The organism is Mesorhizobium sp. NPDC059054, from assembly GCF_042739215.1.
Taxonomy (GTDB): domain Bacteria; phylum Pseudomonadota; class Alphaproteobacteria; order Rhizobiales; family Rhizobiaceae; genus Mesorhizobium.
Genome location: NZ_JBHYHV010000003.1, coordinates 492,225 through 605,839, shown reverse-complemented (window position 1 = coordinate 605,839; position 113,615 = coordinate 492,225). Strand labels below are relative to the sequence as shown.

Here is a 113,615-nt window from a genome sequence, read left to right as displayed (position 1 = left end):
GCCACACAGGGTTCCATAAGCGAACAGCTTGACGTTGCTGCGCGCGCAGACGTCGGAAAGCATTCCGGCGGCGCGGCGGTCGATCAGGGAAAAGGAGACCTGATTGGAGGCAAGCGGGATGCCGTCGGCGAGTGCCAGGGCCAGATGCGCGGCATCGAAATTGGTGACGCCGATCGCGCCGATCAGGCCTTCCTGCCTGAGCCGCGCCATTTCGTGCAGAGCATCCAGCCATGCCGAGTGCTCGAAGCTCCACCAGTGGAGCTGCAGCAAGTCGACCTTCTCGACGCCGAGCCGGTCGAGCCTTTCCTGGACACCCTTTCGCACGACCTCTGCCGTCATCGGGCCGGGTTCCGGGCACCATTTGGTGAAGGCCAGAGGTCGATTGCCAGCAGGGTAGCGAGCCAGCAGGTGACCCGTGATGATCTCCGCGCTGCCGTAATGGTCAGCCATGTCGAACGTGTCGAAGCCTGCTTTGGCATAGGCCTGCAGGGCATCGGCCCCGTATTCGGGGTCGAGCATCTCGCCGCCTTTCTCCAGATCAGCGACCTGCCATAGTCCGCACAGCAGCCGGCTGATATCGAGCCCCGCCAGCGTCGTGCGCTCAGGAGTGATTGGCATGTTGGGCCTCGCTCAGGATTCGGGAAGGGTGGATTTGGGCGCTGTCCGGCGCGCTGGCTTGAGGCGAGCAAGATGGCGTGAAACGATCCGCTCCTCTCCCAGAATGCCGCGTGGCCGCAAAAGCAGGATGGCGCACAGCCCGACGCCGATGAGCACGATGCGCAGCGCGGCGGCACGTGCCTGCTGGTCCGGTGGGAACAGGGATGCGATGGTGCCGGCCGAAGCCGCCCAGATGCCCCAGACCAGGATGGCCCCAAGGATGGCCCCGCGATTGTTGCCGGACCCGCCGACGATCAGCATGGCCCAGACCTGGAAGGTGAGCAGCGGCACATAATTGTCGGGCGCGATGAAGCCGACGAAATGGGCTTGGGTTGCCCCGGCCAGCCCCATGATGGCACCGCCGATCGCAAAGGCCTGCAAGCGGAAGCGGGTGGCGTTCTTGCCGAGCGCCAGCGCGGCCGTCTCATCTTCGCGGATGGCGCGCAGCACACGCCCCCATGGACTGCGCAGCAGATGTTCGAGCGCGAAATAGAGCAGGACAACCACGACGACCAGCACGCCGAGATTGAGCAGGCTGAAGGCCAGCGGATCGCCGGCCAGATTGGCGAAGGGCCTTGGAATGAAGCCGATGCCGAAGGGACCACCGGTGACGCCTTGCAGGTTGAGCGCGACAAGCTGCACCGTCACCGCCACGCCGAAGGTCGCGATGGCGAGATAGTCGGCGCGTAGCCGGATCGTCAGCCAGCCGACGAGAAACGAGGCAAGGCCCGTGGCTAGCGCTGCCCCCAGCCAGCCGACCAGGATCGGCAGGCCGAAGCCACCAAAACGGTCCGGTGCGTCGGGCGTGGTCAGCAGCGCCGAGACGTAGGCGCCGATGGCGACGAAACCGGCAACGCCCACGTTGAACAGGCCGGTCTGTCCCCATTGCACGTTGAGGCCCAGGCACATGACGGCATAGGTCAGGGCCATGGTCAGGAAAAAGGCGACATAGGCGACGAGTTCGACGCTCATTCCGCCCTCCCGAACAGGCCTTGCGGGCGCAGCAACAAGACGAAGACGAGGATCATGAACGCGACGGCCGCGCGCCATTCGGCGCCGATCAGCTGCACACCGAGCGCTTCCGCAAGACCGACGATCAGGCCCGCCAGCATCGCCCCGGGCACGCTGCCGATGCCGCCGAGGATCGCGGCCGCAAACAGCGGCAGCAACAGGTCGAAGCCCATATAGGGACGGATCTGCACCAGCAGGCCGGCCATGACGCCGGCGATGCAGGCAAGCCCTGCGCCCAGCACCCAGACGGTGCGGATCACCTTGCGCGCATCGATGCCGGCAACGCCGGCAAGCTGCTGGTTCTCGCTCACCGCGCGCATGGAACGCCCGATCGCCGTACGCGTCAGCAGGATGTGGATCGCGACGACGAGAACGGCCGCGACGACCAGCGACAGCAACTGGTCGGGCGTTGCCCTCAAGCCGCCGCCGAGTGGAAGCGCGATCTGCAAGGCCTTCGAGAAATAGACGGGCTTCGAGGTGAAGATGAATTCAAGCAGGCTGCGCAGCGCCAGCGAGGCGCCGAAGCTTGCCATCACCATGATGATGATGGCGCTGCGGCGCTTGCGCAGCGGGCCGAACAGCAGCGCATCGACCAGCAGCGCCAGCGCTGCCGTCAGCGCCACGGCGGCGAGCACCGCAAGCGGCAGCGACCAGCCGAAGGAGAATGGCCCGATCGGCTTGAGCAGCGCCCCCGACAGTGAGCCGAGCAGGCCGCTGGTGGCGAGCGCGAGGTAGGCGCCCCAGCTGATCATCTCGCCATGCGCGAAATTGGCGAAACGCAGGATCGAATAGGTCAGAGTGATGCCGATGGCACCAAGCCCGATCATCGCGCCGGCGATCAGGCCATCCATGATCAGTTGCGGGTTCATGGCGTTGCCGCCTTTCCCGCATGGTGGGCGCCGAGATAGAGTTCGGCGACGATCGGGTCTTCGGCGAGCGTGGCCGCCGGCCCTTCATGCCGCAACTGTCCTTCCACCAGGATCGCCGCGCGATCGGCGATGGCCAGCGCCGCCTTCACATTCTGCTCGACCAGGATGATGGTGACACCAGTGTCGTTGATCGCCTTCAACTGGGCAAACACTTCCTGCACGATCTTGGGTGAAAGGCCCGCCGAAGGCTCGTCCAGGATCAGCACGCTCGGCTCGACGATCAGCGCGCGCGCCACTGCCAGCATCTGCCGTTGGCCGCCCGAAAGTTGGCCGGCACGCAACGAAGGCCGCGTTGCGAGATCGGGGAACATTGCATAGAGGTCGGCCACGCGGCGGCTGCGTTTTTCCTTGGGCAGCACATTCGCGGCCAGAAGCAGATTGTCGTGGATCGACATCGTCGCGAAGATGTTTTCGGTCTGTGGCACGAAGGCCAGGCCGTGGCGGATCTTCTCATGCGTCGGCACCGCAGTGATGTCGAAATCGCCGAGCAGCGTGGCGCCGGAATGGATTGGCACGAGTCCGGCGATCGCCTTGACGAAAGTGGATTTGCCGGCGCCGTTGGGTCCGAGCACGATGACGAGTTCGCCGTTGCGAATCGAAAAGTCAACGCCGCGGACGATCGGCAGGTCGGGCTCGTAACCGGCGACAAGGGCTTGCGTCGAAAGCGCGATGGGCTGCGGTCCGGTCATGCCGCGACCTCGCCGAGATAGGCTTCGATCACGGTGCGGTTGCGGGAAACCTCGTCGGGGGTTCCTTCCGTCAGCAATTTTCCCGCTGCCATGACGACGACGCGGCCGCATAGGCGGGCGACCATGTCCATATTGTGCTCGATCAGCAGGATCGACTTGCCCTGGCCATTGAGCTCAAGAACGCGATCTATGATGAGCTCCAGCAGCGTCGGGTTGACGCCGGCAGCCGGCTCGTCGAGCAGGATGGTCTCAGGGTCCGCCATCAGCACGCGCGCCAGTTCCAGGAGCTTGCGCTGTCCGCCCGACAGCACCCGTGCCGGCTCGGCTTCCAATCCGGACAGTTTGACGAAGTCGAGCAGGGCGCGTGCTTTCTCGACGGCCTGACGTTCCTCGCCGGCGACGCGGCCCGGCTGGAGAAAATTCATCCATATACGTTCGCCGGACTGCTGCTGGCTGCCGGTCAGGACATTCTCCAGTACCGTCATTTCGGCGAAGGGACGCGGAATCTGAAACGTGCGTCCGATGCCGCGCGCGATGCGTCGTTCCGGCCGCTCCTGCGCAACCTCGACACCGCCGATCCGGATCGATCCGGATGTGGGGTTCAGGCTGCCCGCGATGAGGTTGAAGAGGGTGGTTTTACCGGCGCCGTTCGGGCCGATCAGCCCTGCCATCTCGCCGCGATGCAGGGTGATCGACATGCGGTCGACGGCGCGCAGGCCGCCGAACTGCTTGACCAGATCGCACGCCTCGACGAGCGGGCCGTTGGGTTTATCGGAAGAGGCATGTGCGACAGGCTGCATCGTGGCCGATCGATTATTTTTTGATCTGTGATGTTTGATCAAACTTTACATCGCAGCAAATTGCAACTACGAAAATGAGCAATGGCTTGAGGTGTCCGGCTCCGAATGGTGGACGAAATGCCTGATCGCGAAATTCGCAGAACTTGTCCGAACCACCGTGACAGGGCGGCGGCATGAGCCGCCGCGCGCTTTCGCCGGTCGTGCGCGAGACATTGCACGACCGTGTCTATGCCGAACTGCGCCGCTCGCTGATCCACGGGATGTTCGACGCGGGCGAGATCATGCGCATCGTCGACCTATCCGAGACATTGGCGACCAGCACCATGCCGGTGCGCGAGGCACTCGGCCGCCTGGTTTCAGAACAGGCGCTGGAGGCGCTGCCCAACCGGTCCGTCCGGGTGCCTCTGATCACGCGCGAAAGATTGGAAGATCTTGCCCGCGCGCGCTGTCTCATCGAGGGGCAGATCACGGCCCTTGCCTTGCCCAATCTCGCTGCTGCCGATTTCATCGAGCTCAGGCAGCTGACCTCGGCCTGCGAGGCCGCCTTCGCTAGCAACGACAGCGACAAGGCGCACAAGACGTCCGAGCTCAACCATGCCTTCCATTTCTACATCTACCGGGCTGCCGGCTCGGCGGTGCTGATCCCCATCGTGGAAAGCCTGTGGCTGCAATCTGGTCCCTATGTCCGCAAGGCGGCCCAGATCCACGATGAGAACCGCGACATTCCGGCCACCCATCATCACTGGGCATTGATCGAGGCCCTGGAGCGCCGCGATGTTGCCGGCTCGGTCAAGGCGCTGACCGACGACATCACCCGTTCGTTCAACCTGATCCGCGGTCGCCTCGATGCCGAGGAGATCGAAGCGCGGGAGCTGCGCCATGGCTGAAAGGCAGGATGATTCCTTCGAGCTCTACGATCTGCGCGTCGAAGTGACCGCGCCGGAAGGCGGAGCGATCTATTGCGGCGCCAAGGTTGGAGATTATTTCGAGATGCGCGGCGAGATGCTGCATCTGCCGCCCGGGCAGGGCTTCTCGATCTATTCGCTGGCGGCTCTTTTGCCGCTGCTGCCGGCCAAGCAGCGGCCGACCCACAAGAACGACTGGATGACGACCGACGCCGAAGTGGCCTGTCCGGATCCCAATTGCAGCTCGCGTTTCCGCATCACCCGAACCGGCCTGCGCCGCTTCAGTCATGCCCAGACGACGGCCGTGCCGCTGAACGACGATTGAGACGACAAGCATGCAGAGAACCAGACTGGCATCGGACTATGAGATTTCGCGGGTCATCCGCGGCGGCTGGCAGATGGCCAGCGGCCACGGTGTTGCATCGAGCGACGATCCGATCGCCGACATGACCGCTTTTGCCGATGCCGGCATCACCACCTTCGACTGCGCCGACATCTATACGGGCGTCGAGGAACTGATCGGCCGTTTCCGGCTGCGCTACCGGGATCAGCGCGGGCAGGAGGCGCTCGACCGCATCAAGGTGCATACGAAATTCGTGCCCGATCTCGATGTCTTGCCGCGTATCACCAAGAATTATGTCGAAGGCGTCATCGAGCAGTCGTTGCGGCGGCTCAATCTCGACCGGCTCGATCTGGTGCAGTTTCACTGGTGGGATTACGAAGCGCCGCGGTGGCTGGAGACCGCGGGCTGGCTGAACGAGCTGAGGCAGGCCGGCAAGATCGATCGGATCGGCGGCACCAACTTCGATACCGATCATGTCGAAGCGATCGTCGCTGCTGGTGTGCCGCTGACCTCCATGCAGGTGCAATATTCGCTGCTCGATGCGCGGCCGGCCAGGCGCATGGCCGCACTTGCTGCGGAAAAGGGCATTGCGTTCCTGTGTTATGGCACCGTTGCCGGTGGCTTCCTCGGCGACCGCTGGCTCGGCGCGGCCGAACCGGTTGAGCCCTATGAGAACCGTTCGCTCGTCAAATACAAACTGATCATCGACGATTTCGGCGGTTGGGACCTGTTCCAGGAGCTGTTGCGGACCCTGCGTGCGGTGGCCGACCGCCATGGCGCCGACATCGCCACCATCGCCAGTGCTGCCATGCTATCGCGTCCCTCGGTGGCGGCGGTCATCGTCGGCGCACGCAGCCGGGCACACCTGGCTTCAAATCTCGCCATCGCGAACATCGATCTGACCGACCATGATCAGGAACAGATCGCAGCGGTGCTCGACAAGGCAAGCGAGATCGAAGGCGATGTCTACACACTCGAGCGCGACCGCCACGGCCGTCATGGCTCGATCATGAAATACAACCTCAACAAGGGAGCTGCCTGATCAAGCGGGGCAGACTGGACCTTTTCGCAGACCAGACGAGGCCGTGTCGGGAGCACGGCCATAACAAAGGGGAAATGACATGAAGAAACATCTTTTCGCCACCACCATGCTGGCGGCATTGGCCGCTTCGGCGGCGCCTGCGCTCGCCGCCGATTGCGACATCACCGTCGGGCTGGTCATGGAACTGACCGGCCCTGCCGGCGAGTATGGCCAGGCCGGAGCGAAATCCGTTGAAATGGCGTTCCGCGACTTCAACGAAGCCGGTGGCGTCGGCGGCTGCAAGCTCGTCACCGATACGCGCGACAGCCAGAGCCAGGGCAATGTCGCCGTCGACCAGGCAACGCAGCTGGTCAACATCAAGAAGGTGCCGGTCATCATCGGCGGCATCATCTCGTCGGTGTCGATCCCGATCCTGACCTCGGTAACCGCGCCGGCAGGCATCGTGCAGGTGTCGCCGGCTTCGTCTTCGCCGACGCTGACCGCGCTTGGCAAGGACGGCAAGACCAACGGGGTTTTCTTCCGCACCATCACCTCGGATGCGTTGCAAGGCACGGCAGCTGCGAAATACGCCATCGACCAAGGTCTGAAGAAGCTTGCCATCATCCACGTCAACAACGACTTCGGCGTCAACATGGTCAAGGAATTCGCCGACGCCTACAAGAAGCTCGGCGGCACCATCACCTCGACGACGCCCTACAATGAAAAGCAGGCGAGTTATTCGGCCGAGGCGAGCGCCGCGATGGCCGGTGAACCCGAGGCGCTTTATCTCGTCAGCTATCCTGTCGACGGCGCAACGATCGCGCGCGCCTGGATCTCCGGCGGCGGCGCGCAGAAGTTCCTGCTCAATGACGGCATGAACTCTGCCGAGTTCATCGATGCCGTCGGCGCGCAATATCTCAACGACGCCTACGGCACCTCGTCGGGCACCAGCAAGACGGCTTCGACCGACTATTTCTACGGCGCCTATGAAGCCTTCTCCGGTGGCATCAAACCCGACGCGCCGGCTGCCGACCGCTCCTACGATGCGGGTGCGATCGTGGCACTGGCCATCGCCAAGGCCGGCAAGGGCGACGCCGCAGCGATCAAGGCGGCGATCCCGGAAGTGGTCTCCGCCAAGGGCGAACCGATCCATGCCGGCAAGGAGGAATTCGCCAAGGCGCTCGCGCTGATCAAGGAAGGCAAGCCGGTCAAATATGAAGGCGTCATCGGTCCGGTCTCCTTCGACCAGTATGGCGACATCACCGGCCCGTTCCGTCTGTGGAAGGTCAAGGACGGCAAGGTCGAGACGGTCGGCGAGATGAGCGCAGACGATGTCAGCAAGACCAAGGCCGAAATCCAGAAGTAGCCGGCTTCAGGCGGATGCCATCCCCGGTCGAGGCTTCGCGCTCGGGTTCCCTGGATCGGTCGATGCTGATTGTATCGACCGATCCAGGCTGAGCCCTCAAGCGCAGCGAACCATTTTCTGCGTGCGTTATTCCGGCTTTTCTCCACGCCGGCGATCCAGCCACGCATAGATCTCGCCGACGATGCCTTTGCGGAAAATCAGAACGCAGACCATGAAGATCAGACCCGTGGCGATGGTCACCGGGAAGTCCGAGGTCGCGAGCAGGTTCTGCAGGGCGACGACAAAGCCAGCGCCGAAGATCGGGCCGGCCATGGTGCCGATGCCGCCCAGCAGCGTCATCAGGATGACTTCTCCCGACATCTGCCAGGCGACGTCGGTCAGCGTGGCGAACTGGAAGACCAGCGCCTTGATCGCGCCGGCAAGCCCGGCGAGCGCTGCCGACATCACGAAAGCGGCGAGCTTGTAGTTCTGCACGGAATAGCCGAGCGAGATGGCGCGGTTCTCATTCTCGCGGATCGAACGCAGGATGAGGCCGAAGGGCGAATTGACGATGCGCCAGACGATGAAAAGACCGAGCAGGAAATTGGCGGCGACGAAATAATACATCGTATGCTCGTCATGAAGGTCGAACACGCCGAGGAAGGTTCCGCGTGGTACGCCCTGGATGCCGTCCTCGCCGCCGGTGAAACCGGCCTGTACGCAGAAGAAGAAGAACATCTGCGAAAGCGCCAGCGTGATCATGGCGAAATAGATGCCCTGGCGGCGAATGGCGAAGAAGCCGATGACGAGGCCGAGCAAGGCCGCGCCGGCAACGCCGATAAAAATGCCGATTTCGGGCGAAACGCCCCACACCTTGACGGCATGCGCCGTGAAATAGGCCGCCCCTCCAAAGAAGGCGGCATGGCCGAACGACAGCAGGCCCGTATAGCCGAGCAGAAGATTGAAGGCGCAGGCGAACAACGCAAAGCACATCATCTTCATGATGAAGATCGGGTAGACGAAAAACGGCAGCGCCAGCAGCGCCACCACGCCGAGCCCGATCAGGACGGTCTCCAGGCGGTTCGCGGTTCCGGTCTTGCCCGGTTGGACGGTCGCGTCGGTCATATCAGGCGTCCTTCCCGAACAGGCCGGCGGGGCGGATCAGCAGGACGATCGCCATGATCACGAAGATGACGATGCTCGAAGCTTCCGGGTAGAACACCTTGGTCAGGCCTTCGGCGAGGCCGAGCATATAGCCGGTCAGGATCGCTCCCAGGATCGAGCCCATGCCGCCGACCACCACCACGGCGAACACGATGATGATCATGTTGGAGCCCATCAAGGGACTGACCTGGTAGACTGGGGCGGCCATGATGCCGGCGAGCCCGGCAAGGCCGGCACCGAGGCCGTAGGTCAGCGTCAGCAGCATCGGCACGTTGACACCGAAGGACTGCACCAGCTTGGGGTTCTCGGTCGCGGCGCGCAGATACGAGCCGAATTTGGTCTTTTCGACCAGCAGCCAGGCACCCAGGCAAACGATGAGCGACGCCACGACGATCCAGCCGCGGTAGATCGGCAGGAACATGAAGCCGAGATTGACGCCGCCGGCGAGAGCGGTCGGCACCGGATAGGGGTTACCGGAAACGCCGTAGACATAGCGGAAGACGCCTTCCAGTACCAAGGCGAGCCCGAAGGTGAAGAGCAGGCCGTAGAGCGGATCCACCTCATAGAGCCGCGACAGGGCGAGGCGCTCGACGACGATACCGAACAGGCCGACCACGATCGGCACCAGGATCAGTGCCGGCCAATAGCCGATGCCGAGCTTGGCGAGGACGAGATAGCCGATGAAGGCACCGAGCATGTATTGCGCGCCATGCGCGAAGTTGATGACGCGCAGCAGGCCGAAGATGATGGCGAGGCCGAGCGACAGCATGGCGTAGAACGAGCCGTTGATCAGCCCGACCAGCAGCTGTCCAGCAAAGGCCTGAATGGGGATACCGAAAATCACCGCTCAGACCCCCAGCACTTCATGCAGTTCATCCATCCTGTTCTCGAGTTCGCCGACCGGAAACTCGGACAGCACCTTGCCGTGCTCCATCAGATAGAAGCGATCCGCGATGCGGCTGGCGAAGCGGAAATTCTGCTCGACCAGCAGGATCGTCATGCCGCGCCGCTTCAGTTCCGCCAGCAATTCGCCGATGCGTTGCACGATCACCGGCGCCAGTCCTTCCGTCGGCTCGTCGAGCAGGATGGTCCTGGCGCCTGTGCGCAGGATGCGCGCGATCGCCAGCATCTGCTGCTCTCCGCCGGAAAGCTTGGTACCCTGGCTGTTGCGCCGTTCCTTGAGGTTCGGGAACAGGTCGAAAATCTCATCGACGCCCATGCCGCCTTCCGCCACCACAGGCGGCAGCATCAGGTTCTCGTCGACAGTCAGCGTGGCGAAGATGCCGCGTTCTTCCGGCACATAGGCGATGCCCGCCCGCGCCGTGTGGTGCAGAGGCATGCGGATCAGGTCCTTGCCGGCAAACGTCACCTGGCCGGTCCGCTTGCGGATCAGCCCCATGATCGCCCGCAATGTCGTCGTCTTGCCGACGCCGTTGCGGCCGAGCAAGGTGACCGTCTCGCCCTGATGGATATCGAGGTCGACGCCATGCAGCGCATGGCTTTCGCCATACCAGGCGTTCAGACCGCGAACCGAGAGCAAAGGGCCCGCGCTACCCATGTTCGGTCCCCATATAGGCAACCCGCACGCGCTCGTCCTTGCTCACCGTGTCGTAGTCTCCGGCCGCCAGCATCTGACCGCGCTGCAACACCGTCACCCAGTCGGCAATGTCGGCGACGACGGAAAGATTGTGCTCGACCATCAGCACGGCACGGTCCTGGGCGATGGTATGGACCAGTTTGGAGATCGCGCCGACATCCTCATGGCCCATGCCCGCCATCGGCTCGTCGAGCAGCAGGACCTTGGGATCGAGGGCCAGGGTGGTGGCGATCTCGAGCACGCGCTTGCGGCCATAGGAAAGGTCGGATGCCAGCCTGTTCCTGGCGTTGTCCAGGCCAACGGCCTGCAGCAGGTCCATAGCCTTCGGCGTCAATTGGTCAAGCGCGGAAAGCGAACGCCAGAACTGGGTGGCGAGACCGTTTGGCCGCTGCAGCGCCACCCGCACATTGTCGAGCACGGTCAGGTGCGGAAAGGTCGCCGATATCTGGAACGAGCGCACGACGCCCATGCGCGCCACCTTGGCCGGCGCAGCCTTGGTGATGTCGTGACCGTCCAGGGTGATGGTTCCTGCGGTGGGCTGCAGGAACTTGGTCAAAAGGTTGAACACGGTCGTCTTGCCGGCCCCATTCGGGCCGATCAGGGCATGGATCTTGCCGTGATGGACGTCGAGGTCGACATCCTTCACGGCAACGAAGCCGGCAAAATCACGCCGCAAGCCGCGCGCGGACAGGACGGGAGAACCTGAATTCGGTTGGGATTCGGTATTCAATGATACCCCCATCCCTGTTCGCGGCAGCGGCCTACTTCACCAGCGGGCATCCGGACTCCGCAGGCTTGGTGTAGGCTTCGTCGCCGGGAATGGTCGCGAGAACCTTGTAGTAGTCCCACGGGCCTTTGCTCTCCGACGGCTTCTTCACCTCCATCAGATACATGTCGTAGATCATGCGGCCGTTGGGGCCGACCTTGCCGCCACGGGCAAAGACGTCTTCGACAGGCATTTCGTGCAGGTTCTTCGAAACCGCTTCGGTTTCGTCGGTGCCGGCCTTGTCGATGGCCTTGAGGTATTGAAGCACGGCCGAATAGGTGCCGGCCTGAATCATGTTCGGCATGCGGCCGGTGCGGTCCATGAACTTCTTCGACCAGGCGCGGGATTCATCGTCACGGTCCCAGTAGAAGCCTTCGGTCAGCGTCAGGCCCTGTGCCGCCTCCAGACCCAGGCCATGCACTTCGGCGAGGGTGAAGAGAAGTGCTGCCATGCGCTGGCCGCCGGAAACGATGCCGAATTCCGCCGCCTGCTTGATCGCATTGGCGGTGTCCAGACCGGCATTGGCAAGGCCGATGACCTTGGCGCCGGAAGACTGCGCCTGCAGCAGGAAGGACGAATAGTCCGTGGTAGCGAGCGGATGGCGCACGGCGCCCAGCACCTTGCCACCCTTCGAGGTCACGAATTTCGAGGTCTGCTCTTCCAGCGAATAGCCGAAGGCATAGTCAGCGGTCAGGAAGAACCAGGTGTCGCCGCCCTGCTGCACCAGCGCTCCGCCGGTGCCGACGGCCAGGGCGTGCGTGTCGTAAGCCCAATGGAACCCGTAGGGCGAGCAGGACTTGCCGGTGAGTTCGGAGGTCGCCGCACCCGTGACGATGTCGATCTTTTTCTTTTCCTGCGAGATGCCCTGGACGGCGAGCGCGACGGACGAGGTGGTGAGCTCCATGATCGCGTCGACCTGCTCGGTATCGTACCATTGGCGCGCGATGTTGGAGGCGATGTCTGCCTTGTTCTGATGATCGGCGGTGACCACCTCGATCGGCATATCCTTCACCTTGCCGCCGAAGTCTTCCACCGCCATCTTGGCCGCCTCATAGGACCATTTACCGCCGAAGTCGGCATAGACGCCGGATTGATCGTTCAGAATGCCGATCTTGACCTTGTTGTCCGAAAACTGCTGTGCGGCCGCAGGTAACGAAACGCTTGCCAGAAGCGCGACTGCGAGCGCGCGTGAGATCATTGCCATATGGTTCCTCCCGAATGGACTGCGGCCCTCCAGCCGCCGCATGCAAACCTCACCCTTATGCAGTCTAGCAAGGACGCGCGCGTAAAGTCAGCATGGCACGGCCGCATCGAAGAATTCCAGTACGACCATGTGCGTAGAGGATGACGACCGACAACGGCTCTCCCAAGCCGTTGGGCGTGCGCCACATGAGATGTTTATGCTCTCGTCAGGTTTCCGGCCCTAAACCTGATGCGTGACGAGCGCGACACCGAGGCCGATCAGGATCGAACCGCAAGCTTTCGGGACAATCCAGCTGGAAGTGCCTGAAGACAGCCGCCCGAGCGTGACGGAGGCGAGACCGACGGCGGCGACATCGGCGGCAGAGAACACCAGATTGACCACCATGCCGAGGATCAGGAACTGCAGCCAGAGCGGAATCGCAGCAGCGGTATCCACGAATTGCGGCAGGAAGGTCAGGAAGAACAGCGCGGTCTTGGGGTTGAGCACTTCCACGACGATGCTGTCGCGCATCGTATCCGGTCGCCGCGGTTCGCTGCTTTCGGTTGCGTGGTTCCAGCCCAGGAACATGGTGACGCCAAGCCACACCAGATAGGCCGCACCGGCAAAACGGATCGCGGCGTAAATCGTCGGCGCGCTCTCGACCAGCGAAGCCAGGCCGATGGAAGCGGCGGCGATATGGACATAGCAGCCGAGATGGATGCCAAGCGCGGCCATCAATCCGGCATGGCGGCCGTGAGCCACGGTTTGTGCGGTCATGTAGAGGATGGCTGGCCCGGGCATGCAGGCGAAAGCCACCGTCGCGACAACGAACGGAATCCACGGTTCCAGCGATGACATGCGATCCTCCCTGGCCTGTTGCGTCTTGCACGGTGCAGGACGTCCGAGTGCCGTTGCGGAAGGGATAGAAGGGCGGGAGGAGTGGAGACATACGGCAGATGCCGTATTTCGGCATGCGCATGGCGGCGCTACGGTGATGTTGGTTAAGGGGGCGTTACCGGAATGATGGCAGCAGAAGCCACAACTTCAGCCTGTGGGCAGCCCCAGCCGAACCGCGTAGGCGGTCAGCTCCGCGGTGCTGTGGAGGTCGAGCTTTCGCATCAGGTTTTCACGGTGCTTGCGGGCGGTCGCCTGGCTGATACCGAGCCGCTCCGCGGTTTCACGCGCCGTCATGCCTTGCGCCACCAGAAGCAGGATCTGGCGTTCGCGCTGGGTCAAAGGCACCGGCGAAATGATTTCCTGCGCGTCCGGCATCCGGCTCCTGTCCGGCTCGCTGACTGCGAAACGCACCGTTCGCGCAAGATAGGTCCCGCCTTGCCGCAGCGCCTCAATCGCCGCACCGAGTTCTTCAGGGTCGCCATCCTTGGTGAGATACGCGTTCGCTCCGAACTCCAGCGCCAGCCGGACCGTCCGAGGCTCGATATTGGCGGTCAGCACAACGATCTTCAGCCGTGGCGCCAGCTCCCTGATTTCGGCGATGAACGGCACGCCCGACACGCCGGGCATGCCGAGATCGAGAACGAGCAGGTCGGCCTTCGTGTCGCGCACGACTTTGAGCAGCGTCTCCCCCTCTGCCGCTTCCGCCACCACCGACACATTCTCCATCGCACCGATGAGCAGCTTCACGCCTTCGCGCATGATGGCGTGGTCGTCGGCAAGGATGGCGGTCAGCGGGCGATGCATGATGTCTCTGTCCTGGGGACGGCAGCTTAGTTCGGCGATTGCTAACGTATGGGAAACATGCAGGCGATAGATCAACCTGCCAGCCGGGGAAAGGGCCAGCCCAGCTTGGCTGACGGTGCGAGGGGTTCGATGCAGGAAGACAAGATCCAGGAAGCCCTGATCGAACATCTCTACCGCAATGCCTATGGCATCGTGATCTCCAACGTCACCATCTCGCTCGGCATAATCTACGTGCTTTATGGTTCGGTTCCGACGAACTGGCTCGTGCCCTGGGCCATCGCCGTCTACGCGCTGATCGCGGCTCGGGTCCTCGCCGCTCGACATTTCTGGAAACATCCGCGGACGCCGGGTTCCTTGCGCCGATGGGCGTGGGCAGCCGCGGGCTTTTCGTGGATATCGGGCCTGCTTTGGGGCTCGCTGACATGGATCGGCTTCGTGCCCGACCAACCGCATCTGTTTGCCTTCATCGTGGCAATCCTTGCCGGCCTGGTCAGCGGCACCATTCCGTCCCTGTCGGCCTTTCCACCGGCGCTGATCGGTTCGATCTTTGCGACAACGATACCGGTGGCAGCCCGCTTCACGACGATGCCGGGCGCCATCGGCGACGCCTATCTGTTCCTGCTCGCCTGCCTGATCGCCATCAACATCTATTATGGCCGCATCGCCTACCGCATGCTGCACGAGATGATCCGCTTGCGGCTGGAAAATGTCGGGCTGATCGACCATCTCCAGGAAGAGCGGGATCGCGCGCAGACCGCCGACCGCGCCAAGACGCGGTTCCTTGCGGCCGCATCGCACGATCTGCGCCAGCCCATCCACGCGCTTGGGCTGCTGATTTCAACTCTCTCGGTGCTCGGCCGTCGCGGCGACGTCCCATCCGGCGAAGCGCGTAGTCTCGCCAGTTCGGCGAAAGCGATCGTCGGCAATCTGAGTGGCCTGCTCAACGCGCTTCTCGACATCTCGAAGCTCGATGCCGGCGTCGTTACCGTGGCCAGGGAGAATGTCGATCTTGGCGAACTCTTCCGCAACCTGAACGACGAGTTTGCCGCGTCGGCTCGGGCGAAAGGGTTGAGCTGGCGGGTCGTGGAGACATCTGCCCATGTCGACACCGATCCGATGATGCTGAAGCGGATCCTCGACAATCTTCTCACCAACGCGTTCCGCTATACGAATTCCGGCAGCGTGCTCCTCGGTTGCCGCCGGCGTGGAACGGCGGTGGAGATCCAGGTCTGGGATAGTGGTTTCGGGATACCGGAAGAGCAGAAGGCTGCTGTCTTCGAGGAATTCGTTCAACTGCACAATCCGGCGCGGGACAAGGCACAGGGCTTGGGTCTTGGCCTGGCTATAGTGCGCAGAACGGCCGAACTCCTTGGGCATCCGCTGAAACTGGTTTCAGTGCCGGATCGCGGCTCGATGTTTTCCGTGACGCTGCCGTCCATTCATGTCATCGCGCCGGCCTTGCCGCCCAGCAACGCGACGCAGGGTCAAACCGCAGCAAGTCTGATGATCGTCGATGACGAACGGGACGTGCTCGACGCCATGGTCCGTTTGCTGACGCTGGAAGGCCACCGGATCTATGCCGGGCAATCGGCCGCGGAAGTGAAGGCCGTTCACAGCGCCGCTGCGAGGAAGGATTCGGCGCCGGTCGACCTGATCGTGGCAGACTATCGCCTGAAGGACAACGCGACGGGCGTCGAGGCGATCAAGACGTTGTCCGCCTATCTTGGCCGTACCGTGCCGGGCATCATCGTGACGGGCGATACCTCGCCTTCCCGTATCCGCGAAGCGACGGCCAGTGGCTTCCGCATCCTGCACAAGCCGATCAGCGGCGATGGTCTCAAGGAAGCGATCGCCGCGGTTCTGGCGGCGGATCGACGCGAGAGAGACGCAATTGGCGGGATAGGAGAGCAGTCCGGATAGCTTACTCCTTCACCGCTCCGGTCATCGACGACACGTAATAGTCGACGAAGAAAGAATAGAGGATCACGACCGGAAGCGAGCCGAACAGGGCGCCCGCCATCAGCGATCCCCATTCGAACACGTCGCCCCGCACCAGCTCGGTAAGCACCCCCACCGGTACGGTCTTGTTCTCCGACGACTGGATGAAAGTCAGCGCATAGATGAATTCGTTCCATGACAGCGTGAAAGCGAAGATGCCGGCGGAGATCAGTCCCGGCACCGCCAGCGGCAGGATGATCCTGACGAGGATCTGCCAGCGCGAAGCCCCGTCCACCAGTGCGCTCTCCTCCAGCTCGAAGGGGATGGAGCGGAAATAACCCATCAGCAGCCAGGTGCAGAAGGGGATGAGGAAGGTCGGATAGGTGAAGATGAGCGCAAGCCGCGAGTCGTACATACCGAGCTTGAAAACGATGAAGGCCAGCGGGATGAAGAGGATCGACGGCGGCACCAGATAGGCGAGGAAGATGAGAAGCCCGACGGAGCGTGAGCCGGTGAAGCGCACGCGCTCGATCGCATAGGCTCCGAAGACGGAGGCAGCCAGTGACAGGATGGTGGAGCACACCGCGACAAGCATCGTGTTCCACAGCCAGCCGGGATAGGACGTCTCAAACAGCAGGTATTTGATGTGATCGAGCGTCGCCCCGACGACCCAGAACGGGCTGTAGTTGTTGTAGTCGGTGAGCTGGGAATTCGGCTTAACCGCCGTGATGGCCATCCAGTAGAATGGGAAGAGCAGCACGAAGACGAACACGGCGAGCGGCAGATACAGCACCAAGATGCGGCGCGGCAGCCGGTTGAGATAGCTCATGCCCTCGGCATTGTCGGTCAGGGCGTCGGCTGGAACCTTGCTTGACATGTCGGTGTCTCCCTGAGCAATTCCAGCAAAACTGCACAGCAGTTTTTGCGTCCGGAATTGCGTAAAAACAAAGAATTAGAGCGAGGCCGCGAAACGCGGAAACGCTCTAGTCCTGTCCGCCCTGCTGCCACTTCCGGCGCTGCAATCCGAAAAAGCTGAACATGATGGCCGCCAGCAGGAACGGGATCATGGCGACCGCGATCGCCGCTCCCTCGCCGAGCTGTCCGCCCGGAATGCCCCGCTGGAACGAGAGCGTCGCCATCAGGTGTGTCGCGTTCACCGGCCCGCCCTTGGTCAGCACATAGATGAGTTGGAAATCGGTGAAGGTGAAAAGCACCGAGAACGTCATCACCACGGCGATGATCGGCGTCAGCATCGGCAGCGTCACATAGCGGAAGCGCTGCCAGCTCGTCGCGCCGTCGAGCGAAGCCGCTTCCTGCAGTGACGCCGGTATGGTCTGGAGCCCGGCGAGCAGCGAGATCGCCACGAACGGAATGCCTCGCCAGACATTCGCCGCGATGACGGAAGCGCGCGCGTTGTTGGGATCGCCGAGGAAATTGATCGGGCCGTCGATGATGCCCAGCTTCATCAGCGACCACGACAGGATCGAGAACTGGCTGTCGTAGATCCACCAGAACGCCAGCGCCGAAAGGACTGTCGGGACCACCCAGGGCAAGAGCACGATGGCGCGGAAGAAAGACTTGAAGGGCAGGTTCTCGTTGAGAAGCAGGGCGAGCCAAAGCCCCAGCGCGAATTTCAGGATCGAGGCGACCAGCGTATAGAGCAGCGTGTTGAAAACGGAGAGCCAGAACACCTTGTCGCGGATCAGGAACTCGTAGTTTTCGAGCCCGATGAAGATGCCGTCCCGGCCGATGCGCGTATCGGTGAAGCCGAGCCAGACACCGAGGCCGAGCGGATAGGTGAGAAAACAGACGAGAAACACCGCCGCCGGCAGCATGAAGAGGAAGCCGAGCAGATTGTTGTTCTGCATGATCGATGCGGATGGCGGCTTGCCGGACGGCACTGTGGACATCGATTTTCTCCCGCTTGAACCTTTTTCCTAGATCAGGATGGCGAACCGCCATCCTGATCTAACTCTTTGTCGAGCATGATCTTTTCCGAAAACCGGTTCCCACTTTTGGGGATCGTGCCCTGGTGCCGGCGGCACCAGGCGCCGCCCGCAAGGATCGTCCCGGCGCCGGATCAGGCGCGGTAGTAGCGGCTGGCGCGGCGCTCGGCTTCCGCCACCGCATCTTCGGGCGACATCTGTCCCGTGACGGCGCTGGCGAACATGTCGACAAGCACATAGTCCGCCATCACGCCGGCAGAGGCGTTGCCGAGCGGGCCGGCATAGCCGTTCGGACGCAGGGTCTCCGAGGCACGCGCATAGGGCGCGTGGATGGGGTCGGCCGTCCAGACGGGATTGCTCGCGAACGCCTTGAGCGGTTGACAGCAATAGGCGCTGGCGCCGGAGATCCAGGAATTCATCTGCTCCGCTTCCAGCATGAACTTCATGTAGGCTTTCGCGGCCTCAGGGTATTTCGTGTGATTGAACAGCAGCAGCGAACTCGTCTGGTGGAGCTCGACACTCTTGCCGACGGGGCCGATCGGGAAGTTGGTCGAACGGATATCGGCGGCGATTTCCGCGAGCGCCGGATCCTTCTTGGCGGCGTAGTAGACTGAGACGCCGTTGGCGATCAGCGATACCTGTCCAGCCAGGAAGGCGCGGTTGTTGTTGATGTCCTGCCAGCTTTCGGTTCCGGGAATGAACGTCTCGTAGAGCGCCTTGGCATAGTTGATGGCGGCAATCGTCTCCGGGCTGTTGATCGTGACCTTGCCGCCCTCGTCGACCATCTTGCCGCCATGGCTCCACAGCAGCCAATGGGCGTAGTTGTTGCCGTCGCCGACCGCTTTGCCGTGCGGGAAGCCGGCCGGCGTGCCCTTGGCTTTCATGGCCTTGCAAAGTTCGAGAAAACCGGCCGTATCCTTGGGAAACTCGCTGAAGCCGGCGGCCTTCACATGGCTGTCGCGGTAGACGACGGCGTTGCCGATAGCCGCCAGGGGCAGTGCTATGAATTTATCGTCGCGCACGGCATAGCCGCGCATGCCTTCATACCAGCCGCCATATTTGTCGCCGAGATAGGTGGCGAGTTCGGTCAGGTCGACCAGCTTGTCCGGATATTGGTGCGCGTCATCGAACCAGCACATCACCATGTCCGGGCCAGAACCGACATTCGCCGCCACGGCGGCCTTCGGGCGGATATCCTCCCAGCTCTCCTTGTCGACACGGACCTCGACGCCCGTCGCTTCCGTGAATTTCTTGGTGTTGGCGAGCCAGGCGTCCTCATCGCCCTTCACGAAGGGCGTCCAGCGCAGCAGACGCAGGCTTGCGCCCTGTTCCGGCGTGTATTTCGGCTCCGCGGCCTGCGCGAAGGCGGGCGTCATTCCAAACTTTCCAAGGCCGGTCGTCGCGACAAGTCCGGCAGAAGCGGCAAGCAGATCACGTCTGTTGATCGTCATGATTTCCTCCATCCTGGTTTGCGGGATTGCATTGTCTGTCGGCGTTGCGCTGTCCCGAGGCAGCACACGCCGTTATGCGGCCGCTCAGGAAGCGGCCTGGATCCGCTGGCCGCTTGCGGCATCGAACAGATGCGTGGAGCGGGTGTCGATCGAGACAGTGATCGTCTCGCCTGGCTTGACCGAGACGCGCTCATGGAAGACGCAGGCGATATCCGTGCCGGCAAGCTTCGCCGTCATCTGGGTCTCGGACCCGGTGGGTTCGGTCACGACGACGGTCATGGGAATACCGTTGCCGTTGATCCTTATGCCTTCGGGGCGCAGACCGTAGATGAGGTCCTTGCCCTTGGCGGCTTCGAGTGCCGCCCTCGTGGGCAGCACGGTGCCGTCCTCGGCAATGAACCGGCGTCCGTCCTGGGGGTCGAGCCGGCCCTTGATGAAGTTCATGGCCGGCGAACCGATGAAACCGGCAACGAAGAGATTGGCCGGACTGTCGTAGAGTTCGAGCGGCGCGCCGATCTGCTCGACAATGCCGTCATGCATGACGACGATCTTGTCGGCCATGGTCATGGCTTCGATCTGGTCATGCGTCACATAGACGGTGGTCGTCTTCAGTCGCTGATGCAGTTCCTTGATCTCGGCGCGCATGGCGACGCGCAGCTTCGCATCGAGATTGGACAGGGGTTCGTCGAACAGGAAGACCTGCGGATCGCGAACGATGGCCCGACCCATGGCCACGCGCTGGCGCTGGCCGCCGGAAAGCTGGCGCGGATAGCGTTCGAGCAAGGCTGTCAGCCCAAGTATTTCGGCAGCGGGTTTCACCCGCGTTTCGATCTCGGCCTTCGATGCGCCCTTCAGCTTGAGCGAGAACGCCATGTTCTCGGCCACCGTCATGTGAGGGTAGAGCGCGTAGTTCTGGAACACCATGGCGATGTCCCGCTCCTTTGGCGCGAGCTGGTTGACGATCTTTTCGCCGATGCGGATTTCGCCGGCCGTTATGTTCTCCAGACCCGCCAGCATGCGCAGCAGCGTCGATTTTCCGCAGCCTGACGGTCCTACCAGGATGACGAATTCGCCATCGGCGATTTCGACATCCACACCCTTTATGACCGGATGGGTTCCGAACGATTTCCTGACATTCACGAAGTCGACTGACGCCACAATCTTTCCTCCCAGAATTCACCTGTGGGTTTCGGCTGTCGTTATTTGTTCCCGTATAGTGCGTTCCCCAAGCTCCAGTTCAGTTCCAGTTATCCCCGGCCCACCAGGGGCATCGTCGTCGCCATGACGGTCATGGTCAGGACATTGGCCTCGAGCGGCAGGTTCGCCATGTAGACCACCGCATCGCCGATGTGACTGGCGGGGATCGTCGGCTCGCTGGCGATCTCGCCATTGGCCTGCATCACGCCCGAGGCCATCTTCGAGGTCATCTCCGTCGCGGCATTGCCGATGTCGATCTGCCCGCAGGCGATGTCGAAGGGTCGGCCGTCAAGCGCGGTCGACTTGGTCAGTCCGGTGATCGCGTGTTTGGTCGCGGTATAGGGTGCGGAGTTGGGCCGCGGCGTCTGGGCTGAGATCGAGCCGTTGTTGATGATGCGCCCCCCACGAGGGCTCTGCGCTTTCATCAACCTGAAAGCTTGCTGGGTGCAGAGAAACGCGCCGGTGAGGTTGGCGCCCACGACCGCGCTCCACTGCTCGAAGGTGATCTCCTCCATCGGTACGGCCGGCGCGCCCATTCCCGCATTGTTCACCAGAAGGTCGAGCCTGCCGAATTCGGATCTGATCGCATCGAACAGGGCTGCGACCGATTTGGGATCGCCGACATCGGCCTGTATCGTCCGGACCCTGCCGCCGGTTGCCTTGGTCAGTTCCTCTGCCGCCGTGTCCAGGACTTCCTCTCTTCGGCCGGTGATCACGACCGTGAAGCCGGCCCCGAGAAGTGCTTCGGCGATGGCTTTGCCGACGCCGGTGCCGCCGCCGGTGACCAGGGCGATCTTTGTCTTTGCTGGTTCACTCGCCATGGTCAGATTTTGCCTCCAAGCTCGTCTTCGATGTGTGCCTTGATGATGTCGTCGAAGCGGGTTTCGGCCTTGAAGCCGAGTTCCGCCGCCAGACGCGCATCGAAATCGCGTGGCCAGCCGGCGACGATCCTGCGGATGGTTTCGTCCGGCTCGCGCCGGATGAGGCGGACCGCCTTTGCGCCTGCAACGCGCTCGAGCGCGGCGATCTCCTCACCCACGGTTGCCGAAAGGCCCGGCATCGTCAGGTTGCGGCGCGCTCCCACTTTTTCGAGATCGAGCGTGGCAGCGTGGACGAAGAAACCGGCGGCGGAACGCGGACTCGCAAACCAGTGCAACACATCCTCTTCAACGGGCAGCACCGCCTCCTGCCCGACAAGCGGCTCGCGCAGTATGTTGGAGAAGAAGCCCGAGGCGGCCTTGTTCGGCTTGCCGGGGCGCACGCAGATCGTCGGCAGGCGTATGCCGATGCCGTCGAAGATGCCGCGCCGGCTGTAGTCGGCCAGCAGCAGTTCGGCGATCGCCTTCTGCGTGCCGTAGCTGGTGAGCGGCGTGGTGAAGAACTCGTCGCCGATCTTTTCGGGGAAGGGTGCGCCGAACACTGCCACCGACGATGCGAAGAGGACGCGTGGCCTGTAAGGCGCTTTTGTGCCTTCTGCGCGAATGGCGTCGAAAAGCGCGCGTGTGCCGTCGAGATTGACGCGGTAGCCCTTGTCGAAGTCGGCTTCCGCTTCGCCGGAAACGATCGCCGCGAGATGAAAGACGATATCGGGTCGCTCCGCGATAAGCTGTGCGGGAGCCCCTGCATTGGAAAGGTCGAGCGCGAGAGATCGGGAGATGGCAGCAAGCGGCTCGGGAGCCGTCGGCTCGACCACGTCCACCAGCGTCAGCCGGGTCACCTCGCCGCCGAGAACACCGTCCTCGCTCGCAACTCTATCCAGCAGCTTGCGGCCGACCATGCCGGCCGCGCCGATGATAAGCACATGCATCTACCTGTATTCCTCCCTTGCAAGGCGGCTGCCTCGCATATGACTCCGGTTTTCGGCTTCAGCCGCCGCGACCCTCCAGCATCTCCCTGGTCGTGTCGTGGATGCGTTCCAGATGCGCTTTGAAAGACGCGACAACCGCCGTGCGGTCGCGTGCCCGCAGCGCTTCGACGATGGCGGCATGATCCGCATAGCTCGCTGCGATCGCACCCGGCCGCGCCATCGCATAGCGGCGATGCTCCATCATGTAGGTGTAGAGATCGGTCACGAAGTCGGCGAGCAGCGGGTTACCGCAAGCGCGATAGATGGTGACATGGAACTCCCGGTCGCAGATCAGGAAGCGGATAGGATCGGTGCTTGCCACCTGCTGTGCGGCAAGCGAATTGTCCAGCCGCGCCAGATCCGCCTCTCCGATGCGCTCGGCTGCATCGCCGACAACCTTGAGCTCGATGAGAAGCCGCGCCGCGTGGACGGAGTCGAGATCGTAGCTGTCGATCGCGCTGGGTGCTGCAATCGTCACCGGGACATGAGTCAGGTCGACATTGGTGACCCGTGTGCGGCTGCCTTGCGACACTTCCACGATGCCACGTGCCGAAAGAGCCTGGATAGCGCCCCTCACCGTCTCGCGGCTGACATCCAGCGCCGTTGCCAGTTCGCGTTCGCTGGGCAGTTCGTCGCCCGCACCGAGAACTCCCGTGGCTATCAGCGACAGCAGCTTGTCGGCGATCACGTCGCGCGCGGTGCGGCGCGCCAGGCTGGGCCTGAGTTCCGGAACCTGTGAGAGGATGTCGTTGCCGACCATTCAAACTCACTCGCTGATATACTGGTCGGTCCAGTAGACAAGTAATCTATGCAGACACGGACAAGCCTGTCAACGAGCGGTGCAAACGCGTAAATTTGTTCTGCTTGCCGAAGCGTCCTCAAGGCTATGATCCGGCACAAAAGCTGTAGCAGCCTGGAGCAATTCCAGCAAAAGTGCGCAGCGGTTTTGCGTCCGGAATTGCGTAGAAACAAAGGGTTAGAGCGTTTTCGCGATTCGGAGAAAAGCGGAAATGCTCTAGGCAGCGTTGCGGATTCGCGACAACAAAAAGCCGCGGCCGGATTCGCATCCGACCGCGGCTTTTTCGCTCTCCGCCGGGGACTATTCGACGAAGGCGAAGCGAATGACGAACAGGATCGCCACCAGCCAGGTCGCCAGATGCACGTCGCGGAACTTGCCGGTTGCCGTCTTCAGCACGGCATAGCTGATGAAGCCGAAGGCGAGACCGTTTGCGATCGAGTAGGTGAACGGCATCATCAGCGCCGTCAGCGCGGCGGGTGCCGCTTCCGTGATCTCGGTCCAGTCGACCTCGATCAGCTCGCGCATCATCAGACAGGCGACATAGAGCAGCGCCGGTGCGGTCGCGTAGACCGGGACCGAGGCGGCAAGCGGCGAGATGAACAGCGCGGCGAGGAACAGCACCGCGATGACCAGAGCGGTCAGGCCGCTGCGGCCGCCGGCCTGCACGCCGGAAGCGCTTTCGACATAGGCGGTGGTCGAGGAGGTGCCGAGAAGCGAGCCGGCGACGATCGCGCTGCTGTCAGCGAGCAGGGCGCGGCCGAGGCGGTTCGGCTTGCCTTCTTCGATCAGGCGCGCGCGCTTGGCCACGCCGATCAGTGTACCGGTGGCGTCGAACACCTCGACCAGCACGAACACCAGGATGACGTGGACGAGGCCGCTGTGCATGGCGCCGATGATGTCGAGCTGCAGGAAGGTCGGCGCGATCGACGGCGGCATCGAGACAATGCCCTGGAACTGGCTGACGCCGAGCACCCAGGACAGGATGGTGATCGCCAGGATGCCGATCAGGATGGCGCCGGGGACCTTGAGGCCGTCCAGCGACGCGATGATGAAGAAGCCGAGGATGGCGAGCAGCGGACCGGTCGTCGTCAGATGGCCGAGCGTCACGAACGTGGCCTCGCTGGCGATGACGATGCCCGAGCTTTTCAGGGCGATGATCGCCAGGAACATGCCGATACCGGCGGCGATGGCGCTGCGCATCGAATGCGGAATGCCGGCGATCAGCCAACTGCGGATGCCGGTCACGGTCAGGATCAGGAAGATCACGCCCGAGATGAAGACCGCGCCCAGTGCCTGCTGCCAGGTGAAGCCCATGGCGCCGACGACGCCGAAGGCGAAGAAGGCGTTGAGACCCATGCCCGGAGCCATGCCGATCGGCCATTTGGCCACCAGCGCCATGATTAGCGAGCCGAGAGCTGCTGCCAGACAGGTGGCGACGAACACGGAGCTTTTGTCCATGCCGGTCGAAGAGAGGATCTCCGGGTTGACGAAGATGATGTAGGACATGGTCAGGAAGGTGGTGAGGCCGGCGATCACTTCGATCCGTACCGACGTCCCCAGTTCCTTCAGTTCGAAATACTTCTCGAGCATAGCTTTTCCTCCGCTGCCCGTTTCCTCCTCATCGGTCACGCGCGGCCCCCTTGCCGTCCGCAACACGATGCCGCGCTGTGCATGGCACGGGACGCGGTCTTGACCTTCGGTGAACGCTGACAGTCTGAATGCACCGGTTTGCCGGCGCATGATGACAATCTCTCCGCCAGGAGTGATCGACAAGCAGACATGAGGCGCACTCGCCCGCTCAAGTTATCTTGAAGTACTTCCGCTCATTTGCTTGGCGCAAGGGGGCAATCGGGCCGCTTTGTCGCAAACAGTTTCGTGTTTTTCACGAATATCGAAGAGTGGTGAGGAAGTTCGGCTTGGGCTGTCGACTGTTGTTTTGAAGCGCCTTGACGCTGGGGAAGCGAAGCTGGACAGCTTCCAGCATCTTGTTGCCGGCTCGTTCGATGTCAACACTGCAGGCGCAATTGGTTAAGGTCTGTGGCACTGCCGGCGGACAGAGTGAAGGCACGGACGCCGGCATCCCGGATCCGTGCCTTGAGGTCAGTTGATGAAGTAGCGCTGCCACTCGAAGTCGGTGATGTGTGAAGCCTGCCAGGCCTCGAAGGCGGCCTGTTCGGCACGGCGGCTTTCCGCGTAATTGTCACGGAAAGCTGCGCCGAAAGCTTCGGCGCAGAAATCGGAACTCGCGAAGGCGTCGATCGAGGCGTTCAATGTGCGCGGCAGTTTGGGCTTGTCGAGGGTGGCAAGGTCGCCGCTCACCGGCTCTTCCAGGGAAAGGTCCTTTTCGATGCCCTCGCAGCCAGCCGCGAGGATCGCGGCGATCGACAGGTAGGGATTGATGTCGGCTCCCGGCGCCCGATGCTCGAACCGGCAGGCGCCGTCATTGGGCGTGGTGATGGCGCGGATCGGCGCTGTCCGGTTTTCGAAGCCCCAGGCGACATCTTCCGGAGACCAGGCGCCGCGGTCGAAACGGCGATACGAGTTGACGGTCGGCCGGAACAGGAGATGTGTCTCCTGCATGCGGTGGAGCACGCCGGCCAGGAATTTCTCGGCCACCGGCGTCAGCTTGTTGGGGCCGGCGGCGAAGGCCGGCTTGCCGTCTTTCCAGAGGCTGACATGGTGGTGCGCGCCGCAGGCGCTTTCCTTGCCGGGCGGCTGGAAGCGGGTCATGAAGGTGGCAACCAGCCCGCGTTCCGCGCAGAGCTCGCGCAGGTGCAGCTTGGCGCGCATGGCGTCGTCGGCTGCCTGCAAAGCCGTCTTCGGCGTCAGCGCATATTCATACATGCCGAAGCCATATTCGGTGACCAGCGAAGCAATGCCGATGCCGATGCTTTTCATGCGGCGGATCAGTTCGGCGGCGAAATCCTGGTATTCGCCGCTGCGCACCAGATCATAATTGGTCAGCGAATGTCCCCAGGGCTTCAGCTCGCGGTAACGGCCGGCACGCATCAGGTCATGGTCGGCATGGAAGATGCCGAACTCGTATTCGAGCGCGAAGCGCGGCTCATAGCCGAGAGCTGCCGCCCGCTGCTCGACACGAGCGAGAACGCCGCGCGGGTCATAAGGACAAGGCGAACCATCGAGCATATAGGAGAAGGTGATCGCCGAGGCGTATTCCGGTTTCCAGCCGTGCTGCACGACGGTGCTTGGGTCGATGATGCCCTTGATGTTGGGAAAGCCGTTTTCTTCGTTCGCGGTTGGCGAGGCGAAGGCGACGTCACCCATCGGCTGGCCATCGCCATGCGCGACGCAATAGAGGATGGCGTTGATGGCTTCGCCGTAAGTCGAGAGTTTCAGCGGGGTGATCTTCGAACGGAACGCGCCCGACGTATCGACGGTATGCACCTGAATGAATTCGACCCCGTCCAATGCCAGCTTCTGCTGCAATGCCTCCAGCTTCGGCGCGTACTCGGCGACCTTGTCCTGAAACTCCACTTTGTCCTCCACCCTGAGAAAATGTCGGTACCGCCTAGCGGGCGTTGCGCCGGAAAAGCCTGGAAAGCTGCTCGTCAAGCTCGAGCCGTCCGCTGATGCCGCCCGGCCTGAAGGCCATGCAGAGCACGATGACGACGCCGAGCGCCACGCCGGAAAGACCGAGCAATTGCGGCAGCTGGATGCCGGCGATCGTGACGCCGGACTCGATGCTGCGGATGAATTCGAGCCCGATCGAGAGCACGATCACGCCGGTGACGGCGCCCGTCACCGTGGCCATGCCGCCCAGGATCAGCATAGCGAGTGTGATGAATATCTGCTGGAAGTAGAACAGCTTCGGGCTGATCGTGCCGGCGAAGTAGGCAAAGAGCACGCCGGCCAGCCCGCAGATCAGCGCGGACAGGACCCATGCCATCAGCCTCAGGTGCCTGGCATCGATACCGAAAGCGGCTGCCGCTTGCGGGCTCTGGGCGCTGGCGCGAAGCTGGAGGCCCCAGCGGCTATCCTTGAAAAGGCGGGCGATGACGATCACGGCCACTGAGGCTACCAGCATCGCAGGCAGGTTGATCACCTTGGGTATGCCGAAGAATGCCTGGTTGCCCTTGAACAGATCCGTCCAGTTCAGGAACACCGAATGCACGATGATGAGCAGCGCCAGGCTGACGATCGTGGCGGCGACACCTGAAAGCCGGCTGATGATCTTGCCGCTGATCGCCGCGAGGATGGCAACGACCAGCAGCGCCAGGAAAGCGGCGACGAAGGGATTCAGCTCGACAAAGGCGAGCCCGAATGGCGCGTTGGGAATGGAGAGTTTCTTCATGGCCAGCGGCGTCGACAGCACTGCCACGCCATAGGCGCCGATGCCGACAAAGGCGCTGTGGCCGAGATTGGCGATGTTGCTGTTGCCCATGAACACCTGGAGGCCGACCACGATGATCAGGTTGACGAAGGCCGCCAGCGCCAGATGCGTGTAGTAGGCCGGCGCGAAGGCGAGGATGGCGAGGCCGATCAGGACGACGGGCAGCGCGGTGACCAGCCCGCCAACCAGCGAGCGGCGGAATTGACCATTGCCGGCCCGCGTTGCGGTGCTGGACGGACGGGCTGCGACGATCTCTGCGCTCTCGCTCACATCAGATCTCCTTGTCGCCCAGTTCGACCCGCTGACCGAGCAGGCCTTCCGGCCGATAGACGAGAAGCGCGACGATGATCACGTAGGTGAGCGCATCCTTGAAGCCTCCGTATTCCTGCGGCAACGCCACCAGCAGGCCGACCTCGATGAAACCGAGCAGCATGCCGCCAGCGGCCGCACCGGCCAGCGAGCCGAAGCCGCCGATGACACAGGCCACGAAGGCCTTGAGCACGAGGCCGAAACCGAGGTCCGGCGACACCGAGCCGCGCCGGGCCAGGATGAACACGGCGGCAATGCCGGCGAGCGCGCCCGAAATGGCGAAGGCCGTCGCGATCACCCGATTGGCGCGGATGCCCATCAGGCGGACCGTGGCGAAGTCGCGTGACGCGGCGCGGATGGCGAGGCCAAGCGTCGATCGGTTGAGGAAGAGAACCAGCGCAAGGATGGTGAGACCCGAAACCACCAGCTCCATGACCTGCAGCGACGACACCGCGAACGGTCCGAAGAACCACATCTGGTTGAGGCCGTTGAGGATCGAGACCGATTGCGGCTTTGGCGAGATCAGCAGCATGAACAGGTTCTGCACCACGATCGAAACGCCGAACGCGGTCAGCAGGCCCGTCGTCGTCGGCGCGTAGCGCACGGGGCGGAAGGCCACGCGTTCGAATGTCACGGCGGCAAGTGCGGCTGCGGCCACCGCCAACAATACCGCGACGATCGGTGAGGTCAGGCCGAGTGCCGCCGCCAGGAACACGCTATAGGCCGACACGCCGATGATCTCGCCATGAGCGAAATTGACCAGTCCCATGATCGAGAAGACGACGGCGAGGCCGAGTGCCACCAGCGAATATTCGGCACCGAAGGCCAGCGCGTTTAGCAATTGCTGCAGGGCGTAATCCATGGCCTACCCGCCGAGATAGAGGTTGAGGAGGCCGTGCTCGTCGGCAAGCTGTGCCGGGGGGCCGTCATAGCGCAGCGCGCCCGAACTCACGACATAGACGCGGTCGGCGAAGCGCAAAGCCTGCTTGGCATTCTGCTCGACCACCAGCAGGGTCAGCCCTTCTTTCTTCAACTGCCCGATGAAATCGAAGATCTGCGCGACGATGCGTGGCGCGAGCCCAAGCGATGGTTCGTCGAGCAGCAGCAGTTTCGGCCGCGACATCAGGGAACGCGAGATGGCCAGCATCTGCTGTTCTCCGCCGGAAAGCGTGCCGGCCGCCTGGGTGTAGCGTTCCGAAAGCACCGGAAACAGCGTCAGGAACCGATCGATATCGGCACGCACGCCTCTCGGATCGCGGCGTGTCGCCGCGCCAAGCCGCAGGTTTTCGCCCACGGTCAGATTGGCGAAGATATGCCTGCCTTCCGGTGTCGAGGTGAGGCCGCCCCGGATGCGATCCTCGGTGCGTGTGCGCGAGATATCCTTGCCGTCGAAGGCGATCCGTCCCGCCACCGGCGTGACCAGGCCGGTCAGCGCGTTGATGGTCGAGCTCTTGCCGGCGCCGTTGGGACCGAGCAGGGCGACGAGTTCACCCCGCCCGATCTCGAGCGACAAGTCGCGCACGGCTGCGACCGCTCCGTAGCGGACGGACAGGTTCTCGACCTTCAGCACGATTGCGTCCGGATTTGCGCGTGGGACGTCATGGCGAAGCGGTCCGTTACTTCAGGGCCGGAACGTCGGTCGGTGGCGTATCGGTGATCAGCACGCGTTTGCCATTGGCGAACCCCATGACCGGGACGGCCTTGACCGGATAGCCTTTCTTCTCGGCGAAGGAGATGGTCGGTGCCGTGGTGCCGGGATAGCCGCCGGGCGCACGGATCGCTTCGCGCAACGCTGCCGCTTCCGTCGTGCCGGCCTTCTTGGCTGCCTCATAGGTCACCTGCACCATATCGGCACCGAGCGCATCGAAGATGCCGTTCACTTTGTAGCCGTCGGCCTTGCACTGAGCGAGGAAGTGGTCGATCGGCCCGTCGATGCCGGTGGCGCCGTGCGTGGTGAACATCACCTTCTCGAGCGCCGCCACATCGCCGACGGTTCCCTCCAGCGACTTGTCATCGAAGGCATCGCAACCCGCGACCCAGCCATCATAGCCGTTTGCACGCAACTGCCTGATGAGGATGCCGACGTCCGGCAGCACACCGCAGACATGGATCGCGTCCGGCTTCTGCGGCAGCGCCTTGATCGAGGCGATCTGCGGCGACCAGTCGGTGGTGCCCCAGGAATAGTTGAGTTTGGAGACCACCTTGCCGCCGAGATGCTCGAACACCTCGCCGAACCATTCCGGCAATTTTTCCGAATAAGACCCGGCGTCTGGGGAAACCAGCAGCGCCACCGTGCGTGCGCCCTTGCCGTACAATGCGTTGGCGGTCGCGGCGGCGTTGATCGGATCAGGCACGGCGCCGGCAATGAAGTTGTCGAGACCGGCCTGCTGCATTTCCAGTTGCGTGTTGGGTGCGGAGAAGACGGTCGCACCATAGGGCTCGGCGATCTGGGCGGTCGGGATCAAGGCATCCGGGAAAGGAACGCCGGTGATGACCTGAGCGCCGGCGTCGAGGAACTTCTGGCCGAGCGAAACGGAGAGCTGCGGATCGGAGCGGTTGTCCTCGATCATCAGCTCGATCTTCGGATCGTTCGCGCCTGCCGCCTTGTTCAGCTTGTCGGCCATGCAGCGCGCGCCTTCCGCTTCGCTGTAGGGCGCATATGTGCCCGTCATGGCAACTGCCAGGCCGATCTTGAGCTCGCTCGCTCCTGCATGTGCTGCCTGCAGCAGCCCAGCCGTCAGGACAGCGGCTCCCAAAGTCAGTTTATCCATTTGAACCCTCCCTCGTTCTTGTTATGCGGATACCGACACCATCACGAAGTCTGGCCGACATAGACCTCGACGACGCGCGGATCGCGCCAGACCTGAGCCGTGTCGCCCGAGGCGATGACCTTGCCCTGGTCCATGACGCAGAGCCGGTCGCAGAGGCGGTTGATAAAGCGCAGGTCGTGGTCGATGACGATGATGGCGCAGCCGAAGTCACGGCGGATGGCTTCGATCGCCTCGGCCAGTGTCTCGGATTCGGTTTCGTTCAGGCCGGCGGCCGGCTCATCGAGCAGAAGCAGAGAGGGGCCGAGCGCAAGTGCGCGTGCGATCTCCAGCCGACGCTGGCTGCCATAGGAAAGCGTACCGGCCGGCACATCGGCCGCGGCATCGAGCTCATATTGCGCGAGCAACCTGTCGATATCGATGCGGTCGGCAGCGTCGGGGCGCACGTCACGGCAGGTGATGTGGGCGACCTCGATATTCTGGCGGACCGTCAGTTCCTTGAACAGGCGGATGTTCTGGAAGGTGCGGGCGATGCCGGCACGGGCGCATTCTTCAGGGCCGCGCGCCGTCAGGTCGCGATCGGCCAGCCTGACACTACCGGTGTCCGGCCGCAGCACGCCGGAAATGGCATTGACGAGGGTGGATTTGCCGGCGCCGTTGGGGCCGATCAGGCCGAGGATCTCGCCTGTGGCGCAAGACAGCGAGGCCTGGCGCAACGCCTGCACACCGCCGAATGTCTTGCTGACTGCCTCCACCGACAACATCGGTTTCGCCTCCCATTCCGGCCGTGGGCTGTTTGCTCCCTTCGGCTGGTTTTCAGGATGCTAGACCCGGAGCTTTTCCATAACAAGTATTTTTTTCCATTTTGGAAAAAGTAATTGCTTTACGCCATGGAACGAGGCGACGGGTGGTTGTCGCTGGCTGCCGCTCAGCCGACTGCGGCGCTCGGAACGCTGTCGCGCGGAACGGTGTTCGACATCAGCATGATGGCCGGCTCGTCACCCAGCGACACGTAGGCGTGTTGCATCTCGCCATCGAACAATATGCTGTCGCCCGGCTGCAGGACCACCGGATCATAGTGGATGGTGTGCAACTCAAGGCTGCCGCTTTGAACGTGGATGAATTCCTCGCCCGAATGGCTACGCCAGCCGCCATTTTCGTCGAACGATTTCGCATGCAGCGTGACGCGCCAGAAGATGTTGGTTTTGTCACGGAAATCGCTGCACAGCACCTCGAAGACCATGGCGTTGCCTTCGTGCAGCACGCCGCTCCCGGCCCGCGTGATCGAGCGCCTGGCCTGCATGCCGGGTTTCGGGCTGAACAGGAAGGATGCCACCGGCACGTGCAGCACGCCGGCGATGGTGAGCGCGACGTCGACGGTCAGCCGGGCTTTGCCGTTCTCCAACTTGGACAGTTGTGAAACCGAAAGGCCGGACCGCTCGCTGAGCTCTCGCAGCGTGATGTTCTGCTGCTTGCGCGCGTCCCGGATCTTGGATCCCACATTGCCCTGCATCGTCCGCGCCCTTGGCTGTCGTGTTTCCATTCAGGCGATTTCGAAGAAACGTTGCATTTATCGTCCGCTAAGCACGAGCCATGGTCGAAAAACGATGCAACAATTCTCCGAAATCGCCTTCGACAAGCTGTAGCGAGGCCGCCTGCAGGCGTCCAGCGCTTGAAGCAATTCCAGCAAAAGTGCGCAGCGGTTTTGCGTCCGGAATTGCGCAAACAAAAGAGCTGGAGCGTTTCCGCGAAAAGCGGAAACGCCTTAGACGGCTACCGCGTGGTCCGGCCATAGGGTTTTCGCCACCTCGGAAAGACTGTCCTCGAGTATCCGGCTGACTTGATCGAGACGATCGGGCTCGGTGAGCAGGTCGTTGCGGACCTCGAGATAGATTGAGGGCAGGCCCAGTTGCAGGCCGTGCCGGTTCAGCGTGTAGCCGACGGCCTGGCGCCAATCATAGGGTTCGTTGTCGCCAACCACCAGGCCGGCTGCCTTGCCGTTGTTTTGTGTCGTCCGCAGAACTGCGGAGACGAAGGGCGACGGTTCTCGCCACAGAATGCCGATATCGACGTTGCGCCGCACGCCGCCCATGACGGGCGTGAAGGAGTGGATCGAGACGAGGGCTCTTCGCCCCGGCACGCCCTCGGCAATCGCCTGTTCCAGCGGCGCCCAGCCGACCTGTCGGCGCAGCCTGCGATCATTGTCGCTCGGGTCGAGATTTCCCGGCACCGGAATGCCACCGAGGTCAGGGCGCATATGGTCCCATTCCTCGACGGGACGGTTGTAGTCGAGGAAAAGCCGCGAATAATGCGCGACCACCGCTGGCGCCTGAAGGTGCTGCGACAGCCTTCTCGTCAGCGCGTCGATGCCGAGATCGACGGCGAAATGTGTTGCAAGATAAGGCTCCGCGAGACCGAGATCGCGCCACGGCGCCGGTACCTTGCTGCCGGCATGCTCCGCAATCAGCAGATAGGGGCTCGCCGCTTCAGGCAGCAGGCATTCGACGGCGTCGGCCGCGAGTGCTGCTGTCTCGGCGGGATCCAGACGCATCTCAGGCGATCCTGGAGCGGACATGATAGGACTTCGCCGCCGTCGATTCGATTAGACCCGAACGCCCATTGGTGCGGCCCATGCCCGAGTTCTTGATGCCGCCCCAGGGCAGATAGAGGTCGGCATGGTCGCAGCGATTGAGGTAGACCGTCCCGGCTTCGACCTTGTCCAGCAGCGCCGTGCCATGGTCGATGTCCTGTGTCCAGATGCTGGCGCTCAGGCCGTAGTCGCTGTCGTTCATCAGGGCGATGGCCTGTTCGTCGCTGTCGACCGCCTGCACACAGGCGATCGGCCCGAACAGTTCGTCGCGCATGATCGGCATGGAATGATCGACGCCGACGAGCACGTCGGGTGCAACATAGGCCGCGCCAAGCCCTGCTGCCTTTCGTGCGGCGGTGTCGGGCATCAACTGCCTCGCGCCGGCGCGAACGGCCTGCTCTGTCAGATCACGGATCGTCTCGGCAGCCGTTGCGCGCACCACCGGGCCGACCATCGGCTTTTCCTCAATCGGATGACCGATCGTCCATTTCGCCGTTTCGGCCACAAGCGCGTCGACGAAACGGTCGTGGACCCTGCGGTCCACATAGATGCGTTCGACTGAGCAGCAGGATTGGCCGGCGTTGGAATAGGTGCCTTCGGCGATCTGCGCCACGGTGGCATCGAGATCGGCATCGACGCGGACATAGGTTGGATCCTTGCCGCCGAGTTCGAGATGCACCTGCGTGAAGGTGCCGGCCGCGGCTGCGTGCACACGCCGGCCGCCATTGACGGAGCCGATGAAATTGACGGCGTTGAGCGCGCCTGAGGCGATCAGCCTTTCGGCATCGGCGTGGTCGAGATGCAGGCTCTGGAAGACGCCGTCGGGACCGCCTGCGGCCCTGAAGGCTTCCTCCGCCACCTCCGCGATCAGTGGCGTCTGCGGCGAGTGCTTGAAGATCACCACGTTGCCGGCCGCCAGCGGCGCCGTCACCAGATAGCCGAGCATTGCCGTCGGGTAGTTCCAGGCGCAGATCGAAAGATGCAATCCGCCGGGGGTCGGGCGCACATAACGGCGGATGTTCTCCTCCGAAGGATAGGGCAGGTCTGCCAGCGTCTCTTCTGCGGCTTCCGCCAGCAACTCGCCGACCAGGGCCAGGCGTGGCGTTTCGTCGGCCTGCCACAGCGGACGCCCGATCTGCCATGCGACCATCTCGGCGAGCTCGCCTGCGCGTGCCTTCATCTGCTCGCCGAATTTCAGCAGGATCGCCAGCCGCTCGGCGAGCGGCGTCGCCTGCCAGGGTTTCAGCGCAGCACGGGCCTTGGCCATCGCGGCATCGATGGCTGCACTGTCGGCATAGTCACGACTGACATAGATGGAGCCGTCGATGGGAGAGGTGACAGGGAAGGACAGGATGTCGGTGCGCAGGTTCATGGTGTGATATCCGCCGGCTAGCTGGAGTTATTTCCGGCACGATATCCGGATTTTCCATTTTGGCAAATTTTTTCTATTATAGCTTGATGGATTGTGGATGCGCCCCTATTGTCCGCTCCAACAGCAAACGCTGAACGGAGGAGGGGTATGATGGTCGAGTTTGATTTCAGCGGCAGGCATGCGGTTGTCACGGGTGCCGGTGGCGGCATGGGTGAGGCAATCGCGCTTGCCTTGCTTCAATCCGGGGCAGCGGTAACGGCAGTGGACGTCAAGGAATGTCCGGCATCGCTCGACGTCTTCGGCGACAAACTCACCTATGCGCAGGGCGATCTCACTGACGAGGCTTTTGTCCAACGGGTCGTCGGCGAGGCCGGGAAGGCGCGCGGCGGCGTCGACTATCTCGCCAATGTCGCCGGCGTGCTCTGGTTCGGCCGCGACAAATCGGTGCTGGAGATGGACCTCGATGTCTGGGACCAGGTCTTCGCCATCAACCTGAAGTCATTCGCCCATACCGCGCGCGCCGTGGTGCCCTTCATGCGTGCGGGCGGCCGTGGCGGCGCCATGGTGCATTTTTCGACGATCCAGTGGTATCGCGGCGATCCCGCCCCGCAGGACGCCTATCAGGCCTCGAAAGCCGGCGTGTGCGCGCTCTCGAAATCCCTGGCCATGCAGCTTGCGGCAGAGCGTATCCGCTCCAATGCCATCTGCCCGGGCATGGCGCTGACGCCGCTGCAGGCGCGCTGGGACACGGAGGAAAAACGCCAGGCTGTCGCGAATTATGCACCGCTCGGCCGGATCGGCACGCCGCAGGATATGGCCAATGCCGCCTTGTTCCTGCTGTCCGACGCCGCCAGCTATATCACCGGCATCGAGCTTGCCGTCGATGGCGGTCTTTTGATGCGCATGTAGCGGGCTAGCCGCCGGCTTCAGCCAGCAGCAGCATTTTAATGATGGTCGTGCATGCACTTGCCGTGATCGGCAAGCACCTCGATCACCCGGCACTCGGCGAGGCGCCCGTGCCGGCATTCCTCCACCATCACTTCCAGCTCTGCCTTCAGTGCCATCAGGCTGGCGATGCGCTGTTCCACCTCGATGAGCCTGGCCTTGGCGATACCATCTGCTGTCGCGCAGGGTTGGGTCGGATCGTCCTGCAGGGCGAGCAGCGTGCGGATGGCAGACACTTCGAAGCCAAGTTCGCGGGCATGACGGATGAAGGCGAGCCGGCGTAGCCCCTTCTGATCGTAGAAACGACGGTTGCCGTCGGTTCGCGGCGGCTCGGGCAGCAGGCCGATTTGCTCATAATAGCGGATCGTCGGCACTTTCACGCCGCTCTCCCTGGCCACGTCACCTATCGTCAATTCGGACTTCATTTTTCCGCTTGCTCCTCTAGTCGCTAGAGGATGTAGCGTCTGCTCGAACATAATCAAGGGAATGATCATGGCACGAGCATCAGAGCAGATGCGCTACCGCGTCGACGGTATGGATTGCGCCTCCTGCGCATCGAAAATCGACACCGCCGTGCGGCGTCTGAAAGGCGTCGAGGACGTCTCCGTTTCGGTGACGCGCGGCACGATGACGGTGAGGTTCGATGGCGACACGGCACTCGCGCCGGCCATCGAAAAGCGGGTGACCGGCCTTGGTTACAAGCTGTCATTGATGCCTGCGAACAGCTCCGTTCCAGTTGCCGTGAACAAGGACGATGCATGTGGCTGCGGCCATGATCATGGCGATCACGCTGGGCATGACCACTCGGGTCATGCTCATGCCGACCACGATCATTCAGGCCACGCTTCTCACGGAGCGGCCAAGCCAGCGCCAGTGGCCAAAGCCAATGTCGAAGGACTGCACGGTCATGATCACGGTCCAAGCACCGGTCCGTGGTGGAAATCAGGCAAAGGCAAGCTGACCATTGCAGCCGGTCTCGCCTTGGCTGTTGCCTACGGCATCGGCAAGTTGGTACCCGGCTACGAAACCTGGATTTTCACCGTCGCCATGCTGGTCGGTCTCGTGCCGATCGCGCGTCGCGCCATCGCGGCCGCCTTTGTCGGCACGCCTTTCTCCATCGAAATGCTGATGACCATAGCCGCCATCGGCGCCGTCATCATCGGGGCCACGGAAGAAGCCGCGGCAGTCGTCTTCCTGTTCCTGATCGGTGAACTGCTGGAAGGTGTCGCCGCCGGCAAGGCGCGTGCCTCGATCCAGTCGCTGACTGCGCTGGTGCCGAAGACGGCACTGCTGGAGCGCGACGGCAAGATCAGCGAAGTGCAGGCCGAAACGCTCGCCGTCGGCGCCATCATCATGGTGCGTCCGGGCGACCGCATCCCGGCGGATGGCATCGTCGTCTCGGGTGAAAGCGCGGTCGACGAAGCGCCGGTGACCGGCGAAAGCGTGCCGGTGCTCAAAGTGCCTGATTCCAAGGTCTATGCCGGCACGGTCAACAGCGATGCGGTGCTGCGCGTGCGCGTGACGGCGGCGGCCGCCGACAACACCATTGCCCGCGTCGTGCGCCTCGTCGAGGAGGCGCAGGAATCGAAAGCGCCGACCGAGCGGTTCATCGACCGCTTCTCGAAATATTATACGCCGGGCGTGGTCGTCTTCGCGGCCCTGGTTGCCGTCATCCCGCCACTGGCAATGGGCGGCGCCTGGGACGAATGGATCTACAAGGGCCTTGCTATCCTGCTCATCGGATGCCCCTGCGCGCTGGTGATCTCGACACCGGCAGCGATTGCCGCCTCGCTTTCTTCCGGCGCGCGGCGCGGCCTGCTCATGAAAGGCGGCGCGGTGCTCGAAAACCTCGGCAAGATGACCGCCGTCGCCTTCGACAAGACGGGCACGCTGACCGAGGGCAAGCCGAAGGTGACCGATATCGACGGTTTCGACCTGCCGGCCGGCGAGGTGCTGCGGCTGGCGGCCGCGCTGGAGACGGGTTCTTCCCATCCGCTGGCCAAGGCCATCCTCGGGCGTGCCGAAGTCGACGGCATCGTGGTGCCACAGGCTTCCGACGCCAAGGCTCTCGGCGGCAAGGGTGTTTCGGGCATCGTCGACGGAACCGAGATATTCCTTGGTTCGCCGCATGCCGTGTCGGAGCGTGTGCCGCTCAGCGCCGACCAGTCGAGCCGCATTGCCGCGCTGAACGACGAGGGCAAGACCGTCTCTCTGCTGCTTGCGGGTGGCAGGCTTGCCGGTGCCCTGGCGATGCGTGACGAACCGCGTCCCGATGCGCGGGCCGGACTGCAGGCCCTGGCCGATCGCGGCATCAGGACGGTGATGCTGACCGGCGACAATGCCCGCACGGCCGCCGCCATCGGCAAGCAGCTCGGCATCGAGGTGCGCGCCGAACTGCTGCCTGAGGACAAGCAGCGCATAGTCGGCGAGTTGAAGCGGGAGGGCTATGCGGTCGCCAAGGTCGGCGACGGCATCAACGACGCGCCGGCGCTCGCTGCCGCCGATGTCGGCATCGCCATGGGTGGCGGCACCGATGTTGCGCTCGAGACGGCGGATGCGGCGGTGCTGCATGGACGTGTCGGCGACATCGCCGGAATGATCGCGCTTTCCAAGCGCACCATGTCCAACATCGGCCAGAACATCACCATCGCGCTTGGCCTGAAGGCGGTGTTCCTGGTCACCACGGTGATCGGCGTTACGGGCCTGTGGCCGGCGATCCTGGCCGACACAGGTGCCACCGTTCTGGTGACGATCAACGCGTTGCGCCTGCTTGGCGCAGCGAAACAGGTCACGGCCTGATCGACAGAATGAGGGCGCCGCGCAGCAGCGGCGCCTTCCCAGTGTCTGATAAATTAGGCTGCCTTCAGCAGATAGGCATCATGTCTTCGCAGGAACGTGTGCAGGCGGTCCGGATAGTCGGACCCGACAGCCTGCTTCACACTTGGCCTCTCCGCGAGCATCGCCCGCCAGGCGCGTACGCGTGGCGTATTGGCGAAAACGCCGGTTTCGGCAATCGTGTCGAACAGATCGAAATAGCGGAACACCGGTGCAAAGACCGCGTCGACGAGACTGAAATCCTTGCCAGCAAAATAGGGCCCATTGCCGAGCACCGCTTCCAGCCTCTCGAACTTTTCCGAGATTGTCGCGCGTTTCTGTTCATAGATCGCAGGGTCCTGTGTCGTCTCCAGTCCCCAGATGTCGGATAGGATGTTCGAGCCGAACTCCATCCAGGCGCGATGCTGGGCGCGCAGCAATGGGTCGGCCGGATGCAGCTTGGGACCGGCCCTTGTCTCTTCGATGTATTCGCAGATCACCGAGCTTTCAAAGAGCACGGCCTGAGGCCGATCGGGCTGCCGCACCATCAGCAGCGGCACCTTGCCGAGCGGCGACAGGTCGAGGAACCATTTCGGCTTGTCGGCAAGGTCGATGAGCACCTTTTCGAAGGGCACATCCTTTTCGGCGAGCGCAATGGCGGCGCGCTGGACATACGGGCACAGATGGTGGCTGACGAGGGTGAGCGTCTGCATGGGGCCTCCTTAGAGCGTTTCCGTTTTTCACGGAAACGCGGAAATGCTCTAACTCTTTGTTTTTTACGCAATTCCGGACGGAAAACCGCTACGCACTTTTCCTGGAATTGCTCTAAGCCGCGATCTTCATGCCTTCGGCGTGCATCGCCTCGCGCACTCTCGGACGCGCGGCGACGCGATCCATGAAGGCGCGCAGCTGGGGGAAGGCGGTGAGATCGACCTTGGTGAAAGCCGACCAGCCGACGATGGTGAAAAGATAGGCATCGGCGGCGGTGAACTGCTCGCCGGTCAGATAGGGCCCTGATTTCGCCAGGTGGTTTTCGACGAAGGCCAGTCGCTTGGCGAGCATGTTGCGTGCGACGTCCTGCGCCTGCGATCCGTATTCCGGATGGAACAGCCAGGGGCTGTACATCTTGTGCAGTTCGCTGGCGATGAAATTGAGCCACGACTGCTGATGATGGCGTTCCGTGGTTCCAGAACGCGGCACCAGCCCGGATTCCGGCCGGAGATCGGCGAGATACTGTACGATGGCGGCGCCTTCGGTCAGCACCGAGCCATCGTCCAGTTCGAGCGCCGGCACATAGCCGTTCGGGTTGATGGCGGTGAAATCGGCGCCGGTCTCTGTCGGATGGGGAGTTCTGGCGAGGTTGACCTTTTCGAGGTCGAGGACGACGCCTGCTTCCAGTGCAACGATGTGCGGCGAGAGCGAGCAGGTGCCGGTGGCATAGTAGAGTTTCATGGCAGATCCTTCCTGAGTTGGCGCCGCCAACAGCGACGGCACCTTCTGCCACAAAGGATAGGGTTGGCATCTGCGCATTGCTCATTGGCATTTTGCCTGTCGCGCTTGCATGACTGCAAGCTTGATAGGTGTTACCTTTCTGGCATGGATGACTGGAACGAATTGCGGCTGGTTCTGGCGGTTCAACGCGAAGAAAGCCTGACCGGTGCCGCCAAAGCTCTGAATGTCGATCACTCGACAGCCTTTCGCCGGCTGAATGCGTTGGAGGCTCGTCTCGGCGTGCGCCTGTTCGAGCGCCTGCCGGGCGGCCTCTATCAGGCCACCGCCACCGGCGAACGCATGGCCGCTACCGCTGAGCGCATCGAGGACGAGACGCTGGCGCTCGACCGCGACATCGCGGGTTCCGACCATCGCCTTTCGGGGCGCTTGCGCGTCACATCTTCGGAAACACTGGCTTACAGTCGATTGCCCAGCCATCTGGCTGCGTTTCGCCGGACGAACCCCGGCATCGTGGTCGAGCTGCTGATCGACAATCGTGTGCTTAGCCTGTCGCGGCGGGAGGCCGACATCGCGTTGCGGCCGGTGCGTCCCAAGGAAGGTGATCTGTGGGGACGCAAACTCTGTGCCGCAGCCTGGACCTTCTTTGCGGCACCCGCTTATCTGGAAACATTTGATGGTCCGGTTGGGGATATCGGTGACCGGCAGGATCTGATTGGCTGGGAGGAAGGTGCCGCCGGCATCCAGGCGGCGGAATGGCTGAGCCGCGCGGCGCCGGACAGCGCTTTCGTCTATCGTACCAACAGCCTGGTCAACCAATCGGTGGCGGCCAAGGCAGGTATCGGCCTTGCACTCCTGCCTTGTTATCTCGGAGACAGCGATCCCGGCCTTGTGCGCGTACGGTCGGAGCCCTTGCCCGACCTTGAGGGCGAGTTCTGGATCGTCACCCATGCCGACCTGAAACGGACGGCACGGGTGCGCGCCTTCTTCGATCAGGTCGGCGACGGGCTGGCCCGCGAGCGCGACCTGTTCGAGGGGCGGATGCCACGCGTTGCGGGCTAGACGATTTCCAGATAGGCGCTGAACTCATAGTCCGTCACCTGTTCGGCAAAGCCGGCGATCTCCTGCCTCTTGCAGGCAACCAGCATCTGCCTGAGCACCGGAGCGAAGATCTCGGCTGCGATCGGGCCGTTCTCGAACGCGTCCACCGCCTGACCCCATTCCGCCGGGATCTTGCGCTGCTTCTTTGCCGAGTAGGCCCGCCCCGTTTGCGGCGCTGTCGGTTTCCAGCCGTTGCGGATGCCGACGAGGGCCGCCCCGAGGATCGCCGTGAGAACGAGATAGGGATTGGAATCAGCTCCGGCGACGCGATGCTCGATACGCCGCGCTTTCGGATTGCCGCCCGGAATGCGGATCGCCGCCGTGCGGTTCTCGTAACCCCATGAGATCGATGTCGGCGCGTGCGTGTCAGGCCGCAGGCGACGGTAGGAATTGTAGTGGGGCGCAAACATCAGCGTTGTTTCCGCCATGCCGCGCAGCAGGCCGGCGACGGCGTTCTTCAGGATTGGCGAGCCCTCGGCGGTGCCGTCGTCGAAGACGTTCTCGCCCTTCTCGTTGAGGAGGGAGAAATGCACATGCATGCCGTTGCCCGAACGCAAACCGTAAGGTTTGGCCATGAAGGTGGCGGCCAGCCCATGCTTGCGCGCAACGCCCTTGACGATGCGCTTGAAGAAGACGCTGTCATCCGCCGCCTTCAGCGGGTCGTCGGTATGCAGGAGATTGATTTCGAACTGGCCGATGCCGTTTTCGGCGATCGCGGCGTCGGCCGGCACGTTCTGCCTGGCGCATTCCTTGTAGACGTCCGAGAAGAACTCGCCGAAATCGTCCAATTCATCGATGGAAAGAATGGCGTCGGAATCGAGCCGTTTGCCCGTATAGGGCGAGATCGGCGGCATGGCGCTGTCGGGCTCGGGGTCGATCAGGTAGAATTCCATTTCCGTCGCCACGACCGGCCGCAGGCCCAGCTCGCGATATTGTGCGACGATCGCCGCCAGCGCCTGTCGTGGGTCGGCCAGAAAAGGACGGCCATCCTCCAGCGACAATTGCAGCGGGATGAGTGCGCTTGGCCGCGAGGTCCAACTGACCGGCAGGGGTCCGCGTCCTGTCGCTTCGCAGATGCCGTCGCCGTCACCCGTGGCGAAAACCTGCGTGCTGCCGATGATGTCCTCGCCCCAGACGTCGACGCCGACGATGGAAAGCGGCATGCGGATGCCGCCACCGAGAACTTTGGATGCCTGTTCGACCGGAATGCGCTTGCCGCGCATGATGCCGTTCAGGTCGCAGACCACTGCCTGAACGCTTTCGATCGGGCCGTTTTTTTCGATCCATTCCTTTAGCTGTTCTGATTCGCTCAATTTGAGCACCTATACCTTTCTTGTTGAGAGAGCCGCATTGCCCGGCGAAGCTGGCATTGTGCCCGGCGCCGGTCAAGCTGACCCGAAGTTGTGGATCGGCTGGCGGTGATTCCTGTCGACAAGCGGCTCTGCTGCCGCTAGAGCGGGCGCGATCACGATAAATCGGCACCCCGCTCTAGCTTTCTTGTTTTGTCGCATGATCCTGATCCGAAAAGTCTGCAACTTTTCGGGGTCATGCTCTAGGCGGTGGCAAACAGAGTTGCGGGAGCAGTCATGGCCGGAAAAACCCTTATTGCGCCTTCGGTGCTGTCGTCCGATTTCTCCAGGCTCGGTGATGAGGTCGAGGCGATCGTCGAGGCCGGTGCCGACTGGATCCATCTCGATGTCATGGACGGGCATTTCGTGCCCAACATCACCTTCGGCGCGCCGGTCATCAAGGCAATCCGCAACCGCACCAAGGCCTATTTCGACTGCCATCTGATGATCGCGCCGGTCGATCCCTATCTGGCGGCTTTTGCCGAGGCCGGCTGCGACGGCATCACCGTGCATGCCGAAGCCGGTCCGCATCTCGACCGTTCGCTGCAGACCATCCGCAATCTCGGCAAGAAGGCCGGTGTTTCGCTCAATCCCGGCACGCCGGAAAGCGTCATCGAATATGTGCTCGACCGCCTCGACCTCGTCCTGCTGATGACGGTCAATCCGGGATTCGGCGGGCAGGCCTTCATCCCGGCGGTCGTCGAGAAGGTGAAGCGGGTCAAGGCGCTGATCGGTGACCGGCCGATCCACATCGAGATCGATGGCGGCGTTTCGCCGGAAACCGCGCCGCTGGTCACCGCTGCCGGCGCCAATGTACTGGTTGCCGGCGCTGCCGTGTTCAAGGGCGGCACCGTCGACGCCTATCGCAGCAACATCGCGGCAATCAGGACGGCCGCGGACAAGGCGGCCGTCTAAATCGTGAGCCGGCGGGCTTAACCGAAGACCCGCTCGCCGCCGATCCACGTACCCTTCATGGCAAGGTCGTCGCTCAAAGCGACGATGTCGGCCGCCGTGCCTTTGGCGAAGCGGCCGAGCCGGTGCGACTGGCCGACGGCTTCAGCCGCATAGAGCGAGGCCATGCGCAAGGCCTCGGTCAGATCGATGCCGACGACCTGGTGCATGAAGCGAACGGCCGAGATCATGTCGAGGTCGGCGCCGGCCAGCGTGCCGTCGGCCAGCCGCAGGCTGCCGTCCTTGCGGTAGACGGTGCGGCCGTTGAGCGTGAATTCGGTCATATCGGTGCCGATCGTCGCCATGGCGTCGGTGACCAGGAAAATGCGCGCCGGGCCTTGCTTGGATTTCAGCGCGATCTCGATGGTTGCCGGATGCACATGGATGCCATCGGCAATGAGGCCGGCGAACATCCTGCCGCTGTCGATCGCAGCCCCTGCCAGGCCGGGTTCGCGGTTGCCGATCTGGCTCATCGCGTTGAACAGATGCGTGGCCATGGACGCACCCGCCTCGGCATAGGCGGTTGCGGTTGCATAGTCGGTGTCGGAGTGGCCGAGGCTGACGACGATGCCTGCCTTTGCCAGCGCAGCGACCTGGGCGGCGGTGACCGACTCCGGCGCGACGGTGGTCTGCAGAACCGGCAGCTTTGCCCGCGTTGCGATCAGCGCGGCCTCGTCGGCCGCGTTCATCGGCCGGATCAGCTTGGGGTCGTGTGCTCCTTTGCGGGCCAACGACAGATGCGGTCCTTCCAGGTGCAGGCCGAGGAAGCCGGGCAGCTTGCGTTGTGCTGCTTCCGCGCCTGCCGCGATTGCCGCGGCGGTGATTTCCGGCGTGTCGGTGATCAGCGTCGGCAGCAATGCGGTCGTGCCGAAAGGCGCATGCGCCTTGCAGATCGTTTCGATGGAGGCGAGGTCGGGGTGATCGTTCAGCATCACGCCGCCGCCACCGTTGACCTGCAGGTCGATGAAACCGGGTGCCAGGATGCCGCCGCCGAGGTCGACAACCTCGGCGCCAGACGGAATGTCGCCGCGCCTGGTGATCGCCTCGATCAGTCCGTCGGAGACGATCAAAGCGGCATCGTCATGCCAGGCGGCGCCGTCGAAGATTCGCGCGCCGATGAATGCGAGGTGCTTGCTCATATTGTCTCCGTCACCTTGCGCAGGTTCGGCGGGGTATCGGGATCGAGACCACGATGACGGGCGAAGGCCTCCACGAAAGCGTAGAATGACACGATCAGCGTCAGCGGATCGGTCAGCGGATGTCCGGTCGCGGCATGTGGCAGCGCCGTGGCGTTCTTGGCCAGGGTTGAGGTGATGAAAGTGGCCGCCCCTTTTGCAGCCAGCGTGTCTGCCGCAGCGGCCAGCGACGGCTCGGAAGCATCGCGGGCGGCAAGCGCCAGCACCGGGAATTTCGGGCCGACCAGCGCCATCGGACCGTGCATCACTTCGGCACCGCTATACGCTTCCGCATGCACCGCGCAGGTTTCCTTGAACTTCAACGCCGCTTCCGATGCGATGGCGAAGGAAGGACCGCGGCCCAGGATGAAGAGCGAGTTGTGTCCGTCGAGCGCCGAGGTGAGCGGGCTCCAGTCGCAGGCGACGGCCTTGCTGAAATGTTCGGGCAGTTGCTTCAAGGCGGCGATCAAGGCTTCGTCGCCGGTGGCATGCGCCATCAGCGCGAGGCCGGCAACGGCGGAATTGACGTAGGTCTTGGTTGCAGCGACGCTGAGTTCCGGTCCGGCCAGGATGTCGACGGCATAGTCGGCCGCGCGCGCCAGCGGGGAGTCGGCCGTGTTGGTGAGCGCGATGGTCAGCGCGCCGCGCGCGCGTGCGCTTTCAGCCATGGCGACGATGTCCGGGCTCTTGCCGGATTGCGAGATGGCCAGGCAAGCGGAGCCGTTCAGCCGCAGCTTCGCGCCGTAGATCGAGGCAACCGAGGGGCCGACGGAAGCGACGGCGAGGCCGGCGGTCAGCTCCACCGCATATTTCATGAAGGTGGCGGCATGGTCGGAAGAACCGCGTGCCACGGTGATGATGAAGTTGGGATCGCGTTCACGGATGCCGCGCCCGGCGTCAGCCAGCGCCTTGCCTGATCCATCGAGCAGACGGGCAGTTGCCTCGGGAATCTCTTCGACCTCGCGGCGCATATGGGATTTTGTTGTTGTCATTGCCGCACTCCGTTGTCGTCACTGGTCACGCCGAGCCTCAGCTCGGCGACGAAATCATAGGCATCGCCGCGATAGACCGAGCGCGTGAATTCGATCACCTTGCCGCTGGCCAGATAGGAAATGCGCTCGATGCGCAGGCTGGCCGAACCCGTCGGTGCATCGAGCAGCCTGGCGTCTGCTTCGTTGAGGTTGACGGCAGAGATGCGCTGCACCGCGCGCACCGGCCGATTCCCCGTCTCCTCCAAAGCCGCGTAGAGCGAAGAGCCGACAACGCTCGGATCGGGCAGGGCGCCGGCCGACAACGAGGCGCGTTCGATGGCCAGCGGCGTGTCGTTGGCGATGCGCAGGCGTGCCACTCTGGCCACCATCTCGCTGGCGGCGAGGCCCAGCACCATCATTTCTTCCGGCGACGGGGCATAAAGCCCGCGATCGAGCCAGGTCGAGCGCACCACCTTGCCACGCCGCGCCATGTCCTCGGTGAAGGAGGTGAGCCGCGACAGCGACTGTTCGACCCGCTCCATCCGCGGCGCTACGAATGTGCCGGAACCATGGCGCTGAACCAGGACCCCGCCCTTGACCAGATCCTGCACCGCCTTGCGCACCGTGACACGCGAGATGTCGGCCATCGAGGCGATGTCCCGTTCCGAAGGCAGGGCATCGCCCGGGCCGATCAGTCCGCGGTTGACGGCGTCCTCTATGCTGCGGCGAAGCTGGAGATAGAGCGGCGCGCCGCTTTGCGAAGCTTGTTTGAGCGAGGCAAAAATGACATCCGCCGCTTCGCTCATCGTGCAGCCTCGGCCGCGCCGGCGAATTTTCGTACGGCCATTCGCACAGAGCCGCCCAAGGCATCGTCCAGAGGCGTCTTCAGCAATGCGCGAAAACGCTCGGAGAGGCGCGGGGCATAGAGAGGCGCCAACCCGCCGAGCAGGCAGAGTGGATCGCCTGCTTCCAGGTCGAGCACGCCGAGCGAGGCTTCCACGTCGGCGACGGACTTGTCGACGATCCATGTCGCGACAGCATCGCCCCTGGCGGCATTCTCGAACACCTTTGGAGCGAAGCCGCCAAAATCGCCGGGCTTGGCGTGGGTGGTGAATTCGACCAGATCCTGCGGATTGTCCCGGAAGATGCCCATCATTTCGCGGGTCAGTGGCGATGCCTCGCGGATGCCGTCATAGGCAAGCAGGGTCTGTTCCAGAAGATCGCGCCCGATGCGCGCTCCGCTGCCCTGGTCGCCGACCTGGAAGCCCCAGGCGCCAACCGAACGCGATTTGCCCTGCTTGCGCACCATATAGGCCGTGCCGGTGCCCAGGATCGCGATGGCGCCGTCGCCGGAGCCGACCGCGCCTTCGAGCGCGATCTCGAAATCCGTTTCCACGCTCGAGCGGCTGAACGGCAGGATGGCTTCGAGTTGCTGTTTGTAGGTGCCGACATTGGCCCCGGCGAGACCCAATATGGCTGGCGTCTGTGGGATCAGCTCGGGGTCTTCACCGGCTGCGAGAAACGCCTGCCTGGCAGCATCGACGATATTGGCGCGGGCACCCGTCAGGTCGCTGCGGATGTTGGCGGCACCAGACTTCGCGCGGCCGAGAATCTCGCCGCCCGCTGTTGCGAGCGCTGCCCTGCAGCTTGTGCCGCCGCCATCGATGCCGAGCACGAAAGTCACGCTGAAATCTCCTCTTGCCCGATAATACCAATAAAATACCAATAGCCAAGGGTAAATTTATGGTTCGATTCAATAAGCGGTATTTTCTTGAAATTATTGGCATTTCTGCGGGATGGAAAAGGAAGCCGTTACGAATTCACTAATGACAGTGGACAAGTGGTATTTTTTTGGTATTGTCGAGAAAGGTGGAGGAACCGGAATGGCGCAGAAGCGCACCGAAGCGCAGCATCGTGATGCCGAAGGTCTGGATGTCCAGGCGCCGGAGGCCGTATTGAAGTCGCTGGCCGAGGCTCAGATCGAGGCCGCTGGCGCCGTTCGCGAAGCCATTCCTGCCATTGCCGCTGCATCTGTGTTGATTTCAGAGCGCCTCAGGGCTGGTGGCAGGCTTGTTTATGCCGCCGCAGGCAGTTCCGGCCTCATGGCCGTTGCCGATGCCCTCGAGCTCCCCGGCACTTTCGGCATCGAGCGCGATCGCATCGTCATCCTCATCGCCGGCGGCGACGAAGCCTTCCGCAATCTTGCGGGCGGGCCGGAAGACGATGAGGAAGCGGCCGCCGCGGCCATTGCCGGCGCGGGCGTCACCGCTGCCGATTGCGTCATTGCCCTTTCTGCCAGCGGTTCCACCCCTTATGCGGTTCGCGCTCTGCGCGACGCACGCCTGCGCGGCGCGGCGACCATCGCCATCGCCAACAATGGCGACACGCCGCTGCTCAATGACGCCGAAGTCGCAATCCTGTTGAAGACACCGCCCGAGGTGATCGCTGGTTCGACGCGCATGGGTGCCGGCACCGCCCAGAAGATCGCGCTCAACATGATGTCGACCTTGGCGGCGATCCATCTTGGCCACGTCCATGACGGTTATATGGTCAATCTCTTCGCCGACAACGCCAAGCTGCGCGACCGCGCAGCCCGCATCGTCGCTGCCATCACCGGACTTGATCGCGATGTCGCCGACCGATCGCTCGAGCAGAGCGGTGGCGCGGTGAAGACGGCCATTCTGCTCGCCGCCGGCGCCGAAAGCGTCGATGCGGCCGAGGGGATATTGGAGAAGACCGGCCAGAGGCTGCGGCCGGCCCTTTCCGCCATCAGAGGAGAACAGGGGGCCTGACCCCCCGTCTCGTCAAAACCGAACCTGAAAAAGGTCAATAGGGAGACTGAGAATGAAGACGAAACTTCTTACGGCATTGCTTTTAGGCTCCAGCGTACTCGGCTTCGCCGGCGTCGCTTCCGCCGCCGACGTGACGCTCAACATCGAGAGCTGGCGCAACGACGACCTCGCCATCTGGAAGGATAAGCTGATCCCGGCTTTCGAGGCGAAAAATCCAGGCATCAAAGTGGTGTTCGGACCGTCGTCTCCGACTGAATATGATGCGGCACTCGGGGCCAAGCTCGCCGCCGGCTCGGCGGGCGACCTGATCACCTGCCGTCCGTTCGACAAGTCGCTGGAACTCTACAAGAAAGGCAACCTCGCCGACCTGACCAAGCTCGCCGGTATGGAGAACTTCTCCGACGTCGCCAAGTCGGCCTGGACCACGGACGATGGTTCGGCCACCTTCTGCGTGCCGATGGCCTCGGTCATCCACGGCTTCATCTACAACAAGGAAGCCTTCGAAAAGCTCGGCCTCAAGGTTCCGGAGACCCGCGACGAGTTCTTCGCGGCACTCGACAAGATCAAGGCCGACGGCACCTACATCCCGATGGCCATGGGCACCAAGGACCTCTGGGAGGCCGCGACCATGGGCTACCAGAACATCGGCCCGAACTACTGGAAGGGTGAGGAAGGCCGCCTGGCGCTGATCAAGGGCGAGCAGAAGCTGACCGACAAGGACTGGGTCGAGCCCTATGCAGAGCTTGCCAAGTGGAAGTCTTATCTCGGTGACGGCTTCGAGGCGCAGACCTACCCGGACAGCCAGAACCTATTCACGCTCGGCCGCGCGGCCATCTTCCCGGCAGGTTCGTGGGAAATCGGTCTGTTCAACACGCAGGCCCAGTTCAAGATGGGTGCCTTCCCGCCGCCGGTCGGCAAGGCTGGCGACACCTGCTACATCTCCGACCATACCGATATCGGCATCGGCCTGAATGCGGCCTCCAAGAATGCCGATGCGGCCAAGACCTTCCTGACCTGGGTCGCCTCGCCGGAATTCGCCACCATCTACGCCAACGCGCTGCCGGGCTTCTTCAGCCTGAATTCCACTCCGGTGAAGATGGAAGATCCGCTGGCGCAGGAATTCGTTTCCTGGCGTGAGAAGTGCAAGCCGACGATCCGCTCGACCTATCAGGTTCTGTCGCGCGGCACGCCGAACCTGGAAAACGAAACCTGGGTTGAATCGGCCAACGTCATCAACGGCACCGATACGCCGGAAGTTGCTGCCGAGAAGCTGCAGAAGGGTCTCGACAGCTGGTACAAGCCGGCGAAGTAAGACTGCGATACGACCGGGCCGCTCTAGCCGCGGCCCGGCCTGTCCCGAACTAAATTCCGATTGTCGGCGCGGTTCCTCGCCCTTACGCTCTTCCTTAGAGCGTTTCCGTCTTTCACGGAAACGCGGAAACGCTCTAGCTCTTTGTTTTTACGCAATTCCGGACGGAAAACCGCTACGCACTTTTCCTGGAATTGCTCTTTGAAGACTGGAGAAGGGGCGCCGGCTTCAAGTTCACCACTTCCTCGAAGATCGGAGGAAGTTGCGGTGGACAGGCGAGGGGCGGCATTCCGACAATTTGACAGGATTTCCCGAGGCGGCAAGGACCGAGCTCATGGCTGCAGCATCGAAAAGACCGTTCCGTTGGCACATCGGCGTCTTCCTGGCGCCGGCGGTGCTCGTCTATACGGCGATCATGATCCTGCCGTTGTTCGGCACGCTGCAGCTTTCGCTGTTCCGTTCCGTCGAGCAGGTGCAGACCTTTGTCGGTTTCGACAATTTCCGCATCCTGTTCACCGATCCCAACTGGTCGTTCAATTTCTGGAATGCACTAAAGAACAACGTTTGGTTCTTCATCATCCACATGGTGGTGCAGAACCCGATCGGCGTCGCGCTTGCGGCACTTCTGTCCAGCCCGAAACTGCGTTTCACCGCTTTCTACCGCACGGCGATCTTCATCCCGACTATTTTGTCCTTCGTCATCGTCGGATTCGCCTGGAAGCTGATCCTGTCGCCGATCTGGGGCGTGGCTCCCAACCTGATGGGGCTGGTCGGCCTGAAGAGTTTTTTCACGCCGTGGCTCGGCAAGGAAGAATATGCGCTGACCGCGCTCAGCCTGATTTCGGTCTGGCAGTTCGTCGGCATTCCGATGATGCTGATCTACGCGGCGCTGCTGTCCATTCCCGATGAGGTGATCGAGGCCGCCGAATGCGACGGCATCACCGGCTGGTCGCAATTCTGGAAGATCAAGCTGCCGCTGATCCTGCCTGCCATCGGCATCATCTCGATCCTGACCTTTGTCGGCAACTTCAACGCCTTCGACCTGATCTATACCGCGCAGGGCGCGCTGGCTGGACCGAACTATTCGACCGACATTCTCGGCACTTTCCTCTACCGCGCCTTCTTCGGCTTCCAGTTGCAGGTTGGTGACCCCCATATGGGCGCCACCATCGCCACCATGATGTTCCTGATCATCCTGATCGGTGTCTGCTTCTATCTTTTCCTCGTGCAGCGGCGCCTGCGCCGCTACCAGTTCTGAGGTGTAACGATGAGCAAGGCCACCTCCTCCCTGCCGCGGACCATCGGCGCACACGCGATCCTGCTGACCTACACCATCATCGCGCTGTTCCCGGTCTTCGTCGTCGTCATCAATTCGTTCAAGTCACGCCAGGCGATCTTCCAGCAGCCGCTGATGCCGCCGGTGCCCAAGACCTTCGACCTGGTCGGCTACACCACCGTGTTCGGCCAGGGCGACTTCTTCCTTTATTTCCAGAACAGTCTGATCGTCACCGTCGTATCTCTATTCTTCGTGCTGCTGTTCGGCGCCATGGCAGCCTTCGCGCTGTCTGAATACCGCTTCCGCGGCAACACGCTGATGGGGCTCTACCTGGCGCTCGGCATCATGATCCCGATCCGCCTCGGCACGGTTGCCATTCTGCAGCTGATGGTGGCTTCAGGGCTGGTCAACACCTTGACCGCACTCATTTTGGTCTACACCGCGCAAGGCTTGCCGCTCGCCATCTTCATCCTGTCGGAATTCATGAAGGGCGTGTCGGACGACCTCAAGAATGCCGGACGCATCGACGGACTCTCGGAATACACCATCTTCTTCCGGCTGGTGCTGCCGCTGGTCCGCCCGGCCATGGCCACCGTCGCGGTCTTCACCATGATCCCGATCTGGAACGATCTGTGGTTCCCGCTGATCCTGGCGCCATCGGAAGCGACCAAGACCGTGACGCTCGGTGCCCAGATATTCCTTGGCCAGTTCGTCACCAACTGGAACGCGATCCTGGCGGCTCTGTCTCTGGCGATCCTGCCGGTGTTGGTCCTCTACCTGATCTTCTCGCGCCAGCTTATTCGCGGCATCACCTCGGGCGCGGTGAAGTGAGCGTCCTTGAAAGCAAGCAAACAAGAGGCAGGACTGTAAAGTGACTTCGACCAATCCCATACGCGTTGTCGTTGCCGGCCTTGGCAATATGGGCCGCAGCCATGCGCTGGCTTATTACAACAACCCGGGTTTCGAGATCGCTGCCCTGGTCAACCGCTCGGACGTGCCGCTGCCGGGTGGCCTGGCCGGCCATGAGATCCGCCGTTCCTTCGAAGACGCACTGCGCGACGAGAAGCCGGAGCTGGCCTGCATCGCCACCTATTCCGACAGCCACGCCGACTATGCGGTGAAGGCGTTCGAGGCCGGCTGTCACGTTTTCGTGGAAAAGCCGCTGGCCACGACGGTTGCTGACGCTCGGCGCGTCGTCGATGCAGCCAAGGCCAACGGCAAGAAGGTGGTGATCGGCTATATCCTGCGTCACCACCCGTCCTGGATGCGGCTGATCGCCGAAGCCCGCAAGCTCGGTGGCCCCTATGTCTTCCGCATGAACCTCAACCAGCAGTCGTCGGGCCATACCTGGCAGACACACAAGCAACTCATGCAGACGACATCGCCGATCGTCGACTGCGGCGTGCACTATCTCGACGTGATGCTGCAGATCACCGATTCCGCGCCGATCGAGGTGCGCGGCATGGGCGTGCGCCTGTCCGATGAGGTCGCGCCCTCCATGTACAATTACGGCCACCTGCAGGTGCTGTTCGAGGACGGTTCGGTAGGCTGGTACGAGGCCGGCTGGGGTCCGATGATCTCGGAGACGGCCTTCTTCGTGAAGGATGTGATGTCGCCGAACGGTTGCGTGTCGATCGTCATGGCCGAGGGCGTGAAGTCGGACGACATCGACACGCACACCAAGACTTCGACCATCCGCCTGCACCAGGCCGCGACCGGCCCGGACGGCAAGTTCCTGAAACCCGACGAACTGCTTTCCATGGAAGGCGAACCGGGCCACCAGGAGCTCTGCGACTTCGAACAGGCCTTCGTTCTGAAGGCCATTCGCGAGAACATCGACCTCACCCGTCATATGGACGACGCCGTGCGTTCGCTTGCCGTCTGCCTCGCGGCCGACGAAAGCGTGCGCACCGGCAAGCCCGTCAAACTCTAACAATCGAGCGAGGAAAAGCCGTGGGCTCTCTGAAGATCGAGAATGTCAAGAAATCCTTCGGTCCGGTGGATGTGCTGAAAGGCATCGACCTCGACGTCAAGGATGGCGAATTCGTCGTCTTCGTCGGCCCGTCAGGTTGCGGCAAGTCGACCCTGCTGCGCGTCATCGCTGGCCTGGAGGATGCAACCTCCGGCCGGGTGCTGATCGATAGCCAGGAAGTCACCGCAACGCCACCGGCCAAGCGCGGCATCGCCATGGTGTTCCAGACCTATGCGCTCTATCCGCACCTCAGCGTGCGCGACAACATGGCGCTCGGCCTGAAGCAGGCCGGTGAGCCGGCCGCTGAGATCGACAAGCGCATCACCGCCGCTTCCACCATGCTGTCGCTGGAGCCCTATCTCAAGCGCCGCCCGGCGGAACTGTCCGGTGGTCAGCGCCAGCGTGTCGCCATCGGCCGTGCCGTGGTGCGCGAGCCGAAGCTGTTCCTGTTCGACGAGCCGCTGTCGAATCTCGATGCGGCTCTGCGCGTCAACACGCGCCTGGAGATCGCCCAGCTGCACCGCCGCCTCAAGGCGACCATGATCTATGTCACCCACGACCAGGTCGAGGCGATGACCTTGGCCGACAAGATCGTGGTGCTGAACGCTGGCCGTATCGAGCAGATCGGCGCGCCGATGGAACTCTACCATTCGCCGGCCAATGAATTCGTTGCCGGCTTTATCGGCTCGCCGAAGATGAATTTCATCGACGGCGCCAGACTGGGCGAGAGCGTCAAGACTGTCGGCGTGCGCCCCGAACATCTGACGGTCGACAAGAAGGCAGGCACCTGGAAGGGCACGGTGGTCCACACTGAACATCTCGGCGCCGACACCAACGTCTATCTCGACTGCGAGAAGGCAGGCCTGATCACCGTGCGCATCTTTGGCGTCTACGATGCCGAGCCCGGCTCGACGCTTTACGCGACGCCGGATACGGGCAAGACCTACCGCTTCGATGCGGACGGCAAGACTGTGAAATAGAACAAAGACGGTAAAATAGAAAATGGCGCCATCAGGCGCCATTTTCATGTTGCTGGACTCTGGAAATCAGCCGACGAAGGCGCGCTCCACCACGAAGCTTGCCGGAGCACTCAGCGAACCCTCGACGAAGCCGAGGTTCTCGGCCATCTCCTTGACGTCCTTCAGCATGTGCATCGAACCGCAGATCATGATGCGGTCGGTTTCCGGGTTCAGCGGCTCGATGCCGAGATCCGTGTAGAATTTGCCCGAACCCACCAGTGCTGTGATGCGGCCCATGCGGTCCGATGTTTCACGTGTCGTCGAATTGTAGAGCGTGACACGGCCATTGGTGAACTCGCCGATCAGCGGATCGTCGGCCAGAGAAGTCACCAGTTCCTGACCGTAGGAGAGTTCGGCGACATCGCGGCAGGTGTGGGTCAGGTAGACGTGTTCGAACTTCTCGTAGGTATCGGGATCGCGCAGCAGGCTGGCGAAAGGCGCGATGCCGGTGCCGGTCGAGATCATGAACAGGCGCTTGCCCGGCGTCAGCGCGTCCAGCACCAACGTTCCGGTCGACTTCTGGCGCATCAGGATGGTGTCGCCGGGCTGGATCTTCTGCAGGTGCTGGGTCAGCGGGCCGTCCGGTACCTTGATCGAGAAGAACTCCAGCTCTTCGTCCCAGGCGGGGCTTGCCACCGAATAGGCGCGGAACACCGGCTTCTCCGCATTCGGCAGGCCGATCATCACGAATTCGCCGGAGCGGAAGCGCAGCGACTGCGGCCGGGTGATGCGGAAGGCGAAAAGACGGTCGGTGTAGTGTTTCACCGAAACGACCTTCTCGGCATAGACATTCGCCGGAATCGGAAATTCCAGCGGCTTGGCGGCGTCCGTGCTGGGGGCGGAAGCGGTGCTCATAGAACCAACCTTTTCCTGATGCTTAAGCTGTCCTGCGCGCCCGTTTGGCGGGTCCCGATATGCCTCGGCATTCTGCTGGGGGCAGGCTCTTGTGTCGGAAATCTATTAGTATACAAATGAACTTAGCGTCAAGATCGAGCCGCGGAACGCCTTTCCAAACTGGCCCCTATCCGCAGTTGGGACATTTCGGATTTTGGCAATGGATGAGAAAGTTCCGGCGCAGTCGGACCCAGCGCGATCAGATAGCGTCGTGGCCGGCATCGATGTCGGTGGTACCTTCACCGACCTGATCCTCATCGACGGCCGCAACGGCGGCAAGGTCCGCATCGCCAAGACGCCGACGACTCTCGACAACCAGGCTTTCGGCGTTGTTTCGGCACTCGGAGCAACCGGCTTCTCCGCTTCCGCCATCGATCTCATCGTTCACGGCACGACGACGACGACCAATGCGGTGCTGGAACGCAGGCTGGCCAGGACCGGCATGATCACCACGGCGGGTTTTCGCGACGTGATCGAACTCGGTCGCCGCACGCGCCCGCAGGCTTATGGCATGACCGGGACCTTTGTGCCGGTCATACCCCGCAATCTGCGGCTGGAAGTCGCCGAGCGCATGGAAGCATCCGGCTCGGTGCGTGTGCCGCTGGATGAGGGCGCCGTACGACAAGCGGTGCAAGCGCTGCTGGCAGCCGGCTGCGAATCCCTCGTTGTCCATTTCCTGCACGCCTATGCCAATCCGACGCATGAGCGCCGCGCAGCCGAGATCGCAGCGGAGCTTTGGCCGAACGACCACATCACCGCCGGCCACACGCTTTTGTCGGAAGCGCGCGAGTTCGAGCGCGGCGTGACGGCTTCCGTCAATGCTGCCGTGCAGCCGATCCTGGAGCGTTATGTCGCCCGCCTGCGCAAAGAGTTGGCCGCTCAAGGCTACGAACGCGACTTCCTGATCATGAACGGCAATGGTGGTATGATCTCGGCGCGTTTCGTGGCGCGAGAGGCTGCCAAGACGGTGATGTCGGGTCCGGCCTCTGGCGTCATTGCCGCTGCCTATACCGGTCGTCGCTCCGGCCATCGCAATCTCGTCACCTACGACATGGGTGGCACCTCCACCGACGTGGCGCTGATCCGCGATGCGGAACCCGCGGTCTCCAACGAGATCGAACTCGAATACGCCATGCCGATCCACGTACCGATGGTGGCTGTGCATACCGTCGGGGCGGGTGGCGGGTCGATCGCCCGTGTCGATGCCGCCGGCCTTATCCGCGTCGGACCGGAAAGCGCCGGTGCGAGTCCAGGTCCGATCTGCTACGGCCGCGGCGGCACCGACCCGACCATCACCGACGCCAATCTGGTGCTCGGCCGCCTTTCCCCGAACAAGCTGCTGGCCGTCGACAATCCGGTGACGGTGGAGAGCGTTGCCCGGGTGTTCGAAGACAGGATCGGGCTGTTCACGAACCTCTCCGGTGTCGAGGCCGCCGGCGCCGTGCTGAAGCTCGCCAATATGAAGATGGCGGGCGCGATCCGCATGGTTTCGGTCGGCCGCGGTCACGATCCGCGTGATTTCACCCTGTTCGCTTTTGGTGGCGCCGGCCCGCTGCATGCCAGCGCGCTGGCGCGCGAACTCGGCCTGCCGCGTGTCCTGGTGCCGGCGCGGCCGGGCATCACCAATGCGCTGGGCTGCGTGGTCGCCGACCTCAGGCACGATTTCGTCAACACGCTGAATCAACCGGTCGCCACCCTGGACGAGCAGCAGGTTCATGCTGTTCTCGACCATCATCGCACTGAGGGCGAGGCGCTGATCGCCAAGGAAGCGGTGAAGCCGCAGGCTGTCCGTATCAGCCATTCCGCCGACATGCAGTTCGTCGGCCAGACCCACCTGATCAACGTGCCGCTGCCGTCGTCCAAGGTCGACCGGGCCACGCTGCAAGACCTGTTCGAGAAGGCCTATTTTGCACGCTTCAAGGTCGAGTTGCCGGAAATCCGCGCCAATCTCGTCAACCTGAATACGTCAGTCATCGGCGTACGCTCGCAGATCGACCTTTCGACGCTGATCGATCCGGCTGGCCGCGCTTCCACGCTGAAGAAAGCGCGGCTGGAAATCCGCCCTGTCTGGTACGACGGCACCTGGCATGACACCCCCATCTATGCACGCGACGGGTTGCCGCTGGATGCCGTGATCAAAGGTCCTGCGATCATCGAGCAGATGGACGCCACCACCGTGCTCGAACCGGGCGACAAGGCTAAAAGCGATGCCGACGGCAACCTAATCGTGGAGGTTGGCAGCCGATGACGCACATCAAGCTCGATGCCATCACGCTGTCCGTCATCCAGGCGGCGTTGCAACAGGTGTGCGACGAGATGGATCTGACCTTTTCGCGCGCCGCTTTTTCACCGGTCATCGCCGAGGCCAACGACCGTTCCGATGGCATCTATTCCGCTGTCGACGGTTCGCTGATCGCGCAAGGCTCGCAGGGCCTGCCCGTCTTTGTCGGCGTCATGCAGCATTCGACCAGGACCGTGATCGAGATGATCGCGGCAGGGCGCTGCCTGCCGCCGCAGCCGGGTGACATCTACATCGTCAACGATCCCTATCTCGGCGGCACGCATCTGATGGATGTGCGTTTCGTCATGCCTGTCTATCGCGATGGCAACATCTTCTGCTGGCTATCCAACACCGGCCATTGGCCCGATATCGGCGGCGCCGTGCCGGGCGGCTTCTCCGCGTCGGCCACCGCCGTCGAGCAGGAAGGGCTGCGCCTGCCGCCGGTGAAGTTGTTCAAGAAAGGCGCGCTCGATCCCGAGATCTACGCCATCATCTGCTCCAACATCCGTGTGGCCGACCAGCGCATCGGCGACATCAAGGCACAGGCCGCGGCCCTTCTTGTCGGACAAGACAGGCTCGGCGAAATCCTCGATCGTTATGGCGACCAGACCGTTTCGGCGGCGATCCGGGAATTGCGTGAGCGTGCCGCCGAACAGATGCGCGCCAACATCGCGGCCATTCCCGACGGGATCTATCGCTCCAAGGCCTTTGTCGATTCCGACGGCGTAATCGACGAGCCGCTCACCATAGCGCTCGCCGTGGAGAAGAAGGACGAGACGCTGACCTTCGACTTCGCAGGTTCTTCAAAGCCCTGCGCCGGGCCGATGAACAGCGTGCTGGCCACAACGCTGTCTTCCGTTTATCTCGCCATGCGCCACATCTTCCCTGATGTGCCGATCAGCGCCGGTGCCTTCGAGCCGCTTGTCGTGAAAAGCCCTGAGGGGACCTTTTTGGATGCCAGATATCCGCGCCCGGTCTCGGGGTGCGCGGCGGAGGTGTCGCAGCGTATCGCCGAGGCGGTGTTCGCGGCCATGGTGCAGGCACTGCCGGGCAAGGTCACCGCGGCGCCTGCCGGCTCCAGCGGCAATTTCGCACTCGGCGGCCATGATCCGGCGCGTGGCCGTGACTATGTAATGTACCAGATCTCCGGCGGCGGTTATGGCGGCAATGCCTGGCACGACGGCCTGTCCAATGGCTGCTCGACCATCGGCATCTCGAAGTCACCGCCGGTCGAGATCATGGAACAGGCTTTTCCGGTGCTCTACCGGCACTATGCGTTGCGTGAAGGTTCCGGCGGTGCCGGCAGGCACCGCGGCGGTCTTGGCCTCGCCTATGAAGTCGAACTGCTGCGGGGCGAAGCGCGTGCCTCTTTCGTCATGGATCACGGTCGTTTCGGTCCGCAAGGCGTGCTCGGCGGCAAGGACGGTGCGGTCAACACCGTGACGGTGATCCGTGACGGCAAGGAGCATATCCCGGCCCATCTCTCCAAGGAGCAGGATATCCCGCTGAAGGCCGGCGACCGGGTGCGTGTCGGCACGCCGGGCGGTGGCGGTTACGGCAACCCGCTCGAACGCTCGACCGAGGCCGTCCGGCATGATGTGGTCATGGGGTATTACACGCCCGAAGAGGCGAGCCGGCTGTTCGGATAACCGGCGGCCGGCGAGAAGTGGCGTCACCCCGCCCTGACGAAGCCCTCGGATGCCTTGAGCAGGCGTTTTGTGTAGTCCTGGGCGACGTTGTGGGAGACGAGGTCGGCTGCGGCGAGCTGTTCGACCGCCTCGCCGTTCTGCATGACCATCAGGCGCTCGCACATGTGGTTGATGACGGCGAGATCGTGGCTGACCATGAGGTAAGTAAGCTTGCGGTCACGCCGCACCTGCTCGAGCAAGTTCAGCACTTCCGCCTGCACCGAGGCATCGAGCGCCGAGGTCGGCTCGTCGAGCAGCAGGATCGAAGGCTCCAGGATCAGCGCGCGTGCGATCGCCACACGCTGGCGCTGGCCGCCTGAGAGCTGGTGCGAATAGCGGAAGCGGAAGCCGGAGCCTAGCCCCACTTCCTCCAGCGCGCGGCGGATGCGGACCTCGCTATCGCCGATGCCATGGATGGCAAGCGGCTCCTGCAACAACCGGTCCACGGTCTGGCGTGGATGCAGCGAACCATAGGGGTCCTGGAACACCATCTGCACCTGCCGGTAGAAGGCCTTGTCGCGATGGCGGCCGAGCGGCTTGCCGTTGACGGCGATGCTGCCCGAGGCGACCGGGGCAAGCCCGGCAATGGCGCGCAGCAGCGTCGATTTGCCCGAACCGGATTCGCCGACCAAGCCGAAGGATTCGCCGGGCTGCACCGCGACGCTGACGCCCTTCAGGGCCCGGAACTGGTCGAAGACGACCTCGACCCTGTCTGCCAGAAGTGCCGCCGTCATGCCGCCCACTCCGCCTTGCGTGCCAGCACCGGCAACGGATGCCGGTCGGCGCCGATCTTCGGCATGCAGTCGAGCAGGCCTTGCGTGTAGGGATGTTGTGCGTTGGCCAGTTCCGAGGCCGGCAGCTGTTCCACCACCTTGCCGGCATACATGACCACGACACGGTCGCAGAAGGAGGAGACCAGCCTCAGATCGTGCGAGATGAAGATCAGGCCCATGCCACGTTCCGCCACCAGCCGGTCGAGGATGGCGAGCACATCGAGCTGCACCGTCACGTCGAGCGCTGAAGTCGGCTCATCGGCGATCAGGAGCTCAGGGCCGGCAACCAGCATCATGGCGATCATGGCGCGCTGGCCCATGCCGCCCGACACTTCATGCGGATAAAGATCGAAGACACGCTTCGGATCGCGGATCTGGACTGCCGCCAGCATGTCGAGGGCACGTTCGCGGGCTTCGGCCCTGGAGACCCTCTCATGAGTACGCAAGGTCTCGACGATCTGGCGGCCGATGCTGATGACGGGATCGAGGGAGTATTTCGGATCCTGCAGGATCATGGCGACACGCTTGCCACGCAGGGCGCGGCGCTCGCGCGCCGGCAGCGACCGGAGATCGATACCGTCGAACTCCAGCCTGTCCGCCGTCACCTCGGCGCGGGGATCGGTGAGGCCCATGATGGCGCGGCCGGTCTGCGACTTGCCGGAGCCGGATTCACCGACGATACCGAGCCGTTCGCGACCGAGCGAGAAGGACACGCCCCTCACTGCCTCGATGACACCGGTGCGGGTGGGAAAGCGGACTTTGAGGTTCTCTACCTCAAGCAGATTTTTATCCACGCTCATTGGCCCGAACTCCTTGGATCGAGCGCATCGCGCAGGCCGTCACCCAGAAGGTTGAAACCGAGGCTGACGATCAGGATCGCCATGCCGGGCATGGCCGCCACCCACCATTGATCGAGGATGAAACGGCGGCCCGACGCGATCATCGCGCCCCATTCCGGCAAGGGTGGTTGAGCGCCGAGACCGAGGAAGCCGAGGCCGGCGGCGATGATGATGATGCCCGCCATATCGAGCGTGACACGCACGATCAGCGACGAGATGCACATCGGCATGATATGCCGCAGGATGATGCGCCCCGGCGATGCCCCCATGATCTCGACTGCCTTGATGTAATCGGAGTTGCGCACCATCAGCGTTTCGGCGCGGGCGATGCGGGCATAAGGCGGCCAGGAGGTGATGGCGATGGCGATGATGGCATTCTCGATGCCGGGTCCGAGCGCCGCCACGAAGGCCAGCGCCAGGATCAGCTTCGGGAAGGCGAGGAAGATGTCGGTGATGCGCATCAGCACCGCATCGGTCCAGCCGCCGGCATAGCCCGCGACAGTCCCGACGACGAGGCCGATGGGTGCGGCGATCAACGCAACCAGCACGATGACATAGAGCGTCAGCCGCGAGCCATAGATGACGCGCGAAAGGATGTCGCGGCCCTGGTCGTCGGTTCCCATCCAATGCGCCCAATCGGGTGGCAGCAGGCGTGAACCCCGCAGATCGCCGACCACTGGAGAATAGGGCGCCAGCAGGCCGGCGAAGATGGCGACGAACACCAGCGCCAGGATGATGAAGAGGCCGACCACCGCCAGCTGGTTGGCTGTGAAACGGCGCCAGGTCATGTAGGCACGGCCGAGCCGCGCCTGAGAGCGCGATTGTGGCCGCTCCGAAAGCAGCCATTCGCGCCAGCTCATCGCAGAGGTGTCGGTTACGCTCATGACCGCGTCCTCGGATCGAGAAGTTGGTAGAGCAGGTCCGACAACAGGTTCAGGGCAATGAACACCGCGCCGATGACGACCGTGGCGCCGAGCACCGCATTCATGTCGGCATTCTGCAGCGAATTGGTGAGATAAAGGCCGATGCCGGGCCACGAGAAGACGGTCTCGGTCAGCACTGAGCCTTCGAGCAAGGTGGCGTAGGACAACGCGATCACCGTCACCAGCGGCACGGCCGCGTTGCGCAGCGCATGGCCCCAGATGATGCGTGCCTCCGACAGGCCTTTCGCGCGTGCGGCCACGACATATTCCTGGGCAAGTTCGTTCAGCATGAAGGACCGTGTCATGCGGCTGATATAGGCCATAGAGATATAGCCCAGCAGCGAGGCCGGCAGGATGATGTGCGAGAAGACATCGCGGAATACGCCCCAGTCGCGCTGGATGATGGCGTCGAGCAGATAGAGCCCGGTGACCGGCGTGAAGGTGTATTCATAGGCGATGCCGATGCGCCCGGGTCCTTCGACCCAGCCGAGCCTGGCGTAGAAGACCAGAAGCCCCAGCAGCCCGAGCCAGAAAATCGGCATGGAATAGCCGATCAAGCCAATCACGCGCACCGCCTGGTCGATGAAAGAGCCACGCTTGACCGCCGCCAGCACGCCGAGCGGAATGCCGAACAACAGGCCGATCAGCGTGCCGACCGTCGCCAGTTCCAGCGTCGCCGGGAACACGCGGCGGATATCCTGCATGACCGGGTAGGTCGACAGCACGGACGTACCGAAATCGCCTTGCAGCGCCTTCTGGACGTAAAGCAGGAACTGTTGCCAGACGGGCAGGTCGAAGCCGTACTGCTGACGTGCGGCCGCCACCACGCTGGCCGGCGCACGGTCGCCGACGATCGCCAGCACCGGGTCGATCGGCATGACGCGGCCGATGAAGAATGTCACCGCGATCAGCCCGAGGAAGGTGACCGCGGCGATGAAGACAAAGCGCAGCAGCGCGAACCCGAGGGCAGAGGCTTTTTTGCTCCTCCGCCCTGGCTCATTGGTCGTGTGGGCGACAGACAACGTACGTTACTTGGTCACTGTTTACTTGGTTACTGGCGCCACAAAATTGGTGTCGAAGGTTGGCCCGAGCTTGAAGCTCTGCACGTTCTTGCGTAGGCCGGCAACCTCGGTCTGTTGCCAGATGAAGTTGAACGGACCCTGTTCACGGATCTTCTTCTGGATGCCCTGATACATCTGGGTGCGCTTGGCAGCATCGCGCTCGAGCAATGCCGCTGCTGATTCCTTCTGGATTTCCGCCGGAACATCCCAGGCATTGCGCCAGGCCAACGTCTTGTTCATGGAATCGTCGGCGTTGTTGGGATTGGTGGCGAAGGTCTCCGAGTTGGAATTCGGATCCCAATAGTCGACGCCCCATTGCAGAATGGCGATGTCGTGTTGACGGGCACGATAACGGGTCAGAAGCTGTTTGAAGTCTTCCGGCACGAGTTCGATCTTGATGCCGGCCTGCGCTGCCGTCTGCTGGATCGATTCGGCAACACCGGATTCCGGCTGGCCGCTGCGCGTATCCATGGTGACGGAGAACCCGTCTGCCAGGCCCGCCTTGGCAAGCAGCTCCTTCGCCTTGGCGACATCGAATTTGTAGGGCTTGTCATCGACGGCGCCCAGAATGCCCTTGGGCAGGAAGTTCTGGTGCACCACGCCGATGCCCTTGAGCAAGGTATCGCCCAACGCATCATAGTCGATCAGATATTTGAAGGCTTCCCGCACCTCCGGCTTGGCCAGATTGGGGTTCTTCTGGTTGAGGCTGACGTAATAGACCGTGCTCTTCGGCGCAGCGACGGTGGCGAGGTCGGCATTCTTGCCGACGGCCTCGTAGTCGCCCGGCTGCAGGTTGCGGGCGATGTCGATATCGCCCTTTTCCAGGAGCAGCCGCTGCGCGGCACTTTCCTTGACGTGGCGATAGATGACGCGCGTCATGTTGCCCTTGGTGCCATAGTAGTTGTCGTTGCGTTCCAGCACCACGACTTCATTCGCCCGCCATTCGCGCGTCTTGTACGGACCCGAACCGGCATAATTGGTCTTCAGCCAGGCATTGCCGAAATCATTGTCGAACTTGTAATCGGCGCTTGGCGTGGCAGCGGCCACATGTTCCTTGACCAGCTTGCTGTCGACGATGGCGCCGACAGTAGCGGTCAGGCAGTTCAGCACGAAGCTCGGTGCATAGGCCTTGTCGACCGTGAACACGAAGGTGGTCGCATCCGCCGCCTTGGCCTTTTCGGCGACGTTGTCGCCCGTGAGCCCGAACTGCTGGATGATGAAGGCTGGGCTCTTGTTGAGCTTGACCGCGCGCTCGAATGACCAGGCGACGTCTTCGGCGGTGATCGGGTTGCCGGAGGCGAATTTCAGGTCGGGCTTCAATTTGAAGGAATAGGTCAGCGCATCGTCCGAGACGGTCCAGCTTTCAGCAATACCGCCGACCACCTTGGTGGTGTCGTTGGCGTCGAGGCGGACCAGCATGTCGTAGGTGTTGCCGGTGATTTCGCCGGTCGACAGCTCGAACGCTTCGGCTGGATCAAGCGAGATGATGTCATCGATCGCCCAGGCCTGGACCAGCGTATCGGGCGGCGTATCGGCCAGCGCCGGCGAACCGGCATAAACCAGGGCGGCAAGCGCGGCACCCGTCAGAAAGGTGCGCGAACGGAGAGCGATCTTATGCATCATCATGGATTTCCCTGTTTTCGTCGCCCCATGTTCCCCGTTCGGGACGCGACGTCGCTGCGTCGGATAGGCTCCGTTTGTTGAAGCCTCGAACAACCATATCCGGCGCCTTTCGACCCGGCAACGAGCATTTGTGTGACAAAAGCCGATTGAGTTAAAACGCCGTTCCTCACACCCTTTCGAGTGCGATGGCGATGCCTTGGCCGACGCCGATGCACATGGTGGCGAGTGCGAGGCGGGCGTTGCGTTCCTTCAGTTCCAGCGCCGCCGTGCCGGTGATGCGGGCACCTGACATGCCGAGCGGATGACCGAGCGCGATGGCGCCGCCGTTCGGGTTGATGTGGGAAGCATCCTCGACAAGGCCAAGCTCGCGCAGCACGGCGATGCCTTGCGCGGCGAAGGCCTCGTTGAGCTCGATGACATCGAAGTCCTGCGGTGTCAGGTTGAGCCGGGCGCAGAGCTTCCTGGTGGCCGGCACCGGGCCAATGCCCATGATGCGTGGTTCGACACCGGCAGTCGCAGCACCCAGCACGCGCGCGATCGGGGTGAGCCCATATTTGGCGACAGCGGCTTCCGACGCCACGATCAGCGCGGCCGCGCCATCATTGACGCCCGAGGCATTGCCGGCCGTCACCGTGCCGCCCTCCTTGCGGAAAGGCGTTCCGAGCTTCGCCAGCGTCTCCACCGTGGTGCCGGCACGCGGATGTTCGTCCTTGGAGACGACGATCGCATCGCCCTTCCTCTGCGGGATGGTGACGGGGACGATCTCCTTGGCCAGCCGGCCATTGGCCTGTGCGGCCACCGCCTTCTCCTGGCTGCGCACCGCAAAGGCGTCCTGGTCTGCCCGGCTGACGGCGAACTGTTCGGCGACGTTCTCGCCCGTCTCCGGCATGGAATCGATGCCGTACTGCTTCTTCATCAGCGGATTGACGAACCGCCAGCCGATGGTGGTGTCGTGGATTTCGGCATGGCGCGAAAAGGCGGTCTCGGCCTTGGGCATGACGAAGGGAGCGCGGCTCATCGATTCCACGCCGCCGGCAATCATCAGTTCGGCTTCACCTGCCTTGATGGCACGCGCGGCAATCGCCACCGCATCCATGCCCGAACCGCACAGCCGGTTGACTGTCGAGCCCGGCACCGAGACCGGCAGGCCGGCCAGAAGCAGCGCCATGCGGGCGACGTTGCGGTTGTCCTCCCCAGCCTGGTTGGCGCAGCCATAATAGACATCGTCGACCGCATCCCAGTCGACACCGGCATTGCGGGCCACCAGCGCCCTGATCGGCTCCGCGCCGAGATCGTCCGCACGCACCGAGGCAAGCACCCCGCCGAACCGGCCGATCGGCGTGCGAACGTAGTCGCAAATATAGGCTTCGCTCATGTCGTGATTCCTTCCCTCGCCCGCGCCGGCCGGCGCAGAGCCATCCGATCGCGTCGGATTGTCTTGATTTCAGCCCACCAGACGGCGAGCAGCGGTTTCGGCCATGGCCTCGGCTAAGCTCATCGACCAGTGTGCGCGACAATAGGCGCGGAAATCGAAACAGGGCAAGCCGGGGCAGACCTCGAATTCGATCAGATGAACCGTATCGTCGGCATCGACACGCAGATCGATGGAAAAGACGTCGCGCAGGCCAAGGCCATTCATCAGCGTCATGGCAATGCGGCGGATTTCGGCATCCGCCGATGGTTGGGTTGCGGCGAGCGGTACAAGTGCAGGCTCGACATAGGCACCGCTTGCCCTGGCATCGGCGCCGCTATCGCCGTAAAGCGCCAGACTGTCGGCCATGGTCTGGAAATCGCCGCCGGAATCGACCAGGAAAATCCCCAGCGACGACATATCGGCGTGTCCCGTCACATCGAGAAAGCTGGCCCGCACATTGCGGCCGGCGACATAGGGCTGCACGACGACATCGTCGCGGTAATGCGAGAAGACGCGGCGGCTCAACTCCAGGGCATGGTCGAGGTCGCGACAGTGCGAATCCGGCCAGATGCCTATCTTGGCGCCGAGCCGGTTCGGTTTCACGAACCAGCCATTCTCGCAGGCCGGCGGTTCGACCAGCCAGCGGCCGTCGCGAGCTAGGCCGGCTTGCGGTACCGGCAGACCGAGAGCCGCAAGCACCGCGCCGGAGCGGAACTTGTCCTGGCAGAGCGCAAAGAGGGAATCGTCTGCGCCGAGTGTTCTTGAGTTCGCGAGCCGGGCCAGGGCAGGGGCGCTCCCGCCGCGGAAATAGGCGATGCCATCCGTCAGCGTCCAGACGAGCGAGGTGGCAGGATCTGCGCTGGTGATCGCGGCGGCTGCCTGGTCCAATTCCAGGGGCGTGAAGGTGATGCCGCGCTTTGCCGCCTCGCGCCAGATCTCGGCAAATTCAGGCGCGAGATCGGTCGATTGGGCGAGATAGGATGAAATCTCCGCCGCTCGCTCCGTCGGATATCCTTGGCTCATCAGCCGGTCGAGGCAAGCTTTTTCCGGTTCGTAGACGAGGAAGAGACGCGGTTGCGGCATGGCGGCTGAGGACCAGTGAAATTGGCACCAGTCTCGCTGCCGGACTGTCGCTCGGTTCCGACGAAATCGACCCTGCGTGGCCACGCCAGCGACCAGAGCGGAATGCGATCAGCTGGCGCTCAGATCAGCACACGTGGCTCAAACCGACCTCTGACCGGGAAATCGATCAGGAACGTCTTGCCGGCGTCGGGATCGGCGGCTCGCTGCGCTTCGTCCTGGTCTGCCCATGCCGAAGTCACGGCCAACCGATCGGCATCCGCACCGATAAAGGCCGGACAGGACGGCTGGGTGACAGGCATCGGTATTGAGCGCACCAGCTTGCCGTCAGGTGCAAAGGCGTTGACGGCCGAAGCACCCCAGCACGCATTCCAGAGGATGCCGTCGCGATCGACGACTGAGCCATCGACATAACCGACATTCTGCCGATGATCGCCGAAGAGTTTGGGTTCACCCGTCGGCAGGCCTGTAGCCGGATCGCAGTCGACCCGCATCAGCAGCTTTTCCTCGCTGTCGACGTAATAGGCGACAGTTCCATCTTCGCTGAAGGCAATGGAGTTGGGCACGGTGATGCCGTCATAGAGTTTGCGCAGCTCACCCTTGAAGAACCAGTAGATGGCGCCCGCTTTCTTCTCGTGAGTCTTGCTCATGGTGCCGAGCCAGAAGGCGCCGCACGGATGCACGCGCGCATCATTGGAGCGGGTGCCTTTGTTCTCAGCCTCGACCGGCGTGTGAAGCGTGAGCTTGCCGGTCGCGGCATCCCGTACATGCAGGCCGGTTTCCATGAAGACCAGCTGCCGCTTGTCATCGATGGTTGCGATGGCGCTCGCCATCTGGCCGAGGTCGTGGGCTTTGGTGGCGCCACTGCGACCGCGCTCCAGCAACTGGCCATGCACGATGTTGAACCAGTAGAGCGTTCCGGTCGCCTGATCGTAGCTCGGGCCCTCGCCGAGTTCGCAGACGTAGTCGGACAGGACCGAGACGATGCCAGTCATTTCTGCTCTCCAAAAACCTGATCCCAAACGGCGACAGCGGCTTCGGCACGCGCGGCGACGTCGGCCACCGTCATGCCCGGCTTGAACAGGCTGGAACCCAGCCCGAAGACACTGACGCCTGCCGTCTTGTAGCCGGCGAAGTCCTTTTCGGAGACGCCGCCCACCGCTCCCACCGGCGTATTGGCCGGCAGGACCGCGCGCATGGCGGCAATGCCGCCCGGACCGAGCACGCTGGCCGGAAAGAACTTGAGCGCCGAGGCGCCGAGCCGGATCGCCTGGAAGGCCTCTGTCGGCGTGAAAACCCCTGGCATGGTGACCATGCCGTGATGCGCGGCGCGGCGCATGACGTCGGCATCGATGTTCGGACTGACCAGAAGTCGTCCATCGGCGCGCTTCAACGCGTCGACATCCTCGGCGGTCAGCACCGTGCCGGCGCCAACCAATGCTTCATCCGGCAATGCCTTCACGATGGACGCAATGGACACGAACGGATCGGGTGAGTTCAGCGGCACCTCGATGGCCTCGATGCCGGCCCGGTAAATCGCCTCGGCAACGGCCACCGCTTCGTTCGGATGCAGGCCGCGCAAGATCGCGACGAGACCGCGCTTCAGTTTCGGAAACGGTGCGGTGAGGCTCATGTGGTTCCTTTCTCGCCGGCAATCATGCCGTTTTCTCGCGCAGCGGCAAACAGACCGGCGCGCACGGCGGCTTCCGCATCGACGGATCGAACCTGAAGTCCGGCCAGTTCCAATGCCTCGGCATAAAGTGCGCCGAGCGCCCCCGATCCCACCAGCACCACCGATTCACCGCCAGTTCCGTAGCGGCGCTGGGCCGAAGCGATCTCGCCGCCGATGAGCAGTCCGGACAGGCGCGCGGCGGCATTGTCCGGCTTCAGATCCTGCAGCAGCCCTGCGGCGCGGATCGCAAACAGCCGCGACGAGACGTCACCACCATCTTCCAGCGCCTGCTGGCACCAATGGCGGAACTGCTCGTTTCCGGCAGCGACCGCGGCCGGATGCTCGCCCAGCGAATGGCGCAGGATCGAATGCGTCGCCAGTATCGAAAACAGCTCACCGGTCGGCCAGGTGCCGAAGCCGGTCACCGCACCGTCTTCCACCACGACCCACTTCGAATGCGTGCCGGGCATGCAGACGATATGCCGTCCTTCGGCTGGAAGATCCGCGCCGGCCAACTGTGTCTCCTCGCCACGCATCACATCCGGCGCATCCGCCAGCCGCTGTGCCAGGCCAGGGACGATACGCACGTCACGCGCTGTATCGGGCACGCGGATGGCGCCTCGCAGGATGGCGTCGATGGGCGCCGCTACATCGACATAGGGTGCCTCGATCCAGCCCTGGCGCGAGCCGGCCATACCGCAGATGACAACCGGCAAGGTTGCAGGAGCGCCCATGGCAGCGAGGTGCCGCTCAAGCACGGTCGAAAAGCCGGTTTCACGCGCCGTGATCAGGCCGTCATCGCCACGCCGCTCGGCCAGCACCTTGCCGTCGCCTGCAAGCAGCCAGGCACGCAGCCGGGTTGTGCCCCAGTCGATGGCGGCAATCGCAGGTGTCGTGCTCACAGCAGCCCTCCGTCGACGATCAGCGTCTGCGCCGTCAGCATGGCCGAGGCGTCCGAGGCGAGGAACAGGCACGGCCCAACCATGTCATCCGGATGCATTTCGCGCGGGATGGCCTGGCGGGCGATATGGGCTTCGAGCTTGCCGGGTGCGACCCAAAGTTGCCGTTGACGCTCGGTGATGACCCAGCCGGGCGCGATTGCGTTCACGCGGATGCCGTCCTTGCCGTAGCGGCCCGCAAGCCCCTTGGTCAGGCCGATGATGCCGGCTTTCGCGGCCGTATAGGCCGGCATGTCGCCGATGTTCAGCATGAAAGACGTCGAGGTGAAATTGACGATGGCGCCGTGACCCAATTTCTGCATTCCGGGCACGACCGCCTGGACGGTGAAGAAATGCGGCCGGAGGTTGATCGACAGATTGTCGTCCCATTCGTCGACGGTCACCGTCTCGGCGGCATGGCGGACGTCGTTGGCGGCGTTGTTGACCAATATGCTGACCGGTCCATGCGCCTGTTCGGCGGTCGTGACCGCCGCCCGCAGGGCTTCTATGTCGCGCAGATCGGCGTTGAGGAACAGCGGCTTCCGGCCAGTCAGGCTTGCGATCTCATCGCATAGCGTCTGGCTCTGTGATTCAGCGATATCGACAAAGGCTACTTTTGCACCCTGGCGGGCAAAGCCTTCCGTCAATCTGGCGCCGATGCCCGTGCCGCCGCCGGTGATCAACACCGACGCACCTTCCAGATCGGCGAACCGCGCCGATGGCATCATTGTGGTTTCCTCCCTTGCACATCGGCCCGAAAATCGGGATCGATTTCGGAAAGCACGACGCGCAGCTTCAAAATGTCAGAGCGTCCTTTGCGCGTTCGAAAGGACGCGCGGCGCTCTGGTCCGACGGCGCCGCATCCTAGCCAGCGGCTTGGCCGGGGCAAGCGTGAAAATGCTTATCGCATCATTTTGTCAGACAAATGGGAAAACCAGAAGAGAAGCCGCCATTTTGCGTGGACCGGCACCTGGCAAGGTTTCAGATTTCAGATCGCCTTGGCACGCAATGCGCCGCGAAAGGAATCCCGCAGATAGCCGAGCGTGGCATCGGCATTGGCCGGCTTGCCGAACAGATAGCCCTGGCCTCCGGCACAGCCGAACTGCACGAGCCTGTCGGCCTGCGCCTCCTGTTCGATGCCTTCCGCGACCACATCCATGCCGAGCCCTTCGCACATGGCAAGAATGGCGCGGATGATGTGCTCGGACGGGCGATCCTCCAGGATGGACGATACGAAGGCGCGATCGATCTTGAGTTTGTCGAAATTGAATTCGCGCAAGCGACCGAGCGACGACTGGCCGGTGCCGAAGTCGTCCAGCGAAACGCGGATGCCGACCCGGCGCAGGTCCTCGACGATCTTCTCGGCCGAGATTGGATCGTTCATCAGGCCGGTCTCGGTGATCTCGATCTCAAGCCGGCGTGGATCGAAACCGGTACGCTCCAGGATCGACAGGATGTGCAGCCCGGTGTTCTGGTCGACGAGCTGTGACGGCGACAGGTTGAAAGAGAGGAAGAGATCGCCTGGCCAGCCGCGCGCCGCTTCGGTGGCCTTGCGCAACACCAGCTGCGAGAGCGGACCGATGATGCCGCGCTCTTCGGCAATCGGAATGAAAACGGAAGGCGAGACGGGGCCGAGATCCGGATCCGACCAACGCGCCAGGGCTTCGAAACCAATGGTGCGACGCGTGCCGAGATCGACGATCGGCTGGAAATGTGGCTCGACTTCGCCGGCGGACACCGCACGGCGCAGGGCCTGTTCGATGCGGGTGACGCGCTTGGCAGCCTCTTCCATCTCGCGGGTGTAGACGACGACCTTGCCGCGGCCGGAGCGTTTGGCGTGATAGAGCGCCGTCTCCGCCTTGTTGAGCAGGATGTCGGTCGTCTCCTCGCCGGAATAGAACAGCGAGCAACCAGTGGAGGCCGAGAGCCTGGCGGTGCGTTCGCCGACATCGTAGGGCGCCGACAGGATCTCGATCAGCATGCGCGCCCGCTCGGTGGCGGCCTCTTCGCTGAACACCATCGGATAGAGGAAGGCAAATTCATCGGCGCCGATGCGGCAGACCGTGGAATGGCTGTCCATCGAGGCGCGCAGACGCATCGCCACCTGGATCAGGATGTCGTCGCCGGCCTTGTGGCCGAACAGGTCGTTGATGGGTTTGAAGCCGTCGAGATCGAGGATGCCGACGGCAAAGGGAGCGGGGTCGTCCGAGCGGTCCGCGATGAGGCGCTCCACCTTGTCGAAGAAACGACGGTGGTTGCCGAGGCCGGTCAACGGATCGGTGAAGGCCAGATCCGTATTTTCCCTGTTCGTCTGCCCGGTGCCAAACGACGTTTGCATCGGCGTCCCTGTTCTTATTCTGGAATTTCCTGTCAGAGTGACAGCAAACCGTTTAAGAAAGGTATCTCGAATATAAGCCGGCGCTTCCGCATCAGGCCAAGATGATGGCGCCGAAGGTTAGCCGGATTTGACCCGGTAAAGTTTGAGCGGTTCACCTGCGGTTTCCGGGATCGGTTCCAACCAGGCCGGCGGTTGGCCCTTGATCAGGGAGGCCAGGAAGCCATCCGGCGCTCGCGTTACGAGCAGCTTGGTCTCGGCGTTACCCGGGCAGAGTGCGACAATACCGACCCTGTTTGCCTTGATTATCGCCTTGGCGTCGGCCTCCGATCCGAGGAACGCGTCGAGTGCAAGCAAATTGCCCACGACGTTGCGATGATACAGCGACGCGAGAGCACGATGATCCGTGTACATCACGATCGGCGACCCGAGGTTGGAAACAGCGAGAACAGTGGTCGCCGGCTGTGTTGCAAGGCTGAGAAACTGCTGCCTGCCATCGCAGCTTGCTGCGGAGGCGGCGGCATCGAGTTGCGGCTCCATCCTATCTTCAATGGAGACCGCCGCTGCAGCTGCGACCGTCCAGCTGAAGTTGAAAGAAATGATCCAGGCTGCGGCCATGCGCAATGAAGCGAGCCCGGAGGGATGTTTTTGAGCGTGTTGGCGCCAGACGCCGATCCAGGCCGAAAGCGGTATTACGGCAAAAGCAATCGAGAAGGGTGATCCCCGCACCTGCCAGGCGCTCACGACAAAGGCGACGATCAGCAACGCCGCAACCAGCGTATCCTCACGCCGCCAGTCGTCGCGGCGGCGGCGCAGTGCCATCAGTATGAGAGCTGCAGCGGGTGTCGCGTAGCGTCCCGCCACCGAAATCCAGTCGTCCGCCAACAGTTGCCAGAGCGACCGTGCCTCGGTGATGTGAGCGAACCAGAACTCCCTCAGTCTCGGGTCAAGGTCACCATATGGCGCTGCCAGGCATTGCGGGAAGAAGACGAGCATGACGGCACCGAGCGTGATCGCCATGCAAACGATCGAAATGGAGCGTCGCCAGATCGTACCGCTCAGCACTTCCAGGCTGCATAGAGTGGCGAGGCCACCACCTGCAAGCACAGCGAGGGTGAACTGGAAGCTGGAAAAAGCATCACATCTCGCATCCGCCGTACCCCATGAGGAGGTCGGAACGGTGAGGATGAAGACGAGCGCCGAGGTGCCAGCAAAACCCAGGCCAAAATTGCGGGCGATCGGTCGTTCGTGATCGCCGTCGATGAGAAACATCACCGTCAGCGTAAGACCCAGCGTTGCCACGTAGGGCGTGGTTTCCATACCCACCGCCAACATCAAGGCGGCACATATACCGGATCCGATTGCCGCTCGGCTCTTTCCTGGCGCAATCATCGCCAGATAAAGCGCGCCACAAGCCAGCGTGAGCTGTACATTGTGATGATCGAACGAATTCGGTGAAAAAGTGCCGATGAAATAAAGCGCTGTGCCGCCAATCACTATTGCCGGAAGCACCGCGCCCGCTCCACCGAAGAAACGAGCGGCTCGAATCAGGATGAAAATGCAAGCGAAATAGAGCAGGAGCGGCCAGATGCTCCCCGCGAGGATCTCGGCCGTGGATTCGCTGGCGCCGAATGCACTGGCGGTCAGAATGATAGCGGCTATTGGCGCGTCGACCAATCGCGACCAGTGCATCACGAAACCGCCTTCCGGCCCCATACGATACTGATGCAGGTCGAACCAACCTTGGCCACCAAGAAAATCCCGCACCTCGACCAGCCTGAGCAGGCTGTCATTGTCACCGTGAGCGTCGGAAAGAGATGGAAAACCGATAAGCGCCGTTGTCATCAGAAAGAAAAGCATCGCGCAAGCCGCGAGTAGAAGATGATGCCGGCTTTCGGGATGAACTTGAGATTTCACGAGTCATTCGCAATCGGTGAACTGCTTTCCTAAAGGAAAGGGTACACCAGCAGCCTTCAATAAACTGTAAAGTGGCTTCCTTGTCGGCCGGGTCTCCATGGTTGGCTCTGTGCTGTCACGGCCGGCCTTTCCATGCGAGCCGGGCGAACTTGGTCTTAACGCATCTGGTATAGTTCTGGTGCGATCGCACGGCCGAAGACGTGAAGTGGAGCCTCGACATGGAAGGTCAGATATCCCAGGTGAACATGCTGAAGACCGCGGAGAAGAGGCTTCTCAATGCGGTGCATGGTCGGGCCGTATTCCGGCGCCGTGTTCGGATTCTGGCAGCACGCCTGGCGGAAGAACTCGGCAGCTCGGGCAGTGTTCTCGATCTCGGCTGCGGCGACGGATCAATTGCGCGCGCGATCATGGACATCAAGCCGGGGCTGACCTTTCGTGGCATCGACGTGATGTTACGGCCGCAAACGCATATTCCGGTCGAGCGCTTTGACGGCGAAATCATCCCTGCCCGCGAAAACACCTTTGATTGGGTGACGATTGTCGATGTCCTGCACCACACCGACAACCCAGGCCGACTTCTCGCGGAGGCCGCGCGCGTGGCGCGCAAGGGCGTGGTCGTCAAGGATCATCTGCGCGAAGGTTTCGCCGCATACACGACGCTGCGTGTCATGGATTGGGTGGGCAACAAGGGACACGATGTCCGCCTGCCCTACAATTATCTCAGTCGTGCCGAGTGGGACGAGGCATTCCATGGCGCCGGCCTCGAGATACAGAGCTGGCAGCAGAGCCTCCGGCTCTATCCCATGCCGATAGGCCTCGTCTGTGATCGGAATCTGCATTTCATCTCGACACTGCGGTAGTCAGCTCTCGCTGCTGACGAAAACCCAGTATTTGGAGAAGGCATAACTCATGATGGCTGCCGTGGCCGTAACGGCCATCGAGGTCTCCAGGGGCGCCCAGGCCAGGGTACTTCCGCACAGCTTCCCGACAAGACCCGCCGCGGTGGCGCAAACGACTTGAGCGACAGCGTAGCGCGACAAGGTCGAGCCGCCGCTGCTGATGTCTGAAAAAGTCCAGTCTCTTTGTGCCAGATAGGCTGCGCCGAATGCGACTGCGTAGCCGACCACGCTTGCCGTAAGAGCGGGTACGCCGAAATGCAGCAGCGTATAGGTCAGCACGAGCAGGAGGAGATTGGCTCCCGCACCGACAATAACGAAACGCAACAACCGGCCCTCGACCGGTCGCCGCCCGGTTGCGATGGTTTCTCTACTCTTGGCCAACGAGCGCCTCGTCGCTCTCTCTTATACTGCGTTTTAGCGGGATCTCCAGTACGCCAAGCAGGAAGGCGGAAAAGAAAAGCTGGAGCGAGATGACCACAAGGCTGAGGCCGAGCACCACGATGCGCGGAATTTCCGAATCGTTCAGTGGGCCGAAGCTTAGAAGCGCCCAGCGAACGGTTGCGTAACCAAAGAATAATGCCCCAGCGGTGAACAATATGCCCGCGTTGACCGCCAGCCTGTCGGTGCTGAGATAAGCCAACAGCCAGTCGGACCGACGGTTCTTGGGCAGGATACCGGTCAGATCGGCGTAGCGGCGGGAAATGGCACCGCAGGTGATCAATTGAACACCCGTGACGACCGCGAAACAGGCAGCGACGAAGGTGTTGAGGTCGAGTGACAGATTGTCGATGACCCTGAGCGGCCCGAACGCAAGAAGCGCCGCGAACATCAGGCCGATGCCGGTAAGGAACATGCCGGGAATGAAGAATAGCCAACGCGGATTGTACATCAGCAGGAATTTCAGATGTCGCCAGCCATCCCGCCACGTGCGCAGGTGTGGAGGCCTGCTGCGCCCGTCGGGCTTCAGCGTGGTTGGCACTTCCTCGATACGCAGCTTTGCCAACGCCGCGCGCACCACCATCTCGCTGGCGAACTCCATACCCGTCGTCTGCAGATTCAGTTTGCGGACAGAGTTCGTGCAGAAGCCACGAAGCCCGCAGTGGAAATCGCCTATTCGCAATCTGAAGAACAGCCTTCCAAGAAAAGACAGCACAGGATTGCCGAGGTAGCGATGCAGCTTTGGCATGGCTCCCGGTGCGATGCCGCCCGTGAAACGATTGCCCATGACGACATCGGCACCGCGGCGCAAGTGTTCTACAAAAAGGTCGAGCCGTTCGAAATCGTAGGAATCGTCTGCGTCGCCCATGATGATGAAGCGGCCACGCGCGGCGGCTATACCGCCGATCAGTGCGGCACCATAGCCTTTCTCCGCGACGGGAACCACACGGGCACCGAAGGTCGTTGCAATATGTTGTGAGCCGTCGGTGCTGCCATTGTCCGCGATCAACACCTCACCCACGATCCCCGATCGGCCGAGAAAATTTTTCGCCTTGAGAATGCACGTCGCCAGCGTCTCGGCCTCGTTGAGGCAAGGCATGAGGATGGTTAGTTCAATTGTCTCCAACGTCGGTTCGACAGCGAGAGGTCTACCGGTCTCGCGAAACTTCTTTGCTTGCACGCCCATTTTACTACCCCACCAGACCAAGCGGGGAGGACTATGCGTGGCAATGCCTTAAGATTTCGATGAAAGGTCGGTTGGGGCCGACGGATTGGCAGCCTGTGCGCTAGACGCTACATCATTGGCCATCAACAACAATGCGCTCAGCGGAGTCTCTGCATGTCCCTCAAAGTCGCCGTCCAGATGGATCATGTCTCGACCGTCAACATCGCCGGCGACACATCTTTCGCGCTTTCCCTGGAAGCGCAGCGGCGCGGCCACCGATTGTATCACTATACGCCGGACCGGCTGTCGCTGCGCGACGGCAAGGTCTTCGCCCGCATCGAGGAGATGCAGGTGCGGGATGTGAAGGGTGACCATTTCACGCTCGGCGAGGCGGTGCGCACGGACCTGTCGGAAATGGACGTGATCCTGCTTCGCCAGGACCCGCCTTTCGACATGAACTACATCACCACCACCCATATGCTGGAGCGCATCCACCCGCAGACGCTGGTGGTGAACGACCCGGCCTGGGTGCGCAACAGCCCCGAGAAGATCTTCGTCACCGAATTCGCGGACCTGATGCCGGAAACGCTGATCACCAAGGATCCGCTGGAAGTGGCCGCGTTCCGCAAGGAATTTGGCGACATCATCGTCAAGCCGCTCTACGGCAATGGCGGCGCCGGCATCTTCCATCTGCATGAGGCCGACCGCAATCTGGCCTCGCTGCTGGAAATGTTCGGCCAGCTGTTCCGTGAGCCCTATATCGTCCAGCGTTACCTGAAGGACGTGCGCAAGGGCGACAAGCGCATCATCCTGATCGACGGCGAACCGGTCGGCGCCATCAACCGCGTGCCTGCCGAATTCGAGTCGCGCTCCAACATGCATGTCGGCGGCCGCGCCGAAAAGACCGAGCTGACCGCGCGCGAGCGTGAGATCTGTGCCCGCATCGGTCCATCGCTGAAGGAGCGCGGCTTCATCCTCGTCGGCATCGACGTCATCGGCGACTACATGACCGAGATCAACGTCACCTCACCGACCGGCATTCGCGAAGTGAAGCGCTTCGGCGGTGCCGACATCGCCGCCCTGTTCTGGGATGCCGTCGAAGCCAAGCGCGGCTAGAGCTTTCGCCGTTTCACGGAAACAACGACTTTGCCTGCAAAACCGGCAGCAACCGGGTTGCATCTCATATGGTTGTTTGTTCCCGTATTGTTCTTGATCTGAACGGAAAACCATGCTTTTCTTGACCCCGTGGCCGCTCCGGCCATGCGGGTCGGGTGCCCGCCTGGGGGCTTAGATGGTTTCGCGCGTTCGCACGGTGGCGTTCCAGGGCATCGAGGCCGTGCCGGTCGACGTCCAGGTGATGATTGCGCCCGGCAAGGTCGGCATGTCGATCGTCGGTCTGCCGGACAAGGCCGTGGCCGAAAGCCGCGAACGCGTCCAGGCCGCCCTTCATGCCTCCGGCCTGTCGATGCCGGCACGCAAGGTCACGGTCAATCTCGCACCGGCTGATCTGCCGAAGGAAGGCAGCCACTACGACCTGCCGATCGCGCTCGGCCTGATGGCCGCCCTCGGCGCCATTCCCGGCGATATGCTGGCATCCTACGTCGTGCTGGGTGAACTTTCGCTGGACGGTACGATCGCTGCGGTCGCCGGTGCCCTGCCGGCGGCGGTCGGCGCCAATGCCGACGGGCGCGGGCTGATCTGTCCGCACGCCTGCGGTCCGGAAGCCGCCTGGGCCGGTCCCGACATCGATATCGTCGCGCCGCGCAGCCTGATTGCCATGGCCAATCATTTTCGGGGCACTCAGGTGCTGTCACGCCCGCAACCCGGCGTGCATCAGAGCGCGCGCAACCTGCCGGACCTTGCCGATATCAAAGGTCAGGAAAGTGCCAAGCGTGCGCTGGAGGTGGCAGCGGCCGGCGGGCACAATCTGCTGATGGTCGGCCCGCCGGGTTCCGGCAAGTCTATGCTGGCGCAGCGCCTCCCCTCGATCCTGCCATCGCTGGCGCCGAAGGAACTGCTGGAGGTCTCGATGATCGCTTCGGTCGCCGGCGAACTTGCCGGAGGCAAGCTGACCGACCGACGGCCATTTCGCGCACCGCATCACTCGGCCTCGATGGCGGCAATGGTTGGCGGTGGCGTGAGGGCGCGTCCGGGAGAGGTCTCGCTCGCCCATCACGGTGTGCTTTTCCTCGACGAATTCCCGGAGTTCTCGCCGCAAACGCTCGATGCGCTGCGCCAGCCATTGGAAACCGGCGACTGCATGATCGCCCGCGCCAATCATCGCGTCACTTATCCAGCGCGCATCCAGCTGATCGCGGCGATGAACCCATGCCGTTGCGGCATGGCAGGCGAGCCCGGTTATCGCTGCCTGCGCGGCGATCGTTGCCGCATCGACTATCAGGCACGGATCTCGGGTCCGCTGCTCGACCGGATCGATCTCAGGGTGGATGTCCCGGCCGTCTCGGCCAGCGATCTGATCCGACCGGATCGGACGGAGCCGAGCGCTGCGGTTGCCGAGCGTGTGGCGCTGGCACAGAATATCCAACGCAAGCGTTTCGAAACTCAAGGTATCGCGGGAATTGCGCTCAACGCTCATTGTTCACCAGCCATGATCGAGGCGATTGCGGCACCGGATGCGGCCGGGCTCGCACTGCTCAGCGAGGCCAGCGAAAAACTCGGCTTTTCCGCGCGTGCCTATCACCGCGTGCTGAAAGTGGCGCGCACCTTGGCCGATCTGGACGATTGCGAAACGGTCGGGCGCATCCATCTCGCCGAGGCGATCTCGTACCGCATGGCATCGGGACGCTTGTCGCAAGCTGCTTGAAGAAGAAAGCCAGTGGCTGAATGAAAGGCATGGGGGCGGCTAATCGGCCGGCTCAGTTCACCCGATGTCGTCTTACCAGGTTTGGCGATTCACTCTCGAATAACCGTCCCCATTCAAACCACGGTCCTGTCTTGATGGAAATTCTTCAGCCCTCTCTTTTCGCACCTCTACCAGAGCCGGAGCCTGGCTGGTTCGACGTGTCCTATGCCATCACGGATGACGGACTTCTGGCATCGCTCAAATCCACCTGCGATGTCCCGGGAAACTGGTATCGCAACGTAAAAGCCAAAGACACCACCCGGCCGCTGCTGACCAAGAACGCAATGGCCAGACTGTCGATCTTCGACGGAATGACGGAATATGGGACGATAGAATTTCCTCTCGAGACGGCATTTCCGGTTTTTGATGCCCATCGGGACGGCGCCTGGATTGTCGCCAGCTCCCGCTGCAGGCCGACCGACGCGAACGCGACGCTGTTCAACGACAGCGGGCAAGCCACCAACCAGTTCTGCTTGGGCGACGGGATTGAGCATCTTCAATGCGATGACCGCGGCAATATCTGGGTGGGCTATTTCGACGAAGGCGTCTTCGGCAACGGTGGCTGGAAACTGCCTGGAACCAAGGCCCCCATCAGCATGGCCGGCCTGGTTCAGTTCGATCCAACGGGGAAGGTTCTCTGGCGGCTCGAGGATCCGTCCATGGCGGACTGCTACGCGCTGAATGTCAGCCGGGGTACGACCTGGGCATACTACTATACCGATTTTCCTATTGTCGAAATCGCGGCCGCGACCGGCCGCACCAAAGTCCGTCAGACGACTGTGACGGGCGGACATTCGTTGGCCTGCGACTCGGAAGGCGCCATGATTGTCGGCGGCTACGCGCCCGACAAGGATCGCATCACCCTGCTGGAGTTTCGTGACGGAGTACGAAACGTGGCTCGTTTTCGCCATGCACTGCAAAGCACATTCTCCGAACGCGCCTCGCTCTGTCAGGCTCGCGGGAATACGTTGCACATCGTGCAGGATGGCTTGTGGAACAAATTGACGCTCGACGACGTCCGCCTCGCCGCGGCACAGCGCACGGCGAAAAAAAGCCGTTATTGAACAGCGCCGACCAGCACCTGCTGGCCATCGCGGATCGAGACCCAGCGGCCGGTGTTGTCGATGGCCTGGCGCTTCAGGAAGCGATAGCCGCTCTGATCCCAGGGCTTGACCTTGTCGGTCAGGTTGTCGAGCACGAAATCGCCCTTGTCGGTGCGCACGGTCAACACCGCATGGCCTTCGCCGTCCGGCTTGCGGACCACCGTCACCAGCAGGTTCGCCAGCGAAACGCCCTGTCTGGCCAGCCGGCGGCGCTTTTCAAGCACATAATCCTCGCAATCGCCGACACCCTTGTCCGGGTAGGCCCAGACCTCGTCCTTGCCGTAGATTTCCAGGTCGCTCAGCGGCTTGACCGCGGCATTCACTGCAGCCGTGACCCTGCCAAGTTTGTTCAAGAGCGCCGTGGTCAACCTGGCCGGCGCCAGGTCCTTGGGACGAACGGAACATTCGGCAGGACGTGTCTTGCAGAATTCGTAGTGTCCGATCGGCTGCGTGGTTGGTCCGCCGGTCGCCATCGCGCCGGCGGCCGACGCGGATGGCATCGCCCAGATCGCTGCAGCCAGCCCAATCGCCGCCGCCGCAAAGACACGCAAACCTTGCGTCGCTGGTGAGGAGTTCATCGTCCCCCGCTCGCCCCTGTTATTAACGAAACGTTAATGAGGATTTACATGTCGTGTCAATTCATCCTGATGGCGGATTCGCCGAAAGGGTTAATCGCGCCCCCGTCATTGCGGTGATTGCGCAACAGTCAGCGTCGTCAATTTCGTCTGGATGGCAGGCCAGGGACAAAATGGAAGCGTGGCGGCTCGTTTCTTGAAACAAACCGTTCGCCACGCGGGTCTAAAAGATCGCGTTCAAAAATACGTGATCAGGATCATGCCTCAAGCCTGAGCCGGCTTACTGGCCTTCCGCTTCACCACCACCTTCTCGGTGCGGCCGTAGCTGGTGATGAAATCGACGATGCGCGGCACGATCTCCGCCCGGAAGCGTGAGCCGTTGAAGACGCCATAATGGCCGACAGCCGGCTGCATGTAGTGTGCCTTCATGTCGGCGGGAACATTGACGCACAGGCGATGAGCGGCTTCTGTCTGGCCGAGACCCGAAATATCGTCGTTCTCGCCCTCGACCGTAAACAGCGCGACATTGCGAATGGCGCCTGGATCGACCTTCGTGCCACGATGCTTCATCTGACCCTTCGGCAGGGCATGGCGCACGAACACCGTTTCCACGGTTTGCAGGTAGAACTCGGCGGTCAGGTCCATCACCGCCAGATATTCGTCGTAGAACTCGCGGTGCTTCTCGGCGCTGTCGCCGTCGTTCTTCACGAGGTGCATGAAGAAGTCCTTGTGGGCGATGATATGCCGGTCAAGGTTCATGCTCATGAAGCCGGAAAGCTGCAGGAAGCCCGGATAGACGTCACGGCCGAAACCCGGCACCGGCCATGGCGCTTGCATGACGACGTTGTCGTGGAACCAGTCGATGCCCTTTTCCTCGGCCAGGAGGTTGACCGCGGTCGGGTTGCAGCGCGTGTCGATCGGTCCGCCCATCAGCGTCATGGTGGCTGGCGCGAAGCGATCGCCGCGCGCTTCCATCAGCGCCACGGCAGCCAGCACCGGCACCGAAGGCTGGCATACCGCCATCACATGGGTGTCCGGCCCAAGCGCATGCAGCATGTCGACCACGTAGTCGATGTAGTCATCGAGATCGAAACGACCGGCCGAGACAGGCACCATGCGCGCATCGACCCAGTCGGTGATGTAGACGTCGGCATGGGGCAGCATCGCCTCCACCGTGCCGCGCAACAGCGTTGCGTAGTGGCCTGACATCGGCGCCACGATGAGAAGCTTAGGGTCGGTGCGGCGGCCGGCGGGCACCTCGCGCTGGAAATGGATTAGGTTGCAGAACGGCTTCGACCAGACGACGCGCTCCGTGACCGGCACGGTCTTCCAGTCGACCACGGTCTTGTCGAGGCCGAAGGCCGGCTTGCCGTAACGGCGTGTGGTGCGCTCGAACAATTCCGCAGTCGCGGCCACCGAACGGCCCCAGGGCGTGTGCGAAAATGGATTCAGCGGATTGGTGTAGAGAACCCGCACCGCCTCGGCATAGGCGCGCGCCGGCTGCAGGGCAGCATGGTTCATCTCGTAGAACTGGTAGAACATCAAACGGTCTCCGCTGCCCCTCGGAACGAAGGGCCAAGAGCAATTCCAGGAAAAGTGTGTAACGGTTTTCCGTCCGGAATTGCGCAAAAACAAAGAGTTAGAGCGTTTCCGCGTTTCCGTGAAACGCTCTAGAAGCGACCCAGCCACTTCACTCTGCCGCAACGAAGTTAACAAGAAATTGTTGCGGCGCAATAGATCACGTTGGGTGAGTTATCCCCATACTTTAGGCCAAAGCCTTGAAAAAGGCCGGTCGGCAGGCCCAGTCGGCTATGGGTGCAGGTGCGAAGGCGTCTCATTGGTAAGTGAGCTGGCGGTGAATGGCGACCTCAAGCGAATCAAAGAAAAAGCGCCGCAACGAGGCGGCGCTTTTCATTTCATCCATTGCCAATGACCGGATCAGACCCTGGCCATGCAAACAGCGGCGTGGCCGGAGCTGACAAAGCCCAGCTGGCGGGCGGCACCGCGCGACAGATCGAGCACCCGACCCTTGATGAAGGGGCCACGGTCATTGATGCGTACGACGACGGTCTTGCCGTTGTTTTTGTTGGTAACCTTGAGCCGGGTGCCGAAAGGCAGGCTGCGATGAGCGGCAGTCAGGGCTGAAGGGTTCATGCGCTCGCCCGACGCAGTCTTCGAGTGCAGGGCATACCAGGAAGCGCGACCGCATTGTGCAGCGGCGGAGGAGGTGGACGCGCCGGCGACAAGGCCGACCGCGACAGTGACCGCAGCGAGCGCGGCCTTCTTGTTGTTGATTGTCATTCCGAGGGAACGGCTCCGTTGATCGATGGGAGGCCGTTAGGGTGAAATGCGGCGGCAAATCTGGCGCGTTTCGGGCGATTTCGTGGCAAGCGCACACGTTTTGAAACATCGGGAAACAGTCTGTCAGACTATTGTCCGACAATTGCGCAGTTCAGATTACGAATCATGGGCCAGAAGACAGAATCGCTTTAGCCCGCGGGGTTCTGATCTCCAAGTACAATTCCGGAATTTTTCAGTGTAATCTCAGCCATCACGCAATCATGCTATGGCCGTTGCGAGGCGAATTGTCCGCCAGCATAAAACGAGCCAGATTCTTCAGTCGCGGGATAAAATCATCTGATGCCAGGGGTTCAGCCACCCGGCGACGGCACGTGGCGCATGTGGCAAACGGTGGCAAATAAAAAAGCCCGGCAATGCCGGGCTTTTTTGAAATGCTCACCACTTCGTGTCGAAGCAGTGCGGAAACTTGGTGCCCAGAAGAGGACTCGAACCTCCACGCCTCGCGGCACACGGACCTGAACCGTGCGCGTCTACCAATTCCGCCATCTGGGCTGGTGGGCGCTCATGTAAGCGGGCAGGCCGACCCTGTCAACGCGCTTTTTTCAAGCAATGCAAAGGCTCGGCATAAATGTCGCCTGCTGGCGCCGGCAAAATGTCCCACCTCATCGTGCCAGCCGAAAGCTGGAAGCGATTTTCGGCAAGCGCGACACACGGATTCCCGATTCAGTCGGCCAGAACTTCCTTCGAAGCGACGGTCGAATCGGCATTGAGCTTGTAGATGACCGGCACGCCGGTGCCGAGCTCCAGCTTGACGATCTCCTCGCCGGTCAGTCCGTCCAGCGCCATGATCAGCGCCCGCAGCGAATTGCCGTGGGCCGCGACCAGAACGGTGCCGCCAGCCAGCACGTGCGGCTGCAGCGTGTGCAGGTAGTAGGGCCACACACGCGCGCCGGTGTCCTTCAGGCTCTCGCCGCCGGGTGGCGGCACGTCATAGGAGCGGCGCCAGACATGCACCTGGTCTTCGCCCCATTTCTGGCGGGCGTCATCCTTGTTGAGGCCGGACAGTTCGCCGTAGTCGCGCTCGTTCAGCGCCTGGTCACGCACCGTCTTCAGGTCGCTCTGGCCGACAGCATCCAGGATATGCTGGCAGGTTTTCTGGGCGCGCTGCAGGGCCGAGGTGAAGGCGATGTCGAACTTCAGTCCGCGTGCCTTCAGCTTCGCCCCGGCGGCCTTGGCTTCGGCATGCCCCTGCTCGGTCAGGTCGACGTCGCGCCAGCCGGTGAACAGGTTCTTCAGGTTCCAATCGCTCTGGCCGTGGCGCACGAGCACGAGAGTTCGCGACATGTTTTCTCCTTTACTGGAGCGGTTCCGCTTTTGTCGGAAACGCTCTAACGACGTTCTGATCTTCGTTCAGGCGACCCGGCCAAGGCCCAGCACGTCCCGCATGGAATAGAGACCCGGCTTGCGTCCATATGCCCAGAGCGCTGCCTTGACGGCACCACGGGCGAAGATGGCGCGGTCCTCGGCATGGTGGCTGAGCGTGACGCGTTCTCCGGGGCCGGCAAGGAATACCGAGTGTTCGCCGACAACCGAGCCGCCGCGCAGCGTGGCGAAGCCGATGGTCTTCGTCTTGCGTGCGCCAGTGTGGCCGTCTCGGCTCCGCACGCTGTTTTCGGCAAGCGCGATCTCGCGGCCCGCCGCCGCGGCCTCGCCGAGCAGCAGGGCGGTTCCAGAGGGAGCATCGACCTTCTGGCGATGATGCATCTCGAGGATCTCGATGTCGAAATCCTCCGGATCGAGCGCCTTTGCCGCCTGCTCGACCAGGACGGCGAGCAGATTGACGCCGAGGCTCATATTGCCTGACTTGACGATGGTGGCGTGGCGCGCTGCGGCGGCGATTGCCGCGTCATCCTCGTCCGAGCAGCCGGTTGTGCCGATGATGTGGGCAATGCGCGCCTGGGCCGCATAACCGGCGAATTCGACGGTGGCGGCAGGCGACGTGAAGTCGAGCACGCCGTCGGCCTTGGCGAAGGCCGGCAGCGGGTCGTCGCCGATCGCCACGCCGATCGGGCCGATGCCGGCAATCTGTCCGACATCCTTGCCGACATGAGGCGAGCCCTTTCGCTCGATCGCGGCGGCAACGGTTGCTCCGGGTATGGTGGTGATGGCGCGGACCAGGGCCTGGCCCATGCGGCCCGCGGCACCCACCACCACCAGTTTCATTTCGCTCATGCGCTATCCTCCGGTCGTTCCATCGGCTCTGTTCGCAATCGTCTCAGCTTCGCCGTCATCGACAAGGCCAAGCCCCTGTCCGCCTTGCAGGTTGTGGAAGCGCGCATAGGCGCCGCCCGGCCTGGCGATCAGCTCGGCATGCGTGCCTTCTTCCACCAACTGGCCCTGTTCCAGAACGACGATGTGATCGGCATTGACCACTGTCGACAGCCGGTGTGCGATGACGATGGTGGTGCGACCCTGCATGATGGTGGTGAGCGCCTGCTGGACACGCGCTTCCGATTCATTGTCGAGCGCCGAGGTCGCCTCATCGAGAAGCAGGATCGGTGCCTGGCGCACGATGGCACGCGCAATCGACAGGCGCTGGCGTTGGCCGCCGGAAAGCGTCACGCCGTTTTCGCCGACCGGCGTATCATAGCCTTGCGGCTGCTGGCGGATGAAATCGTCCGCGGCGGCCTGGCTTGCCGCGAACTGGATTTCGCTGTCGCCGGCGCCCGGCCGGCCGTAGCGGATGTTGTCGCTGATCGTGCCCTCGAACAGATAGGGCTGTTGCGAAACGAAGGCGATCGACTGGCGCAGCGACTGCTTGGTGACCTTGGAGATATCCTGGCCATCGATTTCGATCGAACCGTCGTTCACGTCGTAGAAGCGCTGCAGCAAGGCAACCAGCGTCGACTTGCCGGCGCCGGAGGCGCCGACGATCGCAGTCGTCTTGCCGGCCGCGGCCGCGAAGGTGAGGTTGCGGATGACCGGCAGGTCGGGCGCGTAGCCGAAGGTCACGTTCTTGAAGCGGATCTCACCAGCCTCGATCCTGGCATCCTTGGCATCCTGCGCATCGCCCTGGCGCGGCTCCAGGTCGAGCAGTTCGTAGATCATGCGCGCGTTGACCATGGCACGCTCGACATTGACCTGGGTGCGGGCGAGGCGCCGTACCGGATCATAGGCCAGCATGAAGGCGGTGATGAACGACATGATGTTGCCGGGCGGTTGGCTGCTATAGGCCGAACGGTACATCGAATAGGCAACGACACCGGCAATGGCGAAACCGGCAAGCATCTCGGTGACCGGGGCGAGGCGTTCCGAAACGCGGGCGATCTTGTTGTAGCGGGATTCCGCCCTGTCGACCAAATCGCCGATCTTGCGGGTCAACTGCTCTTCCATGGTGAAGGCCTTCACCACGGCGATGCCCTGCACGGATTCCTGCATAGCGCCGATCAGATGCGAGTTGATCTCGACCGATTCACGCGTCACGCGGCGTACGCGCCGCATGATGTAGCTGACCGCCCAGACCAGCGGCGGACCGATCAGGAAGATGCTCGCAGCCAGAAATGGCGCCTGGTAGACCATGACGACCACCAGGCCGATCAGGGCCACGAGGTCGCCGGCGATCGATTTCAGCGTCATCGAGAACAGATCGCGGATGCCGGCGACGTTTTCGTTGATACGCGCCGCAAGCTGGCCTGAGCGCGTTTCACTGTAGAAATCGACGCCCAGCTTCATCAAATGGGCGAAGACGCGCTTTTGGTAGTAGGCAACGATGCTGTTGCCGATCTTGGCCAGAGTCACGCCGGCGCCGTAGGTGGCAAGGCCACGAACCAGGAAAATGCCGATGATGGCGCCGCAAATGACAGGCACCAGATCATAGCGGTGCTTGTAATAGAGCTCATCGACCATCGGCTGCATGATGTAGGCCGCGCCGCCGGTGGTTGCGGCCAGGGCGATCAGACAGAATGCCGCCATCCAGTAGGACTTCAGGTGCCCGCGGCCGGCCTCGTCATAGATGCGCCGCAACACAGCGAAGACTTCGCTGGGGTCAGCCTTTCTTTTTGGTTCGTTGGAGGCCAAATCTCAGTCCGCTACACTGCGTTCATCGGTCGCCCGTTGGCGTCCGGCACCTATTAGCCTCATCGGCTGTCCTTGCCTATGGCCAATGGGCAACGCGCAAAAAATGCTTGGACGCAATTCCAGGAAAAGTGTGTAGCGGTTTTCCGTCCGGAATTGCGTGAAGACAAAGAGCTGGAGCGTTTCCGTTAAGACGGAAGCGCTCTAGCGCGCTCAAGCGCTCCAGCGCCGGCCATCGGTCTCGACGCCGAACAAGGATGGTGCCCGCGCGTAGGCAGCAAGTCCGGCCAGCGCTGCCAGCGGATGCGTAATGACATAGACGGGCATGGACCGCATCATCTCGCTGTGCGGCGCCTTGTCTTCGAAGGCGGCGCGGAAATTGCCCGCCTGCAGCGCAGGTGCGATCTTCTGCGCAATGCCGCCGGTGAGGAAGACGCCGCCGCGGCTCTTGAAAACCAGCGCGAGATCGCCGGCGGTGCGGCCAAGGCAGGTGACGAAGAGCGACAGCGCTTCTTCCGCCACCGGATCGGATTTCGCCAGCGCTGCCGCCGTGATTTCAGCCGGCTTGACGAAGGGAGCGGTCTTGCCGTCGGCTTCGGCGACGGCGCGGTAGACATTGACCAGTCCGCGCCCGCACAGGATCTGCTCCCCGGAAATACGGCCCTCGATCTTTTCGATGTGCGGAAATACCTGGAAGTCGCGTGGCGTGCGCGGGCCGATGTCCATATGCCCGCCTTCGCCCGGTACCGGGATCCAATGCCCAAGCGCGTGGATCAGCCCGGCGACGCCAAGACCGGTGCCCGGGCCCAGCACGACGCGGCTGGCATTCGGCTCGGGCTCGCCGCCGCCGATCTTTTCCATATGCTCTTCGCCGAGCGCCACCACGGCAAGGGCCTGCGCCTCGAAATCGTTCAGAACGACGACCTCGCTGAAGCCGAGGTCCCGCAGCATCACCTTGGGCCGGATCACCCACGGACAGTTGGTGAGCGGGATTTCATCGCCATTGACCGGGCCGGCAATGGCCAGCACCGCTGAATTCGGCCGCACCGCGGAGCGGTCGAGCACGGCAGCCTGAATGGCGGCATCGATCGTCTCGAAATCGGCGGTCTGGACGATATGGGGCTCGCCGGCTTCGGCATTGGCGTCGAGCACGACGGAGAAGCGCGCATTGGTGCCGCCGATGTCGCCGATCAGGATCGGGAATCTCAGCACGCCGCTTCCGTCAGTCATTCCCATCCCCGGTCCGATGTGGCGATGGCTCGCCTCGTGTTCTCAACAGTGCGGCCAGGGCATTGCGCGTTCATTCGGACGCGCAAGGACGCTCTGACCGTTTTAAGGCTGCGCATCGTGCAGTCTTCACGCCGATTCGGTCGCCTGCAACCTTCTCAATCGATTGAATGCTATAAACAAACAAAAGCGCCCCTGAAAGGGCACTTTTCAGGCCACAGCCCAGAACCGAAGGTTTTCGCAATTGGTCTGAAAAACGCCCGGGAAGAGGCACTTTTCTGGCAAGAATCGAAGGGCTTGCAGCTGATCTGAAAAGCACCCGCGAGAGGGTGCTTTTCGTGTCCGCTTGCTGCTGGCGTCAGTTGCCGGGACGCGGACGCGGCAGTGGAATGCCTATCTTCGGCGTCGGTGCGAAGGCATTGGCTGTCACCGGCGTGAGCGGCGCCTCGCCGATTGTCGCCGGCGGGGTTGGAGCCGCTTCCGGCGATGCGGCCACCGCGACCGGCGGCCGACCGTTGCCATAGTAGGTCGCTGCTTCCGCCGAGACCGGTCCCGGCGCCTGCAGCACCAGCCGGCATTCCTTCGGCAGGCTTGCCATGGTCATGATGTCGCGCGCCTTAGGGGCGTCCGGATTCTTGTTCGGGCGCCATGGCTCTTCGGTGAACCACCAGGCCAGCGACTTGTCGCAGCCGTCGCCCGGCGCCGTTGCCGCCTGTTCCTTGCAGCCGTGCGATCCCGGCTGGCAGCCGATGCGGACATGGAAATGATAGTCGTGACCCCAGAACGGCCTGATCTTGCGCAGCCAGCTGCGGTCGCCGGTCACGGTATCGCAAAGCTTCTTCTTGATGCCGGGATTGACCAGGATGCGCTCGACTTCCGGGTAGCTCGCCGCGCGGCGCAGGAGCTGGGTATGCTGGGGGGTCCAGCGCTGGTCGTAGACGAGATGCGTCTTCGGGTCGACCATCAGCCTGGCGCTCTTGTTCTCGCGCTCAGCCATGGTCAGGTCGCGGCTCGGTTTCGGCGTCAGCCAGATGTCGGCATCGAGGCCGATCTGGTGCGAGGCATGGCCGGTCAGCATCGGACCGCCGCGGGGCTGCGAGATGTCGCCGAGCAAAAGGCCCGGCCAGCCATCGGCCTCGGCGTCGCGCGAGAATTTCTCGAGCAGCGCGATCATCGTCGGATGGCCCCAGCGACGATTGCGCGAAGGGCGCATCACTGTCCAGGTGTCGCCCTCCAGCGGAATGGCAACGCCACCCGTGAAACAGCCTTTCGAATAAAAGCCGAAGGATTGCGGCTCGGTCGCAGCCGGTAGCTTTTCGGCGCCGAACAGGTTCTTGGCCAGTTCCTCGGCCATAGCCGGACGCGCCTCGAATTCGAGGGCGCCAAGAAGCGTGGCCAATCCCGCCAGAACAAAGGTCGCCTTGCGGGCAATGGTTCGCAGCCGTTTCGTCACTTACCCTCTCCCTGCTTTCGCAGTCCCTTCAATCCGACGCAGGCCGAATCATACCATGCCTCGGCCGTCTCCTGCGATCACGAGCGCTTCATCGGGCTGCGCGCCGCTCCCTTGTCCCAGTCTCCACTCGCCCACATCTGGTCGAAGGCGGCGTGGTAGTCGGGAAAGCGGAACGCATAACCCGTAGCCTTGATCTCCGCGTTGGAGACGCGCTTGTTCTCGCCATAAAAGGACCGCGCCATGGGCGAAAGTTGGGCGGTGGCGAAATCGGTCTCCGGCGGTGGCGGCACATTCATCAAGGTGGCGGCATAGGTCACGACGTCCTGCGGCGGTGCAGGCAGGTCGTCGGTGATGTTGAAGATGCCGCCGAGATCGCCCTCTGCGAGATGCCGAAGAGCGCCGGAAATGTCATCGCGATGAATGCGGTTGAACACCTGATCCGGCTTGATCAGCCGTTTGGCGGTGCCGTCGGCGAGATTGACGAAGGCGTTGCGGCCGGGGCCGTAAATGCCGGAAAGGCGCAGCACGGCGACAGGCCACCCGATCTCGTGGCCGAGAGCCTGCCAGGCCTGCTCCGCCTTGAGTCTCAAGGTGGAGCGTTCCGACACCGGGCGGCATTCGGCTTTTTCATCGACCCAGGCGCCGCCATGATCGCCGTAGACACCGACCGTCGACAGATAGCCGATCCAGCGTAATGTCGGCATCCGGGTCACGATCGTGTCGCGAGCTGCTTGCAGCACGGGGTCGCCAGCCGTCTCTGGCGCGATCGAGATCAACAGATGGGTGGTTTCGTTGAGTGCGGCTTCGATTTGCGGTGTGAGCGTTCCGTCGAAGATCAAGGGCTCGATGTCGGCCTGCCTGAGGGCTTCGAATTTTCCCTGCGAGCGCGTCGTGCCGGTAAAGCGGCCGAAATCATGGTTCTGGCCGGCGAAGGCCTGGGCGGAGTAGCCGGCTCCGAAAATGAAAATCCTGTTGCCGCTCATGCCGCCCTTCCGTTGTTGTCCGCCTCGTCGATGGCCCGGCGCCACTCGTTCTGAACGACCGTGTCATCTTCGTGCGGCAGCGCCGTCGCTGCCAGTTCGCGCACTGTATCGCCTGCGATCAGCCGCGACAGTGCCCACACCGCCGCACCCCGAACCAGCGGCGAAGCGTCGTCGAGCCGCTCTCGCACCGGCGCGACAAGGTTCTGATCGTCGGAATTGCCGGCAGCGATCAGCACGTTGCGGATGAAACGGTCGCGACCGATTCGCTTGACCGGCGAGCCGGAGAAGAGAGCGCGGAACCCTGCGTCGTCGAGTTTGAGCAGATCGGCCAGCGCCGGCTCGCGCAGATCGGCTCTCGCGACGAGCTTTGCTTCGGAGGCAGCCTGCGCAAACTTGTTCCAGGGGCAGGCCGCCAGGCAATCGTCACAGCCATATATGCGGTTGCCGATGGCAGCGCGGAATTCCCATGGGATCGGCCCTTTGTTCTCGATGGTGAGGTAGGAGATGCAACGGCGGGCATCGAGCCGGTAAGGGGCGGGGAACGCATCGGTCGGGCAGGCGTCGAGACAGGCGCGGCAGGAGCCGCAATGATCCTCTTCGGCTGCATCGGGCTCGAGTTCCGCGGTCGTGAAGATGGTGCCGAGAAACAGCCACGAGCCGTGCTCGCGACTGACCAGGTTGGTGTGCTTGCCTTGCCAGCCGAGCCCCGCCGCCTCGGCCAGGGGCTTTTCCATCACCGGCGCGGTGTCGACGAACACCTTCACGTCGCCGCCGGCTGCCGCCACGATCTTGCCGGCGATTTCCTTCAGCCGACCCTTGATGACGTCGTGATAGTCACGGTTCCGGGCATAGACGGAGATCGCGCCCCGATCAGGCTGCTGCTGAAGCGCCCGCGGATCGTGATCGGGGCCGTAATTCATCGCCAGCACGACGATGGATCGGACATCCGGCCACAAGACGGAAGGATCCGCGCGGCGCTCCAGCGTGTCCGCCATCCATCCCATCGAGCCGTGAAAGCCGGCCGATAGGAATTCGGCCAGACGCACCGGCGCTTGCGGAATGGCGTCCGGCGTGGTGATGGCGACCGCATCGAAACCGGCGCGCCGCGCTTCACGGTCGATCAGCCTACGCAGCTTGGTCGGGTCAGAAATCGAGGTCCGCATAATGCGACACCGGCGACAGGCCACGTACGCGGTCGGCCAGCAAGGGGCGGAAAGAAGGCCGCGACTTCACGCGCGTGTACCATTCGCGCGCCGCGCCATGTTCGCGCCATTCGATCTCGCCCAGATAATCGAGGACCGAGAGGGTGGCTGCGGCAGCCAGATCCGCGTAGGTGATGCGGCTGCCGGCCAGCCAATGACGCGTGCCGGCCAGCCAATTGGTGTATTTCATATGCTGGCGGATGTTCGCGCGCGCCGCGCGGATGGCGGTCGAATCCGGGGAGCCGCCGCCGGCATCCGAAGGCATCTGCGGCTTCAGCACCCGCTCGCGCACGAGATGGCGTGTCACCTCGCTCTCCGCCTTGATGAGGTACCAGTCCGTGAGGCGGCGGATTTCCGCGCGCTCCATCGGCCCTTCCACGAACAGGCGCTTGTCGCGCTTCAACACGCCACGTGTCTCGTCCAGATATTCGGCAATCACGCCGGCGCCGATGATCGGCACGTCGCCTTCCGCAAGCAGGATTGGCAGCGTCCCGGCCGGGTTGAGCGCCAGGAACTCCTTGCGCCTGGTCCAGGGCTTCTCCTCTATCAGCGCAAGCTCCTCGCCATATTCGCCGAAAGCGAGGCGTACGAAGCGGCAACTGGCGAACATGGGGTGGTGGAAAAGCGTCAGCATCGTCCCGGATGATATATGCGCTGGCGAATCGCTGGCCGCGCCGATAAGTCTTTCTTGCCCGATTCCACGGGTTGGTCAGGGTGCTGCGAGCTATAGGAGCAGTTGAGCACGCTGACAAGCAAGCCCCGACGCTGCATTCGTCACAGTTTTGCAACTTTGACAGTGTGTCTAAGCGCCGGTTCGACAGATTCGAACGCGAGCGGACGCAAAAGATCGGGTCCCGCTTTGCCGATCGCACTGCCCGTGAGGTACTTATGAATTTCCAGACATTGGTGGAAGCGCTGTTGCTCGGCCTGCTTGAGGGGCTGACCGAATTCCTCCCCGTTTCCTCCACTGGCCATATCCTGCTGGCCGGCCATTTTCTCGGTTTCGAATCCACCGGCAAGGTATTCGAGGTGCTGATCCAACTCGGCGCCATTCTCGCCATCCTCAGCCTCTATGCCGGCAAGATCTGGGCCTTCCTGCGCCGCCCGGGCGCCTTCGGCCTGCTGATCGAGGCGGCGATCGGCGCTATCGCTTCGCTGATCTGGCTCGCCGGCTGCGCCTTCGAACTGGTTGCGGCGACGGTCAGGCGCCGGCGCGTCAACATGTTCGTGCCGCCGGAAATCTCGAGCGACCACAGCGTGCGCCTGCTGGTCGGGGTGTTCCTGGCCTTCCTGCCCGCCGCCGTCATCGGCATGCTGGCGCATGACTTCATCAAGACGGTGCTGTTCGAAACGCCGAAGCTGATCTGCATCATGCTGATCCTGGGCGGCATCGTGCTTTTGTGGCTCGACCGGCTGGACCTGAAACCGAAATATCACGACGCCTCGGAGCTGCCGCTGTCGATGTGCCTGAAGATCGGCCTGTTCCAGTGCCTGGCGATGATTCCCGGCACCTCACGCTCGGGTGCCACCATCGTCGGCTCGCTTTTGATGGGTGTCGACAAGCGGGCAGCTGCCGAATTTTCCTTCTTTCTCGCCATTCCGACCATGCTCGGCGCCTTTACGCTCGACCTGATCAAGAACCGCCACCTGCTTTCAGGTGGCGATTTCCCGATCATCGCGGTCGGCTTCCTCGCCGCCTTTGTCACCGCCGTCATCGTGGTACGCAGCCTGCTCGGCTACATCTCGCGGCACGGCTATTCGCTGTTCGGCTGGTGGCGGCTGATCGTCGGCGCTCTTGGGCTCGTTGCGCTGTTCATCTGGGGCTGATGAGTAGTGAGATAGTGAGTAGTGAGATAGTGAATAGCGAGTAGTGAGGATATTCAACTACTCACTACTCACTATCTATCTCACTTTACCGCGGGTCTGCGCTGATTGAATTGGCCGGTGGCCCGGAAGCGCCAGAGATAGCTCGGCAGGATGGCCCCAAGTGTCCGAGGCGTGATGCCGGTCGCGGCAAAGGTGCGGCCTTCCTTGACCGCCTCTTCGGAAACAACGTTGTCGGACTGCAACTGCGTGACCTGGTCGTTGGTGAGCAGCGGCTTCGGCAGCAGACCCAGGATCGAGGCCTGGAGCCTGGCCATCCACCACGGCACCGGAACCAGCATGCGCTTGCGTTCGATCACCGCCAGCATTTCCTGCATGCATTCCTTGAAGGTCAGCACCTTCGGTCCGCCAAGCTCATAGATTTTGCCACCCTCGACAGCACCATCGACCGAACGCGCGATCGCCTCCGCGACATCGCCGACATAGACCGGTTGCAGGCGTGTCTCGCCACCGCCGAGCAGCGGCAGGGCCGGCGAAAAGCGCGCCATGGCGGCGAAACGGTTGAAGAACCCATCCTCCGGACCGAAATTGATCGAAGGCCGGTAGATCACGGCATTCGGCACGGTCTCGAGAACCGCCTTTTCGCCGAGCGCCTTGGTGCGGGCATAGGCGGATTCGGAATCGACGCTGGCGCCGAGTGCCGAGACATGGGTCAGACCGGCACCAGCCGAACGGGCAGCCTCGGCGATGGCGCGGGCGCCGAAATCCTGCACGGCGCCGAAACGCTGGCGGCCGCTTTCATAGAGAATGCCGACAAGGTTGACGACATGATCGGCGCCCTGAACGGCATGGTCGACCGACCAGCGCACGCGCACATTGGCCTGGACAGGCTGGATCTGGCCGACATTGCCGAGCGGCTGCAGATGGCCGGCAAGGTCGGGACGGCGGCAGGCGACCCGGATGCGATAGCCGCGCTTGGCCAGCGCACGCACGACATGCCGCCCGACAAAGCCGGAACCGCCGAAAACGACGACAAGCTTGGGGGTCTGCAGGATTTCGGTCATGGCTGGCTCCGGCGCTCTAAAGCCGTTTCATAGTCGGTTTCTCGCCAAAGGCAAAGGGCGACAGGAGGTCGCCGCGACTTGGTCTACGCGAGGTCGGCGGCATTCGCCATCTGCCGGCGATAACCGGGCCCAGACCCTGGGCTTCAGCGCTTGTGCCGTTCGGCGAAATCGGCGATGCGCTCGACGATTTCCTTGGAAACGGTGATGCCGCGCGCGCTGGCTTTTTCAGTTGCCGCCGCCTTCGAAAGCCCCGGTATATGAACGCCGTAATGGTGGTTCAGCCGGTGGAGTTGATCCTTCATGCGCTTCTCGAAATCGGGATCGAGCAGCTTGGGCTCGATCGCCAGCACGAACAGGCCCGTGCCGGGACTGTCGGATCCGCCATCGAACCAGGGCGCGTCGAGCGACCAGTTCGCGCCGGAAAGCCCTGCCGCCAGCACCTCGACCATCAAGGCGATGTTGGCGCCGCGGGAGCCGCCGAAGGCCAGCAGCGCGCCCTTCATGGCCGCTGTCGCATCGGTCGTCGGATTGCCGCTGGCATCGAGCGCCCAGCCTTCGGGGATCGCCTTGCCGTCGGCGGCCGCCGTGCGGATGTTGAGGAAAGCGGTTGCGCTGGAAGATTGGTCGATGATCAGCGGTCCGCCGTCGGCCTGCGGGCAGGCGAAGGACATCGGATTGGTGCAGTAGACCGGTTTTGTCGAACCGGAACCGGCAAGTAGGGCTGGGCCATTGGTGGCGGCGAAGGAAATGAGACCCTGCTCTGCGAGGCGACCGGTGAAATAGCCGAGCGCACCGGCGGTGTAGGCATTTTTCTGCGAGAAGATCGTTACGCCGAACAGCCGCGCCGTCTTGGCGATATCTTCAAAGACGCGGTCGAAGCCGGTATGGGCGGCGCCGCCTTGCGCGTCTGAGAGATAGACGGCGAGCGCCGGTCGGGTGATCACCGGTTCCGCCTTGCCACGGATGCGGCCGACCTCCAGTGCTTCCAGATAGTCGACGTAGTGGGACAGGCCGACGGCCTTGTTGCCCTCGGCTTCGGCGGCAATCGCCGCGGCTGCGATGGAGCGTGCGGTTTCGTCGCTGGCGCCCGCGCCCAAAGCCGCCATACGGCAAAGCGCTGCGGCCTGTTCGAGACTGAGCTGCATTTCCTTTCACCCCTGGAGCGTTTCCGTTTTCCACGGAAACGCGGAAACACTCTATCTCTTTGTTTTTACACATGATCTCTATCCGAAAAGTCTGCAACTTTTCGGGATCATGCTCAAGCTGCTCCCGTAGCTCATATCTACGTCGCGATCCGGGCCGGAATTCGGCTAGCCTAGCCTTGCCGGGATGCGCGCTTCGATCTTGCGGAACGCAAATACGATAACCCCGGTAATGGCCATATAGACCAGCGCGAGCAGCAGCAAGGGTTCATAGGTGACGAAGGTCTCCTGGCGTACCCGCGAGGCGACGGAATAGATGTCGACCATGGTGATGGTCGCCACCAGCGGCGTCGCCTTGAGCTGCAGGACCGTCTCGCCGGCCAGCGTCGGCAGAGCCCGCCTCAGCGCCTGCGGCAGCCAGATGCGGCGGAAAGCGGTCCAGCGCCGCATGCCGAAGGCACGCGCCGCTTCAAGCTGCCCCTTTGGCACGCCGGCGAAGGCGCCGCGCATCACCTCGCCTTCATAACCGGCGTAGGAAAGTGTGAGCGCCAGCACACCGTAGGGCCAGGCCTGCCTGAGATAGGGCCAGAGGAACGATTCCCGGATCCAGGGGAATTGCGGGAACAGCGAGCCCAGCCCGTAATAAAGCAGCCACAGCTGCAGCAGCAGCGGCGTGCCGCGGATAACCGTGCAGAACACGCGCGCCGGCACCGCCAGGAAAGCGGGACCCGCGGCTTGCGCGAAGCCGATCGGAATCGCCAGCGCGATGCCGAGCGCGGCGGTTACGACGAGCAGCCAGATGGTGCGCCATATGCCTTGCAGGGCGAGCGGCAGATAAGCCGGCAGCCAGTCCCATCGCATGAGGAACGCGCAAGCCAGGACAATCGCCGCCGCGACGATGATCAGCACGATGCGGTGCGGTTGCAGCCATTCCGATGTACGGGCAACGGTCCTCGTCATTGCCATCAGCGCGTCTCCATCACCGATGGCATGCCGCGCCGCGAGTAACGCTCGAAACGGGAAATGACGATGTTTGAGACCAGCGTCAGTGCCAGATAAAGCACGCCGGCAGCGAAGAAGAAGGTGAAATACGCCTTGGTGGCGCCGGCGGCGAGCCGCGTGGTCTGGGTCAGTTCGTTGAAGCCGACGACGGCAAGCAGCGCCGTATCCTTGGTGGCGATCAGCCAGAGATTGGCGAGGCCGGGGATGGCGTAAGGCGCCATGGCCGGCAAGGTGATGCGCCTGAGCTGCAATATAGGCGACATGCCGTAGGCGCGCGCGGCCTCGATCTGACCCTGAGGGATGGCAAGGATGGCGCCGCGCAGCACTTCCGTCGAATAGGCGCCCTGGACGACGCCGAGCACGCAGATGCCGGCGATCAGGCCGTTGATGTCGACCGGTGCATAGCCGAGCAGCGTCAGAAGCCTGTTCACCAGGTCGGTGCCGGCGAAATAAAGCAGCAGGATCAGCACCAGCTCTGGCACGGCGCGCACGATGGTGGTGTAGAGGCCGAACAGATCGCGTGCCATCGGGCTGCCATAGAGCTTGCCGTAGGCGCCGCAGATGCCGATCAGCAGGCCGAGCCCGAATGAGCCGCAGGCAATTCCGACGGAAGCAAGCAGGCCACGCAGCAGATTTCCGCCCCAGCCGGGTGGATCGAATGCCAGAAGTTCGGCGAGACCGGCCGCCGAGGCCGAAAGGAAGATGTCTGTCAGCGTCCTCACTCCGACTGAGGCGATTTCGAAGAATTATTGCCTTCCGTTGAGCGCGACTTTTGGTCCAAAATCGATGCAATAATTCTTCGAAATCGCCTTGAACAGCGCCGCGTACCGCCGCTGGAGGGCTACGCAGGTTCAAAGGGTTGGAGCGTCCTTGCGCGTCCGAGGAACGCGTAGCGCTCTGTCTCGAATGAGCCGGCGCGCCCCCCGACGTGCCGGCTCACGATCCGGCCTGGCGCGGAACGCCGGCCGGATGGCGCGTCGCCTCTCGGGGGCGTCGCGCGTGACCCGGGATGCTAGTTCGACTGCACCTCGTCGCCATAGACGTCGAAGTCGAAGTACTTCTTGGTGATCTCGCCATATTTGCCATTGGCGCGGATGCCCTTGATGGCGGCGTTGATCTTGTCCTTGAGTTCGGTGTCGCCCTTGCGCACGCCGGCGCCGACGCCGGGCCCGAGAACTTCGAGATCTGGTGCCACGGTGCCCTTCATGTCGCAGCAGCCCTTGCCCTGGTCGGATTTCAGGAAAGCGTCCAGCGCGATCTGGTCGGCCTGCGTGGCGTCGATGCGGCCGGCGGCGAGGTCCTGATTGGCCTCATCCTGTGTCTGGTATTCCTTGATCTCGGCGGCGGTCGAAGCGAAGTGCTTCTTGGCGTAGGCGGCATGGACGGTCGATACCTGCACGCCAAGCACCTTGCCCTTGAGCCCTTCCGGTGAGGCGTCGAACTTCTGGTCCTTGGCACCGACGATCGAGGTCGGGGTGTTGTAGTACTTGTCCGAGAAGTCGATCTCCTTCTGGCGTTCCGCGGTGATCGACATCGAGTTCATGATCGCGTCGATCTTCTTGGTCTTCAGACCGGGAATCAGGCCATCCCAGGGGATCGGTGTCAGCACGCAGTCGAGCTTGGCTTCGGCGCAGATCGCCATGGCGATGTCGACTTCCCAGCCACCCCATTTGCCGGACGAATCCTGCGAATAGAAAGGTGGATAGGCTTCCGGCGAAAAGCCCACCTTCACCTGCTCGGCACTGGCCGAGAAGGTTCCCGCCAGCGCGATCGCGGCAGCGGCAACCGCCGTCTTCAGAAATGTTTTCATGCCCTGTTCTCCCGTTGTTTTTGACTGTTCCCGTTGTCTTTTTCCTGCTTTCGCCGGCCCCTCACCAGTCAGCCGACATTGCGCAGAAACTGTTTCAGCCGTTCGGACTTCGGTGCGCCGAACACTCGTTCCGGCGGTCCTTCTTCCTCGACCAGCCCGTTGTGGAGGTAGATGACGTGTGTCGCGACCTCGCGGGCGAATTTCATTTCATGCGTGACCAGCACCATGGTGCGGCCCTCGCGCGCCAGATCGCCGATCACCTTCAGCACTTCGCCCACCAGTTCAGGGTCGAGTGCAGAAGTCGGCTCGTCGAACAGCATGACCCTCGGCTGAATGGCAAGCGCCCTGGCGATCGCCGCGCGTTGCTGCTGGCCGCCGGACAGGAAGTGCGGGTAGACGTCGCGCTTTTCGGCGAGCCCGACGCGCGCGAGCAGCTTCTCGGCGGTGGCGATGGCCTCGTCGCGCTTCACGCCGAGGACGTGCACCGGCACCTCGATGACGTTCTGCAGAAGCGTCATATGACTCCACAGGTTGAAGCTCTGGAACACCATGCCCAGCCGTGAGCGGATGCGTTCGATCTGGCGGCGGTCGGCGGGAACCGTATGGCCATGGCTGTCCGCCTTCAGCTTGATCTCCTCGCCATTGACCCGGATGATGCCGCTGGTCGGGTTTTCCAGGCAGTTGATGCAACGAAGCAGCGTCGACTTGCCCGAGCCGCTGCCGCCGATGATGGCCACGACCTCGCCGTCGCGCGCTGACAGCGACACGCCCTTCAAGACGTGAAGGTCACCAAATTTCTTGTGCAGGTTTTCGACATGGATGGCTTCGGCGGCGCCATTCCGCGCCTCGCCGGATGGGATTGCGGCAGTTCCAGCCGCGCTCACCGGGTGACCTCTGTGCGGTCGACGGCAGTTCGTCGAACGACTATCCGGCTAATCAACATACGCTGTACTGTCCCGCTCCTGACTTCAGCATGGACCCGGCAGCGCGAGCCCGTCAATCCCGCTCATTACGGCACTTGCGGCCTTGTTGTGCAAGTGTATAAATAGCCCCCGATGAAATTTTCTCGATTTTTTTCAGCTTAAAAGGGCATCGATGAGCGCTTTCGGATCACAGTCCATGGCGGCGCCGCTGCGGCGGGTGCTGATGCGGTCGGCGGCCAACGCGATGCGTGGTGCTGACAGAGCCGCCTGGCACTATGGCCCGGGTTTCGACCCGGCGAAAGCAGCGATACAGCACGCGGTCCTCGCCGAGCTCGTGGCGGCTTCCGGCGCCGAAATCGAATGGATCGAAGACAAGGCCGACGGGCTTTCGGATTCGGTGTTCACGCACGATCCGTCGCTGATGACGGACCGTGGTGCGCTGATCCTGTCCATGGGCAAGCCGTTGCGTGCGGGAGAGCCCTCCCTGCATGAGGAAACCTACAAGAGGCTGGGCATTCCGATCCTCGGCCGCGTCGAGGCTCCCGGCCAGGTCGAGGGCGGCGATTGCGTATGGGTGGATGCCCGCACGCTGGCGATCGGGCGCGGCGTCCGCTCAAACCAGGAAGGCATCCAGCAGGTTTCCAACCTGCTGACGCCGCTCGGCATTTCCGTCTACGGCTTCGACCTGCCGCTGTGGCAAGGCGAAGAGGCCTGCCTGCATCTGATGTCGGTGATCAGCCCGCTGGCCGACGATCTCGCACTGGTCTATTCGCCCCTACTGCCGGCGCCGTTCTACCAGATGCTCAGGGCGCGAGGCATCCGGCTGGTCGAGGGCGATGCCGAAGAGTTCGCCGCTTCCAACGGTCTCAGCCTGAACGTTCTGCCGACCAGCCCGCACAAAGTCATTGCGGTTGCCGGCTTCCCCAGGACAAAGGCTGCGATGGAGGCCGCGGGCTGCGTCGTCGAAATTTTCGAAGCGGATGCGCTCTGCATCGCTTGCGAAGGCGGGCCGACATGCCTGACGCGGCCGATCTTGCGTCAATGAATGTGCCGTCCCGTCGCAAGTTCCGCCGCGAGGGCGAGGAGCGGCGACGACAGGATCTGATCGAGGCAACCCTGGACAGTGTGGCCGAACATGGCCTGCAGGGCGCCACCTTGCGCACCATCGCATTGCGCGCCGGCGTCACCGCTGGGCTGATCCGGCATTATTTCCCGGGCAAGGAAGAGTTGCTGCAGGAGGCCTATGCAACCTTGGTCGGCCGCATGACCGAGCAGGCGAAAGCCGCACTGGTCATGGAGGATGCCTTGCCGCGCCAGCGCCTGGCGGCTTTCGTCACCGCCAATCTCAACGCGCCGATCATCGATGCACGGGTGTTTTCGCTGTGGGCAACCTTCATCGGCCGCGCCAGTGCGGATCCGGCCTTGGCCCACGCCCACCGCGAAGGCTATCTCGGCTTTCGCAACGAGGTGGAAGCGGTCGTCGCCGAAGTGCTCGCTGCCGAGCGGCGCAAGGCGGACGCAAGCCAGCTTCGCCATCATGCGATCGCGATCAACGCAATCATCGACGGGCTCTGGATCGAAGGCAGTCTGGCCGGCGAGATGTTCTCGCCCGGTGAACTGGCGGCGATCGGCATCAGGGCTGTCGAGGCCGAGCTCGGCCTTGCGCCGGAAGAAGGAGGAAGCCAATGACCACCGTCGGCGAGGCGTTGATTTCGCTGCTCGAAGCGCATGGCGTGGATACCGTCTTCGGTATTCCCGGCGTGCACACGGTCGAGCTTTATCGCGGCCTTGCCGGCTCGCGCATCCGCCACATCACGCCGCGCCACGAACAGGGCGCCGGTTTCATGGCCGATGGCTATGCGCGTGCTTGCGGAAAACCAGGCGTCGCCTTCGTCATCACAGGGCCGGGGCTCACCAACACCATCACCGCCATGGGCCAGGCCCGTGCCGATTCCGTGCCGATGCTTGTCATCTCAGGCGTCAACGCGACGCCCACTCTCGGTCTAGGCCTGGGTTATCTGCACGAATTGCCGGACCAGCAAGGTATGATGGCCAAGGTGGCGGCGTTCTCGGAACGCATCACCGACCCTGCCCGACTGCCCGCTATTCTCGGCCGTGCTTTCGATCTTTTCCGCTCGGCCCGACCCGGTCCTGTCCATATCGAAATTCCTCTGGACGTCATGGGCCTGCCGGTGGAGGCATTGAAGGCCGTGTCCTCCGCAGCGCAGCCCCGGACGCCCGATCCCGCCGCGATTGAGAAAGCAGCGGCGCTTCTCGCCGGCGCCAGGAAACCCCTGGTTCTCGCCGGCGGCGGCACCCGCCACGCCGAGGCGCCGCTGCGGCAGGTGGCTGAAAGCCTCGATGCGCCGGTTGTCCAGACCGCCAACGCACGCGGCCTCATGCATGGTCATGCGCTGACCGTTCCCGCCAGTCCCAGCCTCAAGGCGGTGCGCGCACTGATGGCGGACAGCGATGCCATACTGGCCGCCGGCACCGAGTTCGGCCCAACCGACTATGACATGTACGGTGATGGCGGTTTCGCGATACCGGCCCAACTGGTGCGCATCGATATCGACGCAGGCCAGCTCCAGCGTCATCCGGCCACGATCGCCATCGAAGCCGATTGCGGGGAGGCGCTCGAAGCGCTGGCGGCTGCAATCGATCGCTCGACAGGCTCGGCCAGCGGCGCCGAGCGTGCCGCGGCGGCACGATTGGCTGCCTTTGCCGAGATCGGTCCCGCCATGCAGGCGCAGGTGGCGGCCGTCGAGACCATCCGTGCGAGCCTGCCTGGCGCCATCATCGTCGGGGATTCGACGCAGCCGATCTACGCTGCCAATCTCTATTATGATCACGACCGTCCGTCCGGATGGTTCAATGCGGCCACCGGCTTCGGCGCACTGGGCTATGGCCCGCCCGCGGCGATCGGCGCGGCCCTGGCTGTCCCCGATGCACCGGTGGTATGCCTTACCGGCGACGGCGGCTTCCAGTTCACCTTGCCGGAGATCGCCGCTGCGCTCGACGCGGAAGCGCCGGTGACCTTCGTGGTCTGGAACAACCGCGGCTATCGCGAGATCGAAACCTCGATGCGCGATGTCGGCGTTGAACCAGTCGGCGTCTCGCCTGCACCGCCGGATTTCTGCAAGCTGGCTGATGCTTATGGCATCGGTTCGCAGAAGTTGCAGGGCCCTGCCGGTCTTGCGCAGGCACTCGGCAAGGCGCGGGCGACAAAAAAGCCTTTCCTTATCGAGATTTCGGTTGAGTGAGAGCGCGAAAGGCGCGACTTTCGGGTATCCTACAAATGACTGAGCAGGAGTTGTCGCGGATGGCGGCTACGCTGGACCAAAAACATGTCGTCGTCACCGGTGGAACGGGCGCACTGGGCAGTGCCGTGGTGGCGCAGCTCTTGCAGGAAGGCGCCATCTGCCACGTGCCGAACAGCCATGCCGCGGCGCCCGCCCATTTCCCCTTCACCAAGCACGAGCGCGTGCATCTGGTGAACAACGTCTACCTCGAGGACACCGAAGCCGTTACCGCCTTCTATGCCGGCGTGCCGGACTTGTGGGCCTCGATCCACCTGGCCGGCGGTTTCGCCATGGCGCCCGTCGATAAGACCGAATCGGCTGCCTATAACGAGATGATGGACACCAACGCCCGTACCGCCTTCCTGTGTAGCCGGGCGGCCGTGCGCGCCATGCTCGCCTCCGGCACGCGGGGGCGCATCGTCAACGTTTCGGCGCGTGCCGGCCTCGACCCCCGGCGGGGTGCCGGCATGGTTGCCTATGCAGCGAGCAAGGCAGCAGTGGCCGCAATGACCGTGGCGCTGGCCGAGGAGTTGAAGAGCAAGGGTATCCTGGTCAACGCGATTGCTCCTTCCACCCTCGACACCCCGGCCAATCGGACCGACATGCCTGACGCCGATTTCACGAAATGGGTAAGCCCGGAGGCCGCGGCCGAGACGATCGTCTATCTCGCCTCGCCGCGCAACGAGGCGATGAGCGGAACCCTGGTGCCGCTCTACGGACGCGCCTGACATCCATCCGCCGAGGCAATTGTCCTTCACGCCTTCGGCGCGTCGATCATGGCTTCGATGTTGTAGCCGTTGGGGTCGAGTACGAAGGCCGCATAGTAGTTGGGCGTATAGGCCGGGCGCGGCCCCGGCGCACCGTTGTCCGTCGCTCCCGCTGCAAGCGCTGCTTGATAAAAAGCATCCACCTCGGCGTGGCTCCTGGCGCGGAAGGCGACGTGTATGCGGGTGAGCACGCCTGGGCTTGCCGATTGCATGATCTCGAACAGGCCATCACCGATATCGAAGGCCCAGAAGACGCCTTCCTCCCCGAACGAAAGCTGGTAGCCGAGCGGTGCGAAAGCCTTTTCATAAAACAGCTTGCTCGCGGCGAGGTCGCTGACGGCGACGGTAACGTGATCGATCATTGAAGAAATCGCCTCGGACGAACACCAGCATCACACGCTGGCTCGGCAATGCCTTCGGAGGCCGGCCGAGTTGCAAGACGGCCCCTGCAACGCGTGACAATAAAAAACCCGCCGGATCGCTCCGGCGGGTTTTTCTGACTTCGCTCTGCACTGCCCCAGGGAGCGGTGCATGAGGGGCTGCTTAGTTGCCGCCCTGCTTCTTCAGCGCGGCACCCAGGATGTCGCCCAGCGAAGCGCCGGAGTCGGTCGAGCCGTACTGAGCAACGGCTTCCTTCTCCTCGGCGATTTCCAGCGCCTTGATCGAGACCTGCAGCTTGCGGGTCTTCTTGTCGAAGGCGATGACGCGGGCGTCGACCTTCTGGCCGACGGTGAAGCGTTCCGGACGCTGCTCGTCACGGTCGCGCGACAGGTCGGAGCGCTTGATGAAGGTGTCGATGCCGCTTTCGACCAGCCGCACGTCCAGACCGCCATCCTTCACACCGGTGACTTCGCAGGTGACGACGGCGTTCTTGCGCAGTTCGCCCGAAGCGGCGGCATCGCCGGCCGCGTCGCGCTCAAGCTGCTTGACGCCGAGCGAGATGCGCTCCTTGTCGATGTCGACGTCGAGAACCTGGGCACGGACCATCTGGCCGCGCTGGTACTCTTCGATGACCTGCTCGCCCGGACGGTTCCAGTCGAGATCCGACAGGTGCACCATGCCGTCCACGTCGCCGTCGAGGCCGATGAACAGACCGAACTCGGTCTTGTTCTTGACTTCGCCTTCCACGGTCGAGCCGACCGGATGGTTGGCGGCGAAGGCATGCCACGGGTTCTCCAGCGTCTGCTTGAGACCGAGCGAGATGCGGCGCTTGGCCGGATCGACTTCCAGCACGACGACGTCGACCTGCTGCGTGGTCGACAGGATCTTGCCCGGATGCACGTTCTTCTTCGTCCACGACATTTCCGAAACGTGGATGAGGCCTTCGATGCCCGGCTCCAGCTCGACGAACGCGCCGTAGTCGGTGATGTTGGTGACGGTGCCGGTGATCTTCTTGCCGATCGGGAACTTGGTGCCGATATCCGACCACGGATCGCTCTCGAGCTGCTTCATGCCGAGCGAGATACGGTGGGTTTCCTGGTTGATGCGGATGATCTGCACCTTGACCGTCTGACCGATGTTGAGGATTTCGGTCGGATGGTTGACGCGGCGCCAGGCCATGTCGGTGACGTGCAGCAGGCCGTCGATGCCGCCGAGGTCGACGAACGCACCGTAGTCGGTGATGTTCTTGACCACGCCCTCGACCACCTGACCCTCTTCGAGGTTCTGGACGATCTCGGAACGCTGCTCGGCACGGCTCTCTTCAAGCACGGTGCGGCGCGAAACGACGATGTTGCCGCGACGGCGATCCATCTTGAGGATCTCGAACGGCTGCGGGTTGTGCATGAGCGGGGTGACGTCGCGGATCGGACGGATGTCGACCTGCGAACGCGGCAGGAAGGCCACGGCGCCGTCCAGATCGACGGTGAAGCCGCCCTTGACCTGGTTGAAGATGACGCCTTCGACGCGCTCGCCCTTGGCGAACTTCTCTTCCAGCTTGACCCAGCTTTCCTCGCGGCGCGCCTTGTCGCGCGACAGCATGGCTTCGCCCAGCGCGTTTTCGATGCGCTCGACATAAACTTCGACGGTATCGCCGACCTTGAGGCCGCCGTCCTTGCCCTTGGCGCCGAATTCCTTCAGTGCCACGCGGCCTTCGACCTTGAGGCCGACGTCGATGATGGCCATGTCCTTTTCAATCGCGGTGACGATACCGCGCACGACCTGGCCTTCGCCCGAGTGACCGTCCGAGAACGATTCTTCGAGCATGCTCGCGAAATCGTCGCGAGTAGGAATAGCTTGAGACATATTTTCTCCTGAAAAGCCTCTCCTGGAGGCTGGCGCCGTGGGTTAGCGTTGCGATGACCTGCCGGTATTCCGGGTCAAGACCCTGTGCCGCATTGAAGCGGCGGTTCGGCGCAAAGAATGCTGACAGGCCGGTTTTGCTCGATATGGGTATCTTCGCGCAGCACGCAACAGCGAGCGGCAAAAATGCTTGATCAGGCTTTGTCTCCATTGGCCAGAACGTCGTCAACGATCGTCTTGGCCGCCAGAAACGCGGCTTCTATAGACATTTGCGACGTATCAAGCAAGTGCGCGTCGACAGCGGGCCTGAGCGGCGAGTCGGCGCGGCCCATGTCGCGCTCGTCGCGGCGGTTGATGTCGGCAAGGATGATGGCGAAATCACCGGTGCCGTCATTGGCCTCGATTTCCGACAGACGGCGGCGTGCGCGCACTTCCGCGCTGGCGGTCACATAAAGCTTCACCCGCGCGTCCGGGCACACGACGGTACCGATGTCGCGCCCATCCAGAACCGCGCCTCCCGGCTGCGCGGCGAAAGCCCGCTGCTTCTCGACCAGTATGCGGCGCACTTCGGGAATGACAGCCACTTTGGACGCCGCCTCACCGACCGCATGCGCCGAAAGCACCGAGCGGTCGAGATTGCCGAGATCGATCAGACGGGCAGCCTCCACCGCATGCGGCTCGTCGCCAAGCGGCCAGCCTTTGACGAGCAGCATCTGCGCCACCGCGCGATAAGTGAGCCCGGTGTCGAGATGCGGCAGATGGTAATAATCCGCCAGCCGTCGGGCGAGCGTTCCCTTGCCGGCGCCTGCCGGACCGTCGATTGCGATGGTGAGAGATCGAGGCATGACCCTGCTTCAAGCCGAGACGCCGGCAGAAAGCAAGGGCGCTCCCGGCCAAACTTTTCACGCAAGATCTTTCCGCATGGGAACGACAGAATGTCAGGCCGGCGGAATTTGGGTAAGCTGCGCACCGTTATCGTTATTGTTGCGTTCTTTCCGGCTTCCCATCGATGGAGGGCAGAATGAGGAAAGTCATCGTCACCGAGTTCATCAGCGCCGATGGCGTTGCCGAGGTCGAAAAACTGACCGGTGTCGCCTGGAACGCCGAGATGGACAGGTTCAAGGAAGAGGAACTTGCAGACAGCGGCGCCATGCTTCTCGGGCGCGTGACATTCGAGATTTTCGCCGGTTCCTGGCCCTCGGAAACGGGAGATTTCGCCGACAGGTTCAACGCATTGCCGAAATATGTCGCATCGACAACGCTGACGAAATTCGATTGGAAACCCGCGGAAAAGCTGGAAGGTCCCTTGCCGGAGGCGGTCAGGAGACTGAAGCAAAGCGCCGGTGGCAACATCTATGTCCACGGCAGCATCAGTGTGGCCCAGCAATTGCTGCATCATGGTCTCGTCGACCGCATCCGGCTGCTCAGCTATCCCATCGCAGTCGGCCAGGGGAAGCCGTTTTTCGCCCCCGGCGAGCAGCAGAAATTCGAGCTCATTTCAGCCGTGCCCTTCAGCAACGGCGTCGTCGCGTTGGAATACGAGCCAGGATAGCGGCAGCCGCCGAAGGGTCCTTCCATCGTCCCGTCTCGATTGGCGCGAATGCAGCGCCATGCCAGCTGTCGAAGCGATATTCCCGGCGCGGAGATATTTCATGATTAAAATATTGAAGATTGAAATATCTCTTCCCCCGTGCGACGCTTTTGGATGGTGGGGTGCGGAAGGATCTGGTTATGAGACGAGAGACGGACGCCATCGATGGACCCGCAGTTGCTGCAGCGCATGAGATTTCCCCGAGCAAAAGCTATCTTGTCGTAGCGCTATGCTGGTTTGCCATCTTTGCTGAAGGCTACGATATCGGCGTGTTGGGCGCTATTTTGCCAGCCCTTTCAACCGATCCCGATTGGAACCTGACGCCGTTACAATTGGGCGCGATCGGCAGCTATACGGTGGTCGGCATGCTGATCGGCGGCATCGTTATTGGCACGTTGAGCGAGATCTACGGTCGAAAGCCGCTCTTCCTTTTCTGCCTGACGCTGTTTGCGGCCTGCATGCTGCCCAGCGCTTTCGCGCCCACGCCCTTTTGGTTCGGCGTGTCCCGTTTCATCGCCGGCCTTGGTCTCGGCGGGATCATCCCGATCGCCGCAGCCATGACCATCGAATACTCTCCCAAGGCCCGCAAGAGTTTCAACTACGGACTGATGTACTCGGGCTACTCGGTGGGAATTCTGGTGGCCGCGTTGTGTGGGCGAGCATTTCTTGCCGATTATGGCTGGCGCGTGATCGTCCTCATCGGAGCGGCTCCACTGATCACGGTGCCGCTGTTGTGGAAGCTGTTGCCGGAATCGGTGGAGTCGCTTGTTTCTCGCGGCAAGCAGCAGCAAGCCAAGGAAGTGGCTGCGCGCATGGGCGTCCCGATGCCTGTTCAACAGCTTGCGCCGGAAGGCAAGACCGGATGGAAACAGGTCTTGGCGGAAATTTTCTCGCTGCACCGCGCCTTTGAAACGATCTGTTTCTGGGTCGCCTTGTTCATGGGCCTTTTGCTGGTCTACGGGCTGGCGCAATGGCTCCCGCAGATCATGCGAAAGAACGGCTATGCTCTCGGTGACAGCCTGATGTTCCTGGCCGTCTTCAGTTTCAGCTCTGCCGTCGGCGGCATTGTCCTCGGGTCATGGGCCGACCGCTTCAACGTGAAGACGACAGTTGTGCTGTCATATCTGATGGGTGGTGTCGGCATCGCGGCTCTGGCGATCAAGGCGCCGCTGCTCGTCAACTATCTGTTCGTCGCGATCGCTGGCTTCGGCACGATTTCCGCGTCGCTGATCCTGACAGGTTTTCTCGCCCAGAGGCTCGACGCTTCGGTGCGTTCTGCCGGAACCGGCTGGGCGCTCAGCTTCTCGCGCATCGGAGCGCTGTCGGGCCCTCTGTTGGGAGGTTACATCGCAAGCCTGAATATCGAGCCGGCCTGGAATTTCTATGTTTTCGCCGGAGTAGCCCTGCTGGCCGCGCTTGCCGTTCAGCTCATACCGGCGCGGCCCGACTAAAAAGGCATCGAACGGCAGCGGGAGCTTATCCGCGCAGGCCCGGTGCTTCCTGCCCCGTGCGTTCGACATATTCGGTATAGCCGCCGCCATAGGCGTGCGTGCCTTCTTCCGTCAGCTCCAGCACGCGGTTGGAAAGCGCGGCCAGGAAATGGCGGTCGTGGCTGACGAACAGCATCGCTCCCTCGTAGCGCGAAAGCGCCTCGATCAGCATCTGTTTGGTGGCGATGTCGAGGTGGTTGGTCGGTTCGTCGAGCACCAGGAAGTTCGGCGGATCGAACAGCATCTTGGCCATCACCAGCCGTGCCTTCTCGCCGCCCGAAAGTACCCGGCACTTCTTCTCCACTTCGTCGCCGGTGAAGCCGAAGCAGCCGGCGAGCGCGCGCAACGGCGCCTGGCCGGCCTGCGGGAAGGAATCCTCCAGCGATTCCAGCACGGTACGCTCGCCCTCGAGCAGTTCCATGGCGTGCTGGGCGAAGTAGCCCATCTTGACGCTTGGGCCGCGCGACACCGTTCCGTCGTCCGGCTCGGAGGCGCCGGCCACGAGTTTCAGCAATGTCGACTTGCCGGCGCCGTTGACGCCCATGACGCACCAGCGCTCGCGCCGGCGCACCTGGAAGTCGAACCCGTCATAGATGGTGCGGCTGCCGTAGCTCTTGGAGACATTCTTCAGCGTGGCCACGTCCTCGCCCGAGCGCGGCGCCGGCTGGAATTCGAAACGCACGGTCTGCTGGCGCTTGGGCGGCTCGACCTTGTCGATCTTCTCCAGCTTCTTGACGCGGCTCTGCACCTGCGCGGCATGCGACGCGCGTGCCTTGAACCGCTCGATGAAGGCGATCTCCTTGGCCAGCATCGCCTGCTGGCGTTCGAACTGGGCCTGCTGCTGCACTTCGGCGACGGCGCGCTGCTGGCGGTAGAATTCGTAGTCGCCGGAATAGCTCGTCAACGCTCCGCCATCGATCTCGACGATCTTGCCGACGATGCGGTTCATGAATTCGCGGTCGTGCGACGTCATCAGGATCGCGCCATCGAACCCCTTGAGGAAGTTCTCCAGCCAGATCAGGCTTTCGAGGTCGAGGTGGTTGCTCGGCTCGTCGAGCAGCATGGCGTCGGGCCGCATCAGCAGGATCTTGGCGAGCGCGACGCGCATCTTCCAGCCGCCCGACAGCTTGCCGACGTCGCCGCTCATCATCTCCTGGCTGAAACCAAGCCCGTCGAGCACTTCGCGGGCGCGGCCGTCCAGCGCATAGCCGTCCAGCTCGTCGAAATGGCCCTGCACCTCGCCGTAGCGGGTGATGATCTCGTCCATGTCGTCGGCCCGGTCGGGGTCGCCCATGGCTGCTTCCAGTTCGGCCATTTCGGCTGCCAGCGCGCTGACGGGGCCGACGCCGTCCATCACCTCGGCCACGGCACTGCGGCCGGCCATGTCGCCGACATCCTGGCTGAAATAGCCGATCCGCACGCCGCGATCGATCGCGACCTGACCCTCGTCCGGCAGTTCCTGGCCGGTGATCATGCGGAACAGCGTTGTCTTCCCGGCGCCGTTCGGACCGACGAGCCCGACCTTCTCGCCGCGCTGGATCGTGGCCGAGGCCTCGATGAAGACGATCTGCTTGCCGTTCTGCTTGCCGATATTTTCGAGGCGGATCATGGTTTCAGGCTCTGAGCGTTCTTTAACAATGCCAGGCTGCTGCTGCGGGTCCCGGCAGGGAATAGGAGAGCATGGGCCGGGCTTGTAGCACCCGGTCCATGACAGGATGGAGGCGTGGCTGTCAGTCGATCTCGGCGCCCAGACGCGTCATCAGCCCCATGAATTCCGGGAAGCTGGTGGCGATCATGGCGCGGTCGTCTACCGTGACCGGCTTCTCGGTGGCAAGCCCCAGGATCAGGAAGCTCATCGCGATGCGGTGGTCGAGATGGGTCCTTACCGCCTCTCCCTTCGCTTCGCCACCCAGACCCTTGCCACCCGGGACGCCGCGCACCGTGAGCGAAGCCTCGCCTTCCGTGCAGTCGACGCCGTTGAGCTTCAGCCCGTTGGCAACGGCGGCAAGCCGGTCGCTTTCCTTCACCCGCAGCTCTTCCAGGCCCTGCATCACCGTTTCGCCCTCGGCGAAAGCGGCGGCGACCGCCAGGACCGGGTACTCGTCGATCATCGACGGCGCACGTTCGGCCGGCACGGTGACGCCTTTGAGTTCCGAATAGCGCACGCGCAGGTCCGCGACATCCTCGCCGCCGGCATTGCGCGGGTTGAGGATATCGATCCGCCCGCCCATTTCCTGCAGTGTCAAAAGCAGACCGGTGCGGGTCGGGTTCATCAGCACGTTCTCGATGGTGATATCGGAGCCCGGCACGATGAGCGCGGCCACCAGCGGGAAGCCGGCGGACGACGGGTCGCCCGGAACGGCGATGATCTGGCCGGTCAGCTTGCCCTGGCCTTCGATGAAGATGTGGCGCACGCCGCGCTCATCGGTCTCGACGGAAAGGTTGGCGCCGAAGCCCTTCAGCATCTTCTCGGTATGGTCGCGCGTCATCACCGGCTCGATCACCGTGGTGATGCCCGGCGTGTTGAGGCCGGCCAACAGCACGGCGGACTTCACCTGCGCGGAAGCCATCGGTACGCGGTAGGTGATGGGAGCGGCATGTTTCGGTCCGCGCAAGGTGATCGGCATGCGATCGCCGGGTGCAGCCTGCAGCACCTGCACGCCCATCTGGCGCAGCGGTTCCAGCACGCGGCCCATCGGGCGGCTGGACAGCGAGGCGTCGCCGATGAAGGTGGTTTCCATGTCATAGGTGCCGACGAGCCCCATGGTGAGGCGCGAGCCGGTGCCGGCGTTGCCGAAATCGAGCGGCGCTGCCGGCTGCAGCAACGCGCCGTTGCCGGTGCCGCGGATCACCCACTCGTCGCCATGTTTCTCGACATGGGCGCCCATCGCCTTCATGGCTTGTCCGGTACGCATCACGTCTTCGCCTTCGAGCAGGCCGGTGATGCGGGTTTCCCCGGAGGCCAGTCCGCCGAACATGAAGGAGCGGTGCGAGATCGATTTGTCGCCGGGCACGCGCGCGGTGCCGGAAAGCGGCGGCGAGCGCCGCGCGGTCGCAGGTTGTGGTGTGGCGTCATGCGCCATGTCGAATGTCCTGGATTTGTCGGGCCGAGCTTGGCTCGAGGCCTTGGGTGGTCGTTTTTGCAAGGAAGTTCCTAACACGCCCGTTCCATGCCGTCATCCTGAAAAAGGCGACGAAACGGCACATCGGAAAGCATTGGCTTTTGGCTTTGACAGCGCCGCAAACTGCGATTAAGGGGACCAATCTTTCTGTACGAGGCTTGCCGTGGCAAAAGCAGAACTTGGCACAAAACGCGTTGACCCCGAAACGGGCCGCAAATTCTATGATCTGAACAAGGATCCGATTGTCTCTCCCTATACGGGCAAGAGCTATCCTCGTTCCTATTTCGAAGACAGCAAGGCCTCTTCTCCGATCGAGGAAGAGGACGAGGTCGAGGACAAGGAAGCCGACAACGAGGAAGAAGGCGCCGAGATCGTATCGCTCGAGGACGCCGACGATGAAGCCAAGGGCGGCGGCGACGACCTGCCGGATCTCGGCGACGACGACGATGATGATGTCGACCTGGGCGACGATGACGACGACACCTTCCTCGAAGACGAGGAAGAAGAAGACGACGACGTTTCCGACATGATCGGCGTCGGCGACGACGACGACGACGTCTGACATTGCGGCGGGTGGGAAGCGCCCGCCGACTTTCGAGCCGGCTTTGCGAAAAAAGCTGTTTCGAAAGACTTGCTATTGCGGCAAGGCGGCGCTAGAAGCCGCCCTGCACTGACCGGCGGGGTCCCAACCTCGCCAGAAATTTCCGCCGAAAATGGCGGCCGGCCGAAGCCGGAGTGGGGCCATAGCTCAGTTGGGAGAGCGCTTGAATGGCATTCAAGAGGTCGTCGGTTCGATTCCGATTGGCTCCACCAAATCTTCCCCGACATTGATCGATCGGCGTGAGGTTCGTTGCCCTCCACGTGCTGATCTGCCCCCCGGACTGTCTGAAAAGCAATCGTCGCGATAGGCCGCATCTTGCGTGCCACCCTCACGTCACGCTTTGTTGGCGCTACACGAATCGGAGCGCGTGATGGACACGGTTACTTTCAAGGCGAAGGGCATTTCGGTCTCGGTCGACACGGCCGTCGGCCATATCGCGGACCTGACCATAGAATCCGGCGGCCGCACCCTCAAGCCGCTGCACCGGGCGCCCTGGATCGACGAGCCGCGGGACACGCTACCGCAAGGCCTGCCTGATGGCGTGGCGCGGCTTTCCGGCGACTTCCTCTGTGCGCCATTTTCGCGCAGCGACGTCGAGGACGCCCCCCTGCATGGCTGGCCCGCCAACAGCCCATGGGATCTCACGGAAAGCGCCGCGATAGCGGGCGGCTGGAGAGCAACGTTCCACCTCCAGCGTCCTGTCATGGGCGCGGTCGTCGAAAAAATCCTCACCCTGCGTGACGGCCACCCGTTCCTCTACCAGGAGCATGCCTTCGTCGGCGGTGCCGGCGCGATTTCCGTTGCGCACCATCCCATGACTGTGATGCGCGAAGGCGGACATCTCGCCTTTTCGCCGAAGCGTGCGGCGGTGACGGACGGCGATCCGCCGGAGCCTGATCCGGCGCGCGGCCGCTCCCTGCTTGCCTATCCGGCTCGCCGGGAGGGTCTGCATGATTTCCCGGGCAAGGACGGCATGGCTGTCGACCTCGCCGATTATCGGATGGACCGGCGCCATGAGGACTTCGTCACGCTGATCGAAGCCGACCATGATGGTCCCGGCTGGGCGGCTGTTTCGCGCACCGCCGAAAAAGACGTCGTGATGATCCTGAAGAATGCGGCCGAACTGCCGGTCACCATGCTGTGGATCTCGAATGGCGGGCGCGACTATGCTCCATGGAACGGTCGCCATCGCGGCGTGATCGGCATTGAGGACG

At 62.8% G+C, this 113,615-nt stretch carries 106 protein-coding genes and 2 tRNA genes (2 of these 108 cut by a window edge); 32 read left to right on the top strand and 76 right to left on the bottom strand.

What is annotated here, in order from left to right; all coding sequences use genetic code 11:
- The 5 genes in view from ACFWXH_RS16290 to ACFWXH_RS16270 are tightly spaced (at most 12 nt apart) and all read right to left on the bottom strand, a layout consistent with a single transcriptional unit that may run on beyond the window.
- On the bottom strand, nt 1–618 hold the 5' end (the start) of the coding sequence (locus ACFWXH_RS16290; protein WP_379121913.1) for an aldo/keto reductase. Its footprint begins 840 nt before the window's first position; the window shows 618 of its 1,458 coding nt (coding positions 1–618); the start codon lies at nt 616–618; the stop codon falls past the left edge of the window.
- Nucleotides 619–630: 12 nt separating this feature from the next.
- Nucleotides 631–1,629: a branched-chain amino acid ABC transporter permease gene (locus tag ACFWXH_RS16285; protein WP_379121911.1), complete on the bottom strand. Its 999-nt coding sequence runs from the start codon at nt 1,627–1,629 to the stop codon at nt 631–633.
- A complete protein-coding gene (locus ACFWXH_RS16280; RefSeq protein ID WP_379121909.1) occupies nt 1,626–2,537 on the bottom strand; it encodes a branched-chain amino acid ABC transporter permease in 912 nt (303 codons plus the stop codon). Before ACFWXH_RS16280 ends, ACFWXH_RS16285 begins: the two co-directional genes overlap by 4 nt.
- Nucleotides 2,534–3,286 carry an ABC transporter ATP-binding protein gene (locus ACFWXH_RS16275; protein ID WP_379121907.1) on the bottom strand — a complete coding sequence of 251 codons (753 nt, stop codon included), beginning with the start codon at nt 3,284–3,286 and terminating at the stop codon, nt 2,534–2,536. Before ACFWXH_RS16275 ends, ACFWXH_RS16280 begins: the two co-directional genes overlap by 4 nt.
- Complete coding sequence (locus tag ACFWXH_RS16270) at nt 3,283–4,086, bottom strand: ABC transporter ATP-binding protein (protein ID WP_379121905.1); 804 nt, start codon at nt 4,084–4,086, stop codon at nt 3,283–3,285. Before ACFWXH_RS16270 ends, ACFWXH_RS16275 begins: the two co-directional genes overlap by 4 nt.
- A gap of 173 nt (nt 4,087–4,259) precedes the next feature.
- Here ACFWXH_RS16270 and ACFWXH_RS16265 point away from each other — a divergent pair, with 173 nt between their 5' ends.
- From ACFWXH_RS16265 to ACFWXH_RS16250, 4 genes are all read left to right on the top strand, one after another.
- Nucleotides 4,260–4,973: a GntR family transcriptional regulator gene (locus ACFWXH_RS16265; protein WP_379121903.1), complete on the top strand. Its 714-nt coding sequence runs from the start codon at nt 4,260–4,262 to the stop codon at nt 4,971–4,973.
- Nucleotides 4,966–5,316 (top strand): TIGR04076 family protein, encoded by a 351-nt coding sequence (locus ACFWXH_RS16260; RefSeq protein WP_379121901.1) that lies wholly within the window; start codon nt 4,966–4,968, stop codon nt 5,314–5,316. The genes ACFWXH_RS16265 and ACFWXH_RS16260 overlap by 8 nt, the downstream gene beginning before the upstream one ends.
- Before the next feature lie 10 nt (nt 5,317–5,326).
- Nucleotides 5,327–6,376, top strand: a complete 1,050-nt coding sequence (locus tag ACFWXH_RS16255) for an aldo/keto reductase (protein ID WP_379121899.1) — start codon at nt 5,327–5,329, stop codon at nt 6,374–6,376.
- A 79-nt stretch (nt 6,377–6,455) separates the two neighbouring features.
- The gene (locus ACFWXH_RS16250; protein ID WP_379121897.1) at nt 6,456–7,721 is read left to right on the top strand and encodes an ABC transporter substrate-binding protein; all 1,266 of its coding nucleotides are present in this window, start codon (nt 6,456–6,458) and stop codon (nt 7,719–7,721) included.
- Between the two features lie 126 nt (nt 7,722–7,847).
- Here the strand turns inward: ACFWXH_RS16250 and ACFWXH_RS16245 are convergent, their stop codons facing one another.
- The 7 genes from ACFWXH_RS16245 to ACFWXH_RS16215 form a co-directional block, all read right to left on the bottom strand.
- On the bottom strand, nt 7,848–8,825 hold the full coding sequence (locus ACFWXH_RS16245; RefSeq protein WP_054311793.1) for a branched-chain amino acid ABC transporter permease: 978 nt from the start codon (nt 8,823–8,825) through the stop codon (nt 7,848–7,850).
- A gap of 1 nt (nt 8,826) precedes the next feature.
- On the bottom strand, nt 8,827–9,708 hold the full coding sequence (locus ACFWXH_RS16240) for a branched-chain amino acid ABC transporter permease (RefSeq protein WP_054311792.1): 882 nt from the start codon (nt 9,706–9,708) through the stop codon (nt 8,827–8,829).
- Between the two features lie 3 nt (nt 9,709–9,711).
- Entirely contained in the window at nt 9,712–10,422 is a 711-nt protein-coding gene (locus tag ACFWXH_RS16235) for an ABC transporter ATP-binding protein (RefSeq protein WP_379121894.1), read from the bottom strand.
- A complete protein-coding gene (locus ACFWXH_RS16230) occupies nt 10,415–11,203 on the bottom strand; it encodes an ABC transporter ATP-binding protein (RefSeq protein WP_379121892.1) in 789 nt (262 codons plus the stop codon). The genes ACFWXH_RS16235 and ACFWXH_RS16230 overlap by 8 nt, the downstream gene beginning before the upstream one ends.
- A 19-nt stretch (nt 11,204–11,222) precedes the next feature.
- Nucleotides 11,223–12,425 carry an ABC transporter substrate-binding protein gene (locus ACFWXH_RS16225; RefSeq protein WP_054311958.1) on the bottom strand — a complete coding sequence of 401 codons (1,203 nt, stop codon included), beginning with the start codon at nt 12,423–12,425 and terminating at the stop codon, nt 11,223–11,225.
- 225 nt (nt 12,426–12,650) lie between these two features.
- Entirely contained in the window at nt 12,651–13,268 is a 618-nt protein-coding gene (locus ACFWXH_RS16220) for a LysE family translocator (RefSeq protein WP_379121890.1), read from the bottom strand.
- Nucleotides 13,269–13,454: 186 nt separating this feature from the next.
- Nucleotides 13,455–14,111: a response regulator gene (locus tag ACFWXH_RS16215; protein WP_379121888.1), complete on the bottom strand. Its 657-nt coding sequence runs from the start codon at nt 14,109–14,111 to the stop codon at nt 13,455–13,457.
- 129 nt (nt 14,112–14,240) lie between these two features.
- On the opposite strand from ACFWXH_RS16215, the gene ACFWXH_RS16210 reads away from it, so the two are divergent.
- The gene (locus tag ACFWXH_RS16210; RefSeq protein WP_379121886.1) at nt 14,241–16,031 is read left to right on the top strand and encodes an ATP-binding protein; all 1,791 of its coding nucleotides are present in this window, start codon (nt 14,241–14,243) and stop codon (nt 16,029–16,031) included.
- A 1-nt stretch (nt 16,032) separates the two neighbouring features.
- Here the strand turns inward: ACFWXH_RS16210 and ACFWXH_RS16205 are convergent, their stop codons facing one another.
- From ACFWXH_RS16205 to ACFWXH_RS16125, 17 genes are all read right to left on the bottom strand, one after another.
- A complete protein-coding gene (locus tag ACFWXH_RS16205; protein WP_054311787.1) occupies nt 16,033–16,926 on the bottom strand; it encodes a carbohydrate ABC transporter permease in 894 nt (297 codons plus the stop codon).
- 106 nt (nt 16,927–17,032) lie between these two features.
- The gene (locus tag ACFWXH_RS16200; protein WP_054311786.1) at nt 17,033–17,959 is read right to left on the bottom strand and encodes a carbohydrate ABC transporter permease; all 927 of its coding nucleotides are present in this window, start codon (nt 17,957–17,959) and stop codon (nt 17,033–17,035) included.
- Between the two features lie 170 nt (nt 17,960–18,129).
- A complete protein-coding gene (locus ACFWXH_RS16195) occupies nt 18,130–19,446 on the bottom strand; it encodes an ABC transporter substrate-binding protein (RefSeq protein WP_379121883.1) in 1,317 nt (438 codons plus the stop codon).
- 84 nt (nt 19,447–19,530) lie between these two features.
- The gene (locus ACFWXH_RS16190; protein WP_379121881.1) at nt 19,531–20,604 is read right to left on the bottom strand and encodes an ABC transporter ATP-binding protein; all 1,074 of its coding nucleotides are present in this window, start codon (nt 20,602–20,604) and stop codon (nt 19,531–19,533) included.
- 89 nt (nt 20,605–20,693) lie between these two features.
- Nucleotides 20,694–21,464, bottom strand: a complete 771-nt coding sequence (locus ACFWXH_RS16185; protein ID WP_379121879.1) for an SDR family oxidoreductase — start codon at nt 21,462–21,464, stop codon at nt 20,694–20,696.
- Between the two features lie 2 nt (nt 21,465–21,466).
- A complete protein-coding gene (gene denD / locus ACFWXH_RS16180) occupies nt 21,467–22,450 on the bottom strand; it encodes a D-erythronate dehydrogenase (RefSeq protein ID WP_379121877.1) in 984 nt (327 codons plus the stop codon).
- 58 nt (nt 22,451–22,508) lie between these two features.
- Nucleotides 22,509–23,249 carry a FadR/GntR family transcriptional regulator gene (locus ACFWXH_RS16175; RefSeq protein ID WP_379121875.1) on the bottom strand — a complete coding sequence of 247 codons (741 nt, stop codon included), beginning with the start codon at nt 23,247–23,249 and terminating at the stop codon, nt 22,509–22,511.
- Nucleotides 23,250–23,588: 339 nt separating this feature from the next.
- The gene (locus ACFWXH_RS16170; protein WP_379121873.1) at nt 23,589–24,878 is read right to left on the bottom strand and encodes an NCS2 family permease; all 1,290 of its coding nucleotides are present in this window, start codon (nt 24,876–24,878) and stop codon (nt 23,589–23,591) included.
- Nucleotides 24,879–25,388: 510 nt separating this feature from the next.
- Entirely contained in the window at nt 25,389–26,783 is a 1,395-nt protein-coding gene (locus ACFWXH_RS16165; protein ID WP_379121871.1) for a glutamine synthetase family protein, read from the bottom strand.
- Nucleotides 26,784–26,817: 34 nt separating this feature from the next.
- On the bottom strand, nt 26,818–27,909 hold the full coding sequence (locus ACFWXH_RS16160; RefSeq protein ID WP_379121869.1) for a branched-chain amino acid ABC transporter permease: 1,092 nt from the start codon (nt 27,907–27,909) through the stop codon (nt 26,818–26,820).
- Nucleotide 27,910: 1 nt separating this feature from the next.
- Complete coding sequence (locus tag ACFWXH_RS16155) at nt 27,911–28,810, bottom strand: branched-chain amino acid ABC transporter permease (protein WP_054311778.1); 900 nt, start codon at nt 28,808–28,810, stop codon at nt 27,911–27,913.
- Nucleotides 28,811–28,813: 3 nt separating this feature from the next.
- Entirely contained in the window at nt 28,814–29,518 is a 705-nt protein-coding gene (locus ACFWXH_RS16150) for an ABC transporter ATP-binding protein (RefSeq protein WP_379121866.1), read from the bottom strand.
- Between the two features lie 46 nt (nt 29,519–29,564).
- Nucleotides 29,565–30,719 carry an ABC transporter substrate-binding protein gene (locus ACFWXH_RS16145; protein WP_379121864.1) on the bottom strand — a complete coding sequence of 385 codons (1,155 nt, stop codon included), beginning with the start codon at nt 30,717–30,719 and terminating at the stop codon, nt 29,565–29,567.
- Between the two features lie 41 nt (nt 30,720–30,760).
- Nucleotides 30,761–31,480 carry an ABC transporter ATP-binding protein gene (locus tag ACFWXH_RS16140; protein WP_379121862.1) on the bottom strand — a complete coding sequence of 240 codons (720 nt, stop codon included), beginning with the start codon at nt 31,478–31,480 and terminating at the stop codon, nt 30,761–30,763.
- 164 nt (nt 31,481–31,644) lie between these two features.
- The gene (locus ACFWXH_RS16135) at nt 31,645–32,217 is read right to left on the bottom strand and encodes a helix-turn-helix domain-containing protein (RefSeq protein WP_379121860.1); all 573 of its coding nucleotides are present in this window, start codon (nt 32,215–32,217) and stop codon (nt 31,645–31,647) included.
- Nucleotides 32,218–32,481: 264 nt separating this feature from the next.
- Nucleotides 32,482–33,267: an N-formylglutamate amidohydrolase gene (locus ACFWXH_RS16130; protein WP_379121857.1), complete on the bottom strand. Its 786-nt coding sequence runs from the start codon at nt 33,265–33,267 to the stop codon at nt 32,482–32,484.
- A 1-nt stretch (nt 33,268) separates the two neighbouring features.
- On the bottom strand, nt 33,269–34,678 hold the full coding sequence (locus tag ACFWXH_RS16125) for an aldehyde dehydrogenase family protein (protein WP_379121855.1): 1,410 nt from the start codon (nt 34,676–34,678) through the stop codon (nt 33,269–33,271).
- A 147-nt stretch (nt 34,679–34,825) separates the two neighbouring features.
- Here ACFWXH_RS16125 and ACFWXH_RS16120 point away from each other — a divergent pair, with 147 nt between their 5' ends.
- Nucleotides 34,826–35,587: an SDR family NAD(P)-dependent oxidoreductase gene (locus ACFWXH_RS16120; RefSeq protein ID WP_379121853.1), complete on the top strand. Its 762-nt coding sequence runs from the start codon at nt 34,826–34,828 to the stop codon at nt 35,585–35,587.
- Between the two features lie 35 nt (nt 35,588–35,622).
- Here the strand turns inward: ACFWXH_RS16120 and ACFWXH_RS16115 are convergent, their stop codons facing one another.
- Nucleotides 35,623–36,048 carry a helix-turn-helix domain-containing protein gene (locus tag ACFWXH_RS16115; protein WP_054311770.1) on the bottom strand — a complete coding sequence of 142 codons (426 nt, stop codon included), beginning with the start codon at nt 36,046–36,048 and terminating at the stop codon, nt 35,623–35,625.
- A 67-nt stretch (nt 36,049–36,115) separates the two neighbouring features.
- On the opposite strand from ACFWXH_RS16115, the gene ACFWXH_RS16110 reads away from it, so the two are divergent.
- A complete protein-coding gene (locus ACFWXH_RS16110) occupies nt 36,116–38,422 on the top strand; it encodes a heavy metal translocating P-type ATPase (RefSeq protein WP_379121850.1) in 2,307 nt (768 codons plus the stop codon).
- 53 nt (nt 38,423–38,475) lie between these two features.
- Here ACFWXH_RS16110 and ACFWXH_RS16105 read toward each other — a convergent pair whose 3' ends face one another.
- The gene (locus ACFWXH_RS16105) at nt 38,476–39,150 is read right to left on the bottom strand and encodes a glutathione S-transferase family protein (RefSeq protein WP_379121848.1); all 675 of its coding nucleotides are present in this window, start codon (nt 39,148–39,150) and stop codon (nt 38,476–38,478) included.
- A gap of 112 nt (nt 39,151–39,262) precedes the next feature.
- Entirely contained in the window at nt 39,263–39,889 is a 627-nt protein-coding gene (gene gstA / locus ACFWXH_RS16100) for a glutathione transferase GstA (protein ID WP_379121846.1), read from the bottom strand.
- Between the two features lie 144 nt (nt 39,890–40,033).
- Between gstA and ACFWXH_RS16095 the strand changes: the two genes are divergently transcribed.
- Nucleotides 40,034–40,948: a LysR family transcriptional regulator gene (locus ACFWXH_RS16095; protein WP_379121844.1), complete on the top strand. Its 915-nt coding sequence runs from the start codon at nt 40,034–40,036 to the stop codon at nt 40,946–40,948.
- Here the strand turns inward: ACFWXH_RS16095 and ACFWXH_RS16090 are convergent.
- Entirely contained in the window at nt 40,945–42,300 is a 1,356-nt protein-coding gene (locus ACFWXH_RS16090; protein WP_379121842.1) for a glutamine synthetase family protein, read from the bottom strand. The two genes, ACFWXH_RS16095 and ACFWXH_RS16090, sit on opposite strands and share 4 nt — an antisense overlap.
- A 273-nt stretch (nt 42,301–42,573) precedes the next feature.
- On the opposite strand from ACFWXH_RS16090, the gene rpe reads away from it, so the two are divergent.
- Nucleotides 42,574–43,251, top strand: a complete 678-nt coding sequence (gene rpe, locus ACFWXH_RS16085; protein ID WP_379121840.1) for a ribulose-phosphate 3-epimerase — start codon at nt 42,574–42,576, stop codon at nt 43,249–43,251.
- Nucleotides 43,252–43,268: 17 nt separating this feature from the next.
- Here rpe and nagA read toward each other — a convergent pair whose 3' ends face one another.
- The 4 genes from nagA to ACFWXH_RS16065 are packed head-to-tail and all read right to left on the bottom strand — an operon-like array spanning nt 43,269 to nt 47,117.
- Nucleotides 43,269–44,426: an N-acetylglucosamine-6-phosphate deacetylase gene (gene nagA / locus ACFWXH_RS16080; RefSeq protein ID WP_379121838.1), complete on the bottom strand. Its 1,158-nt coding sequence runs from the start codon at nt 44,424–44,426 to the stop codon at nt 43,269–43,271.
- A complete protein-coding gene (locus ACFWXH_RS16075) occupies nt 44,423–45,454 on the bottom strand; it encodes an SIS domain-containing protein (protein ID WP_379121836.1) in 1,032 nt (343 codons plus the stop codon). Before ACFWXH_RS16075 ends, nagA begins: the two co-directional genes overlap by 4 nt.
- Nucleotides 45,451–46,239, bottom strand: a complete 789-nt coding sequence (locus ACFWXH_RS16070; RefSeq protein ID WP_379121834.1) for a GntR family transcriptional regulator — start codon at nt 46,237–46,239, stop codon at nt 45,451–45,453. Before ACFWXH_RS16070 ends, ACFWXH_RS16075 begins: the two co-directional genes overlap by 4 nt.
- Complete coding sequence (locus tag ACFWXH_RS16065) at nt 46,236–47,117, bottom strand: BadF/BadG/BcrA/BcrD ATPase family protein (protein WP_379121832.1); 882 nt, start codon at nt 47,115–47,117, stop codon at nt 46,236–46,238. The genes ACFWXH_RS16070 and ACFWXH_RS16065 overlap by 4 nt, the downstream gene beginning before the upstream one ends.
- Nucleotides 47,118–47,316: 199 nt before the next feature.
- Here ACFWXH_RS16065 and ACFWXH_RS16060 point away from each other — a divergent pair, with 199 nt between their 5' ends.
- The 6 genes from ACFWXH_RS16060 (at nt 47,317) to ACFWXH_RS16035 (ending at nt 53,762) form a co-directional block, all read left to right on the top strand.
- A complete protein-coding gene (locus tag ACFWXH_RS16060) occupies nt 47,317–48,225 on the top strand; it encodes an N-acetylmuramic acid 6-phosphate etherase (RefSeq protein WP_379121830.1) in 909 nt (302 codons plus the stop codon).
- A 52-nt stretch (nt 48,226–48,277) separates the two neighbouring features.
- On the top strand, nt 48,278–49,537 hold the full coding sequence (locus ACFWXH_RS16055; RefSeq protein WP_379121828.1) for an ABC transporter substrate-binding protein: 1,260 nt from the start codon (nt 48,278–48,280) through the stop codon (nt 49,535–49,537).
- A gap of 331 nt (nt 49,538–49,868) precedes the next feature.
- Entirely contained in the window at nt 49,869–50,792 is a 924-nt protein-coding gene (locus ACFWXH_RS16050) for a carbohydrate ABC transporter permease (protein ID WP_379121826.1), read from the top strand.
- Between the two features lie 9 nt (nt 50,793–50,801).
- Entirely contained in the window at nt 50,802–51,641 is an 840-nt protein-coding gene (locus ACFWXH_RS16045; protein ID WP_379121824.1) for a carbohydrate ABC transporter permease, read from the top strand.
- 88 nt (nt 51,642–51,729) lie between these two features.
- Nucleotides 51,730–52,743 carry a Gfo/Idh/MocA family protein gene (locus ACFWXH_RS16040; RefSeq protein ID WP_379122236.1) on the top strand — a complete coding sequence of 338 codons (1,014 nt, stop codon included), beginning with the start codon at nt 51,730–51,732 and terminating at the stop codon, nt 52,741–52,743.
- Nucleotides 52,744–52,763: 20 nt separating this feature from the next.
- Nucleotides 52,764–53,762: an ABC transporter ATP-binding protein gene (locus ACFWXH_RS16035; protein WP_379121822.1), complete on the top strand. Its 999-nt coding sequence runs from the start codon at nt 52,764–52,766 to the stop codon at nt 53,760–53,762.
- 66 nt (nt 53,763–53,828) lie between these two features.
- Here ACFWXH_RS16035 and ACFWXH_RS16030 read toward each other — a convergent pair whose 3' ends face one another.
- Complete coding sequence (locus ACFWXH_RS16030; RefSeq protein WP_379121820.1) at nt 53,829–54,656, bottom strand: ferredoxin--NADP reductase; 828 nt, start codon at nt 54,654–54,656, stop codon at nt 53,829–53,831.
- Nucleotides 54,657–54,855: 199 nt separating this feature from the next.
- On the opposite strand from ACFWXH_RS16030, the gene ACFWXH_RS16025 reads away from it, so the two are divergent.
- Both ACFWXH_RS16025 and ACFWXH_RS16020 read left to right on the top strand, forming a co-directional pair.
- Nucleotides 54,856–56,943, top strand: coding sequence for a hydantoinase/oxoprolinase family protein (locus ACFWXH_RS16025; protein ID WP_379121818.1), 2,088 nt, complete (start codon nt 54,856–54,858; stop codon nt 56,941–56,943).
- On the top strand, nt 56,940–58,625 hold the full coding sequence (locus ACFWXH_RS16020; protein WP_379121816.1) for a hydantoinase B/oxoprolinase family protein: 1,686 nt from the start codon (nt 56,940–56,942) through the stop codon (nt 58,623–58,625). Before ACFWXH_RS16025 ends, ACFWXH_RS16020 begins: the two co-directional genes overlap by 4 nt.
- A 23-nt stretch (nt 58,626–58,648) precedes the next feature.
- On the opposite strand, the gene ACFWXH_RS16015 is transcribed toward ACFWXH_RS16020, so the two are convergent.
- The 13 genes from ACFWXH_RS16015 to ACFWXH_RS15955 form a co-directional block, all read right to left on the bottom strand.
- Nucleotides 58,649–59,398, bottom strand: coding sequence for an ABC transporter ATP-binding protein (locus ACFWXH_RS16015; protein ID WP_379121814.1), 750 nt, complete (start codon nt 59,396–59,398; stop codon nt 58,649–58,651).
- A complete protein-coding gene (locus tag ACFWXH_RS16010) occupies nt 59,395–60,237 on the bottom strand; it encodes an ABC transporter ATP-binding protein (RefSeq protein WP_379121812.1) in 843 nt (280 codons plus the stop codon). The genes ACFWXH_RS16015 and ACFWXH_RS16010 overlap by 4 nt, the downstream gene beginning before the upstream one ends.
- The gene (nikC, locus tag ACFWXH_RS16005; protein WP_054311751.1) at nt 60,234–61,160 is read right to left on the bottom strand and encodes a nickel transporter permease; all 927 of its coding nucleotides are present in this window, start codon (nt 61,158–61,160) and stop codon (nt 60,234–60,236) included. Before nikC ends, ACFWXH_RS16010 begins: the two co-directional genes overlap by 4 nt.
- Nucleotides 61,157–62,152, bottom strand: a complete 996-nt coding sequence (locus tag ACFWXH_RS16000) for an ABC transporter permease (RefSeq protein WP_244483429.1) — start codon at nt 62,150–62,152, stop codon at nt 61,157–61,159. Before ACFWXH_RS16000 ends, nikC begins: the two co-directional genes overlap by 4 nt.
- 90 nt (nt 62,153–62,242) lie before the next feature.
- A complete protein-coding gene (locus ACFWXH_RS15995) occupies nt 62,243–63,886 on the bottom strand; it encodes an ABC transporter substrate-binding protein (RefSeq protein ID WP_379121810.1) in 1,644 nt (547 codons plus the stop codon).
- A 163-nt stretch (nt 63,887–64,049) separates the two neighbouring features.
- Nucleotides 64,050–65,258 (bottom strand): 3-oxoadipyl-CoA thiolase, encoded by a 1,209-nt coding sequence (gene pcaF, locus ACFWXH_RS15990; RefSeq protein ID WP_379121808.1) that lies wholly within the window; start codon nt 65,256–65,258, stop codon nt 64,050–64,052.
- 69 nt (nt 65,259–65,327) lie between these two features.
- Entirely contained in the window at nt 65,328–66,380 is a 1,053-nt protein-coding gene (locus tag ACFWXH_RS15985) for a D-alanine:D-lactate ligase-like protein (protein ID WP_379121806.1), read from the bottom strand.
- Between the two features lie 119 nt (nt 66,381–66,499).
- A complete protein-coding gene (locus ACFWXH_RS15980) occupies nt 66,500–67,372 on the bottom strand; it encodes an SMP-30/gluconolactonase/LRE family protein (protein WP_379121804.1) in 873 nt (290 codons plus the stop codon).
- On the bottom strand, nt 67,369–68,010 hold the full coding sequence (locus ACFWXH_RS15975) for a 2-dehydro-3-deoxy-6-phosphogalactonate aldolase (protein WP_379121802.1): 642 nt from the start codon (nt 68,008–68,010) through the stop codon (nt 67,369–67,371). The genes ACFWXH_RS15980 and ACFWXH_RS15975 overlap by 4 nt, the downstream gene beginning before the upstream one ends.
- Nucleotides 68,007–68,951 (bottom strand): 2-dehydro-3-deoxygalactonokinase, encoded by a 945-nt coding sequence (locus ACFWXH_RS15970; protein ID WP_379121800.1) that lies wholly within the window; start codon nt 68,949–68,951, stop codon nt 68,007–68,009. The genes ACFWXH_RS15975 and ACFWXH_RS15970 overlap by 4 nt, the downstream gene beginning before the upstream one ends.
- Nucleotides 68,948–69,715 (bottom strand): SDR family NAD(P)-dependent oxidoreductase, encoded by a 768-nt coding sequence (locus ACFWXH_RS15965; protein ID WP_379121798.1) that lies wholly within the window; start codon nt 69,713–69,715, stop codon nt 68,948–68,950. Before ACFWXH_RS15965 ends, ACFWXH_RS15970 begins: the two co-directional genes overlap by 4 nt.
- 260 nt (nt 69,716–69,975) lie before the next feature.
- Nucleotides 69,976–71,325, bottom strand: a complete 1,350-nt coding sequence (locus ACFWXH_RS15960; RefSeq protein ID WP_379121796.1) for a putative bifunctional diguanylate cyclase/phosphodiesterase — start codon at nt 71,323–71,325, stop codon at nt 69,976–69,978.
- A gap of 117 nt (nt 71,326–71,442) precedes the next feature.
- On the bottom strand, nt 71,443–73,167 hold the full coding sequence (locus ACFWXH_RS15955; RefSeq protein ID WP_379121794.1) for a GtrA family protein: 1,725 nt from the start codon (nt 73,165–73,167) through the stop codon (nt 71,443–71,445).
- Between the two features lie 290 nt (nt 73,168–73,457).
- Between ACFWXH_RS15955 and ACFWXH_RS15950 the strand changes: the two genes are divergently transcribed.
- Nucleotides 73,458–74,099 (top strand): class I SAM-dependent methyltransferase, encoded by a 642-nt coding sequence (locus ACFWXH_RS15950; protein ID WP_379121792.1) that lies wholly within the window; start codon nt 73,458–73,460, stop codon nt 74,097–74,099.
- Here ACFWXH_RS15950 and ACFWXH_RS15945 read toward each other — a convergent pair whose 3' ends face one another.
- A complete protein-coding gene (locus ACFWXH_RS15945; RefSeq protein WP_379121790.1) occupies nt 74,100–74,519 on the bottom strand; it encodes a GtrA family protein in 420 nt (139 codons plus the stop codon).
- On the bottom strand, nt 74,506–75,762 hold the full coding sequence (locus ACFWXH_RS15940) for a glycosyltransferase family 2 protein (RefSeq protein WP_379121788.1): 1,257 nt from the start codon (nt 75,760–75,762) through the stop codon (nt 74,506–74,508). Before ACFWXH_RS15940 ends, ACFWXH_RS15945 begins: the two co-directional genes overlap by 14 nt.
- 153 nt (nt 75,763–75,915) lie before the next feature.
- Here ACFWXH_RS15940 and gshB point away from each other — a divergent pair, with 153 nt between their 5' ends.
- From gshB to ACFWXH_RS15925, 3 genes are all read left to right on the top strand, one after another.
- A complete protein-coding gene (gene gshB, locus ACFWXH_RS15935) occupies nt 75,916–76,857 on the top strand; it encodes a glutathione synthase (protein WP_379121786.1) in 942 nt (313 codons plus the stop codon).
- Between the two features lie 175 nt (nt 76,858–77,032).
- Nucleotides 77,033–78,565, top strand: a complete 1,533-nt coding sequence (locus ACFWXH_RS15930; protein ID WP_379121784.1) for a YifB family Mg chelatase-like AAA ATPase — start codon at nt 77,033–77,035, stop codon at nt 78,563–78,565.
- Nucleotides 78,566–78,699: 134 nt separating this feature from the next.
- Nucleotides 78,700–79,668: a hypothetical protein gene (locus ACFWXH_RS15925; protein WP_379121782.1), complete on the top strand. Its 969-nt coding sequence runs from the start codon at nt 78,700–78,702 to the stop codon at nt 79,666–79,668.
- Here the strand turns inward: ACFWXH_RS15925 and ACFWXH_RS15920 are convergent.
- The 8 genes from ACFWXH_RS15920 to ACFWXH_RS15885 all read right to left on the bottom strand — a co-directional run bounded on the left by ACFWXH_RS15920 (nt 79,662) and on the right by ACFWXH_RS15885 (nt 87,887).
- Nucleotides 79,662–80,285, bottom strand: coding sequence for a transglutaminase-like cysteine peptidase (locus tag ACFWXH_RS15920; RefSeq protein ID WP_379121780.1), 624 nt, complete (start codon nt 80,283–80,285; stop codon nt 79,662–79,664). The two genes, ACFWXH_RS15925 and ACFWXH_RS15920, sit on opposite strands and share 7 nt — an antisense overlap.
- 261 nt (nt 80,286–80,546) lie before the next feature.
- Nucleotides 80,547–81,824, bottom strand: coding sequence for a polyhydroxyalkanoate depolymerase (locus ACFWXH_RS15915; protein ID WP_379121778.1), 1,278 nt, complete (start codon nt 81,822–81,824; stop codon nt 80,547–80,549).
- Between the two features lie 396 nt (nt 81,825–82,220).
- The gene (locus ACFWXH_RS15910; protein ID WP_054310071.1) at nt 82,221–82,583 is read right to left on the bottom strand and encodes a septal ring lytic transglycosylase RlpA family protein; all 363 of its coding nucleotides are present in this window, start codon (nt 82,581–82,583) and stop codon (nt 82,221–82,223) included.
- 467 nt (nt 82,584–83,050) lie between these two features.
- Nucleotides 83,051–83,135: transfer RNA gene (locus tag ACFWXH_RS15905), tRNA-Leu, on the bottom strand.
- A gap of 171 nt (nt 83,136–83,306) precedes the next feature.
- A complete protein-coding gene (locus ACFWXH_RS15900; RefSeq protein WP_379121776.1) occupies nt 83,307–83,927 on the bottom strand; it encodes a 2,3-bisphosphoglycerate-dependent phosphoglycerate mutase in 621 nt (206 codons plus the stop codon).
- 66 nt (nt 83,928–83,993) lie between these two features.
- Nucleotides 83,994–84,815 (bottom strand): 4-hydroxy-tetrahydrodipicolinate reductase, encoded by an 822-nt coding sequence (dapB, locus tag ACFWXH_RS15895; protein ID WP_379121774.1) that lies wholly within the window; start codon nt 84,813–84,815, stop codon nt 83,994–83,996.
- 3 nt (nt 84,816–84,818) lie between these two features.
- Complete coding sequence (locus tag ACFWXH_RS15890; RefSeq protein WP_379121772.1) at nt 84,819–86,609, bottom strand: ABC transporter ATP-binding protein; 1,791 nt, start codon at nt 86,607–86,609, stop codon at nt 84,819–84,821.
- 261 nt (nt 86,610–86,870) lie between these two features.
- Nucleotides 86,871–87,887 (bottom strand): glucokinase, encoded by a 1,017-nt coding sequence (locus ACFWXH_RS15885; protein WP_379121770.1) that lies wholly within the window; start codon nt 87,885–87,887, stop codon nt 86,871–86,873.
- A 24-nt stretch (nt 87,888–87,911) separates the two neighbouring features.
- Between ACFWXH_RS15885 and ACFWXH_RS15880 the strand changes: the two genes are divergently transcribed.
- Nucleotides 87,912–88,196: a hypothetical protein gene (locus ACFWXH_RS15880; RefSeq protein ID WP_379121768.1), complete on the top strand. Its 285-nt coding sequence runs from the start codon at nt 87,912–87,914 to the stop codon at nt 88,194–88,196.
- Between the two features lie 46 nt (nt 88,197–88,242).
- On the opposite strand, the gene mepA is transcribed toward ACFWXH_RS15880, so the two are convergent.
- The 4 genes from mepA to ACFWXH_RS15860 form a co-directional block, all read right to left on the bottom strand.
- Nucleotides 88,243–89,337, bottom strand: a complete 1,095-nt coding sequence (gene mepA / locus ACFWXH_RS15875) for a penicillin-insensitive murein endopeptidase (protein WP_054310075.1) — start codon at nt 89,335–89,337, stop codon at nt 88,243–88,245.
- 77 nt (nt 89,338–89,414) lie between these two features.
- Nucleotides 89,415–90,320 carry an SDR family oxidoreductase gene (locus ACFWXH_RS15870; RefSeq protein ID WP_379121765.1) on the bottom strand — a complete coding sequence of 302 codons (906 nt, stop codon included), beginning with the start codon at nt 90,318–90,320 and terminating at the stop codon, nt 89,415–89,417.
- Entirely contained in the window at nt 90,317–91,483 is a 1,167-nt protein-coding gene (queG, locus tag ACFWXH_RS15865) for a tRNA epoxyqueuosine(34) reductase QueG (RefSeq protein ID WP_379121763.1), read from the bottom strand. The genes ACFWXH_RS15870 and queG overlap by 4 nt, the downstream gene beginning before the upstream one ends.
- Entirely contained in the window at nt 91,464–92,156 is a 693-nt protein-coding gene (locus ACFWXH_RS15860) for a glutathione S-transferase family protein (RefSeq protein ID WP_054310078.1), read from the bottom strand. The genes queG and ACFWXH_RS15860 overlap by 20 nt, the downstream gene beginning before the upstream one ends.
- 254 nt (nt 92,157–92,410) lie before the next feature.
- Between ACFWXH_RS15860 and ACFWXH_RS15855 the strand changes: the two genes are divergently transcribed.
- Entirely contained in the window at nt 92,411–93,349 is a 939-nt protein-coding gene (locus ACFWXH_RS15855; RefSeq protein ID WP_379121761.1) for an undecaprenyl-diphosphate phosphatase, read from the top strand.
- 80 nt (nt 93,350–93,429) lie between these two features.
- Here the strand turns inward: ACFWXH_RS15855 and ACFWXH_RS15850 are convergent, their stop codons facing one another.
- From ACFWXH_RS15850 to ACFWXH_RS15825, 6 genes are all read right to left on the bottom strand, one after another.
- Nucleotides 93,430–94,410, bottom strand: a complete 981-nt coding sequence (locus ACFWXH_RS15850; RefSeq protein WP_379121759.1) for a complex I NDUFA9 subunit family protein — start codon at nt 94,408–94,410, stop codon at nt 93,430–93,432.
- Between the two features lie 143 nt (nt 94,411–94,553).
- Nucleotides 94,554–95,555, bottom strand: coding sequence for an Ldh family oxidoreductase (locus tag ACFWXH_RS15845; RefSeq protein WP_379121758.1), 1,002 nt, complete (start codon nt 95,553–95,555; stop codon nt 94,554–94,556).
- Between the two features lie 165 nt (nt 95,556–95,720).
- A complete protein-coding gene (locus tag ACFWXH_RS15840) occupies nt 95,721–96,518 on the bottom strand; it encodes an ABC transporter permease (protein WP_379121756.1) in 798 nt (265 codons plus the stop codon).
- Nucleotides 96,518–97,267 carry an ABC transporter permease gene (locus ACFWXH_RS15835; protein WP_379122234.1) on the bottom strand — a complete coding sequence of 250 codons (750 nt, stop codon included), beginning with the start codon at nt 97,265–97,267 and terminating at the stop codon, nt 96,518–96,520. The genes ACFWXH_RS15840 and ACFWXH_RS15835 overlap by 1 nt, the downstream gene beginning before the upstream one ends.
- A 299-nt stretch (nt 97,268–97,566) precedes the next feature.
- Entirely contained in the window at nt 97,567–98,364 is a 798-nt protein-coding gene (locus ACFWXH_RS15830) for a transporter substrate-binding domain-containing protein (RefSeq protein WP_379121754.1), read from the bottom strand.
- A 68-nt stretch (nt 98,365–98,432) separates the two neighbouring features.
- A complete protein-coding gene (locus ACFWXH_RS15825) occupies nt 98,433–99,248 on the bottom strand; it encodes an ABC transporter ATP-binding protein (protein ID WP_379121752.1) in 816 nt (271 codons plus the stop codon).
- Between the two features lie 211 nt (nt 99,249–99,459).
- Here ACFWXH_RS15825 and ACFWXH_RS15820 point away from each other — a divergent pair, with 211 nt between their 5' ends.
- The 4 genes from ACFWXH_RS15820 to ACFWXH_RS15805 are packed head-to-tail and all read left to right on the top strand — an operon-like array spanning nt 99,460 to nt 103,317.
- Complete coding sequence (locus ACFWXH_RS15820) at nt 99,460–100,332, top strand: dimethylarginine dimethylaminohydrolase family protein (protein ID WP_379121750.1); 873 nt, start codon at nt 99,460–99,462, stop codon at nt 100,330–100,332.
- Nucleotides 100,302–100,976 carry a TetR family transcriptional regulator C-terminal domain-containing protein gene (locus ACFWXH_RS15815; protein ID WP_379121748.1) on the top strand — a complete coding sequence of 225 codons (675 nt, stop codon included), beginning with the start codon at nt 100,302–100,304 and terminating at the stop codon, nt 100,974–100,976. Before ACFWXH_RS15820 ends, ACFWXH_RS15815 begins: the two co-directional genes overlap by 31 nt.
- Nucleotides 100,973–102,550: a 5-guanidino-2-oxopentanoate decarboxylase gene (locus ACFWXH_RS15810; protein ID WP_379121746.1), complete on the top strand. Its 1,578-nt coding sequence runs from the start codon at nt 100,973–100,975 to the stop codon at nt 102,548–102,550. Before ACFWXH_RS15815 ends, ACFWXH_RS15810 begins: the two co-directional genes overlap by 4 nt.
- Nucleotides 102,551–102,609: 59 nt before the next feature.
- Nucleotides 102,610–103,317, top strand: a complete 708-nt coding sequence (locus ACFWXH_RS15805; protein WP_054310088.1) for an SDR family NAD(P)-dependent oxidoreductase — start codon at nt 102,610–102,612, stop codon at nt 103,315–103,317.
- Nucleotides 103,318–103,343: 26 nt separating this feature from the next.
- On the opposite strand, the gene ACFWXH_RS15800 is transcribed toward ACFWXH_RS15805, so the two are convergent.
- The 3 genes from ACFWXH_RS15800 to cmk all read right to left on the bottom strand — a co-directional run bounded on the left by ACFWXH_RS15800 (nt 103,344) and on the right by cmk (nt 106,442).
- Entirely contained in the window at nt 103,344–103,718 is a 375-nt protein-coding gene (locus ACFWXH_RS15800; protein ID WP_379121744.1) for a VOC family protein, read from the bottom strand.
- Nucleotides 103,719–103,899: 181 nt separating this feature from the next.
- Nucleotides 103,900–105,600 carry a 30S ribosomal protein S1 gene (rpsA, locus tag ACFWXH_RS15795; RefSeq protein ID WP_054310089.1) on the bottom strand — a complete coding sequence of 567 codons (1,701 nt, stop codon included), beginning with the start codon at nt 105,598–105,600 and terminating at the stop codon, nt 103,900–103,902.
- Nucleotides 105,601–105,791: 191 nt separating this feature from the next.
- Nucleotides 105,792–106,442, bottom strand: a complete 651-nt coding sequence (cmk, locus tag ACFWXH_RS15790; RefSeq protein WP_379121742.1) for a (d)CMP kinase — start codon at nt 106,440–106,442, stop codon at nt 105,792–105,794.
- A gap of 176 nt (nt 106,443–106,618) precedes the next feature.
- On the opposite strand from cmk, the gene ACFWXH_RS15785 reads away from it, so the two are divergent.
- Nucleotides 106,619–107,149: a dihydrofolate reductase family protein gene (locus ACFWXH_RS15785; protein ID WP_379121740.1), complete on the top strand. Its 531-nt coding sequence runs from the start codon at nt 106,619–106,621 to the stop codon at nt 107,147–107,149.
- Between the two features lie 179 nt (nt 107,150–107,328).
- Nucleotides 107,329–108,639: an MFS transporter gene (locus tag ACFWXH_RS15780; protein ID WP_379121738.1), complete on the top strand. Its 1,311-nt coding sequence runs from the start codon at nt 107,329–107,331 to the stop codon at nt 108,637–108,639.
- Nucleotides 108,640–108,664: 25 nt separating this feature from the next.
- Here ACFWXH_RS15780 and ACFWXH_RS15775 read toward each other — a convergent pair whose 3' ends face one another.
- Together ACFWXH_RS15775 and aroA are read right to left on the bottom strand one after the other, a co-directional pair.
- Entirely contained in the window at nt 108,665–110,287 is a 1,623-nt protein-coding gene (locus tag ACFWXH_RS15775; RefSeq protein ID WP_379121736.1) for an ABC-F family ATP-binding cassette domain-containing protein, read from the bottom strand.
- 121 nt (nt 110,288–110,408) lie between these two features.
- Nucleotides 110,409–111,761, bottom strand: a complete 1,353-nt coding sequence (aroA, locus tag ACFWXH_RS15770; protein ID WP_379121734.1) for a 3-phosphoshikimate 1-carboxyvinyltransferase — start codon at nt 111,759–111,761, stop codon at nt 110,409–110,411.
- Nucleotides 111,762–111,963: 202 nt separating this feature from the next.
- Between aroA and ACFWXH_RS15765 the strand changes: the two genes are divergently transcribed.
- From ACFWXH_RS15765 to ACFWXH_RS15755, 3 genes are all read left to right on the top strand, one after another.
- Entirely contained in the window at nt 111,964–112,362 is a 399-nt protein-coding gene (locus tag ACFWXH_RS15765; protein ID WP_054310094.1) for a TIGR02300 family protein, read from the top strand.
- A gap of 175 nt (nt 112,363–112,537) precedes the next feature.
- Nucleotides 112,538–112,613, top strand: a tRNA-Ala gene (locus tag ACFWXH_RS15760).
- A 158-nt stretch (nt 112,614–112,771) separates the two neighbouring features.
- Nucleotides 112,772–113,615: the 5' portion of a hypothetical protein gene (locus ACFWXH_RS15755; protein WP_379121732.1), read on the top strand. It continues 257 nt past the right edge of the window; the window shows 844 of its 1,101 coding nt (coding positions 1–844); the start codon lies at nt 112,772–112,774; its stop codon lies beyond the right edge, outside the window.

Bases quoted from the DNA above. Each gene is read 5' to 3' on its own strand.
- ACFWXH_RS16285 (WP_379121911.1), bottom strand. From the start codon at position 1,629: ATGAGCGTCGAACTCGTCGCCTATGTCGCCTTTTTCCTGACCATGGCC.
- ACFWXH_RS16280 (WP_379121909.1), bottom strand. From the start codon at position 2,537: ATGAACCCGCAACTGATCATGGATGGCCTGATCGCCGGCGCGATGATC.
- ACFWXH_RS16275 (WP_379121907.1), bottom strand. From the start codon at position 3,286: ATGACCGGACCGCAGCCCATCGCGCTTTCGACGCAAGCCCTTGTCGCC.
- ACFWXH_RS16270 (WP_379121905.1), bottom strand. From the start codon at position 4,086: ATGCAGCCTGTCGCACATGCCTCTTCCGATAAACCCAACGGCCCGCTC.
- ACFWXH_RS16265 (WP_379121903.1), top strand. From the start codon at position 4,260: ATGAGCCGCCGCGCGCTTTCGCCGGTCGTGCGCGAGACATTGCACGAC.
- ACFWXH_RS16260 (WP_379121901.1), top strand. From the start codon at position 4,966: ATGGCTGAAAGGCAGGATGATTCCTTCGAGCTCTACGATCTGCGCGTC.
- ACFWXH_RS16255 (WP_379121899.1), top strand. From the start codon at position 5,327: ATGCAGAGAACCAGACTGGCATCGGACTATGAGATTTCGCGGGTCATC.
- ACFWXH_RS16250 (WP_379121897.1), top strand. From the start codon at position 6,456: ATGAAGAAACATCTTTTCGCCACCACCATGCTGGCGGCATTGGCCGCT.
- ACFWXH_RS16245 (WP_054311793.1), bottom strand. From the start codon at position 8,825: ATGACCGACGCGACCGTCCAACCGGGCAAGACCGGAACCGCGAACCGC.
- ACFWXH_RS16235 (WP_379121894.1), bottom strand. From the start codon at position 10,422: ATGGGTAGCGCGGGCCCTTTGCTCTCGGTTCGCGGTCTGAACGCCTGG.
- ACFWXH_RS16230 (WP_379121892.1), bottom strand. From the start codon at position 11,203: ATGGGGGTATCATTGAATACCGAATCCCAACCGAATTCAGGTTCTCCC.
- ACFWXH_RS16225 (WP_054311958.1), bottom strand. From the start codon at position 12,425: ATGATCTCACGCGCGCTCGCAGTCGCGCTTCTGGCAAGCGTTTCGTTA.
- ACFWXH_RS16220 (WP_379121890.1), bottom strand. From the start codon at position 13,268: ATGTCATCGCTGGAACCGTGGATTCCGTTCGTTGTCGCGACGGTGGCT.
- ACFWXH_RS16215 (WP_379121888.1), bottom strand. From the start codon at position 14,111: ATGCATCGCCCGCTGACCGCCATCCTTGCCGACGACCACGCCATCATG.
- ACFWXH_RS16210 (WP_379121886.1), top strand. From the start codon at position 14,241: ATGCAGGAAGACAAGATCCAGGAAGCCCTGATCGAACATCTCTACCGC.
- ACFWXH_RS16205 (WP_054311787.1), bottom strand. From the start codon at position 16,926: ATGTCAAGCAAGGTTCCAGCCGACGCCCTGACCGACAATGCCGAGGGC.
- ACFWXH_RS16200 (WP_054311786.1), bottom strand. From the start codon at position 17,959: ATGTCCACAGTGCCGTCCGGCAAGCCGCCATCCGCATCGATCATGCAG.
- ACFWXH_RS16195 (WP_379121883.1), bottom strand. From the start codon at position 19,446: ATGACGATCAACAGACGTGATCTGCTTGCCGCTTCTGCCGGACTTGTC.
- ACFWXH_RS16185 (WP_379121879.1), bottom strand. From the start codon at position 21,464: ATGGCGAGTGAACCAGCAAAGACAAAGATCGCCCTGGTCACCGGCGGC.
- denD (WP_379121877.1), bottom strand. From the start codon at position 22,450: ATGCATGTGCTTATCATCGGCGCGGCCGGCATGGTCGGCCGCAAGCTG.
- ACFWXH_RS16175 (WP_379121875.1), bottom strand. From the start codon at position 23,249: ATGGTCGGCAACGACATCCTCTCACAGGTTCCGGAACTCAGGCCCAGC.
- ACFWXH_RS16170 (WP_379121873.1), bottom strand. From the start codon at position 24,878: ATGCTCGAGAAGTATTTCGAACTGAAGGAACTGGGGACGTCGGTACGG.
- ACFWXH_RS16155 (WP_054311778.1), bottom strand. From the start codon at position 28,810: ATGGATTACGCCCTGCAGCAATTGCTAAACGCGCTGGCCTTCGGTGCC.
- ACFWXH_RS16145 (WP_379121864.1), bottom strand. From the start codon at position 30,719: ATGGATAAACTGACTTTGGGAGCCGCTGTCCTGACGGCTGGGCTGCTG.
- ACFWXH_RS16140 (WP_379121862.1), bottom strand. From the start codon at position 31,480: ATGTTGTCGGTGGAGGCAGTCAGCAAGACATTCGGCGGTGTGCAGGCG.
- ACFWXH_RS16130 (WP_379121857.1), bottom strand. From the start codon at position 33,267: ATGCGTCTGGATCCCGCCGAGACAGCAGCACTCGCGGCCGACGCCGTC.
- ACFWXH_RS16125 (WP_379121855.1), bottom strand. From the start codon at position 34,678: ATGAACCTGCGCACCGACATCCTGTCCTTCCCTGTCACCTCTCCCATC.
- ACFWXH_RS16120 (WP_379121853.1), top strand. From the start codon at position 34,826: ATGATGGTCGAGTTTGATTTCAGCGGCAGGCATGCGGTTGTCACGGGT.
- ACFWXH_RS16115 (WP_054311770.1), bottom strand. From the start codon at position 36,048: ATGAAGTCCGAATTGACGATAGGTGACGTGGCCAGGGAGAGCGGCGTG.
- ACFWXH_RS16110 (WP_379121850.1), top strand. From the start codon at position 36,116: ATGGCACGAGCATCAGAGCAGATGCGCTACCGCGTCGACGGTATGGAT.
- ACFWXH_RS16105 (WP_379121848.1), bottom strand. From the start codon at position 39,150: ATGCAGACGCTCACCCTCGTCAGCCACCATCTGTGCCCGTATGTCCAG.
- gstA (WP_379121846.1), bottom strand. From the start codon at position 39,889: ATGAAACTCTACTATGCCACCGGCACCTGCTCGCTCTCGCCGCACATC.
- ACFWXH_RS16095 (WP_379121844.1), top strand. From the start codon at position 40,034: ATGGATGACTGGAACGAATTGCGGCTGGTTCTGGCGGTTCAACGCGAA.
- rpe (WP_379121840.1), top strand. From the start codon at position 42,574: ATGGCCGGAAAAACCCTTATTGCGCCTTCGGTGCTGTCGTCCGATTTC.
- nagA (WP_379121838.1), bottom strand. From the start codon at position 44,426: ATGAGCAAGCACCTCGCATTCATCGGCGCGCGAATCTTCGACGGCGCC.
- ACFWXH_RS16075 (WP_379121836.1), bottom strand. From the start codon at position 45,454: ATGACAACAACAAAATCCCATATGCGCCGCGAGGTCGAAGAGATTCCC.
- ACFWXH_RS16070 (WP_379121834.1), bottom strand. From the start codon at position 46,239: ATGAGCGAAGCGGCGGATGTCATTTTTGCCTCGCTCAAACAAGCTTCG.
- ACFWXH_RS16060 (WP_379121830.1), top strand. From the start codon at position 47,317: ATGGCGCAGAAGCGCACCGAAGCGCAGCATCGTGATGCCGAAGGTCTG.
- ACFWXH_RS16055 (WP_379121828.1), top strand. From the start codon at position 48,278: ATGAAGACGAAACTTCTTACGGCATTGCTTTTAGGCTCCAGCGTACTC.
- ACFWXH_RS16050 (WP_379121826.1), top strand. From the start codon at position 49,869: ATGGCTGCAGCATCGAAAAGACCGTTCCGTTGGCACATCGGCGTCTTC.
- ACFWXH_RS16045 (WP_379121824.1), top strand. From the start codon at position 50,802: ATGAGCAAGGCCACCTCCTCCCTGCCGCGGACCATCGGCGCACACGCG.
- ACFWXH_RS16040 (WP_379122236.1), top strand. From the start codon at position 51,730: ATGGGCCGCAGCCATGCGCTGGCTTATTACAACAACCCGGGTTTCGAG.
- ACFWXH_RS16030 (WP_379121820.1), bottom strand. From the start codon at position 54,656: ATGAGCACCGCTTCCGCCCCCAGCACGGACGCCGCCAAGCCGCTGGAA.
- ACFWXH_RS16025 (WP_379121818.1), top strand. From the start codon at position 54,856: ATGGATGAGAAAGTTCCGGCGCAGTCGGACCCAGCGCGATCAGATAGC.
- ACFWXH_RS16020 (WP_379121816.1), top strand. From the start codon at position 56,940: ATGACGCACATCAAGCTCGATGCCATCACGCTGTCCGTCATCCAGGCG.
- ACFWXH_RS16015 (WP_379121814.1), bottom strand. From the start codon at position 59,398: ATGACGGCGGCACTTCTGGCAGACAGGGTCGAGGTCGTCTTCGACCAG.
- ACFWXH_RS16010 (WP_379121812.1), bottom strand. From the start codon at position 60,237: ATGAGCGTGGATAAAAATCTGCTTGAGGTAGAGAACCTCAAAGTCCGC.
- nikC (WP_054311751.1), bottom strand. From the start codon at position 61,160: ATGAGCGTAACCGACACCTCTGCGATGAGCTGGCGCGAATGGCTGCTT.
- ACFWXH_RS15995 (WP_379121810.1), bottom strand. From the start codon at position 63,886: ATGATGATGCATAAGATCGCTCTCCGTTCGCGCACCTTTCTGACGGGT.
- pcaF (WP_379121808.1), bottom strand. From the start codon at position 65,258: ATGAGCGAAGCCTATATTTGCGACTACGTTCGCACGCCGATCGGCCGG.
- ACFWXH_RS15985 (WP_379121806.1), bottom strand. From the start codon at position 66,380: ATGCCGCAACCGCGTCTCTTCCTCGTCTACGAACCGGAAAAAGCTTGC.
- ACFWXH_RS15980 (WP_379121804.1), bottom strand. From the start codon at position 67,372: ATGACTGGCATCGTCTCGGTCCTGTCCGACTACGTCTGCGAACTCGGC.
- ACFWXH_RS15975 (WP_379121802.1), bottom strand. From the start codon at position 68,010: ATGAGCCTCACCGCACCGTTTCCGAAACTGAAGCGCGGTCTCGTCGCG.
- ACFWXH_RS15965 (WP_379121798.1), bottom strand. From the start codon at position 69,715: ATGATGCCATCGGCGCGGTTCGCCGATCTGGAAGGTGCGTCGGTGTTG.
- ACFWXH_RS15960 (WP_379121796.1), bottom strand. From the start codon at position 71,325: ATGCAAACGTCGTTTGGCACCGGGCAGACGAACAGGGAAAATACGGAT.
- ACFWXH_RS15955 (WP_379121794.1), bottom strand. From the start codon at position 73,167: ATGACAACGGCGCTTATCGGTTTTCCATCTCTTTCCGACGCTCACGGT.
- ACFWXH_RS15950 (WP_379121792.1), top strand. From the start codon at position 73,458: ATGGAAGGTCAGATATCCCAGGTGAACATGCTGAAGACCGCGGAGAAG.
- ACFWXH_RS15940 (WP_379121788.1), bottom strand. From the start codon at position 75,762: ATGGGCGTGCAAGCAAAGAAGTTTCGCGAGACCGGTAGACCTCTCGCT.
- gshB (WP_379121786.1), top strand. From the start codon at position 75,916: ATGTCCCTCAAAGTCGCCGTCCAGATGGATCATGTCTCGACCGTCAAC.
- ACFWXH_RS15930 (WP_379121784.1), top strand. From the start codon at position 77,033: ATGGTTTCGCGCGTTCGCACGGTGGCGTTCCAGGGCATCGAGGCCGTG.
- ACFWXH_RS15925 (WP_379121782.1), top strand. From the start codon at position 78,700: ATGGAAATTCTTCAGCCCTCTCTTTTCGCACCTCTACCAGAGCCGGAG.
- ACFWXH_RS15920 (WP_379121780.1), bottom strand. From the start codon at position 80,285: ATGAACTCCTCACCAGCGACGCAAGGTTTGCGTGTCTTTGCGGCGGCG.
- ACFWXH_RS15915 (WP_379121778.1), bottom strand. From the start codon at position 81,824: ATGTTCTACCAGTTCTACGAGATGAACCATGCTGCCCTGCAGCCGGCG.
- ACFWXH_RS15910 (WP_054310071.1), bottom strand. From the start codon at position 82,583: ATGACAATCAACAACAAGAAGGCCGCGCTCGCTGCGGTCACTGTCGCG.
- ACFWXH_RS15900 (WP_379121776.1), bottom strand. From the start codon at position 83,927: ATGTCGCGAACTCTCGTGCTCGTGCGCCACGGCCAGAGCGATTGGAAC.
- dapB (WP_379121774.1), bottom strand. From the start codon at position 84,815: ATGAGCGAAATGAAACTGGTGGTGGTGGGTGCCGCGGGCCGCATGGGC.
- ACFWXH_RS15885 (WP_379121770.1), bottom strand. From the start codon at position 87,887: ATGACTGACGGAAGCGGCGTGCTGAGATTCCCGATCCTGATCGGCGAC.
- ACFWXH_RS15880 (WP_379121768.1), top strand. From the start codon at position 87,912: ATGGCTCGCCTCGTGTTCTCAACAGTGCGGCCAGGGCATTGCGCGTTC.
- ACFWXH_RS15870 (WP_379121765.1), bottom strand. From the start codon at position 90,320: ATGAGCGGCAACAGGATTTTCATTTTCGGAGCCGGCTACTCCGCCCAG.
- queG (WP_379121763.1), bottom strand. From the start codon at position 91,483: ATGCGGACCTCGATTTCTGACCCGACCAAGCTGCGTAGGCTGATCGAC.
- ACFWXH_RS15860 (WP_054310078.1), bottom strand. From the start codon at position 92,156: ATGCTGACGCTTTTCCACCACCCCATGTTCGCCAGTTGCCGCTTCGTA.
- ACFWXH_RS15855 (WP_379121761.1), top strand. From the start codon at position 92,411: ATGAATTTCCAGACATTGGTGGAAGCGCTGTTGCTCGGCCTGCTTGAG.
- ACFWXH_RS15850 (WP_379121759.1), bottom strand. From the start codon at position 94,410: ATGACCGAAATCCTGCAGACCCCCAAGCTTGTCGTCGTTTTCGGCGGT.
- ACFWXH_RS15845 (WP_379121758.1), bottom strand. From the start codon at position 95,555: ATGCAGCTCAGTCTCGAACAGGCCGCAGCGCTTTGCCGTATGGCGGCT.
- ACFWXH_RS15840 (WP_379121756.1), bottom strand. From the start codon at position 96,518: ATGGCAATGACGAGGACCGTTGCCCGTACATCGGAATGGCTGCAACCG.
- ACFWXH_RS15830 (WP_379121754.1), bottom strand. From the start codon at position 98,364: ATGAAAACATTTCTGAAGACGGCGGTTGCCGCTGCCGCGATCGCGCTG.
- ACFWXH_RS15820 (WP_379121750.1), top strand. From the start codon at position 99,460: ATGAGCGCTTTCGGATCACAGTCCATGGCGGCGCCGCTGCGGCGGGTG.
- ACFWXH_RS15815 (WP_379121748.1), top strand. From the start codon at position 100,302: ATGCCTGACGCGGCCGATCTTGCGTCAATGAATGTGCCGTCCCGTCGC.
- ACFWXH_RS15810 (WP_379121746.1), top strand. From the start codon at position 100,973: ATGACCACCGTCGGCGAGGCGTTGATTTCGCTGCTCGAAGCGCATGGC.
- ACFWXH_RS15805 (WP_054310088.1), top strand. From the start codon at position 102,610: ATGGCGGCTACGCTGGACCAAAAACATGTCGTCGTCACCGGTGGAACG.
- ACFWXH_RS15800 (WP_379121744.1), bottom strand. From the start codon at position 103,718: ATGATCGATCACGTTACCGTCGCCGTCAGCGACCTCGCCGCGAGCAAG.
- rpsA (WP_054310089.1), bottom strand. From the start codon at position 105,600: ATGTCTCAAGCTATTCCTACTCGCGACGATTTCGCGAGCATGCTCGAA.
- cmk (WP_379121742.1), bottom strand. From the start codon at position 106,442: ATGCCTCGATCTCTCACCATCGCAATCGACGGTCCGGCAGGCGCCGGC.
- ACFWXH_RS15785 (WP_379121740.1), top strand. From the start codon at position 106,619: ATGAGGAAAGTCATCGTCACCGAGTTCATCAGCGCCGATGGCGTTGCC.
- ACFWXH_RS15780 (WP_379121738.1), top strand. From the start codon at position 107,329: ATGAGACGAGAGACGGACGCCATCGATGGACCCGCAGTTGCTGCAGCG.
- ACFWXH_RS15775 (WP_379121736.1), bottom strand. From the start codon at position 110,287: ATGATCCGCCTCGAAAATATCGGCAAGCAGAACGGCAAGCAGATCGTC.
- aroA (WP_379121734.1), bottom strand. From the start codon at position 111,761: ATGGCGCATGACGCCACACCACAACCTGCGACCGCGCGGCGCTCGCCG.